The organism is Paralcaligenes ginsengisoli, assembly GCF_054781135.1.
Window position 1 is genome coordinate 1 of record NZ_BAAGUZ010000015.1, and the last position, 99,639, is coordinate 99,639.

89 protein-coding genes and 3 tRNA genes are annotated in these 99,639 nt (G+C 58.0%); 47 read left to right on the forward strand and 45 right to left on the reverse strand.

Annotation, left to right across the window (positions count from 1 at the left end):
• Positions 1–594: 594 nt before the first annotated feature.
• The gene (locus tag ACYVIS_RS09065) at positions 595–1,515 is read right to left on the reverse strand and encodes an aldose 1-epimerase (protein ID WP_460873816.1); all 921 of its coding nucleotides are present in this window, start codon (positions 1,513–1,515) and stop codon (positions 595–597) included.
• Positions 1,516–1,658: 143 nt separating this feature from the next.
• Here ACYVIS_RS09065 and ACYVIS_RS09070 point away from each other — a divergent pair, with 143 nt between their 5' ends.
• The 5 genes from ACYVIS_RS09070 to ACYVIS_RS09090 all read left to right on the forward strand — a co-directional run bounded on the left by ACYVIS_RS09070 (position 1,659) and on the right by ACYVIS_RS09090 (position 7,256).
• On the forward strand, positions 1,659–2,063 hold the full coding sequence (locus ACYVIS_RS09070; protein WP_460873817.1) for an HIT family protein: 405 nt from the start codon (positions 1,659–1,661) through the stop codon (positions 2,061–2,063).
• Between the two features lie 379 nt (positions 2,064–2,442).
• Positions 2,443–3,801 (forward strand): substrate-binding protein, encoded by a 1,359-nt coding sequence (locus tag ACYVIS_RS09075; RefSeq protein ID WP_232742773.1) that lies wholly within the window; start codon positions 2,443–2,445, stop codon positions 3,799–3,801.
• Between the two features lie 59 nt (positions 3,802–3,860).
• Complete coding sequence (locus ACYVIS_RS09080; protein WP_232742774.1) at positions 3,861–4,727, forward strand: branched-chain amino acid ABC transporter permease; 867 nt, start codon at positions 3,861–3,863, stop codon at positions 4,725–4,727.
• Positions 4,724–6,565, forward strand: coding sequence for a branched-chain amino acid ABC transporter ATP-binding protein/permease (locus ACYVIS_RS09085; protein WP_460873818.1), 1,842 nt, complete (start codon positions 4,724–4,726; stop codon positions 6,563–6,565). Before ACYVIS_RS09080 ends, ACYVIS_RS09085 begins: the two co-directional genes overlap by 4 nt.
• Positions 6,552–7,256, forward strand: coding sequence for an ABC transporter ATP-binding protein (locus ACYVIS_RS09090; RefSeq protein ID WP_460873819.1), 705 nt, complete (start codon positions 6,552–6,554; stop codon positions 7,254–7,256). Before ACYVIS_RS09085 ends, ACYVIS_RS09090 begins: the two co-directional genes overlap by 14 nt.
• Here the strand turns inward: ACYVIS_RS09090 and ACYVIS_RS09095 are convergent.
• The gene (locus ACYVIS_RS09095; protein ID WP_460873820.1) at positions 7,253–9,256 is read right to left on the reverse strand and encodes an aconitase family protein; all 2,004 of its coding nucleotides are present in this window, start codon (positions 9,254–9,256) and stop codon (positions 7,253–7,255) included. The two genes, ACYVIS_RS09090 and ACYVIS_RS09095, sit on opposite strands and share 4 nt — an antisense overlap.
• A gap of 75 nt (positions 9,257–9,331) precedes the next feature.
• Positions 9,332–10,219 (reverse strand): LysR family transcriptional regulator, encoded by an 888-nt coding sequence (locus tag ACYVIS_RS09100; RefSeq protein WP_232742778.1) that lies wholly within the window; start codon positions 10,217–10,219, stop codon positions 9,332–9,334.
• A 215-nt stretch (positions 10,220–10,434) separates the two neighbouring features.
• Between ACYVIS_RS09100 and ACYVIS_RS09105 the strand changes: the two genes are divergently transcribed.
• Positions 10,435–11,463 carry a Bug family tripartite tricarboxylate transporter substrate binding protein gene (locus ACYVIS_RS09105; protein ID WP_460873821.1) on the forward strand — a complete coding sequence of 343 codons (1,029 nt, stop codon included), beginning with the start codon at positions 10,435–10,437 and terminating at the stop codon, positions 11,461–11,463.
• A 146-nt stretch (positions 11,464–11,609) separates the two neighbouring features.
• A complete protein-coding gene (locus ACYVIS_RS09110; RefSeq protein ID WP_232742780.1) occupies positions 11,610–13,181 on the forward strand; it encodes an IclR family transcriptional regulator domain-containing protein in 1,572 nt (523 codons plus the stop codon).
• A gap of 76 nt (positions 13,182–13,257) precedes the next feature.
• Here ACYVIS_RS09110 and ACYVIS_RS09115 read toward each other — a convergent pair whose 3' ends face one another.
• The 5 genes from ACYVIS_RS09115 to ACYVIS_RS09135 all read right to left on the reverse strand — a co-directional run bounded on the left by ACYVIS_RS09115 (position 13,258) and on the right by ACYVIS_RS09135 (position 18,440).
• Positions 13,258–14,280 (reverse strand): Bug family tripartite tricarboxylate transporter substrate binding protein, encoded by a 1,023-nt coding sequence (locus ACYVIS_RS09115; RefSeq protein ID WP_232742781.1) that lies wholly within the window; start codon positions 14,278–14,280, stop codon positions 13,258–13,260.
• Between the two features lie 282 nt (positions 14,281–14,562).
• Positions 14,563–15,636 carry an Ldh family oxidoreductase gene (locus tag ACYVIS_RS09120; RefSeq protein ID WP_460873822.1) on the reverse strand — a complete coding sequence of 358 codons (1,074 nt, stop codon included), beginning with the start codon at positions 15,634–15,636 and terminating at the stop codon, positions 14,563–14,565.
• A gap of 248 nt (positions 15,637–15,884) precedes the next feature.
• Complete coding sequence (locus tag ACYVIS_RS09125; protein WP_460873823.1) at positions 15,885–17,288, reverse strand: jacalin-like lectin; 1,404 nt, start codon at positions 17,286–17,288, stop codon at positions 15,885–15,887.
• 733 nt (positions 17,289–18,021) lie between these two features.
• Entirely contained in the window at positions 18,022–18,315 is a 294-nt protein-coding gene (locus ACYVIS_RS09130; protein WP_370635924.1) for a PDDEXK family nuclease, read from the reverse strand.
• A gap of 48 nt (positions 18,316–18,363) precedes the next feature.
• A tRNA-Met gene (locus tag ACYVIS_RS09135) sits at positions 18,364–18,440 on the reverse strand.
• Between the two features lie 299 nt (positions 18,441–18,739).
• On the opposite strand from ACYVIS_RS09135, the gene ACYVIS_RS09140 reads away from it, so the two are divergent.
• Positions 18,740–18,910, forward strand: a complete 171-nt coding sequence (locus ACYVIS_RS09140; protein ID WP_232742792.1) for a hypothetical protein — start codon at positions 18,740–18,742, stop codon at positions 18,908–18,910.
• A 33-nt stretch (positions 18,911–18,943) separates the two neighbouring features.
• Here the strand turns inward: ACYVIS_RS09140 and ACYVIS_RS09145 are convergent, their stop codons facing one another.
• From ACYVIS_RS09145 to ACYVIS_RS09155, 3 genes are all read right to left on the reverse strand, one after another.
• A complete protein-coding gene (locus ACYVIS_RS09145; RefSeq protein ID WP_232742793.1) occupies positions 18,944–20,605 on the reverse strand; it encodes an FMN-binding glutamate synthase family protein in 1,662 nt (553 codons plus the stop codon).
• A 117-nt stretch (positions 20,606–20,722) separates the two neighbouring features.
• On the reverse strand, positions 20,723–21,952 hold the full coding sequence (locus ACYVIS_RS09150; RefSeq protein WP_460873824.1) for a YeeE/YedE family protein: 1,230 nt from the start codon (positions 21,950–21,952) through the stop codon (positions 20,723–20,725).
• 130 nt (positions 21,953–22,082) lie between these two features.
• Positions 22,083–23,387, reverse strand: a complete 1,305-nt coding sequence (locus tag ACYVIS_RS09155) for an arsenic transporter (protein WP_232742795.1) — start codon at positions 23,385–23,387, stop codon at positions 22,083–22,085.
• A 138-nt stretch (positions 23,388–23,525) separates the two neighbouring features.
• Between ACYVIS_RS09155 and sugE the strand changes: the two genes are divergently transcribed.
• Together sugE and ACYVIS_RS09165 are read left to right on the forward strand one after the other, a co-directional pair.
• The gene (gene sugE, locus ACYVIS_RS09160) at positions 23,526–23,840 is read left to right on the forward strand and encodes a quaternary ammonium compound efflux SMR transporter SugE (protein WP_232742796.1); all 315 of its coding nucleotides are present in this window, start codon (positions 23,526–23,528) and stop codon (positions 23,838–23,840) included.
• A gap of 46 nt (positions 23,841–23,886) precedes the next feature.
• Positions 23,887–24,324, forward strand: coding sequence for a GNAT family N-acetyltransferase (locus tag ACYVIS_RS09165; protein WP_370635925.1), 438 nt, complete (start codon positions 23,887–23,889; stop codon positions 24,322–24,324).
• 322 nt (positions 24,325–24,646) lie between these two features.
• Here ACYVIS_RS09165 and ACYVIS_RS09170 read toward each other — a convergent pair.
• Positions 24,647–24,731: transfer RNA gene (locus ACYVIS_RS09170), tRNA-Leu, on the reverse strand.
• A 76-nt stretch (positions 24,732–24,807) separates the two neighbouring features.
• Here ACYVIS_RS09170 and rnr point away from each other — a divergent pair.
• From rnr to ACYVIS_RS09200, 6 genes are all read left to right on the forward strand, one after another.
• Positions 24,808–27,258, forward strand: coding sequence for a ribonuclease R (rnr, locus tag ACYVIS_RS09175; protein ID WP_460873825.1), 2,451 nt, complete (start codon positions 24,808–24,810; stop codon positions 27,256–27,258).
• Between the two features lie 182 nt (positions 27,259–27,440).
• Positions 27,441–28,187, forward strand: coding sequence for a 23S rRNA (guanosine(2251)-2'-O)-methyltransferase RlmB (gene rlmB / locus ACYVIS_RS09180; RefSeq protein WP_232742798.1), 747 nt, complete (start codon positions 27,441–27,443; stop codon positions 28,185–28,187).
• 96 nt (positions 28,188–28,283) lie between these two features.
• Complete coding sequence (locus ACYVIS_RS09185; RefSeq protein ID WP_460873826.1) at positions 28,284–29,516, forward strand: cystathionine gamma-synthase family protein; 1,233 nt, start codon at positions 28,284–28,286, stop codon at positions 29,514–29,516.
• A 403-nt stretch (positions 29,517–29,919) separates the two neighbouring features.
• Positions 29,920–30,195 (forward strand): HU family DNA-binding protein, encoded by a 276-nt coding sequence (locus ACYVIS_RS09190; RefSeq protein ID WP_232742800.1) that lies wholly within the window; start codon positions 29,920–29,922, stop codon positions 30,193–30,195.
• Between the two features lie 89 nt (positions 30,196–30,284).
• Positions 30,285–30,360: transfer RNA gene (locus ACYVIS_RS09195), tRNA-Val, on the forward strand.
• 105 nt (positions 30,361–30,465) lie between these two features.
• Positions 30,466–30,933 carry a hypothetical protein gene (locus ACYVIS_RS09200; protein ID WP_232742801.1) on the forward strand — a complete coding sequence of 156 codons (468 nt, stop codon included), beginning with the start codon at positions 30,466–30,468 and terminating at the stop codon, positions 30,931–30,933.
• Between the two features lie 106 nt (positions 30,934–31,039).
• Here the strand turns inward: ACYVIS_RS09200 and ACYVIS_RS09205 are convergent, their stop codons facing one another.
• From ACYVIS_RS09205 to ACYVIS_RS09220, 4 genes are all read right to left on the reverse strand, one after another.
• Positions 31,040–32,215 (reverse strand): L-talarate/galactarate dehydratase, encoded by a 1,176-nt coding sequence (locus tag ACYVIS_RS09205; RefSeq protein ID WP_460873827.1) that lies wholly within the window; start codon positions 32,213–32,215, stop codon positions 31,040–31,042.
• Positions 32,216–32,411: 196 nt separating this feature from the next.
• Positions 32,412–32,930 carry a GAF domain-containing protein gene (locus ACYVIS_RS09210; protein WP_232742803.1) on the reverse strand — a complete coding sequence of 173 codons (519 nt, stop codon included), beginning with the start codon at positions 32,928–32,930 and terminating at the stop codon, positions 32,412–32,414.
• Positions 32,927–33,892 (reverse strand): Bug family tripartite tricarboxylate transporter substrate binding protein, encoded by a 966-nt coding sequence (locus ACYVIS_RS09215; RefSeq protein WP_370635981.1) that lies wholly within the window; start codon positions 33,890–33,892, stop codon positions 32,927–32,929. Before ACYVIS_RS09215 ends, ACYVIS_RS09210 begins: the two co-directional genes overlap by 4 nt.
• A gap of 37 nt (positions 33,893–33,929) precedes the next feature.
• Positions 33,930–35,768, reverse strand: coding sequence for a gamma-glutamyltransferase family protein (locus ACYVIS_RS09220; RefSeq protein ID WP_232742805.1), 1,839 nt, complete (start codon positions 35,766–35,768; stop codon positions 33,930–33,932).
• Positions 35,769–35,876: 108 nt separating this feature from the next.
• On the opposite strand from ACYVIS_RS09220, the gene ACYVIS_RS09225 reads away from it, so the two are divergent.
• The 13 genes from ACYVIS_RS09225 (at position 35,877) to ACYVIS_RS09285 (ending at position 51,127) form a co-directional block, all read left to right on the forward strand.
• Positions 35,877–36,836: a LysR family transcriptional regulator gene (locus ACYVIS_RS09225; protein ID WP_232742806.1), complete on the forward strand. Its 960-nt coding sequence runs from the start codon at positions 35,877–35,879 to the stop codon at positions 36,834–36,836.
• Between the two features lie 61 nt (positions 36,837–36,897).
• Positions 36,898–37,785, forward strand: a complete 888-nt coding sequence (locus ACYVIS_RS09230; RefSeq protein WP_232742807.1) for a LysR family transcriptional regulator — start codon at positions 36,898–36,900, stop codon at positions 37,783–37,785.
• 187 nt (positions 37,786–37,972) lie between these two features.
• Positions 37,973–40,690: an aconitate hydratase AcnA gene (gene acnA, locus ACYVIS_RS09235; RefSeq protein WP_460873828.1), complete on the forward strand. Its 2,718-nt coding sequence runs from the start codon at positions 37,973–37,975 to the stop codon at positions 40,688–40,690.
• A 15-nt stretch (positions 40,691–40,705) separates the two neighbouring features.
• Positions 40,706–41,761, forward strand: a complete 1,056-nt coding sequence (locus tag ACYVIS_RS09240; RefSeq protein WP_460873829.1) for a lactonase family protein — start codon at positions 40,706–40,708, stop codon at positions 41,759–41,761.
• A gap of 63 nt (positions 41,762–41,824) precedes the next feature.
• Positions 41,825–42,823: a Bug family tripartite tricarboxylate transporter substrate binding protein gene (locus tag ACYVIS_RS09245; protein WP_460873830.1), complete on the forward strand. Its 999-nt coding sequence runs from the start codon at positions 41,825–41,827 to the stop codon at positions 42,821–42,823.
• A gap of 88 nt (positions 42,824–42,911) precedes the next feature.
• Entirely contained in the window at positions 42,912–43,637 is a 726-nt protein-coding gene (locus ACYVIS_RS09250) for an ABC transporter substrate-binding protein (RefSeq protein ID WP_460873831.1), read from the forward strand.
• A gap of 237 nt (positions 43,638–43,874) precedes the next feature.
• Complete coding sequence (locus ACYVIS_RS09255) at positions 43,875–44,633, forward strand: energy transducer TonB (RefSeq protein WP_460873832.1); 759 nt, start codon at positions 43,875–43,877, stop codon at positions 44,631–44,633.
• 8 nt (positions 44,634–44,641) lie between these two features.
• The gene (locus tag ACYVIS_RS09260; protein ID WP_232742813.1) at positions 44,642–45,478 is read left to right on the forward strand and encodes a MotA/TolQ/ExbB proton channel family protein; all 837 of its coding nucleotides are present in this window, start codon (positions 44,642–44,644) and stop codon (positions 45,476–45,478) included.
• 2 nt (positions 45,479–45,480) lie between these two features.
• Entirely contained in the window at positions 45,481–45,909 is a 429-nt protein-coding gene (locus ACYVIS_RS09265; protein WP_232742814.1) for an ExbD/TolR family protein, read from the forward strand.
• Positions 45,910–46,047: 138 nt separating this feature from the next.
• Entirely contained in the window at positions 46,048–46,722 is a 675-nt protein-coding gene (locus ACYVIS_RS09270; protein ID WP_232742815.1) for a response regulator transcription factor, read from the forward strand.
• 129 nt (positions 46,723–46,851) lie between these two features.
• On the forward strand, positions 46,852–47,910 hold the full coding sequence (locus tag ACYVIS_RS09275) for a sensor histidine kinase (RefSeq protein WP_460873839.1): 1,059 nt from the start codon (positions 46,852–46,854) through the stop codon (positions 47,908–47,910).
• 4 nt (positions 47,911–47,914) lie between these two features.
• Complete coding sequence (locus ACYVIS_RS09280; RefSeq protein ID WP_232742816.1) at positions 47,915–49,816, forward strand: potassium transporter Kup; 1,902 nt, start codon at positions 47,915–47,917, stop codon at positions 49,814–49,816.
• A gap of 210 nt (positions 49,817–50,026) precedes the next feature.
• Complete coding sequence (locus tag ACYVIS_RS09285) at positions 50,027–51,127, forward strand: porin (RefSeq protein WP_232742817.1); 1,101 nt, start codon at positions 50,027–50,029, stop codon at positions 51,125–51,127.
• A gap of 36 nt (positions 51,128–51,163) precedes the next feature.
• Here ACYVIS_RS09285 and mnhG read toward each other — a convergent pair whose 3' ends face one another.
• The 7 genes from mnhG to ACYVIS_RS09320 form a co-directional block, all read right to left on the reverse strand.
• The gene (mnhG, locus tag ACYVIS_RS09290) at positions 51,164–51,487 is read right to left on the reverse strand and encodes a monovalent cation/H(+) antiporter subunit G (protein ID WP_232742818.1); all 324 of its coding nucleotides are present in this window, start codon (positions 51,485–51,487) and stop codon (positions 51,164–51,166) included.
• Positions 51,484–51,765, reverse strand: a complete 282-nt coding sequence (locus ACYVIS_RS09295; protein ID WP_232742819.1) for a K+/H+ antiporter subunit F — start codon at positions 51,763–51,765, stop codon at positions 51,484–51,486. Before ACYVIS_RS09295 ends, mnhG begins: the two co-directional genes overlap by 4 nt.
• The gene (locus ACYVIS_RS09300; protein WP_232742820.1) at positions 51,762–52,244 is read right to left on the reverse strand and encodes a Na+/H+ antiporter subunit E; all 483 of its coding nucleotides are present in this window, start codon (positions 52,242–52,244) and stop codon (positions 51,762–51,764) included. Before ACYVIS_RS09300 ends, ACYVIS_RS09295 begins: the two co-directional genes overlap by 4 nt.
• Positions 52,241–53,878, reverse strand: a complete 1,638-nt coding sequence (locus tag ACYVIS_RS09305; RefSeq protein WP_232742821.1) for a monovalent cation/H+ antiporter subunit D — start codon at positions 53,876–53,878, stop codon at positions 52,241–52,243. The genes ACYVIS_RS09300 and ACYVIS_RS09305 overlap by 4 nt, the downstream gene beginning before the upstream one ends.
• A complete protein-coding gene (locus tag ACYVIS_RS09310; protein ID WP_232742822.1) occupies positions 53,875–54,219 on the reverse strand; it encodes a Na+/H+ antiporter subunit C in 345 nt (114 codons plus the stop codon). Before ACYVIS_RS09310 ends, ACYVIS_RS09305 begins: the two co-directional genes overlap by 4 nt.
• Complete coding sequence (locus ACYVIS_RS09315) at positions 54,219–57,128, reverse strand: monovalent cation/H+ antiporter subunit A (protein ID WP_232742823.1); 2,910 nt, start codon at positions 57,126–57,128, stop codon at positions 54,219–54,221. The genes ACYVIS_RS09310 and ACYVIS_RS09315 overlap by 1 nt, the downstream gene beginning before the upstream one ends.
• Before the next feature lie 148 nt (positions 57,129–57,276).
• Entirely contained in the window at positions 57,277–57,687 is a 411-nt protein-coding gene (locus ACYVIS_RS09320) for a hypothetical protein (RefSeq protein ID WP_370635926.1), read from the reverse strand.
• A gap of 393 nt (positions 57,688–58,080) precedes the next feature.
• Between ACYVIS_RS09320 and ACYVIS_RS09325 the strand changes: the two genes are divergently transcribed.
• The gene (locus ACYVIS_RS09325) at positions 58,081–58,947 is read left to right on the forward strand and encodes a pirin family protein (protein ID WP_232742824.1); all 867 of its coding nucleotides are present in this window, start codon (positions 58,081–58,083) and stop codon (positions 58,945–58,947) included.
• Between the two features lie 77 nt (positions 58,948–59,024).
• Here ACYVIS_RS09325 and ACYVIS_RS09330 read toward each other — a convergent pair whose 3' ends face one another.
• From ACYVIS_RS09330 to ACYVIS_RS09350, 5 genes are all read right to left on the reverse strand, one after another.
• The gene (locus ACYVIS_RS09330; protein WP_232742825.1) at positions 59,025–59,288 is read right to left on the reverse strand and encodes a DUF2249 domain-containing protein; all 264 of its coding nucleotides are present in this window, start codon (positions 59,286–59,288) and stop codon (positions 59,025–59,027) included.
• A gap of 128 nt (positions 59,289–59,416) precedes the next feature.
• Positions 59,417–60,265, reverse strand: coding sequence for a carbohydrate ABC transporter permease (locus ACYVIS_RS09335; protein WP_232742826.1), 849 nt, complete (start codon positions 60,263–60,265; stop codon positions 59,417–59,419).
• A 7-nt stretch (positions 60,266–60,272) separates the two neighbouring features.
• Positions 60,273–61,199, reverse strand: a complete 927-nt coding sequence (locus ACYVIS_RS09340; RefSeq protein ID WP_232742827.1) for a carbohydrate ABC transporter permease — start codon at positions 61,197–61,199, stop codon at positions 60,273–60,275.
• Positions 61,196–62,230: an ABC transporter ATP-binding protein gene (locus tag ACYVIS_RS09345; RefSeq protein WP_232742828.1), complete on the reverse strand. Its 1,035-nt coding sequence runs from the start codon at positions 62,228–62,230 to the stop codon at positions 61,196–61,198. Before ACYVIS_RS09345 ends, ACYVIS_RS09340 begins: the two co-directional genes overlap by 4 nt.
• Positions 62,231–62,295: 65 nt before the next feature.
• Positions 62,296–63,684, reverse strand: coding sequence for an ABC transporter substrate-binding protein (locus tag ACYVIS_RS09350; RefSeq protein ID WP_232742829.1), 1,389 nt, complete (start codon positions 63,682–63,684; stop codon positions 62,296–62,298).
• Positions 63,685–63,922: 238 nt separating this feature from the next.
• Here ACYVIS_RS09350 and ACYVIS_RS09355 point away from each other — a divergent pair, with 238 nt between their 5' ends.
• Positions 63,923–64,648: a haloacid dehalogenase type II gene (locus tag ACYVIS_RS09355; protein ID WP_232742830.1), complete on the forward strand. Its 726-nt coding sequence runs from the start codon at positions 63,923–63,925 to the stop codon at positions 64,646–64,648.
• An 81-nt stretch (positions 64,649–64,729) separates the two neighbouring features.
• On the opposite strand, the gene selD is transcribed toward ACYVIS_RS09355, so the two are convergent.
• From selD to argF, 6 genes are all read right to left on the reverse strand, one after another.
• Positions 64,730–65,782: a selenide, water dikinase SelD gene (selD, locus tag ACYVIS_RS09360; RefSeq protein WP_460873833.1), complete on the reverse strand. Its 1,053-nt coding sequence runs from the start codon at positions 65,780–65,782 to the stop codon at positions 64,730–64,732.
• Entirely contained in the window at positions 65,779–66,888 is a 1,110-nt protein-coding gene (gene mnmH / locus ACYVIS_RS09365; RefSeq protein ID WP_460873834.1) for a tRNA 2-selenouridine(34) synthase MnmH, read from the reverse strand. Before mnmH ends, selD begins: the two co-directional genes overlap by 4 nt.
• On the reverse strand, positions 66,885–67,538 hold the full coding sequence (locus ACYVIS_RS09370) for a glutathione S-transferase family protein (RefSeq protein ID WP_232742833.1): 654 nt from the start codon (positions 67,536–67,538) through the stop codon (positions 66,885–66,887). The genes mnmH and ACYVIS_RS09370 overlap by 4 nt, the downstream gene beginning before the upstream one ends.
• A 54-nt stretch (positions 67,539–67,592) precedes the next feature.
• Positions 67,593–68,054 (reverse strand): GNAT family N-acetyltransferase, encoded by a 462-nt coding sequence (locus ACYVIS_RS09375; RefSeq protein ID WP_232742834.1) that lies wholly within the window; start codon positions 68,052–68,054, stop codon positions 67,593–67,595.
• Positions 68,055–68,155: 101 nt separating this feature from the next.
• Positions 68,156–68,785: a LysE family translocator gene (locus tag ACYVIS_RS09380; RefSeq protein WP_232742835.1), complete on the reverse strand. Its 630-nt coding sequence runs from the start codon at positions 68,783–68,785 to the stop codon at positions 68,156–68,158.
• Complete coding sequence (argF, locus tag ACYVIS_RS09385) at positions 68,782–69,729, reverse strand: ornithine carbamoyltransferase (RefSeq protein WP_232742836.1); 948 nt, start codon at positions 69,727–69,729, stop codon at positions 68,782–68,784. The genes ACYVIS_RS09380 and argF overlap by 4 nt, the downstream gene beginning before the upstream one ends.
• A gap of 149 nt (positions 69,730–69,878) precedes the next feature.
• On the opposite strand from argF, the gene ACYVIS_RS09390 reads away from it, so the two are divergent.
• Positions 69,879–70,190, forward strand: coding sequence for a DUF3579 domain-containing protein (locus ACYVIS_RS09390; protein WP_460873835.1), 312 nt, complete (start codon positions 69,879–69,881; stop codon positions 70,188–70,190).
• 163 nt (positions 70,191–70,353) lie between these two features.
• Here ACYVIS_RS09390 and rpsT read toward each other — a convergent pair whose 3' ends face one another.
• The 9 genes from rpsT to ACYVIS_RS09435 all read right to left on the reverse strand — a co-directional run bounded on the left by rpsT (position 70,354) and on the right by ACYVIS_RS09435 (position 77,127).
• Complete coding sequence (rpsT, locus tag ACYVIS_RS09395) at positions 70,354–70,617, reverse strand: 30S ribosomal protein S20 (protein WP_232742838.1); 264 nt, start codon at positions 70,615–70,617, stop codon at positions 70,354–70,356.
• 91 nt (positions 70,618–70,708) lie between these two features.
• Positions 70,709–72,265, reverse strand: a complete 1,557-nt coding sequence (gene murJ, locus ACYVIS_RS09400; RefSeq protein ID WP_232742839.1) for a murein biosynthesis integral membrane protein MurJ — start codon at positions 72,263–72,265, stop codon at positions 70,709–70,711.
• Between the two features lie 15 nt (positions 72,266–72,280).
• Positions 72,281–73,039, reverse strand: a complete 759-nt coding sequence (locus ACYVIS_RS09405; protein WP_232742840.1) for a 3-hydroxyacyl-CoA dehydrogenase — start codon at positions 73,037–73,039, stop codon at positions 72,281–72,283.
• Positions 73,040–73,090: 51 nt separating this feature from the next.
• Positions 73,091–73,765, reverse strand: a complete 675-nt coding sequence (adk, locus tag ACYVIS_RS09410; protein WP_460873836.1) for an adenylate kinase — start codon at positions 73,763–73,765, stop codon at positions 73,091–73,093.
• A 190-nt stretch (positions 73,766–73,955) separates the two neighbouring features.
• A complete protein-coding gene (gene kdsB / locus ACYVIS_RS09415) occupies positions 73,956–74,720 on the reverse strand; it encodes a 3-deoxy-manno-octulosonate cytidylyltransferase (protein WP_232742842.1) in 765 nt (254 codons plus the stop codon).
• Complete coding sequence (locus ACYVIS_RS09420) at positions 74,717–74,908, reverse strand: Trm112 family protein (RefSeq protein ID WP_232742843.1); 192 nt, start codon at positions 74,906–74,908, stop codon at positions 74,717–74,719. Before ACYVIS_RS09420 ends, kdsB begins: the two co-directional genes overlap by 4 nt.
• Before the next feature lie 112 nt (positions 74,909–75,020).
• On the reverse strand, positions 75,021–76,097 hold the full coding sequence (gene lpxK / locus ACYVIS_RS09425) for a tetraacyldisaccharide 4'-kinase (RefSeq protein WP_460873837.1): 1,077 nt from the start codon (positions 76,095–76,097) through the stop codon (positions 75,021–75,023).
• Positions 76,094–76,504 carry an ExbD/TolR family protein gene (locus ACYVIS_RS09430; protein ID WP_232742845.1) on the reverse strand — a complete coding sequence of 137 codons (411 nt, stop codon included), beginning with the start codon at positions 76,502–76,504 and terminating at the stop codon, positions 76,094–76,096. Before ACYVIS_RS09430 ends, lpxK begins: the two co-directional genes overlap by 4 nt.
• Positions 76,501–77,127 carry a MotA/TolQ/ExbB proton channel family protein gene (locus ACYVIS_RS09435; protein WP_232742846.1) on the reverse strand — a complete coding sequence of 209 codons (627 nt, stop codon included), beginning with the start codon at positions 77,125–77,127 and terminating at the stop codon, positions 76,501–76,503. The genes ACYVIS_RS09430 and ACYVIS_RS09435 overlap by 4 nt, the downstream gene beginning before the upstream one ends.
• 571 nt (positions 77,128–77,698) lie before the next feature.
• On the opposite strand from ACYVIS_RS09435, the gene xseA reads away from it, so the two are divergent.
• From xseA to pcaF, 4 genes are all read left to right on the forward strand, one after another.
• Positions 77,699–79,048 (forward strand): exodeoxyribonuclease VII large subunit, encoded by a 1,350-nt coding sequence (gene xseA / locus ACYVIS_RS09440; RefSeq protein WP_232742847.1) that lies wholly within the window; start codon positions 77,699–77,701, stop codon positions 79,046–79,048.
• A 102-nt stretch (positions 79,049–79,150) separates the two neighbouring features.
• A complete protein-coding gene (gene sodB / locus ACYVIS_RS09445) occupies positions 79,151–79,729 on the forward strand; it encodes a superoxide dismutase (RefSeq protein WP_232742848.1) in 579 nt (192 codons plus the stop codon).
• 61 nt (positions 79,730–79,790) lie between these two features.
• Positions 79,791–81,260, forward strand: a complete 1,470-nt coding sequence (locus tag ACYVIS_RS09450; RefSeq protein WP_460873838.1) for a chloride channel protein — start codon at positions 79,791–79,793, stop codon at positions 81,258–81,260.
• Positions 81,261–81,340: 80 nt separating this feature from the next.
• Positions 81,341–82,546 carry a 3-oxoadipyl-CoA thiolase gene (gene pcaF / locus ACYVIS_RS09455; protein WP_232742850.1) on the forward strand — a complete coding sequence of 402 codons (1,206 nt, stop codon included), beginning with the start codon at positions 81,341–81,343 and terminating at the stop codon, positions 82,544–82,546.
• A gap of 28 nt (positions 82,547–82,574) precedes the next feature.
• On the opposite strand, the gene ACYVIS_RS09460 is transcribed toward pcaF, so the two are convergent.
• Complete coding sequence (locus tag ACYVIS_RS09460) at positions 82,575–83,054, reverse strand: DUF192 domain-containing protein (RefSeq protein WP_232742851.1); 480 nt, start codon at positions 83,052–83,054, stop codon at positions 82,575–82,577.
• Between the two features lie 27 nt (positions 83,055–83,081).
• On the reverse strand, positions 83,082–83,327 hold the full coding sequence (locus tag ACYVIS_RS09465) for a cold-shock protein (protein WP_232742852.1): 246 nt from the start codon (positions 83,325–83,327) through the stop codon (positions 83,082–83,084).
• A gap of 320 nt (positions 83,328–83,647) precedes the next feature.
• Between ACYVIS_RS09465 and clpS the strand changes: the two genes are divergently transcribed.
• The 11 genes from clpS to ACYVIS_RS09520 all read left to right on the forward strand — a co-directional run bounded on the left by clpS (position 83,648) and on the right by ACYVIS_RS09520 (position 99,285).
• Entirely contained in the window at positions 83,648–83,971 is a 324-nt protein-coding gene (gene clpS / locus ACYVIS_RS09470; RefSeq protein ID WP_232742853.1) for an ATP-dependent Clp protease adapter ClpS, read from the forward strand.
• A gap of 201 nt (positions 83,972–84,172) precedes the next feature.
• Positions 84,173–86,488, forward strand: coding sequence for an ATP-dependent Clp protease ATP-binding subunit ClpA (gene clpA, locus ACYVIS_RS09475; protein WP_232742854.1), 2,316 nt, complete (start codon positions 84,173–84,175; stop codon positions 86,486–86,488).
• A complete protein-coding gene (locus ACYVIS_RS09480; protein WP_370635928.1) occupies positions 86,488–87,795 on the forward strand; it encodes a paraquat-inducible protein A in 1,308 nt (435 codons plus the stop codon). Before clpA ends, ACYVIS_RS09480 begins: the two co-directional genes overlap by 1 nt.
• 8 nt (positions 87,796–87,803) lie before the next feature.
• The gene (locus tag ACYVIS_RS09485; RefSeq protein WP_232742856.1) at positions 87,804–89,531 is read left to right on the forward strand and encodes a PqiB family protein; all 1,728 of its coding nucleotides are present in this window, start codon (positions 87,804–87,806) and stop codon (positions 89,529–89,531) included.
• Between the two features lie 16 nt (positions 89,532–89,547).
• A complete protein-coding gene (locus ACYVIS_RS09490; RefSeq protein WP_232742857.1) occupies positions 89,548–90,180 on the forward strand; it encodes a PqiC family protein in 633 nt (210 codons plus the stop codon).
• Positions 90,181–90,335: 155 nt separating this feature from the next.
• Positions 90,336–94,151 (forward strand): trifunctional transcriptional regulator/proline dehydrogenase/L-glutamate gamma-semialdehyde dehydrogenase, encoded by a 3,816-nt coding sequence (gene putA, locus ACYVIS_RS09495; RefSeq protein ID WP_232742858.1) that lies wholly within the window; start codon positions 90,336–90,338, stop codon positions 94,149–94,151.
• Between the two features lie 245 nt (positions 94,152–94,396).
• Complete coding sequence (locus ACYVIS_RS09500) at positions 94,397–95,557, forward strand: branched-chain amino acid ABC transporter substrate-binding protein (RefSeq protein ID WP_370635929.1); 1,161 nt, start codon at positions 94,397–94,399, stop codon at positions 95,555–95,557.
• Between the two features lie 116 nt (positions 95,558–95,673).
• Positions 95,674–96,606 carry a branched-chain amino acid ABC transporter permease gene (locus ACYVIS_RS09505; RefSeq protein ID WP_232742859.1) on the forward strand — a complete coding sequence of 311 codons (933 nt, stop codon included), beginning with the start codon at positions 95,674–95,676 and terminating at the stop codon, positions 96,604–96,606.
• The gene (locus ACYVIS_RS09510; RefSeq protein WP_232744509.1) at positions 96,606–97,697 is read left to right on the forward strand and encodes an ABC transporter permease subunit; all 1,092 of its coding nucleotides are present in this window, start codon (positions 96,606–96,608) and stop codon (positions 97,695–97,697) included. The genes ACYVIS_RS09505 and ACYVIS_RS09510 overlap by 1 nt, the downstream gene beginning before the upstream one ends.
• Complete coding sequence (locus tag ACYVIS_RS09515; RefSeq protein WP_370635930.1) at positions 97,694–98,554, forward strand: ABC transporter ATP-binding protein; 861 nt, start codon at positions 97,694–97,696, stop codon at positions 98,552–98,554. Before ACYVIS_RS09510 ends, ACYVIS_RS09515 begins: the two co-directional genes overlap by 4 nt.
• Positions 98,551–99,285: an ABC transporter ATP-binding protein gene (locus ACYVIS_RS09520; protein ID WP_232742860.1), complete on the forward strand. Its 735-nt coding sequence runs from the start codon at positions 98,551–98,553 to the stop codon at positions 99,283–99,285. The genes ACYVIS_RS09515 and ACYVIS_RS09520 overlap by 4 nt, the downstream gene beginning before the upstream one ends.
• The last annotated feature ends 354 nt before the right edge of the window (positions 99,286–99,639 follow it).

Here is a 99,639-nt window from a genome sequence, read left to right on the forward strand (position 1 = left end):
GGGCCCGCCGAAAGCCCCCGCCTTCCCTTCGTCAGCACCCGGCGCTGGACTACCGCCGGCCTGCACAGCACCGCCCACCCTGCGGCTTGCGTTGAGGCAATGCATAGAGAGAGGCATTGGGGTCATGCACCGAGAGAAACATGCACCAAGAGAAACGTTGAGGTCATGCATCGAGGTATATGTTGGGGTGGTAGCGTTGAGTCAATCGAGTCATGCGCCGAGGTATTCGTGGCCCCGTGATAGCGGTACGGGTGCGAGCACGTTAACTGTTCTAGGGGTGCAGGCCCATAACGTAGATGCAAGCACGTTGATTCCAGGCATGCCATTACGTGAGCCGTCTATCGGGGCTTGGGGTCAGGGCCGGCGTAAGGCGTGCGCCGGATGCTACCGTAGGGAAGGCGGGGGATGTCGGCGGGCGCTGTCTGAGCCCAGCCTCGCGAGGCTGGGCGAGTTCGCCCGACGCCCGCCTGGACGAGGTAGATCCGGATCAAGCACGCCGTGCCGGTCCTGACCCCAAGCCCCGATAGACGGCGTCTTTAAATACCAATACTCATCCATCAAAGAATGCCACAAACAACTCGATCCAAAAATGCACTAGCGCCGGTCCTCGTGAAATTCGGTGTGCAGGCTGACGCGGGCGGCAAGTTCCTGGCCGGGCTGGAGCAGGGTTCCACCGACCTCGTGTCGTGGGTATTGACTCATCAGATTGAAGCAGTCCGTTGTGTTGCTGACTGGTTCAACGCAAAACCAGTCGACTCCGGAAGGGCTGTAGAGCACCACATAATCAAAGGGCGTATCGGTATGCATGGTCAGGGAACGCGCCTGATCGGGCCAGTGGATCACGGCGTGATGCGACCAATCGAGAAATACATTGTCCAGTACGTGGTCGTCGACGCGGGTTCCATGGGCCAGTTCGGAGGCGGCCGGATGGGGGGCGATATACAGCGGCATGACTTCCTGATCGTTGAACCAGGCCTGCCCGACGCTTGTCGTCAGGGTCGTATGCGCGTTGCGAGGAAAATAAGGGTGGTGGCCGATTCCCGCCGGCATGGTCTGGTCGCCGGTATTGCGTACGCGCAGAACTATCGATAGCTCATGCTCATTCAAGGCGAACTCTTGCTCGGTCACGAATGAAAATGGCCAGGCATCGGGGACGTGTTCGTAGCGCAGCAAGGCGCTTGACGGTGTTGCATGCACGATTTGCCAGGGCTTGTAGCGGCCTATGCCGTGAATCGCATGAGGCGAGCTCGGGCTGTTTGGCGGCAGCGTTATTTGCCGGCCTTCGAACATGAACGTGCCGTTGCGCAGGCGGCTGCTCCAGGGGACCAGCGGAAAGCTGGCCATGGCCGATACCGCTCCGGCCGTGACGGCGTCCATGGGCACAGGACGCAGCCAGTTGACGGTTTCGCCCCGGCGGAGGTCGTGGTAAGCCACGATGGATCCGCCGATCTGCGGAGCGAGCACGAGTTCGGCCTGGCCGGCATTCAAATGCAATAAGGAGGTGGTAGTGGGCACGATAGAAGTAATGTCCGGGTTGTTTACGATATTATGGGACAGGGCGAAAATGGCATTCGCGTCAGCCTGAAAGCTGCATCGGCCTCTCATTTTCGCCTATCTCGGTTTCTTCGGCAAAATTTCTTCGGCAAAGCGAGCAAATCATGGACACTGTTTTTTCGAAAATCATTCGCGGTGAAATTCCCTGCGCCAAAGTTTACGAAGACGATTATGTGTATGCCTTCATGGATGCGGGCCAAGTCAATCCGGGCCACGTGCTGGTTGCAAGCAAGAAGCCTTATGAAACCCTTATGGATGCCGATGAGGAGTCAGCGGCGGCCATGATGCGTGCCGCCCATAAAATCGCCCGCGCGGTGCAGGCGGCGTTCGAGCCGCAAGGCATGACAATTCTGCAGGCCAATAAACCTGCCGGCTGGCAGACAGTGCCGCATTTGCATTTGCATGTATTGCCGCGTTACGAGGATGACGGAGTCGGCCTGATCTGGCCACGCAAGGAGCCTGGCCTGGAAGCGCTGCGGGAGTACGCGAGCCAAATCAAGCTTGCCTGAGCGGGGAATTGGCCGCCTTCGCTTATTTGCCTGCGTAAGGTCTGCGTAAGATACATCGCTTACATATAGTATCTGGCACGAAAATGCCCGCTGTAAGTGGTTCCGAAATCGCATTGCCCAATAGGGACCGAATGAAGGTTTTCCCTATGATTAAAACACTATGTTTTTTTATCTCGGCACGATATATTGAAAAGAAAATATCGTAACCAGATATAAATGCAGCGTGGCGGTAAATGTGAAACACATAACCGGGTATGCGTGCTGTCCGCAAGCTCAAAAGCTGTTGGCTTGCCGCGCTATCGCACCGCTCCGGCGTCGGTTGCCAAAACCGGCGTCAAGTTTTGCAGAGCAATTTTGTTTACACACAAAGGAGATTAGGATGGATGACAACAAAGAGGGTATGGACAGCCAGCAAGGCGGTGTTGATCGCCGCACAATGCTCAAGATGGGTCTGGGTGCCGCGGGCGGGGCATTGATTGCGGGCGCGCCGGGCTTGGTGTTGGCCGCAGACAAGGCGCCGGTGGGAAATTACCCGGCAGGCGTAAGTGGCGACTCGGTTTTTGTGGGGCTCACACTTGATCTGACCGGCCCGTATTCGGCTGAAGGGGCTGATGAGCAAAAGGGCTACGAGCTTGCCATCGAGCAACTCAATGCCGGGGCTCCGGAAATTCAGAAAATTTCGCCTCTTACCAAAAAAGGCATCCTGGGAAAAACGGTCAAATATGGCGTCATCGACGCCGAAACCAAACCTAATTCGGCGGTGCAGGCGGCCACCCGCTTCATTCACGAAAACAAGGCCATGATGATCTCCGGCAGCGTCAGCAGCGCTGTGGCGATCGCACTGCAAAAAGTCTGCGATCGTGAAAAAACCATTTATCTCGCGGCTATCAGCGGCTCCAACGAAACGACTGGCGTGGATTGCCAGCGCTATGGCTTCCGGCTGTGCTATTTTGCCTATTCGGCAGCCAAGGCGATTTCGCCTGTACTGGCCAAATCCATGGGCAAGAATCGCAAGGCCGTGTACCTGGTTCCCGATTACACCTACGGTCACACCACCTACGATTCGATGAAAGAATTCACCGAAAAAGAGGGCTGGAAAACCGTCGGTCAACAGGTCCATCCCCTGGGCGCCAAAGACTACAGCTCCTATCTGATCAATATCGCCAATAGCGGAGCCGATACGCTGGTGGTCATCGATTACGGTGCGGATGCCGCCAACTCGATCAAACAGGCCAAGCAGTTCGGCATTCTCGACAAAATGAGCCTGGTTGTGCCATACATGGCACCGTTCCTCGGGGAAGAGCTCGGGCCTGAAATCATTCAAGGCGTATACGGCGCTACGGGATTCTGGTGGACACTGCAAGACAAATACCCGATAGCCAAAGACTTTGTTACGGCGTTTGAAAAGAAATTCAAACAGAAGCCGCACGATTCCGCCTATATCGCCTACCTGAACACAGCTCTGTGGGCCGATGCAATCGAGCGTGCCGGTACCTTCTATCCGCCCGACGTCATCAAATCGTACGAAAAAGGCCAAAAGCGTCAAGGCCCGGTCGGAGAAGTCTGGTTCCGTCCTGAAGATCATCAGGGGGTCATCAATTTCCCGATCGTTCGAGGCAAGAAACCGGCCGACATGAAAGACAAGTCCGATCTGTTTGACATCGTCGCGGTTGTCGATGGCGCCGCGGTGGTACCGCCGGTCGGCCATTTCGGCTGCAAGCTGGGTTCGTACGTTTAAGGTCGGCGACGGCCGTTAGTGCAATACACATAACAAAAAGGGAGGATTGAATGCCAAGCATGTCGTTGTTTTTATCGCAGCTGTTTAACGGGCTCGCAACGGGTCTGTTGCTGGCACTGATCAGCACTGGCTTAACTATTATCTACGGCACGCTTGGCGTTGTTAATTTTGCACACGGGGCCCTGTTTGTGGTTGGGGCTTATGCCGGCTTCACGGCTTATGGTCTTACAAATTCGTTTTTGATAGCCATTGTGGTTGGCGCACTGGTCGCGCTCGTGATTGGTCTGTTCATCGAGCGCGGTGTGGTGCGCCTTTATTACGGTCGTCCGCCGGAAGACCAGATCCTGGTTACCTTCGGCATAGGCATTGTGCTGGTGGAGATTGTTCGGGGGATTTACGGCGGGGTCAGCCTGTCGGTGCCGACGCCCACCTGGGGCACTGGCATTGTGCACATAGGCTCCCTGATTTACCCGCTTTATCGTCTCGAAGCCCTGGCCATTTCCGCCGGCACCCTGATAGCGCTTTATTTCGTGTTGTATCGAACCAGCCTGGGCCTGATCGTGCGCGCCGGGATAGAAGACTCCCTTATGGTCAATATCCTGGGCATTAACGTCAAGCGTATCTTTTTGCTGGTGTTCGGTATTGGGGCCATGGCTGCCGGCTATGCCGGCGTCATCGACTCACCCATCGTTACGCTGGCGCCCGATATGGGCTTCCGGGTACTTGTCGATTCGTTCGTTGTGGTTGTCATCGGTGGCGTGGGGTCGTTCCCTGGCGCTATTGTCGGTGGCATTATCGCCGGCGAAATTCTCAGTCTTACTTCCATGTTTGATCCTGCTTATTCCGATGTGATGTTGTTTGTTGTGATGGCGCTGGTTCTGATTTTCCGGCCTCAAGGCATTATGGGGCAGGAGGGTCGCGAATGAACGCTCTTAATCGACCGGGCGCGTTGCTGCGCCGGCAAATTCCCGAAATGGTCGTCGGAGTCTGCCTGATTGCCGCGCCCTTCATACTGCCCAGTTTAGGTATCGGCGCCGACCTGATGACGCGCATACTGATATGGGGCCTGTTCGGCCTGGGCTTCGACTTGTTGTTCGGCTATACGGGTTTGCTATCGTTCGGCCAGGCGGCCTTCTACGGCACAGGCGGTTTCGTGACCGCTTATCTGTTGACATCAGGTATCGTTCCCCACATGTTGCTGGCATTGCTGGTCGGCACCATACTTGCTTCGGTGGCGGGCCTGATCATCGGCTACCTGACCTTGCGTCGCACGGGCATTTATTTCGCCATGAGTACTCTGGCCTTCGGCGAGATGTTCTTCTTTCTTGAAAATTCATCTTTCAAGAATTACACCGGCGGCGAAAACGGAATTGCCGGCGTGCCGCCTCCGCAGATAGGGTTGGGATTCACGACGCTGCATATTTCCAGCGGCTGGCCCATGTACTGTTTCGTGGCGGTGTTTTTCTACGTTGGCTACCTTATTGCGCGCCGCATTGTGCGGTCGCCGTTTGGCATGGTGCTCAAGGCCATTCGCGGGAATCCGAAGCGCGCCGTCGCGCTTGGGCACTCGATAAACAGCTACAAGCTTACTGTCTTTGTGATTGCCGCCGCGTATGGCGGTTTGGCGGGCGGCCTGCTGGGCGTGTTCCAGGCCTATATGCCACCCGACGCTTTTTCGCTGGACACCTCGTCGCAACTTGTTATCCAGACCGTCATGGGCGGGGCCGGCACTTTGCTGGGCCCATTGCTGGGTGCGACGATCTGGTTGTACTTATATGAAGGGCTGCAGAATATTTCCAGTATCGGCGCCTACTGGAAATTAATCCTGGGGGTTATATTCGTCATACTCGTAACGGTCTTTCGCCACGGGGTTGGCGGAGCCCTGATCCAGGCTTTTATGCGGAAGCGCTCGCCGACGGAATCCGACGAGCTGCTTGCCCAGGGCAAGCAGCCGGTTGCTCCCCTGGCGATTGTCCCCGCAAAGGCCCAGGACGCAAATGCGCCCGTACTCGAGGCTCGCGGCATCACCAAGCAGTACGGTGGCCTGACGGCGGTCAGCGATGTGTCGTTTTCCCTTGCGGAAGGCGAACTGCGTGGCGTCATCGGTCCCAATGGGGCGGGCAAGTCCACCTTTTTCGCCATGCTGGCGGGCGAGCTGGCCACTACCAAGGGCCAGGTATTTTTCCGCGGACAGGAAATCACCGGTATCGGGGTTACGGCGGTTTGTCAGTTGGGCATGAGCAAAAGCTATCAGATCAATCAACTGTTCGAGTCGCTGACAGTGCGCCAGAATACGGTCATTCCGGTACTGGCCCGCAACCGCGGGCGGTTCCGCCCGGATATGTTGCGTGGCCTGCATCGCGTCAAAAACCTTGACGACCAGGTCATGGCGGCGATTGAACTGGTCGGGCTGTCGCATCGGGCGGACTCCCTGGTGTCGGAATTGCCTTATGGCGAGAAGCGCCGCCTGGAAATCGGCCTGGCGCTGGCCACCGGGGCCAACGTCCTGTTGTTTGACGAACCTTTGGCGGGTCTTGGACCAGAAGAGCGCGTGCATGTCGTGGCGTTGCTTAAATCGATACGCAAGGGCCGCAGCATGGTAATCGTCGAGCACGATATGGATGCCATGTTCGAGCTGGCCGAGCGCATTACTGTACTTTATGAAGGCCGCAAGCTGGCGGAAGGCACTCCCGATGAAATTCGGGCTGATTCCGCAGTTCAGGCAGCATATCTCGGAGGGATGGACGAGCATGAGTCTGCTTGAGGTTGAAAAAATCAATAGTTATTACGGGGATTCCCACATTCTCTTCGACGTCTCCATGCGCGTCGAAGAGAACGAGGTGATTGCCCTGTTGGGCCGCAACGGGGCCGGCAAGAGCACTACGCTAAAGTCCCTGATGGGAGTCGTGAAACCTAAAAGCGGAGTCATACGCCACAATGGCACCGAGGTGCAGCACATGTCTCCGCATGAATTGGCCAAGCTCGGGATTCAACTCGTGCCTGAAGAACGGCGTGTCTTTGGCTCGATAACGGTGCACGAGAACCTGCAGCTGGCGGCCATGTCGGCCGAGAACCCCATGTCGTTCGATGCCATCTACGAGACTTTCCCGCGTCTGGCTGAACGCCGGCGCAATCGTGGGAAGGAGCTGTCGGGCGGCGAGCAGCAAATGGTGGCCATTGCCAGGGCCATGATACGCAATGCGCGCATTATCTTGCTTGACGAGCCTTTCGAAGGGCTGGCGCCCCTGATCGTGCGCGATCTGATGCAGGTATGCCGCAAGCTGGCCGATAGCGGGCATACCATTGTCATTGTTGAACAGAACGTGCGCGCAGCCTTATCGTTCGCGCATCGCTGCTACATCATCAACAATGGCCACATGGTGTACGAAGGCAGTCCGGAACAACTGCAGTACGAAAACAGCATTATTCAAAAGTATCTGGGCGTGAAGGTCTAGGGCCTGGGGGCTGCGTTGCGGGTGGCGGCCCGCTTTTGCAATTCTTCAAACGATATCAGCTCTCCAGCCAAGGCACTGGCTGCCACGGTAGGAGGGCTGGCCAGCCAGACTTTGCCGGGGCCCGATCGGCCGGTAAAATTTCGGTTTATGGCACTGACCGTAACCTGATCGGCACGGCTCGACGAGCCGGGGCCGCAATTGGCGCAGGCGCCGCAAGACGGTTCCAGCATGCGGGCTCCCATGGCGCTGAACACGCGATCATAGCCGCGCCCTATGCAGTAATCCCGGACAGCGGTGGTGCCGTATTGCAGGTAAAGTGTCACTGTCGGGGGTATGCGCAAGCCGTGTTCCAGCCCCCAGGCCAGGACGGCATGGTAATGGTCGAAATCGGCACGCTTGCCTGCGGTGCATGAGCCTCCGTAGGCAATATCGATCGCAACATGTTCCCGCAGGTCCCTGATCGAAAGGCCGTTGCCCGGGTCGCCCGGGCGGGCAATCATGGGTGAAATCTGTTCGCAATCGATATGCAGGCTAGCGGCGTAATGGGCGTCTGGGTCGCTGTGCATCCAGGGTTCGATCGGAAATTCAACGCCCCGGCGCTCGCGCAGAAAACGAATCGTTTCCTGATCGGGAGCCACGATTCCAGTCAGGCCGCCCAGTTCTGCCGTCATATTGGTGAGTGTGGCGCGTTCGTCGATCGACAATGATTCGATTGCCGGTCCCGTAAATTCAAAGACCTTGCCTATACCCAGGCCGCTGCGGATTTCCGGCCGTGCCAGCAGTTCCAGGACTATGTCTTTCGCGGTAATGCCGGCGGGAAGCGTGCCGTCGAGCCTGATCAGCAGGGATTCGGGCACGGTCAGGCGAACCGCGCCGGTCACAAAGGCATTGGCCATGTCCGTGGTGCCTACTCCGAATGCCGCGCAGCCCAGGGCGCCGCTGTGCGGGGTATGAGAGTCGGTGCCCACCACGACCTGGCCGGGTAGGGCATAGTGTTCGCTCATCATGGCATGCGAAATGCCGGCGGCATTGCTGCCGTCGCTATGAGCGACTTCGGATTCGCTCAGGGTGCGGTGCGATCGTAAATTGTAGTCGGCGACAAAATCGCGATGAGCCTCGCACATGCGCAGAATGTTCGGCACCAGGCCGCGCGACACGTGCGCAACACTGGTATTTATGTATGAGGTGTGGTCTTCGAAGGCAACAATCGATTCTTTGTCTCGCAGAGTGACCGGCTTGCCGAACGTGGAGTGCAGCATGTGGGCGCACATGCCGGTGTAGTACTCGTGTATGAAACGCCAGTCGGCTCGTATAAAAATACCGGCGCCAGGCGTAGTCGTGAACCTGGCATGTTCGGTTTCAAGCATATGGCGTGCGACGATTTTCTCGAACAGGGTTTGCGGTTTTTTGCTGCATGATGGCGTAACGCTGACGACGTGTTCCATGTGCTTGCGGCCGAAACGCAGCAAGCCGCCGCAGGCCAGGATATTGGCGGCCAGCGCTTCGCGATCTTTGACCAGTTCTTCGAGCGAAATGGCTTCGCCGTTCTGGATGCGTTCGATCAGCCCGAAATCGGTCGACGTGATCAATCCGATGTTGTCGGCATTCTGCCGGTAAAGCCTTTCGAAACTTTCGGCGATCACAAGCCTGATGCCCGCCAGCTTTTCCGCGGCAGGACTATGTTCGCGCGAGGAGCCCTTGCCATAGCGCTTGCCGCTCACGGTCACCTCGAAGCCGCCATTCAGAATGGCGTCTGGACCAATGGGCGTCTCGTTGTTTGCCTGTACGCCGGTATAAGGGTAGCGTCCGAGTTTCTCGTCGTAATGCGCCAGAACGGGCATGGGCGTGATTTCGTCGGTGGAAATATCGTCGCGCAGCGGCAGGGCGTCGGACAGGCGCAACTTGCATCCATCGAGCTGCGCCGCAATAGCGCCAGGCCTGGAGGACAGGAACAGGATGCGCCCAAATGGCGTCGGTTTTGGAAAGCTTGCGGTCGTCATGGTTGAATTGTGTCGCGAACCCGTAAAGTGAACAAGTGCTCAGACATGACAGGGGTCATCGCGGATGGCGACGGCTCAATCTTTGAGGGCTTCTATCAGCTCTTGCACGGCGCGGTGCCGGGGTGATTTGCGCAAAGCGTAAATGCACAATTCGCGGGATGCCCAGGTTTCGGCCAGCGGACGCCGTACAAACTTGCGCGAGCCGGCGTAAGCCGTGACGGCGCTTTGCGGCATGATGGCGATTCCCAGGCCGACCTCGATCATGCGGCAGGCTATGTCGAAGCTGCTGACCACCACGGCGGGCTTGAACTGGTTGTCGATCTTGGCGGTATGGGCGGTAAGCAGCGTGTCCAGAGCACCTCCTGGATGAACCCAGATCAGGGGATACTGCATGGTCTTGGCAAAATCGAGCCTGTTTGCTTTGCTTAAGGGATGTTCGCCGGGCAGGACGACAATCAAGGGATCGTTGGCAAACGGCCACGATTCCAGCCCGGCGGACGAATCCGTCTTGACACACACTCCGATGTCCGCCTCGTCGTCCAGGCAGGCGCGTACGACATCGCGCGTGTCGCGTTCCGCGAGCGTTATCTGCACGGACGGATGGGACGCGCTGAAGGCCTTGAGCCGTTCGGGTAAAAAACCAATCATGGACGACATGTTGGCGAATAACCGAACCACCCCGCTGATCTGGCCATCGAGTTCGAGCACTTCGCGTGCCAAAGCTTGCAGATCCTTGTCGATCAGTTGGCCTCGTTCCCGCACCACAGCCCCCGCTCGAGTCAGCTCTATGCCTTTGGGCGAGCGCACCAGCAGTTTGACGCCAAACGCGTGCTCCAGATCGGCTATGCGGCGACTCAGCGCCGATGGCGCGATGTTTTCCCTGGCCGCCGCGCGCGCGATTGATCCTTCGGCAGCAGTCGTGACAAAAAGGCGGAGGCTATACGGATCGATGCGGCGAGCCATGGGTTTTCCAGATCTTGAGATTATGGGCGTCGAGCAGTGCAGTTTAGCGCAGCGGGCATCGGCATCGCGATTGGAGATAGGGGGCATCACCAATTAACTCTACGGGGTTCGATAACGACCTTCTAGAATCGAAGGCGATTATTGGGGAACATTTGCGATTCGATATTCATCGGCAGGCGCCCCTGATTATCGCGCCCATTAAATAAGGAGACAAAATGAAATTGATTTACCGAATCGTGTCCTCGTCCGTGCTGGGCCTGGGCTGTATTGTCGCTGTTGCGCCCAGCCTTGCCGCCGGCACTTATCCTGACCGCCCCATTCGCCTGATTGTGACCAGCGCTCCGGGTTCCGGCCTGGATCTCGTGGCGCGCGCTATCTCTCCCGATTTGGGGCGGGTGCTGAAGCAATCGGTCGTCGTCGAAAACAAGGCAGGCGCAGCCGGTATTCCTGGAACCCGCGATATCGTGACTTCCAAAGCCGACGGCTATACGCTGGGATTGGTGTCGTCGAATCATGCGATCAATCCAAGCGCCCATGCCAGCCTGCCTTATGACACGGTCAGGGATATTACTCCCATCACCATTATTGGATCGGTTCCGGTGGTGTTGACGGTACCTAAAAATTCCCCGTTCCATACCGTGGGCGATTTGCTCAAGGCAGCCAAGGCCAGGCCGGGCGCCATCAATTTCGGCTCCTCCGGGCCAGGCAGCGCATTGGATATCGCGGGTCTGATGCTGGAAAAGAAGGCCAATATCAAACTTATGCATATTCCGTATCGTGGGGGCAATGCCTTGACGACGGACCTGATGTCCGGGCAGGTGCAGACAGCCTTTTTGGCCATTTCCACCGCCGAGGCACAGATCAAGGCAGGCACCATAAGGGCGCTGGCCGTGAGCACCGCGGAACGCGTCCCGTCTTTGCCGAATGTGCCGACCCTGACTGAGTCGGGGGTTGCGGGTTACCAGTATGTGCCATGGATCGGCTTGATCGGTCCGGCCGGACTTCCCGCCGCTGTCGTGAAACGGCTTCAGGCCGAGGTCCACCATGTTATAGGCTTGAAAAAGGTCGAGCAGCAATTTGCCATCCAGGGATTCAATCCCAGTGGCACTTCGTCAGCGGAATTCCTGAACACCTTGCAAAGCGAAATTGCCTCGACTCAGGAACTGATGGGCAATCCGGCCTTGGCGCGCAACGATGGGCAAGCCGCGACCGACGCGCGTGCACACAAGCAGGCGCCGCGATAGCGACCGCGCAATAACGGGCTTGGCCCGTCCCCCGCCTGATCCGCCGGGCATTTGACGTGCCCGAAGTTCTGTACTTTAATCAAGGCGCTTCCACACATAGACTGCGAGCCTCTATTGAAGTGAGCAGCATTGAATGGGAGAAAATCATGAAATCGGCGGAAGGAACGGGCGCTCTCGAAAAGGCTTTGGATGTGCTGGATGCGATTGGTTCGACTCCGGCAGGCTTGAGTCAGTCCGAGCTGTCGGCCAGGCTGGATGTGCCGCGCGCTACGCTTTATCGATTGTTGTCGACCCTGGTGGCCCGTGGCATGGTGCGCCGCGATCCTTTGCGCCGGGTCTATTGCCTGGGTTTGCGCTGTTTTGAAATGGCGCGGCAAACCTATGCCATGCCCGATCTTGTGGCCGCCGCCTTGTCCGAGATGCGGCTTTTGCGCGATCTGACCGGCGAGACCGTTTACCTGGCTACGATGGAAGGTGGGGAAGCCGTTCTGCTGGAACGTGTCGAAGGAGTGCATGCACGCCGCTCGTCGACCGCCTTGGGCGAACGCAAACCCTTGCATTGCACCAGCCAAGGCAAGGCGATCTTGTCGGCGCTGGATGAAGGCACACGCGAATCGATAGTCAAAGATCTATATTTGAAGAGCATCACACCGTTTACGATTACCGATCGCCGGCGTTTGAATGCGGAAATCCGCTTGACCGCGGCACGAGGCTACGCCATCGACGATGAAGAAATCGTGCCGGGAGTACGGTGTGTCGGAGCCCCGATCCGCGACGCGCAGGGCGAGGTCAAGGGAGCCATCAGCCTGGCGGGGCCGGCTTATCGCCTGACTCGCGAGCGGCTCGATTTGCTGGGGCCCGAACTTATTCAAACAGCGCATCGCATCGGCATGCAACTGGGTGTCAGATCGACCGTGGACCGGAATCACGATGTGGTTCCGGTGGAAGGGTCCTGGGCTTTTCACGGCGCCCATCCGGTCTGGTCCGAGTCGCGCCAGTGCCTGTATTGGGCCGATACCCTGGCCGCCTCGGTGCGGGTCATGAAAAACGGTCGCGACAGCCAGCTTCTGAAGCTTGATTCGCCTGTTACCAGCATGGCGCTGTCAGGCTGCAATATATTGGTAACGCATCAAACAGGGCAGTTGATGATCAGCCCCACAGGCAAGGTCAGCACGAATTTTCCTTTTTTTGTGAAGGATATCGTTGCTTCGTGCGAGGCGGAAGAAACCGAGATGTGGGTGGCAATCCGGGTCGCCGAGTCGGAATGGCAGGTCGGTTGCGTCGGCAAATATGGCTATTTCCAACGCTCCTGGTCGTTCAGGGAGCCTATAGCCTGCTTGCGCTGGAACCGTCAGCAAGCCTGCTTTTATGCAACGGCCCCCGAATCCGGGGCTGTGTATATTCTGAGTCCTGGGTCGCCCGTAGTACGCAGGCTTATTTCCGTGCCCAGCGGCTCGGGCAGCCTGAGCGGGCTGGCGATCGAACAAAGCGGGGATATCTGGCTGGCTCTAAAAGATGGTTGGAGTGTTGTGCGGATATCGGCCGACGGCACCATAGACAAGGTCGTGGGGCTGTCGGTGCCGTGTCCGACGGATCTGGCTTTTGGCGGGGCGGATGGGAAAACGCTGTTCGTCACCACTTCACGGCAGTGGGTGCCCATGGACATCGTTTTGAGCGCGCCCTTGTCCGGCAAACTGCTGTCGATCAATACGCACTGATTTCCGACCGGCCATTAAAAAAGAGGTATCGAATCATCGACACCTCCCTGGCGCTTACCTAGTGCTTACCTAGTGCTTACTGAGGTGTGATCTTGGCGTATTTGATCACTTCGCCCCAGCGATTGATTTCGTCACGCATAAAATCAGCATACTGTTTCGGGCTGGAAGCAACCACCACGAAGCCCTGCGCTTCAAGTTTTTGCTTGACGTCGGGCGAGTTCAAGCCTTCCACCAGAGCCTTGTTCAGCTTGTCGATAATGGGTTGAGGAGTGCCTTTGGGGGCTGAGATACCTGCCCAAGAGGTAGCCACGAAGCCGGGATAGCCGGACTCGGCAACGGTGGGGACTCCCGGATACTTTGGATTGCGCTCGGCGCTGGAGACAGCCAGGGCGCGCAGTTGGCCGCTTTGTACATAGGGCAGTGCCGCATCCTGGTTGATGAACATGGTTTGTACTTGGCCGCCGATAACCGCCGTGAGTCCAGGGGCTCCGCCTTTGTATGGAATACCGACAATCTTGAGCGGCTTGCAAGCGGAATCTTTAGGCTGGTTGGGGCATTTGTTGGCGGCCTGCATCAGCATTTCCATGGCAAGGTGCCCGGAAGCCGCATAGGTCATCGCAAAATTGACTTCGCCGGGATGCGCCTTGCCGTATTCGACAAATTCCTTGAGTGTTTTTGCCGGGAACTTGGGGTTGACAACCAGTACGTTCGGGCCCGCGTTGATCTGTGTAATCTGTATGAAATCTTTGTTCGAATCGTACTGCAGCTTTTTATACAGGGTTTGCGCGATGGCGTTGGAGCCCACTCCCGAAAGCAGCAGGGTATAGCCATCGGGCTTTGCCCGTGAGGCGGCTTCGGTGCCGATCACACCGCCCGCGCCGCCGCGGTTTTCCACGACCACAGTCTGGCCGAGTTTTTTGCCGATGATATCGGCGGCAATGCGCCCCATGATGTCGCTGGTGCCGCCGGCCGGAAAGGGAACAATCATCTTGATCGGGCGGTCGGGGTAATTGCCGGCATCGGTAGCGGCGAAGGCGGGGCTCAAGGCTCCAAGCCCCAGGGCCAGTGCGGCGGCAATGCCGAATTTTTTACGAAACATTCTAGTCTCCAGATTGTTGTTGAACCAGTCGATAATGCCAATACGGCCTTCGGCGTGCCGGCATAATGAGCCAGGCATGGTTTCAGCCCGAGCATTTGCCCCGTATTGAAATCGTTGAATCAATTCTGGGAGAAAGCGGATTTCTTGACAACCGGTACCCCACCCAAGAAGCCGGTTTGTCTCATTGGTTGGGATAAATCGGCAGTTCTGAGGGTTTTTGCGGAGCCGGGGAAGATTGCCATGCTATTCCCGTTCCTATGAGGCTGGGTATGAAAGGTATGGCTAGCGCGCAGCGAGCATTTCATCGTCGACCTTGAGCCTGGCCGCGTAATCTCGTAATGCCTGTAGTGTCGAAGGACTAACGGGTACGCCATGCTTGCGGGCATGGGCAATGTTCCTGTCCGCCTTTTCGCCTGGCAGTCGTACCGGCTGATTTGGGTCGATCGGCGGATTGGCGCGGCACTCTTGCGCCAGGAATTCCATTTGCTCGACGAAGGATTCACGGCCCGCGAAGGCGTCCGGATCGATCAATTGCAGATAGACGCTGGCGCCCCAGCGTTCAGGCGCGTCTTTGCGGCCGAATCCGCTCAGTCCTTGGGTCAGCGCCTCTACCATGAGTGCCAGGCCGAAGCCCTTGTGGCCGGCTTCGACACCACCCAGCAGCATCAGGCTGCCACGGGGCGTGGTTTGCTCAAGGTAGCGGGGATCGTGAGTGGGCTTGCCCTGCGGGTCGAGAAGCCAAGCCTGCTCGAATAGTCCGCCCGCCTGCGCTTTTTCCCGCGTCATTGAGACGGTAGTGATCGACGCGCAGGTATCCACCAGTACCGGGGACTGCGCGGTGGGGTAGCCAATGGCAATGGGGTTGGGACTGAATAGCGGCACCGTCCCGCCATAAGGCGCAACGTATTTGCCATGCGGTCCGGAGGAAAGCAGCATGGCATAGTACCCGCGATCGGTTGCCTGTTTCACCAGCGCAGCCAGACAGCCTATATGGTGGCTGCGGCGGATGGAAAAGGTGACCACGCCATGCTGCGGCAGGCGTTCGAAGCCGGTCTGCAAGGCGGTTTCCACCAGCCAGAGGCCGGGCAGATAGTTGCCGTCCCAGACGACGGTCGGGCCGGTATCTTTGACCACCGTGTAGTCGCCGCTGGCAGACATGCCGCCTTGTTCCAGTTGGTCCAGATAGGGCTTGCATTGCGCCAGGCCATGGGTGGTGCGGCCCATCATGTCGGTCAGTACAAGCAGCCGGGCCACACATGCGGCCCGTGGCGATGCCAGCCCCGCCGCTGTGAACAGGCCGGTTGCCAATGCCGTCAAAGCGTCGGCTTGAAAGTAGCGAGGCTGTTGTTCTGCCATGAGTATGTTTCCAATATTGTCTTTGTCGCGTCGAAATGACAGCGTTATCATTTGTGGCACGCTAGCACTGCCAATTTGAAAGAGCAAGTTTCGTTTATTGGCGTGGCCGCGACCGCGTGTCGGGGTTACGCGCTTGGCCGTTCCACGGAACCTTGAATGCTTTTGCGGAGCCGGCCTATTTTTGCGGAGCAAGAAAAAGCCCCCCGATTTCTCGAAGGGCCTGCAATTCCTGGGTGACAATCGTTTTGTTACTCGCTGCCTTCCTCCCGTGTAATTGATAAATCACATTCCCAGTGGAAGGTTATTGCCTTGATGTTGTTGCGCTTGTCGCTTGCTGAGCCTGTGCCAGCGTATCCAGATAGCCCAGTCAATCGGGTATTACTGGTATTTTCCAATGGCTGCACGTCAAACTGCCAGCCGCCACCGCTCTCACCACCGTAGATTGACTGGCCCGTGCTGGTGGTAAAGCCCAGAGCATTGATAAGGCCGGTTTCGTAGCCTTTCGCTGACACGATACGTTCTCCCTGTGCTAGCTCCAAAGGCTTCTCGCCGCCACCGCCTGTGGACCCAACACGCCCTTGCGGAGCTCCGTCTATAGTCAGTTCAAGGGCATCCACCAAGGTGCCTGTCCACAAGGTGGCACGGCTGATTGAGCCTGATTCCGCCGTTTGGCTAAATGTTGGAACATTCTGGTACGCGCCATAAGGTCCCACAGCATAGTTCAATGTGGGAGGTGTGATGGGCTCTGTGGAAGCATTCGGATCGAAGTATTTCCAAAGCTGTCCAATGGCATTGTGAGTGTCCAAGGTTAGCGCCAGCTTATTGAGCACTTGGTCCGAATATTGCTCTTTCAGGTACAACAGATTATTGCAGTTTGGATCGTATGATCGGTACCCGCTGTCTCGGTACCCGTTGTACAGATCAATCAGATATGACGTCTTTGACGCGCCTTCTTCTCGAATCATTATCTGATCCTTGCGTGCCAAAAGGATATTGTCACGTGCGGTATTTATATGTTCTTGGTATTTAGCAATGGAGCTTTGTATTCCTTCTATTAGTTTGTTGCGAGTTTCTGGCGATGGTTCCTTACCGTAGTAATAGACATAATGCTCTAGGTTCTCCCGCAGCGTCGCCAATCGCAAAGTGGCATACGGAACCACAAACAAGTACGTGTTTTGTGGATTTTTGTCTGGAGGCATGAAGAATGATTCTAGATTGTTGATAGTATCGTACAGATTGCGGAAATTCCATGTTTTGTACGATTGATCCTCCTCGGGAACCTCCACATAAGCAATTGCGGCTTTCCGAAGGGTGTCGAGTGAATTCTGGAGCCCGTCATATTTTATCTGCCAGTAGACACCGGCAATAGCCTGGTTCAGATAATTTTGAGCGCACCCCCACAATTGATCATTGTTATTGGGGCTCGGCCAGAAAGCGCCTATGGTGGCAGTAATTAGGCCGCCGATCACCGGGATTTGCTCAATGCCATAGGCTATAACGTTGCGTAAGTAGGAATTGACCGTTTCGGCACTGACAATGTCGTCATCTTCGGCTAACTCTATGGCAATCGGCGTCACGCCACCTTTGCGCGCGTCAACGAACCCCGGTGGATAGTGATCATACATTTTGAAACTTTCAATATCTCCCCCCACGCCGTATTCATCTAAATTTCCTATTTCAGAACTAGGGCCAAAACCTACAGCAACCCCCTGGAAGTCACGTTTCGTGTAAACCCACAGCCAAGTGCGTGAACCCGCTTCAATGAATCCGGTTCGTCTCCTAGTTTGTCCCCGTCCGACTGTTTATAGTCGTCCATGTTATTGACTGACTTCGTAGGCCCTTCGGCGTCGATACGACGAGTTGGCTCTGCAAAGTCATTGTGATCCCAGAATTGCACCCAGCAGCCGTCTGACATAAGAGATTCTCCTTTATGTTCAAAGATAGGTTAGCCTGATTGACTCCCATCGTTCGGCTGGCGATTATTCGCCGATGACCGCACAACACACGTTGTTAGCGACCGTGCAGCTTATATCGACGAAGGAGATCAATTCGTGTCGAAATGTTGTGGCGCTGCACATCGCTCCACATCGTCCCAGATAACAGCTGATACATAGCGTTGATCTAATCAGGTAAATTAGGGTAGCAAAAAGTGTGAATTGCAACAATACAAAGCCCTATTTAATAACTAATCATTACAAGTCAAAATATGCTGTAGTTTCTCCGGTCTGTCTGCTGACGTTCCTTCTCGTTTTTAGCTATGCAGGTGGATGACATTGTCAGCGATGATAGTAGCGGAGTGGACGGCAGCCCACTTCGCGAATTCGTCTATATTGAGATGCCGCCTTTCCCTCCGAACCTTGTTTTTTCCGGCCAGGGGAGCGCCGATCAGGTGTAGTGCAGATTCATCGTTGGCCGAGTGCGGATGGCCCGCTCGCGACACCGGATCTCTTTGGCAAAGCGCTCTGTAAGGTATTGGGCAAGCAGTCTGGCAAGGAACAATGAGAAAATCCCTGCAATACACTTTCCTTGGCGAAGGCACATAGCCGTCTTGTTGACGGATTGGTGGGAACTGCTGATGTTGCCGGTTTTCCACTCTGCAACCATGAGGCCGGCGCTTGTTTTGGCGGCATCAGCGTTCCCAGGCTTGAAGTCTTTCCGCGGTTGGCACTTTGTTGACAAATGGCGGATATGAAAAGGGGTTAGCTGTTGCTAACCCCTTGATATCTTTGGTGGCGCATCCCTGATTCGAACAGGGGACCTGCGGATTATGATTCCGTCGCTCTAACCGGCTGAGCTAATGCGCCAAAGCCCAGAACTATAGCATAATTTAAGATGGATGTGCGGGCCGAGGGGCCGCTTTTCAATTGGATTTTCGCCAAGCCGGCGAGCCCGGGCGGAATGGCTAAAATGGCCTGGTGACATACGAGGGTGGAAATATAAAGGCCCCACCTTTTGGCAGGGCCTTACTGCCTGGATGGCAGTGAACACCGCTAAAAAGCAGTGTTTTATGAACTACCCTTGAGAGTAGTTGAACTGCCTTTGAGGCAGTGACTTCACGATAATACCAATTTTTTTATTTGGCAACTCAGGGCAAATACTAGGTATGAAAATATTATCAATTTGCGTTCTGGCGGCACTGCTTGCCGCCTGCGCCAGCCCGTCTTCGCCGCCGGACACGACAGCAAGGGGAACGTCGAATGCGTCGCCTCGGTCGGGGGTCGAGTTTTATGGAACCATCGATGCAGGAATCGGTTCGCAGCGAATTTCGCGCTAGGGCGCTGGGCCGTGGCCAGGCCGTTGGACCGTCTCATGATGCATCGACAGGCATTGGCGTGATGTTGCCGGATAACGCGGCGCTTAGGCTGTGGGTTGGTGCAAACGATTCGGCCTGCGCCATGGGCCAGGCGACCCTGAATATGGTTTGCCGGAACTTCCCGTCCAGCAACTCGCCTTTTTCCAGGTCGGGGAACAGGGCCGACAGCACCCGGACTTCACCGCTGGGTATGCGCCTGGCAATATGATGCGGGCGAAGCTCGCAGGGGTGTTCGAGCCCGGCCGCGCCAAGCAATTCGCCCAGGGCTTTCAATGTGTTCTTGTGGAAGCTGGCTACCCGTACGGATTTGTCGCCGACCACCAGGCCTGCCTGCCGCTTCGGGTCTTGAGTCGTAACGCCAGTGGGGCAATTGCCCGTATGACAGGTCTGGGCTTGTATGCAGCCTATGGCGAACATGAACGCGCGGGCGCTGTTGCACCAGTCGGCCCCCATGGCCAGTGTGCGCGCCATGTCGAAAGCACTGATGATTTTTCCGGAAGCCCCCAGTTTGATTTGCTCGCGCAGGCCTATGCCGACCAGCGTGTTGTGAACCAGGCGCAGCCCTTCGCGCAAGGGCGTTCCCACATGGTCCACGAATTCGATGGGTGCCGCGCCGGTGCCTCCCTCGGCGCCATCCACCACAATGAAGTCGGGGGTGATGCCGGTTTTCAGCATGGCTTTGGCGATGGCGAACCATTCCCACGGGTGGCCTACGCACAGTTTGAAGCCCACGGGTTTTCCACCGGAAAGCGTGCGCAGGCGTGCGACGAACTGCATCAGTTCGACGGGGGTGTTGAAGGCGCTGTGCTTGGATGGCGAATTGCAGTCTTGCCAGGCGGGCACGCCCCGGGCGGCGGCGATTTCGAGAGTCACCTTGGGGCCGGGCAGGATGCCGCCATGGCCAGGCTTGGCGCCTTGCGACAGCTTGATTTCAATCATCTTGATGCTGTCCTGCTTCGCCCGTTCGACAAACGCCTGCTCTGAAAAATTGCCCTGTTCGTCGCGGCATCCGAAGTAGCCCGAACCGATATTCCAGATCAGCGAACCGCCATGGGCCAGGTGGTAGCGGCTGACGCCGCCTTCGCCGGTGTCGTGGGCAAAATTGCCCAACGCGGCCCCTTTGTTCAGGGCCATGACGGCATTGGCCGAAAGCGCGCCGAAACTCATTGCCGAAATGTTCAGCACCGACAGGGAAACGGGCTGGGTGCAGTCGGGGCCGCCCAGATCGATGCGAAAGTCGCTGTCTTTCGGATGTGCCGGATCCATGGAATGATTGATCCACTCGTAGTCGGTGCCGTAGACGTCGCGCTGGGTGCCGAATGGACGTTTATCGATCTGCTGTTTGGCGCGCTGATAGACCAGCGATCGATCGGAGCGGGAGAACGGCAATTGCTGGGTGTCGTCTTCGAGAAAGTATTGGCGTATTTCCGGCCGGATGAATTCGAATATGAAGCGCAGATTGCCGATGATGGGGTAGTTGCGCCGGATGGCGTGGCGGGTTTGGGTCAGGTCGGCGATTCCCACTGCCACGAGCGCGGCGAAAACCAGGGTTGCGATCAACCACCATGCGGTGAAGGCCAATGCCAGGCCCAGGGTGACCAATGTGCCGAGTATGGCCAGGTAAAATGCGGTGTAGCGTGTGAGCAAGCGATCCATGGATTGATCCTAGAGGTTCCTTGTGTCGAACCATACCAGAATTGGACGGCCGCGAGGGCCGTCCCCACCAACACCCATTGGCTCTGCCGCTCATCTTCCCTTGGAGACGACGCCGGCTCAGCAAGCGCTCAGGCGCTGGGTTTTTTCGACCGACAGGCCGAACAGGGGACGCAGCCGTACGCCGAGGATGCTGCCCATGAAGGCGCTGGGCAACCAGATCCATGCATGCAGGCTGCCTGAAATCATGCCGCTGAAGTAGGCGCCGATATTGCAGCCCCATCCCAGGCGAGCGCCGAAACCCAGCATCAGGCCTCCCAATATGGCCGCCAGCAGCGACCGAAAGGGGACTTTCCATACGGGTGCGAAACGACCCGCCAGCGAGGCCGCCGCCAGGGCACCCAGCATAATGCCGATATCCATCACCGAAGTGACGTCCTGGCGTATCGGTGCAAACAGCGTGTCTTGATCATTGGCCCAGTACTGCCAGAAAGCGACATCGGATCCGCCCGCATCGAGTGCCTTGGCGCCCCACAGCGTGAAGGCCGAGGTGATGCCCCATGGGCGCCCGGAGATGGCCAGCGTGGCAAAATTGAGCAGTACCAGTGCGATCGCGCCCCAGACCAGCGGCCAGGGGCCGCGGATAAGCTGCCACAATGGCTTGCGTTCGATGCCGGCCGGCTTGACAAGCGCGCCGTGGCGGCGTTTTTCGATGCGGGTCGTAAGCCAGTAGATGAGCGCGAACACCACCAGGTTGGCGGCCAGGGCGACCGGCCACCCCCATTCTTTGACCAGAGAGGTTGGCGGCAATGAGGGGAGCGTGGCCCACCAGGTGAAATTGATCGTGGCCAGTACCGAGCCCGCCACAAAGCTGAACAGGGTAATGATCATGCGGGTGCTGCCGCCGCCCACGGCAAACAGCGTACCCGAGGCGCAGCCGCCGCCCAGCTGCATGCCTATGCCGAAAACGAAGGCTCCAATCACCACCGACAAGCTGGCGGGGGCGACAATTCCCGAAACGTGCTGGCCGAACAGGCTGCCTTGCGCCAGGCATGGAAAGAACAGCACGACGCCCAGTGCCAGCATGACCATTTGCGCACGCAAGCCAGCGCCGCGGCCATCGGAAACGAAGACTCGCCAGGCTTGGGTAAACCCGAATGAAGCATGGTAGAGCGTGACGCCCAGCAAGGCCCCCACGATCCACAGCGAGCTTTGGCGCCAGCCGACTTCCTGATTCAGGTAATTGGCGCCGATGGCAAGCAAAACTAACGATACGATTAGCGGCTTGTAGTTGATGCGCGACGACAGGGAGGGTGCAGCGGGATTCAACGCGGAGACTAACGTATTCATATAGGGGATCTGAAAGTGGGGCGAGGCGGATTCGCCATGAAAGCAGAGTCTAGCGGCAGGAGGCTTATTCTAAAACGAATATATGGATATTCTCTTATAGCTAATTTTTATATAAAAATTTATAGCATGGTTAGTAGGTAATTTGCAGCCATGCCGCCAAGGCGATAAGAGTGACCAGCAAAACGGGTAACGTTAATACGATGCCTGTGCGAAAATAAGCGCCCCAGCCAATATTAATGCCGCGCCGAGCCAGTATATGCAGCCAAAGCAGCGTTGCCAGGCTGCCGATAGGGGTAATTTTTGGCCCCAGGTCGCTGCCTATGATGTTGGCGTAAATCATGGCGTGCTGCACCAGCTCGGGCGCGTGGGTGTCTTGTATCGACAGCATGCCCAGCAGTACACCGGGCAGATTATTGGTTACCGATGATAAAAAAGCGGCCATGAACCCGGTGCCCAGCGTGGCAATCCATAAGCCCGAGTCGGCGAAAAACTGGAACAAGGCTGAAAGCCACGCGGTGAGTCCGGCGTTGCGCAGGGCCAACACGATCAAGTACATGCCCAGGGAGAAAAAAACGATATTCCATGGCGCCAGACGCAGCAGGCGGCGTGTGCCGACGATGTGGTTGCGGCCCGCCACGGCAAGCAGAACGCATGCCCCTGTTCCCGCGATGGCACTGGTGGGAATGTGGAAACGGCCCAGTGTGAAAAACCCTGCAAGAGTCAGAAGCAGGACTATCCAGCCGGCGTGAAAGGTTTGCCGGTCGCGGATTCCCGATGCGGGCGCAGGCAGGTTCCCGATAGCGTAGCGGTGCGGCACCAGTTTTTTGAAATACAGGCACAGCACGATCAGGCTGATGGCGATTGCCACCATGTTCACGGGCAGCATGACGGCCGCATAATCGCCAAAGCCTATCCTGAAGAAGTCGGCCGACAGGATATTCACCAGGTTCGAAATGCTGAGCGGCAGACTGGCCGTATCCGAGATGAAACCGGCGGCGATGACAAAGGCGAACAGAGGGGCGCCGGAAAGCCCGAGAGCCAGCAGAATCTCGATGACGATGGGAGTCAGTATCAGCGCGGCCCCATCGTTGGTCAGCAGACCTGAAATGCCCGCTCCAAATAGAGTTATCAAGATAAAAAGTGCGATTCCCCTGCCGCGGCCCCATCGAACGACGTGCAGGGCGAACCATTTGAAGAAACCGGCTTCGTCAAGAATGGAGTTGGTAATAATGATGGCGATCAGGGTGGCGGTGGCATTCCAGACAATCCGCCAGATTTCGGCTATATCGCTCAGGTGTATCAAACCCAGTACCAGGCAGGCTGCCGCTCCAAGCAGGGCGCTCCAGCCTATGCCTATTTGCCAGGGTTGCCTGATCACCAAGAACAGTGTGCCGACAAATATGGCCAGGGCTGCGGCGGCGGAGAGAATTGTCATGGAGGACTTGGGAATGCGGTTGGCGCGGCGGCGGATAAATGGTTGATAGTAGTAAAATCCCAGCTCTTCAGGAAGTGAGGACGACCTCACCGCTCCAATATTTAAACAGGGACGACCCTCTTGCTTAGAGAGCACAGTATGTCTTGGCTTATTCTCGTTGTCGCTGGCCTGTTTGAAATCGGTTGGGCCATTGGCCTTAAATATACCGAAGGTTTTACCCGCTTGTGGCCCTCTGTGGGTACCGTCGCCAGCATGGTGGTTAGCGTTGCCCTGTTGGGAGTTGCAATGAAAACTCTGCCGGTGGGCTCCGCCTACGCGGTTTGGGTGGGCGTGGGGGCTGTCGGAACTGTCATCCTGGGAATCATTCTGTTTGGCGATTCGGCCAGCCTGCCCAGATTGATCAGTGTGGGTTTGATTATTTTGGGCATAGTGGGGCTTAAAATCGCGGCGTAGCGGCCACGCCGCCTAGTACTGTCGAATGTCGCGCGGGGAGTCTTTCTTGATCGAGCAAATCACACTGGTTTTAGGCAATTGGGAAACGTACCAAGAGCCGGCCATGGAAGTCCGGTACGAGGTCTTCGTACAGGAGCAGCATGTGCCTGTCGAAGAAGAACGCGATCAGGAGGATGCCCATTGCGTGCATGCCGTGGCGTTCGGCCGGGACGGCAGGCCTGTCGGCACTGGGCGTTTGCTGCGCAACGCCCATATAGGCCGCATGGCGGTGCGTGCCACGCATCGCGGTCTGGGTGTGGGTTCCAGGCTATTGACAGCCTTGGTCGACGAGGCTCGCCGGCGGCAGTACCCCGAAGTGGTGCTGTCGGCCCAGGTTCATGCGCGTGCCTTTTACGAAGCGCACGGCTTCGTGGCCCAGGGCGAAACCTATATAGAGGCTGGCATTGAACACATCACCATGCGGCGGATATTGATTGCGGCCTGATGCGAAAGCGAAAGCCGCCGGGAAATGTGTTGCAGCGTGTTGCCGTATCCATCGGTTTTCGTTGAGGCGCATATGAATATGCTCTAAAATCTGGCGATGCTTGGCAGGGGGCGCAATGCTCTTTATCCATGCGGTTTCCAGACATTTTGGGACGATGCCGTCCCCAAAGATGGTGATTTTGGAGTTTCAGGAATTGGGCAGAAAAACACGGGGCGAAACGCCAAAAAGCTATACTGTCCCCAAGTCGTCCCCAAGGCTGTCCCCACGAGGCAACAAAAAACCCCGTAAATCAACGACTTACGGGGTGCTCTGTAATCATTTTTGGTGCCCAGGAGAGGACTCGAACCTCCACACCTTGCGGCACATGGACCTGAACCATGCGCGTCTACCAATTCCGCCACCTGGGCAAAACGTTTTGGCCTGAGCCAATTCGTTAAGAGGCGCAAGTATAACTTATTTTTTAATTAAACGGAAATTTATCTTTTGACCAAACGATCTAAAAACGAAGCTAATAAGAACGAGATCTCTAACGGTTTGTCTGAATTGCCTCCCGATTTTGACCCTGATGTCCCTAGCCGCGAAGTGATTCTGAAGCAATTGCGCGCGTCGGCACAGCCTGTAGCGCTGGATGCATTTGCCAAGTCTGTGGGCGCGTCGGTGCCTGTTTCCACTGGATTCGAGCGCCGCCTCAAAGCCATGGAGCGGGACGGGCAATTGTTCTTTACTGCTCAAGGCCAGGTGTCGATAAGCAGCAAGCCCGATTTTATTGCCGGGCGTGTGCAGGGCCACCGCGATGGCTTTGGCTTTTTGATGCGCGACGATGGCGGTCCCGACCTGTTTTTATCGCCGCGGGAAATGCTGAAAGTGCTGCATGGCGACCGGGTGCTGGCCAAGCCCGATGGCGAATACCGGGGCAAGCCCGAGGCGACCATTGTCGAAGTGGTCGAACGGCGCACCAACAAGCTGGTTGGCCGCTTCCTGAAAGAGCGGGGCGCACTTATCGTGGCTCCCGAGGATCAGCGCATCAAGCACGATATCCTGATCCCGGCTGCCGATACAGCGGGCGCCGAACATGGGCAGGTTGTGACGGTTCAAATCGTTCAGCAGCCTACGCGCCATACCCAGCCCTTGGGGCGTGTCGTCGAAGTGCTGGGTGAAATCGATGATCCAGGTATGGAAATTGAAATTGCGGTGCGCAAATTCGATGTTCCGCTGGATTTTTCCGAAGAATCCGTGAAGCAGGCGGCCAAGCTGCCGGGCACGGTAAAAGCGGGCGAACTAAAAGGCCGCATCGATTTGCGCGATGTGCCGTTCGTGACGATAGATGGCGAAGATGCGCGCGATTTTGACGATGCGGTATTTTGCATGCCCATCGATGTTGGCACGGAGAAGCGCAAAAAAACTGCGTGGCGTTTGCTGGTCGCAATTGCCGATGTGAGCCATTATGTGCGCGTGGGCGATGCGCTTGACGATGACGCGCTCGAACGCGGCACCAGTGTGTATTTTCCGCGCCGCGTGATTCCGATGCTGCCCGAGTCGCTGTCCAACGGAATTTGTTCGCTTAATCCCAAGGTCGATCGCCTGGTGATGGTGTGCGACATGGTGATCCACGCCAGTGGCGCCAAGGCCGGGACGGTCAGCGCTTATCAATTTTACGAAGCGGTTATCCATTCGCACGCCCGTACAACCTATACCGATGTCTGGGCCGCCTTGCAGCAGCCAACCGGGCCGGCTGCTCAAACCATGCTGAATGTCCTGCCGCATCTGCAGAATCTTTATGAGCTTTACCTGCTGTTCTCTCCCGCCAGAGTCAAGCGCGGCGCCATTGATTTCGACACGGTCGAGACCAAGATCCTGTGCAATCCCTTGGGCCGGATTGAAAAAATTGTCCCCTATACGCGCAACGATGCGCATCGCCTGATCGAAGAATGCATGCTGGCCGCGAACACGTGCGCGGCCGATTTCATGGTGCGCAACAAGCGCCAGGGTCTGTACCGGGTGCATGAAGGGCCCACTCCCGAAAAACTGAAAGCCTTGCGTGAATATTTACGCAACCTGGGCCTGACTCTTAACGGCGGCGATGATCCGAGCACGCACGATTACGCTCAGCTGGTCCAGGCAGCCAGTAGCCGGCCCGATTTTGAAGTGTTGCAGACGATGTGCCTGCGATCCTTGCAGCAAGCCATATACAGCCCCGAGCAAATGGGGCATTTTGGCCTGGCGTATGAGCACTACACGCACTTTACATCGCCCATCCGTCGTTATCCCGATCTCTTGACGCATCGGGTCATCAAGTCGATTCTTGCGGGTAAACAGTATGTTCCGCAGATCGACGATGTGGCTGCCTCGGCGGCGCTGCCGCGGGGTGAGCGCGAACACGCCATTTGGGAGAAGCTCGGCGTGTTGCTGTCCGCCCGGGAGCGTCGAGCTGACGATGCCTCGCGCGACGTGGAAGCATGGTTGAAATGCTGGTTCATGAAGGAGCATGTGGGCGAGGTCTTCAGCGGCCGGGTTACGGGTGTGGCCAGCTTTGGTGTTTTTATCACTCTCGAGACCCTGCACGTCGAGGGCATGGTGCATGTGTCCGAACTGGGTTCCGACTATTTTCAGTTCAACGAAGCCATGCATGAACTGCGTGGCGAGCGTACAGGTATTCGCTATCGGCTCACCGATGCGGTGCAGGTTCAGGTATCGCGTGTCGATCTCGAGGCGCGCCGCATCGAGTTCCGGTTGGTAAAGGGCACCGGCTTCAAGGAATTGAGCAAAGCCGTCGCTGCCCAGCCTGATCAGGCTGGGCAGCGACGTACCAAACGAGCCGCTCCCGCCAAGCCTGAAGCCTTGAAGGGGACCACCTCGCGTGAACGGCGGGCGGCGGCCAAGCGTAGCGAGAAAGCCGGCACCAGTTCCCGGAAACCAGGGCGGAACCGGCACTAAGGCATCAGGCCGCCTGCGGTCCGGCTTCGGCGGTCTGTTGTTTACAGCACTGCGATGCCGGGCCGGTTTTCTGCGTGGATATAAAATACGCAACGATAAGGTGGGTAGCGTTTGAGCCGCGATCGTCGGTGGCGTGCGTCCGGCGGCTTTACTCATCGGTAAAATAATCCAAGGATGGTTTTATGGCTTCTCATCAGGTGTTGGCGGGTTTTCATGCCGTGGTGGCGCGTATGCGGCGTGCTCCGGCTTCAATCAAAGAGCTGTATGTCGAGGCTTCGCGCCGCGACAAGCGCATGCAGACTTTCATCGAGCAGGTGCAGGCCGCCAGCATCCGTGTCCATCCCGTGTCGGCCGAACGGCTCGACGGGCTGGCCCGCGGCATCAGGCACCAGGGGGTCGTGGCATTGGCCGAAGCCGACAAGCTGGCGGTCGATGTGGACGAGGTTCTGGACTACCTTGAGGATAAAAATCAGCCCGCGCTGCTGCTCATTCTCGATGGCGTGACCGATCCTCACAATCTTGGCGCCTGTTTGCGGACGGCCGATGCCGCCGGCGTACACGCTGTGATCGCGCCGCGGGATCGCGCGGTGGGCCTGAACAGCACGGTCCAGCGCGTTGCGTGCGGCGCCGCGGAAACCGTACCCTATATTACCGTTACCAATCTGGCGCGGACCATGCGTCAGCTCAAGGAGCGCAATGTCTGGCTGGTGGGGACCGACGATCAGGCGCCCCAGGGCATGTACCAGGTCGATGCGCGCCAGCCCATGGCGTGGGTACTGGGAGCCGAAGGTGAAGGCATGCGCCGCCTGACCGGGGAAACCTGCGATCAGCTTGTGACCATTCCCATGCTGGGCGCGGTCGAAAGCCTGAATGTCAGCGTGGCCAGTGCGGTGTGCCTGTACGAGTCGGTGCGCCAGCGCCAGTCTTAGCTTTGGCTATGTTTGATAAGGACGCCATACAAGGCGCGCCTGAGCGCCTCGGTGTTTTTTTAGTACGATCAACTCTTACTATGTGTAACTTTCATCATGCCTGATAAAAACGGTTTTACCACTACGATTCTTCATTCCGACCGGCGCTCTTCTGTGGAGCACGGGGCGATACACAAGCCCATGCACCCGTCAACGGAATATGCGTTTTCCGACTCGCACGAGTTGGCCGCCGTGTTTCAGGGCAAAGCGGGGTTTACCTATGCCCGGCAAGGCACGCCGACCACCGCGGCACTCGAGGTCAAAGTGACCCAGATGGAAGGCGGGGTCAGTACCGTAAGCTTTGCCACGGGCATGGCTGCCCTGGCTGCAACGTTCCTGACTTTGTTGCGGGCCGGCGATCATCTGATTTCCAGCCAGTATATTTTTGGCAACACCAATAGCCTGCTGGGCACACTCAAGGGCATGGGTGTCGACGTTACTCTGGTCGACGCGACCGATATCGACAGCGTGAAACAGGCTTACCGGCCCGGCACCAAGATGGTCTTTACAGAGGCTATCGCCAATCCCGGCACGCAGGTGGCGGACCTGCGTGCAATAGGGGACTGGTGCAGGGAAAAGAACCTGATTTATGTGTTGGACAATACCCTGGCCACACCCTGGCTTTGTCAGGGTGTGGCCCTGGGGGCCAGCCTCGTCATTAATTCATTGTCCAAGCACATAGGCGGGCATGGCAACGCGCTGGGAGGGGCGGTGACCGACACGGGCCTGTACGATTGGTCCGGCTACGCAAACATCGCCGAACCTTATCGCAAGGGCAAGCCGACCTCCTGGGGGCTGACTCAAATCAAGAAAAAGGGTTTGCGCGACATGGGCGGGACACTTTCCGCGGAGGCTGCGCACCGCATTGCAGCCGGAGCCGAAACGCTGGCCCTGCGCATGGAAAAATCCTGCGGCAATGCCCTGGCCCTGGCACGCTTTTTAAGCCAGCACCCCAAGGTGGCCAAGGTTCATTACCCCGGCTTGGCCAGCCATCCGCAGCATGAGCGGGCGGTCGACTTGTTTGGCCGGGGATTTGGAGCCTTGATGGGTATCGAACTGGTCGACGATCTCGATGTCTTCGATTTCCTCAACAAGCTTAAAGTGTTGATTCTGGCGACTCACCTGGGCGACAACCGTACTCTGGTGCTGCCGGTGGCCCATACTATTTATTATGAAATGGGGCCGCAGCAGCGAGCTGTGATGGGGATTTCCGATAACCTCTTGCGCGTGTCCGTTGGCATAGAAGACACCGAGGATCTGATCGGCGACTTTGTCCAGGCGCTTGCCTAGCAGCTCGGCCCGAGTCCCGCCCGCATAAAAGGCTCGTGGGCGCGGCTCGCGCTTTTTCCCGCAGCAGGCCTCTGCAAAAGGGCGTTACCATATTTTCGCGCATCGCGGATTGACGCATCGAAAAAATTTATAAAATTTAAAGATGTTGCTGCGCAAAAACAAAAAGCTAGTGGCTATGCGGGTTTTGAGGGGTGTTTCGCTTGACAGCCTTATTTTTAAAAGGCTTAATACGCATTAGTCAGCCAAGCGTGTCAACCATTGCAAATGATGCCGCTTGGCTGCAATGTATTTGATTGAACTGGGCAGTACGTGGCGCACTCGAGTGCAACGTGCTTTTCAATTGAGCGCCAGACGATACCCGTGAGTGGCGTCTGGTTTTAATAATTTTGAGGGGTAATCCTTAATGAATAAAACAGAGCTTATCGAACACATCTCCACCAAAGCCGATTTGTCCAAAGCTGACGCCGGCCGTGCCCTCGATGCATTTATTGGCGCCGTTAAATCTACGCTCAAAAAGAAAGGCGGTACGGTTACTCTGGTTGGGTTTGGAACGTTTGCCGTGTCCGAGCGCGCTGCTCGCACAGGCCGTAATCCTCGCACCGGCGAAGCCATTAAAATCAAGAAAGCCAAAGTGCCTAAATTCCGTCCAGGCAAAGCTCTTAAAGACGCAGTCAACTAATAGGTTCCACTTGTATTTGCCTGCTCAAATACAAGTGGGCTATAATGCCCAACGCGTTTTGCATGAAGTGAAGTGGCCCCAAGTTAAAGGGGTGCTTAGCTCAGTTGGTAGAGCGGCGCCCTTACAAGGCGTAGGTCACAGGTTCGAACCCTGTAGCACCCACCACATTTCCATGCAGAAAATCAACCGCTTACGGATTATTCCTTAAGCGGTTTTTTTATAAGTACCGATAACAACTACAGACAACACAACATTATTGAGGAGGCAGTCATGGGTTGGCGTAAGAGCAACGAAATTACCAGGGAAGCATTCGTCACTGAAATACTGTTGGCCCGGCATCCGGGCTGGAAGCTGGTTACGCATGAGATCAGGGCAAACCATCTCTGGACGGTGCGGCGGCGTGATGCAGACGGGCAGCGGATGATTTGCCTTGATGTGTTGAACACGATCGATGGGCAACTGGCGCACAATTCCATGAATGAAATGGCGCACCTGCATTATTACGATTGCCCATCTGCGCTGATCGATGCCGCCGGAGCGCCCATCAACTCTGTCGCGAAACTCTGGCGCGAAGCGGTTCGCCAAAAAGGCAGATCTGAAGAATGGTTGGGACGTACCGCAAACGACATTCTCGTACGTAAGGGTCGGTACTACGCGCTTTGGGTGGCGCATTTGTGGCACAGAAGCTGGAATGCGGTCATGGCCCCCTCAGCAAAAGCACTCAATACCGACTATTGACGCCATCAGCCTGTTTTTTGCGCAAGAGCATCGATGACGAGTGCCCGAAAAAATGGGCACGCCATCGATGCTCTTCGAGCTGCCTTGCCGGCCGGCAAGCGGGCGCTTAGGGGCGCTTGCCGAATTCTGCCTTGTCCGCTGTCCAGGCCAGGGCTTGTTTGCTCAGGCTGAAGCCAAGCCCAGGTCGATTGGGCACCATCATGCGGCCGTTGCGCAGCTCAAGACGTTCGTTGAACATGGGCTCGAGCCACTCGAAATGTTCCAGCCAGGGCTCTTGCGGGTACGCCGCCGCCAGATGCAAGTGGATTTCCATGGCAAAGTGGGGCGCCAGCTTCAAGCCCTTGAAATCGGCCAGGCTCATGATTTGCAGGAAGGGCGTGATACCGCCAACACGCGGTGCATCGGGCTGAACGAAATCCGAGGCGTGAGCCGTAATCAGTTGCGCGTGCTCGCTAAAGCTGGTCAGCATCTCGCCCGTTGCGATCGGCGTGTCGAGCGAGGCTGTCAGGGCGGCGTGGCCTTCCACGTCGTAAGCATCCAGAGGCTCTTCGATCCAGGTCAGGTTGAATTGTTCCAGCACGCGGCCAAAACGCTGGGCGGTGGCACGATCCCACTGCTGGTTGGCGTCGACCATGAGCGGAAAAGCATCGCCAAGGCGCTTGCGTACTGCGGTCACGCGCTTGAGGTCGGTGGCGGTATCGGGTTGGCCCACCTTGATCTTGATGCCGCCAATGCCATTGTCCAGCGATTTGTCGATGTTCTTCAGCACCTGGTTCAAGGGCATCGAGAGGTAGCCGCCCGAGGTGTTGTAACAGCGTACGGAATCGCGGTGTGCTCCCAGCAGCTTGGCAAGCGGCAGTTTGGCGCGCTTGGCTTTGAGATCCCAGAGGGCGATGTCGAAGGGTGCAATCGCTTGCGTGGTCAGCCCGCTGCGGCCCATCGATGCGCCTGCCCAGACCAGTTTGGTCCAGATCCGTGCGATATCGTTGGCGTCTTCGCCAAGCAGTTCCGGAGCGATTTCCTTGGCGTGAGCGTACATGCCGGGTCCGCCGGCGCGTTTCGAGTAGCCGAAGCCTATGCCTTCGTGGCCATTTTCGGTCCGTATCTCGGCGAAGATAAAGGCAATTTCCGTTAGCGGTTTCTGGCGGCCCGTAAGTACCTTGGCATCACTGATGGGGGCCGCCAGCGGTAAAAATACCAGCGATACCTTGACCCAGACAATGCGGTCGGAGAGGGAGCCGGCGGGCGAAAGTACGGCCGGTTTGGTTTTTTTGGAACTCATGATGTGTCCTCAGGCGGGAAAACCTGTGTTAGTGAATAAGCAGAAGGGAAGTCGTGGCCCTATTGTTCTGCCAACCCTTGGGACAATACAAGAGTATGGATATGTGGTTTACCGGTTTTTCTCAAACAGTGGGACGAAATGGCAGGTCCATGCGCACAAACACGCCAGTGGCGGTCTGGGCAGCAAAAGTACGCCGTCAAATTTCTGATGCAAGCATGCCCGGAATAATCAATAACCCCAGCCTTTGTGCAAAGTCGATTTGCCTTTGCGTGACACGGTCTTCGCGCGACAGAAAGTTCAAGGTGCCCAGGCAGTTGCCTTCGCAGACCAAGGGAACATTGATTACCGAGCGCAGGCCCAGGGATGCAATCAGCTCATGATCTTCAAACGAGTTTTTGATGGCCGCCAATCCCTGGCCAACGAACAAAAGCTTGTTCAGCAGCACGTGGCGGCCCCAATTCGTGCCGGACTTGGACTTGGTGCCGCCTATCGGATATTTTTCCATATTTGAACTGTAGAGCCGGGTGAGCTCCATTTTTTCGGCATTGAACCGATTGACAGTGCAATGCGAGTGTTCAAGCACATGGAAAGCACACGCGTCGGCCGCCGCAAACAGATCGCCCGGAGTGGCCCCAAAGGACAATGCCGCTATGTTGGTGTAGCCATCCTTGGGCAAGTCGAGGCGGTTCCCTGAGTCGGGTTTCGGTGAAATCATTCTACAGTGATCCCCAGTTCGCGAATCAGTTTTCCATATTTATCTGCATCGTGCGCAAGAGTCTGGGCGAACTGTTGCGGGCTTGAATGAACCAGTACGACGCCGATGTTATTCATGGCCTTGACGACTGAGGGTTGTTCCAGAATCTGATTGGTTGTTTTGTTTAGGCGGGCGACCAATGCCGGGTCCATGCCTTTGGGGCCGAAGAATCCGTACCAGACTGCGAGCTCATAGCCAGGCACGGTTTCGCCCACTGTCGGGACGTCGGGAAACAGCGTAGAGCGTTTCCCCTCTGTAACCGCCAGCAGTTTCAATTTTCCGGCTTTGACGTAAGGCAGTGTTTGGGTGGCCGCACTGAACAGCACTTGCGTTCGGTTGGCGACCGTGTCGAGCACGGCCGGGGCGCCGCCCCGGTAAGGAATGTGGGTCATTTTTATGCCGGTACCCTTGTCGAACAGGGCTGCGCTCAAGTAATTGGTCGACCCGATTCCGGCCGATGCGAACGCCAGTTGGCCTGGCCTGGCTTTGGCATATTTTATGAAATCGGCGACCGTATTGACCGGCAAGGAGGCGTTTACCACCATGGTGTTTGTGACCAGCGCCAGTTCCGCTATGGGGGTGAAATCCTTGACTCCGTCGAACGGCATGTTCTTGTATAACGCTTGGTTCATGGTGTGGGTACTCATGGAACCGACAAGCAGCGTGTAGCCGTCCGGCTTTGCCTTGGCGACGATTTGCGAGCCTATATTGCCGGATGCGCCCGATCGGTTTTCGACAATGACCGACTGTCCCAATGCTTTGGTGAGTTTTTCCGAGAGCAGACGGGCAAGAATATCCGTAGAGCCTCCCGGAGCCCATGGCACGACGATGGTGATCGGCTTTTCGTCCGGCCATTTTGCGCAGGCTAGCGAAGGGGCGAGCAGAAAGCCGAAAAGAATGGCTATGGGCAGTTTCCACTTCATAATGTTCATTGCTCCGTCCTTTTAATTAGAAAGAATATTAGCGGCCGACCGCGTAGCCTTGCATGCCGCGAGGATTGGCGGCGGCACGCAAAAGCAGGCTTCCATTTTTCGTGAATTCCCGTGTGCAGGCGCTTATTCGTCCTTCGGACCATGCAGGCCCGATTTTGACTTCGTGGCCGGCTGCCTTCAGGTCGGCGATGCACGCTTCGCTGAAGCGGGATTCGAGAGTTATACGGTTCAGGATTGTCGAGCGTGGCCAGAATGAACCGGGGAAGTGGTTGATGTGCCAGGAGGGCGCCTCGATCGACTCTTGCAGATTCATGCCCATTTCGATGTGCCGCAGCAGAAACGCAAGTGACCATTGGTCCTGCTGATCCCCGCCGGGTGTACCAAAGGCCATGTAAGGTATGCCATCCCGAAGCGCCAGGCTTGGCGAAAGCGTGGTGGTAGGCCTGAAGCCAGGCCGCAAGGCTCCGGGCACTTTGTCGTCCAGCCAGCTCATCTGCAAACGAGTCGTGATGGCAAATCCAAGTTCGGGAATGACGGGGCTCGAAGACAGCCAGCCGCCCGAGGGCGTCGCCGCTACCATATTGCCGTGTTTGTCGATTACGTCCAGATGACATGTGTCGCCCACAAAGATCTCTTTGTCGGCCCATGTTTCTACCGGAGGCAATGCCGCGAAGGTAGGCTCGCCCACGCCGAAGCGGGTGTCGGCCTTTGTTAGGGTCCGGTCCGCGGCTTTCAGGTCGGGCAGGACCGGAGCACGCCCTTCGGGGCTTCCCGGTTGCAGAAATTGGGAAGACTGGGCACCGATCAGTTTTGCCCGGGCCTGCGAATATTCAAGAGACAAAAGGGCTTGCAATGGGACATGAACCGCATTGGGATCGCCGTACCAGGCCAGCTTGTCGGCATACGCGAGCTTGGCCGACTCGCTCAGATGATGGACGAAGCTGGCCGATCCAGGATCCATTCCGGATACGTTGAAATGGCGCAAGATGGACAGTTGTTGCAGAAATACCGGCCCTTGGGACCACGCGCCGCATTTTGCGACGGTATATCGACCATATTGCAAGGTTGCAGGGGTTTCATAGGCAGGTCGCCAGTGGGCCATGTCTTCCAGGCGCAGCAGGCCGGGGTTGCGCTGTCCGGTTGTGTCTCGAACGGCCTTGGTCCTGTAATAATGGTCTATGGTTTTGGCGACAAAACCTTCATACCAGATGGATAGCGCCGTATCGATTCGCTCCCGTCTGTCGGCCGATCTGCCGTTGGCTTCGCTGACGATGCGCGTGTAGGTCGATGCGATTGCAGGAAGGCGAAAGAGCTGATTCAAGTCAGGCACTTTTCCATCCGGCAGCCACGTTTTGGCGGAATCGGGCCATTCTTGCCTGAATAGATCCTGCACGGCAACAATGGCCTGCACGATGCGCGGGACGAGCGGGAATCCTTGGTTTGCCAAATCTATGGCCGGCCGTAAAACTTCTTCCAGCTCCCAGGTGCCGTAGTCTCGCAGCAAGGTCAACCACGCTCCGAATGCTCCGGGTACGCAGGCGGGCAGCAGGCCTATGCCGGGCACCAGGTCCAGTCCCATATTTCGAAAATACTGAATATTCGCAAGTTCCGGCGCAGGGCCTTGCCCGCATAAAGAAAGCAGCTTTTTCTCTTTTTCACTCCAGAAAAGAATAGGCACTTCGCCGCCGGGGCCATTCAGGTGCGGCTCTACGATCTGCAAGGCGAAGCCGCCCGCGACAGCGGCATCGAAGGCATTCCCGCCTTTTTCCAGGACGCCCATGGCGACCTGGGATGCAATCCAGTGGGTCGATGACACAACGCCGAAAGTTCCCCTGATTTCCGGTCGGGTGGTGAACGCATCTGGCATGAGAGGTGAGCCTCGGACAAAGAGATGAAATCGAGTATATCGCTTTAAAATAACCTAAAAATTGCTATTCTTTATATAGTAATAACTTATTGGTTATGGTGGCGGAGAATGCAAAATATAGTCGATCGGCTTCTGTCCAGGCTCAAGCTGCGGTACCTGGTATTGGTACTGCAGATTTCCAGGCAAGGCTCACTGACGCGTGCTGCCGAGGCGCTGGGATTTAGCCAGCCGGCGGCAAGCAAGGCCTTGAAAGAGCTGGAAGACATATTCGGAGCCCCGCTTTTTGTCAGGTCCGCCACCGGCCTGGTTCCGACTCCTTTGGGTGAGCTCGCGTTGCGCCGGGCGCGGAGCGTGCTTCAGGATATGGACAATTGGGGGCACGAAACCGAGGCAATACTGACCGGGCACACGGCGCATTTGAATGTAGGCGCCATACCTTCCGTTTCGGGCCGCTTATTGTCCAGGGCGATAGGGCAGATATATGCTTTGCACAAGGTCACGGTTTCCTTGCATAGAGCGACGAGCGATCAGTTGGTGAGGCTTATGCGGCAAGGCGAATTGGACTGCATGATAGGGCGGGCCACCGTTATCGAAGCTGGCGATAATCTGTCCGAGGATGTGTTGTATGCCCAGCGCCCTGTGCTGATAGCCAATGCGGCGCTGGTCGCAAGGTTGCGGAAGGGAAGAATTTCCCTGAGCACTCTTGCCTCGATGGATTGGATCTTGCCGTCTTTTGCCACTCCCACGGGGAAGATGATTATCGAAATTTTTGCCAAGGCGGAGGTGGCCCTGCCTTTCCCGAAAATCGAAACCTATTCGGCCGATGTCATTGAAGACCTGCTGTTGACGTCCACCTCCTTCGTGTCCCTGGTGGCCGAGGAAATCGCGATTGATATCTGCCGGAACGAAAAGATAGCGCGCGTTCCTTTCGTGTTTGAGGAAAGATTGCCCCCCATCAGCTTTATCAGGCACAAGCGCAAGACGCCTGTTTCTGCGGAACAGAATTTTGCGGCAATTTTCAAGGAAGTTTGCAATCACTTCGAGGCAGCCTCGATTGCCGGCGGATAAATACACACAGTGCATGGTACCGTGCAGGCTCGTTTCGAGCCGGTACAAAAGAAGGACATCGATGAATTACGACCTGACGACCCTCGATATTTTCGTTGCGGTGGCCGAAGAGAAAAACCTGACCAGGGCGGCGCGCCGCAAGCATCTGGCGGTATCGGCCATCAGCAAAAGAATCAAAGAGCTCGAGGACCAGGTGGGTTCGGCCTTGCTGGTTCGAAATTCCCGCGGCGTGGAGCTTACGCCGGCAGGGCAGTCCATTGCGTTTTATGCCCGTCGGTTGCAGGGGGTGCTGGGACACATGGAAAACGAGCTGGCCGAGTTTGGCAGCGGTATCAAGGGCCATGTGCGCATTCATGCCATTACGTCGGCCATTGCGCAGTTTTTGCCCAGGGATATCGCCCGTTTCGTTAGTGTGTATCCGCTGATCAAGTTCGATATTGAAGAGCGTGTGGGTTCGGCCGTGGTGCAGGCGGTGTGCGAGGGCCATGCCGACCTGGGCATTTTTGCGCAACAGACGCCAGCCCAGGGCCTGGAAGTATTTCCCTACCGCCAGGACGAACTGGTTGTGCTGGTTGCCCAGGGCCACGCCCTGGCCGGAAAAGATGGCGTGACGTTCATGGAAGTGCTTGCTCATGAATTCGTGGGGCCGCATGCCGACAGTTCCGTTCATGCGCTTTTGCTGAGCGAGGCCGGCAAGCTCGGTGAAAGGCTGGATTTCAAGATTCGCATCAGCAGTTTCGAATGCATGTGCCAGATGGTCGAGGCGGGTCTGGGGCTTGCCATTTTGCCCAGGGCCTTGGCCCGGCCCCATTTGAAGGCCAGCCGGCTCAAGATCCTGTCCCTGGATGAGCCGTGGTCCAGGCGCGATCTTCTTATAGGCATACGGAGTTTTCAGAATGCTTCGCCTACCGTTCGGGCATTGATCGATAGTCTGGGCCGCCAGGGCTGATTCGGTTGCGCGCGGGCTCCTATCGGGATTGTCGACGATGTATTTTTCCATACGTTCTCGATTCGAGAACGCAGAAATGGCAAATGATCAATTGTTCCCGTATTCAGGGCCTTGTAGCATTCGGGTAACGGACGTGCATCCACGTTTCCAGTGCAACGTTTCCTGAAGAGAAAGTCCAGGCCCATTCATGTTTATCAACCCCCTTCCAGAAAGCCTCGGCCAGATCGACATTCGCGGCCAGGTATACCACTACGTCGATCTTCCAAAAATCGTAGGCGGCGAGTGCCTGCAAAAACTGCCTTATTCGATCCGCCTGCTGCTTGAAAATGTGGCGCGCTGCGCGCCCGAGGCGTTCGACGGCGTGCTGGCCCGCGCCTGTTTCAACGGGGGCGATTGCGAGGTGCCTTTTTACCCGAATCGCCTGATGTTCCACGACACGACCTGTTTGCCGGCGCTGGTCGATTTTGCCGGGATGCGAGATGCCGTACAGGCCCTGGGCGGCACGCCGCAGGATGTCAACCCGGTAATTCCCGCGGTCCTGACGATTGATCATTCGGTGATCGTCGAGAAATATGCCAGCCCCGAGGCGGCCGAACAAAACCTGGATATCGATTTCCGGCGCAATGCCGAACGCTATCGGTTTATCAAATGGGCGGAAAAAAGCCTGGATAACTTTAAAGTCATTCCGCCTGGTACCGGGATCATTCACCAGATGAACATGGAAGTGGTGGCGCAGGTGGTATGCGAGGCTGAATTGGCCGACGGCCGCAAGCTGCTGCATCCGGACGACATGGTGGCTACCGACAGCCACACTCCCATGATCAATGCGATTGGCGTTCTGGCCTGGGGAGTGGGCGGCCTGGAAGGGCAGGCCGCTCTCGTGGGCGAACCGGTGCCGATTCCGTACCCGGAGGTGATAGGCATACGCCTGACAAACTCATTGGCCGGCGGCGTGGCGGCAAGCGATCTGGCCTTGCGCGTTGCGGAAATCCTGAGGGCCCGAAAGGTGGTCGGCAAGTTCGTCGAGTTTTTCGGGCCTGGGCTTTCCGGGCTGGGCTGGGGGGTGCGCGGCACGGTGTCGAACATGGCGCCCGAGTATGGCGCCACGGTTGTGTTTTTCCCCTTTGATGATGAAACGCACCGGTATTTGCACTTGTCGGGACGTTCGGAAGAGCACATAGAAAAAGTGGATCGTTGCTTGCAGGCGCAAGCGTTGTGGCGCCGGGACGACGCACCGGAGCCGGAGTTTGACGAAATCATCGAACTTGACCTGGCTTCCATCAAGCGCAGCATGGCAGGGCCTTTTCAGCCGCACCAGCGCCAGGATCTGTCTACGGTAGGGCCGTCGTTCAATAAACAGGTGGCGGCTTTTGCCCGGCGCGAGGGCCGCGGCCCGCTTGAACTGCAATGGCCCCGTTCATCGGACAGCCTCGATAACGGCGCAGTGGTCATTGCGGCGATTACCAGTTGCACCAATACCTCCAACCCGCAGTCCATGATTCAGGCAGGCTTGTTGGCGCGGAACGCCCGTCGCCATGGCTTGCTTCCCAAACCCTGGGTCAAGACTTCACTGTCGCCCGGATCGCAGGTCGTGGCCGATTATTTGCGTGCATCGGGTTTGATGGCGGATTTTTCCGCCGTGGGCTTTGACTTGACCGGGTTTGGCTGCATGACTTGCATCGGCAATTCAGGACGCCTGGAAAGCCATGTCGAGAAACTGGCCGATAAGGGCTTCAAAGGGGTTGCCGTGCTGTCGGGCAACCGCAATTTCGCAGGCCGGGTGAATCCGAAGGTGCCGGCGGGCTATCTGGCGTCGCCGGCCCTGGTTGTGGCTTATGCCCTGGCTGGCACGGTCGATATCAATATCGAAGCCGATCCGATCGCGCAAGATGCATTGGGAAAGGATATTTACTTGCACGACCTGATGCCCTCGGACGAGCAGGTAGGGAGCACCGTGAATACCTATTTGCGCAAAGAGGATTTCCGGGCCCGGGCCCGGACTGTTTGGGACGGCACACCTCATTGGGCCGCGCTCGATGCGGCGGCCAGCACGCAGTTTGAGTGGGACTCCCACTCTACGTACCTGCGCCGGCCCCAGTATCTGGAAGCGGTCGCCAGACAGCCCGGTGCCTCCGGGTCTTTGCGCGGCGCGCGGGTACTCATGCATCTGGGAGACAACGTCACGACCGATCATATATCGCCGGCGGGAGCCATCCCCGCGGCGAGCCTGGCGGGCCAGTGGCTGCTGGAGCGCGGCGAGGACCCGGCCGACTTGAATCAATATTCCACGCGCCGCAGCAATCATGAGGTCATGCTGCGCGGTGCCTACACCAATCAGGCGGTCAACAACAAGGTTGCCGGTACCGGGAATGCCGGTTCTGGCGGCTGGGCCTGGAACGCGTCGAGATCGCAGGTCCTGCCGGTTTACGAAGCATCCAGAAGCTACCTGGAACAGAATATTCCTCTGGTCATCATCGGCGGCATCAATTACGGCGCGGGTTCAAGCCGCGACTGGGCAGCCAAGGCTCAGTCGCTATTGGGAGTCAGGGCCGTGATCGCACAAAGCTTCGAGCGCATACACCGCAGCAACTTGATTGGAATGGGCGTCTATCCCATCGAATTCATGGCGGATTTCGATTCCGCATCGCTGGTGCTGCAAGGCGATGAAATACTGGATTTCGATGGCTTGGGAGTTCTGCATCCCGGCGTCAATGAACTTGTCCTGACCATCAGCAGGGCCGGCCAAACGCTGCGTTCCTTGCCTCTGGTGCTACGGATCGATTCCGACCAGGAGATTCGTTATCTGGATCATGGCGGGGTCTTGCCCTTTGTAATACGCAAAATGCTGGCGCGCAGCGACGGGCGGCAACTTGCGCAGACCGCCGCTACACCGGCCACGCATTGAACGGGATTGCGCAACGTGTATATATATGTAGGCAGCCGTACCACCAGGGAGCGAAATGCGCGGGGCAAGGGCATCAGCGTGTTTCATTTCGACCGGGATAGCGCCCGGCTGGCTTTGGTTCAAGAACAGGGAGGGCTGGTGAATCCCTCGTTTCTTGCGATAGACCGGGCCGGCAGGCATCTTTACACGGTGCACGGCGACCGTGACCAGGTCAGTTCGTTCAGCATCGATGCGCAGTCCGGCATGATCGAATACCTGGGTTCGCAGACAACCCAGGGCAAGAATCCGGTCCATCTGGCCTTAAGCGCCTCCGAGCGCTTTCTGCTGGTTTCGAATCACCTGTCCTCGTCGCTGGCGGTATTGCCGGTGACGCCGGACGGCCTGATCGAGCCGCCGGTGCAACGGCTCGTGCTGCACGGCCCAGTGGGGCCGCATCGCAGCGAACAGCCGCATTCCAAGCCGCATTTCAATTTGTTCGATCCTTCGGGCCGGTTCGTGATGGTTCCCGACAAGGGGCTGGACCGGATTTTCAGTTTCGAATTTATCGACGGCCGCCTGCGGGAGTCGAATCCCCCATTTGTTGAGTGCCGGGAACATGCGGGGCCGCGCAACCTGGTGTTTCATCCGAAATTGAGTCGGGCCTATGTGGTGAATGAGCTCGATTCGAGCGTTGCCACCTACCGCTTCGATCCCGATAAGGGTGGCCTGGAGCCAATGCAGATCATTCCGACCTTGCCGCAGGACTTTACCGGCAACAGCCGCGCGTCGAGCATTGAGATTGATCCATCGGGAAAGTTCTTATACGCGTCCAACCGTGGCTTGGACTGCCTTGCTGTTTTTTCGATCGATCAGGCTTCGGGCTGGCTGACTTTTCTGGGAGTCCAGGAAACCCTGGGCAGGACGCCGCGGTTTTTTACCGTGGAGCCGTCGGGCCGATTCCTGTTCGTTGCCAATGAAGACAGCGACAGCATAGTCACGTTTTTGCGGGATCCCATTTCCGGAGGTTTGACTCAGGTCGGTGATGTTACCCCTGTGACGAGCCCCGTCAGCATCGTGTTCAGGACGATATAGGTCCGGACATATGAGTAAGTGACCATAAGTAAATTTCGAATGAATATATACAGGAGTAGAGACATGATTATCCTTAGACCACAATTGCTTAAAGCCTTGGCCGCCGTCACGTGCGCGGCTATGCTCGGCCCCTTGAGTGCGCAGGCGGCCGAAGGTGCCTATCCGGATGCGCCCATCAGACTGATTGTGCCGTTTTCGGCCGGCGGCGGCGTCGATATCGTAGGGCGCTTTCTTGCCAAGAAACTGAACGAGGAACTCAAGCAGTCGGTGATCGTTGAAAACAAGCCAGGAGCCAGCGCCATGATCGGTGCTGCGTATGTGGCCCGATCCAAGCCAGATGGCCTGACCATCCTGCTCGCCAGCTCGGGTGAGACGGCCATTAATCCGCATCTGTACAAGGATATGGCTTATGACCCCGCCAAAGACCTGGCGCCTGTTTCCCTGGTCGCCAAAATCCCCAATCTGCTGGTGGTCAATCCCGATATTCCCGTCAAGACGGTGACCGAGCTGGTGCAATACGCCAAGGCCCACCCCGATGACATGACGTATTCGTCAAGCGGGGTGGGAAACATACAAAATATATCCGGCGAGCTGTTCAATAAAATTGCCGGCACCAAAATTCGCCATATCCCTTATAAAGGGTCGGCGCAGCAAATAGCCGATGTCGCGGCCAGGCATGTCAGCATGACCTTTGCCAGCGGTGCCGCGCTTTTGCCATTTGTGCAAAGCGGGCAAGTCAGGCCGATCGCTGTAACCTCGACCACCCCGATGGCCGCGTTTCCAAAAGTGCCACCCTTGGCGCAAACGCCGGAATTCAAGAGCTATGATCTGGTCAACTGGTTTGGGCTTTTTGCCCCGGCCGGAACGCCTAAAGCCATCATCGATAAATTGAATGCGGCAACGGTCAATATTCTGAAAGACCCGGCATTCGTGAAAACGCTGGAGCTGCAAGGTGCCATACCCGCACCCATGAGCCCCGAAGAGTTCGCGGCGTTTCGTGCCAGCGAATCGGAAAAATTTGGAAAGATCATTAAAGACACTGGCATTGTGCTGGACCGGTAATACAATCGAGCCTATCTTGATTCCATAGGCCGGACTGAATTCCTTGCCGCCTGTTGCTAACCTCGATCAATCGTTTTTCAGGGTGAAAATGGATACGTTAAATACCGTCGCCAAAGACTTGGCTCCCTACGGCAAGCTTCGCGTTGCCATCAACCTCGGCAATTCGGTCCTGGCGCAGTCGCATCCGCAAACGCGGGAGCCCGTGGGCATATCGGTCGATCTGGCCAATGAGCTTGCCCGGCAATTGGGGCTGCGTGCCGAGTTCACGACCTTCGATGCGGCCGGCAAAGTCTTTGCCGCGGCCGGGAGCGACGCCTGGGATATTGCCTTCATGGCAATCGACCCGGTGCGTGCTGAAAAAGTCCAGTTCACCAAGCCTTACGTCATTATCGAAGGCACCTACATGGTGAAGGCTGATTCTTCCTTGAAGGATATTGACGACGTCGATCATGATGGCGTGCGGGTTGCGGTAGGCAAGGGCGCCGCCTACGACCTGTTTTTGACCCGCAGCCTGCAACATGCGGAAATTGCCCGGGCACCCACTTCGGCTGCGGCCATCGACCTGTTCGTGGAACAATCGCTCGATGCGGTGGCCGGTGTCCGGCAGCCTCTGGTGGCCTATGCCGCCGGACATGGCGGCTTGCGTGTCATGGATGGACGTTTTACGGCTATTGAGCAGGCCATGGTTACACCCAAAGGCCGTACGCACGGCTGGGAATTCTTGAAAACATTTATCGATAGCATGAAGGCCAGCGGTTTTGTTGCCGCGGCACTGGAACGTAGCGGCCAGGCCGATGCCAGCGTGGCGCCCTGAGTTCAAATTTTTCTCATCGTTGCTCGTGCGGAATATTGCCGTGATCTCGAGCGCGGCGAATGAGCATATTGGGCAAGAGGGGATGTTTTCGTATTGCGAATAGTTCCTATTTCTGTTATCGTGTCGCCTCGATGTAGAGCGGCACGATGCCATGGCGTATTGTGATGCTCCGATTGTTCAATTTTTCTTTCAGTTGGATTCATGCCGCGCTTGCGAGTTGCTACGAAAAATCGCCCCGTGCTCATCAAGATAACGGCGGTTGGGTTGGTTTTGGGCCTGCATCTTGCTGTGGTCGGGGCCATATTGGCCTCGCCGGCGGTCAAGCCTGAAATTGAACAGGCCGATGCGGCAGATATGCGATTTGTCGAGATCGCGCCCGAGCCGGTCGAGGCCGCGGCGAGCCCTGTTCCTGTGGAGCAGCCTGCGCCGGAGCCGGACAAGGAACCCGAACCGGTAGCGCAGACGCCGCCCGAGCCTGTCGTCGAGCCCGCGCCTCCCGAAGTGGAGAAGCCGCCGGTGGTCGAACAACCGGCGGAAGAACAAGCGAAGCCCGAGCCCAAACCCAAGCCGAAACCGAAGCCAAAACCCAAACCACGGCCCAAGTCGGAGCCGCCCAAAACGCTGCCTGTGTCGCGGCCCGCTCCCGCTGATTCACCAAACAAGGCCGTTGCCGACGCGGTTCCCCAAGGCCCTGCCAAACCGGTGGACCCGGATCGGCCGCGCCTGATTGGCCGGGTCGATTACCTGGGCCAGCGCCCTCGTCCAATCTATCCACGCGTATCCGAGCGTCGTGGGGAACAGGGGCGGGTGGTCGTCCGCGTGGTGATTTCCCCTCAAGGCCTGGTTTCCAAGGTATCGGTGCGTACTTCGTCGGGATACTCCCGGCTCGACGAGGCGGCCTTGGATGCCGCACGTTCGGCGCGCTTCAAGCCTTACACCGAGAATGGCATCGCCTATTCCGCCATGGCCGATATCCCCTTTGATTTTGTTTTATAGGAAGACGCATGTTTGATTTATTTCATAGTGCCATGCAAGTACTGGCGCAAGTAGGCGAGGCGGCATCGGCCACCCAGGCGGCCGCCACCGCGGCACCCGCGGGCGCGGCGGCGGCCGTTACGCAGGGCAGCGGCATTTTGCATTTTGTCGAACAAAGCGACCTGGTGGGCAAATCCTTGTTCGGTATTCTGCTGCTCATGTCGCTTACCAGCTGGTATCTGATCTTTTCCAAATCGCTTTTGAATTTGCGGATCCGGCATCGATCCGGCAAGTTCCTGGTCGAATTCTGGAACGCCAGCTCGCTCGAGCAGGTCGAAAACGAAATCAGCACGCATGGCGCCACCGAACCTTTTGCCCATTTGGCCAGCCACGCCATTCATGCCCAGAATCATCATGCGAAGTACGGTGCGCTCAAGCTTGAGGAAAAAGGGTCCACGGGGGCATTCGTGACGCGTACGATACGCAAGGTTATCGACGAGGAAACCGCCAGGCTGGAAAACGGTCTGACCGTGCTGGCTTCGATTGGCTCGACCGCGCCCTTCGTGGGGCTCTTCGGTACGGTCTGGGGGGTATATCATGCGCTGGTGGGTATAGGCCTGTCAGATGGCGTGACTGTCAATCGGATCGCCGGTCCGGTGGGCGAGGCGCTGATCATGACGGGGCTGGGCCTCGCCGTGGCGATTCCCGCGGTGCTGGCGTACAACGGCTTTGTTCGCGGCAACCGTGTCTATCTCGCCCGCCTGGACGCTTTCGCGCATGATCTGTTCACCTTCCTGTCCACAGGCCAGCAGGTAGGCACGTCCGACAACAAAGTGCGCAAGCTGGCCGCATCCAAAGGAGTCTAGCGATGGCTTTCGGGAGTTTCGACAGCAAAGGAACCAGTCATACGGTATCCGAGATAAACATGGTTCCCCTGATCGATGTCATGCTGGTGCTATTGGTTATTTTTATCATTACCGCACCCTTGCTGAGCCATTCGATCAAGATCGATATTCCCCAGGCCAGCGCCGAACAGGTCAAGGAACAGCCCAAGGCGATCGATCTGGCGATCGATGCCCAGGGAAAACTGTTCTGGAACGAACAGCCTGTTGCCATGGAACAGTTGGCGCCGCGGTTCGCCGGCGAGGCCCGGCTCGATCCGCAACCCCGGCTGCAAATCCGCGCGGATTTGAATACACGCTATGAAGTACTGGCCCAGATCATGGGCTACGCGCGCGGGGCCGGTATTAAACACCTTGGGTTCATGACCCGGCCCGACCCGGTGCCGGCGAAATAAAGCCGGCGCCGGCACAGATGGGCGTCGGCTGCCTTGGCCGTCGTCGCTTTGGGCTGTTTTGGCCTTCTAATTTGTAACTTGGTTACGATTGACCGTATCGTTTTACAAAAAAAATTCGGTTCGATATAGAATCACGGCATGCGAGTTCTAGTAATCGAAGACGACACCACCCTGGGCCATGCTCTACAGGAGTTCCTGATAGAGCAGGGATACGCGGTCGATTGGCTGCAAGATGGCGATCAAGTGCTGGGCGCGGCGGCGGGCCAGGCCTACGACCTCCTGCTTCTTGACCTGAATCTTCCTGGCCTGAGCGGCCTGGAAGTGTTGCGTCAATTGCGCACGAACGGCCAGCAAATTCCGGTGCTGATATTGACGGCCCGCGACGGGATCGAAGATCGCGTGGCCGGCCTCGATGCCGGGGCCGACGATTACGTCACAAAACCTTTCGAGCTGCCCGAACTGGCCGCCAGGGTGCGGGCCTTTGCCCGCCGCCGTGCGGGCCAGGCGCAGCCATTTATCGAAGCGGGCCCGCTGGTATTCGATACGGTGGGGCGAGAAGTGCGCGTCAATGGCGAGCGCTTATCGCTTTCGGTGCGGGAGCTGTCGGTTCTTGAAATGCTGATGGGGCGCGCCGGGCGCGTGGTCACCAAGCGCCAGATTGTCAATTCCCTGTCGGCCTGGGACGCCGACTTCAGCGAAAATGCTGTCGAGGTTTATGTGTACCGCCTGCGCAAGCGCCTTGAAGGCACCGGTGCCGGGATACAAACTGTGCGCGGCTTCGGCTATCTGCTCGATGTGGAAAGTGCCGCCTGAGCCGGCGGCTCATGGTCCTGATGTACAAGGCCGGCGGTAGCTGGTTTGGTGCCGCATTCAATGTCAAATGATTTCCCCTCTCCACGATCATCCAGGCCTCGAACCATACAGGGCCGGCTAGGCGCATTGATGCCGCAGGGCTCGCTGGCGCGCCATCTGGTGTCGCGTTTGCTGCCGGCGGTGATTTTCCTGGTTTTGCTGGACTTGATCGCCACCTGGGTCATGACGCGTCAGATCAGCCTGGATGCGTGGCTGCTTGAAGATATATTCTGGTCCATGATACTGAGCCAGGTTTTGCTGGTGTCGCTGTTTGCCTGGGTGCTGATTTCGGGTGTGCGTTCGGGACTGGAGTCAATAAACCGCCTTTCCGAGGAAATCAGCCAGCGTTCCATCGACGATATGCAACCGCTCGATCCCTCCTGGCTGCCAACGGAAATCGCGCCGGTGGTTACTCACTTCAATGATCTGCTGGTGCGCCTGGACGATTCCATGCAGGCCCAGAAGCGTTTCATAGGCCAGGCCGCGCATCAGCTCAGAACGCCGCTGAGCGGCCTGAAGCTCGAATCCGAGCTGATGCTGGCGCGGCAATTGCCCGATGACGTGCGCGAGCGCGCCGAGCGCATCAAGAGTGTGACAGACCGGATGATACGGCTTGGCCAGCAGTTGCTGGTTCTGGCGCGTGTCGATTCGTCCACCCAGCCGCAAGACAGCTTCATCCCCGTCGATTTGTGCGAATGGGCGCGCACCAGCGGCGCCGAATGGATTCCGACTGCGCGTGCCAGTCAGGTGCAGATTCATCTGGTGGCTCCGGAAGAGCCGGTATGGGTCGACGCCGATCCGCTGCTGCTGGAAGAAATGTTGAGCAATCTGATCGATAACGCATTACGCTACGGTATCGGTGCCAAGAATATACGCCTGCAAGTGGGGGCCAATCCTCCTTCGCTGGCAGTGGAAGACGACGGGCCGGGCATCGACTCCGCTGACAGCGATCGGGTTTTCGAGGCATTTTACCGTTCTCCCAGAGCCAACACCGCCGGGTCGGGCTTGGGTTTGGCTATTGTGCGCGAGATTGCCCGAGCTCATGGTGCCTGGTGGAGCCTGCTCAGCCGGCCCGCGTTTCCGGGAACGCGGATCGGTATTGTATTTCCTGGCCCCCGCATTGGCGCCAAACTAACGAGACAAGAGTAATTGCATGAGTAAAACAGCGGCAGCGCATGAAGACTCGAAGCCCGGCCGATCGCGTGGTGCGGCGGCCATGCTGGGAGCCTTGGGTGTGGTGTACGGCGATATCGGCACCAGTCCCCTGTACACCATACGGGCTTCGCTTTCCGAATTCAAGGTTCTCGATGACGAGCATATTCTGGGCGTGCTGTCGATTCTGTTCTGGATGCTCATGGTGGTGGTGTCATTGAAGTATGTAATGCTGGTGCTGCGCGCCGATAACCGCGGGGAAGGCGGAACGCTGGCCCTGATGGAATTGGCCGTGCGCGGCGTGTCGGGGCGGAAAAAATGGATTCTGACGGTACTGGCGCTGATCGGCGCCGCCCTGTTCTACGGCGACAGCATGATTACACCCGCCATATCGGTGCTGTCGGCCATCGAGGGGGTGGGAGTCGTTTCGCATACCCTGGATCACTGGGTCGTGCCTTTGTCGGTGCTGGTGCTTGCGGCGCTTTTCCTGATTCAGTATCGCGGCACCGGAGCGGTGGGCAAATTGTTCGGCCCCATCATGCTTTTGTGGTTTGTCACGCTGGGAGTGCTGGGGGCATGGCGCATCATCCAGACGCCGCAAATACTCCTGGCCCTGAACCCGATGTGGGCGTTGACCTTTATTTCCGATGCGCCTTGGGGCACGTTTCTTTTGCTTGGGGCGGTTGTCCTGGCGCTTACCGGTGCCGAAGCCTTGTACGCCGACATGGGGCATTACGGTCGGCCGGCCATACAGCGCGCCTGGTTCGGCTTGGTGCTGCCGGCACTGGTGCTGTGTTATTTTGGCCAGGGTGCCTTGTTGCTGGCCGATCGTTCAGCTCTCAAGAACCCATTCTTTTTAATGGCTCCGTCCTGGGGGCTGGTGCCGTTGGTAGCCTTGGCTACCGTAGCAACGGTGATTGCCTCGCAGTCGGTGATCTCAGGCGCGTTTTCCGTTACCCGCCAGGCCGTGCAATTGGGGTTCTGGCCTCGCATGGCCATCTTGCATACCTCGGCGCGTGAAGAGGGGCAAATCTATCTGCCGCGAGTCAACATGCTGTTGTTCGTTGCGGTATTGGTATTGGTGCTGGCTTTTGGCTCGTCCGATAGCCTGGCCCAGGCATATGGCTTTGCGGTCACGGGCACCATGCTGATGACTTCCACGCTGCTTTTCGCGGTATTGCCCAGAAAATCGACAGGCACAAAGCGCGTGTTGTGGTTTTCGCTGCTCAGTGTGTTTTTGATTCTCGACACTCTGCTGTTTTCGTCGAATGCGCTGAAGCTATTCGAAGGCGGATGGCTGCCTATGGTTGTGGGCCTAAGTATCCTGACGCTGATGATTACCTGGAAACAGGGGCGCGAAACAATGCACGATACCCTGGCGGGCGATCAGCAGCCGCTCAAGTCGTTCATGGAAGCGCTTGAACAATACCCTCCGACGCGTGTGAATGGTACGGCCGTGTTCATGAGCATGATCGTCAATACCGTGCCGCCTGCGCTCTTGCATAACCTCAAGCACAATAAAATATTGCATGAGCAGGTCCTTTTCCTGAATGTTCAAAGCGCCGATGTGCCGTATGTGCCGTTCAACGAGCGCTTTGTACTGGAGCGGCTCAGCCGATCCAGCTGGCAGGCCGTCGCGACATGGGGTTTCAAGCAGGAGCCCAATGTGCCGCAGCTGCTCGAGCAGATTGCACAGGTGCACCCGGAACTGAATCTCGAGCCCATGCAGACTTCCTACTTCCTGTCGCGGCAAACGGTAATCGTGGTGCGCAGGCTGCCGCTTCGGTTGCGGTGGCGCCGCAGCCTGTTCGCCTTTATGGCGCGCAATGCCACACGCAGTACCCGTTTCTATAAAATCCCACCCAATCGCGTGGTCGAAATGGGCATGCAGTTCGAGTTGTAGTGGGCTGCTGCGGCGATAGTGGCTGCGACTCTGCCAAAATTTTTTGATGATTTATATATAAATTGAATAAAAACGATTCTTGTTTGTGTTTAAATAGCAAAAATCGATAAACCATGGTGTAAATCCCCTCTGGGCCGGCATCGACGCGGGCTACGGCTTTGGGCTTTCGTTACACCGCGGTTAGTTTTGAATTTATGGAATGAGTGATCAATGAAGACTGGCTTATTGTGGGCAGTGGTTCTTGCGGCGTGCGCGAACGGCGCTTATGCGGCTGAATCGGGGGTAACTTTATACGGCATCGTGGATGCGGGCATTGGGTCGACGCATGTATCCGGCCCCAATGGCGCCAAAAGCTCGGTTACCGGAGTGATTTCGGGCGGATTCACCGATTCTTTGTTTGGCATAAAGGGCCAGGAAAAGCTGACCGACGATTTATCGGCCATCTTTCAGCTCGAATCGCTCTTCGATGTCAATACAGGAAGCCTCTCGGACAAGGATAATCTGTTCAGCAACTCGGCATGGGTAGGCCTGAACAGCGAACATCTGGGCGAATTGCGTTTGGGACGCCAGCACACGATTGCCCAGCAGTTCGGCAGCCAGGTTGAAATCGCATCCTGGAAGGAAATGGCCATGGGCTCCACGCTCAAGGCTTCGGACAACTATCGGGTGAACAATGCCGTCAATTATGTATCGCCGTCCTTGTCGGGCTTCAGCTTTGGCGCGGGTTATGCGTTCGACATAAGCGGCAGCCAGATCAATGGCCGGAAGTCGCCCATGGTGAGCGCAGCCCTGCAATATAGCCAAGGCCCCTTATTGCTGGTGGCCACCTGGGACAAAACTTATTTATCCGATACCGTATTGCCTAACGGTAAAAATCCCGAAGCGTGGCAACTGGGCGCTTCCTACGATTTTCAGGTCGCCAAGGTATCTGCGGCATGGAGCCGCATGAAAAATGGCTATGCCGGCCTGGACGGCGGTGATCCCGATGGGCTGGGCCTGGGTCTGGGAGCCGCCGAGTTTGCCAATGGAGGCCATCTGGATGCCTATCTGCTTGGTGTCGCTGTGCCCGTCGGAGCACATGGCACTGTCCTGGCGCAATGGTCTTTTGTGCAACCCCACTGGCATTGGCAAGATGGTGAAAAGGCCAAATCGGGGCAGGTGGCAACCCTGGGTTACCTATACAGCCTGTCGCCTCGTACCAGTTTGTATGCCATGGCGGGCCTGGCCAGCCGCTATTCGCTCGATGAGCAAGTGGTCCAGGGGCAAGGCACAACCACGCGCTACATGGCCGGCGTCACTCACAGGTTCTAAGGTTCTTGCATTGCTTGCTCGCCGCCGTGGCCCGGATTACGTGTCGCCCGGGTTGCGGCGGGCATCGCGGCGAATGGCTGCCTGCATCAAAAGTATGGCCGTTACCGGCGAACTGATGACCAGAAGCAGGACGATCAGAATTTCATCCAGTATCAGATGTCGAGCTGTGCTTGAAGAAACCAGCATCGATGCCAGCAATACTCCAATGGTTCCCAGCGTATTGCCCATGGTGGGGGCATGAATGCGCGAATAAAAATTCTTGAATCGCAGCAGCCCCAGCGAGCCGGTCAAGGCCAGTATGCCACTTGACACCAGCAGAATGGAAGCAGGAATCGATACCCATAATGGCAGTGTATTCATGGCTCGATGACCTCGCCGCGAAGCAGGAATTTGGCCATGGCGGCCGACCCGACAAAGCCGAACAGCGCAATCAGCAAAGCTATGTCGAAATACAGGCTGGTTCCAAACCGGATGCCCAGCACCAGAATGGTCAGCATGCCGTTGATATACATGGTGTCGAGCGCCAGCACACGATCTTCGGCCGTTGGTCCGCGCAGCAGACGTATCGCCGCGCATATCATTCCCAGCGCAAAACAGTACAGCGCAAAGGTGCTTGCCCAGATAAGTACGGTATTCATTCAAATATCTCCATCAGGGGATGTTCATAGCGCTGCTTGATCGTTCTGATCCAGTGCGACTCGTCTTTGAGGTCGAGCACGTGCAGCGTCAGAAGGTTTTCGCCTTCGGAAAGCCTGGCCCATACGGTGCCGGGCGTATAGGTGATGATGCAGGCCAGGGCTGCCAGGCCGTGCGGGTCGCGCATATCCAGTGGAATGTCGATAAAGCCCGGTGTGGCGGGTGCTCCAGTCCAGACCAGCCGTCCTACCGCCAGATTGGATCGGGTGATATCCGCGATGACCGCGCAAAGCAGCCGGATCATGACAAATGGTTTCTTGGGCCTTGCCCGCAATGGGCGTAATCGGGATCCGGCCCATACCAGCATGATCGAGAGCGTCGCGCCCAGCAAAACCTGCTCCCACGACAAGGTATCGTTCAGCACCAGCCACAGGACAGTTAAAAATATAGGCATGAGCAGGCGATACAGCAGGCGTTTCATGGCTGGCCTCCATGTGCCGGTGCGCGCTGAGTGTGCTGTGCAAGTACAGCGCCGATGTAGGATTCAGGCCGGTCGAGCGAGCGTGCGGCATCGTTCAGGTAACTGCTGGCCGGGCCTGCCCAGATGGCCAAGGCAAGGCAAGCCATGAGTAATGCGGCTACCGGAGCGGCTTCGCTGATATGCAGGCGTGGGGTAATTGCGTCGTCGGTGCTCCAGAAAGTGCGGATGCCTGTGCGGCCCAGGGAGACAACCCCCGCCATGCTGGAAGCCAATACCGCTATGACAAGCAGCCAGGCATTGAACGAGGGCATGCCGGTGCTCGACATATCGAGCGCGGCTGCCAGGAGCGAAAACTTGGCGACGAATCCGGATAAGGGCGGCAAGCCGATGATCAGCACGGCGCAGCAAATAAAGGCCAGGCCCAGAAAGGCCAGCGCGGCGGGGATGGCGACACCGATAACCTCGTCTGAATGATCAGGAGGTTCGGGATCGTCCAGATCGAAGGCTTCCTGGCTGACTGCCAGCAGGTTGGCGCCGAATGTCTGGGTGCGCTCGACCATTTCGATCAACATGAAAAAGGCCCCCAGGGCGAGTACCGAGTTGATCAAATAAAACAAGGCGGGGCCGGTCAGCGTGACACCCGGCATGCCCAGCGCCGCCAGCAAGGTGCCCGATGAAATGATGATGCAATATCCAGCCAGGCGTCCTATTTGTTGTGCCGCCAATAGCCCCACGGTGCCAAAGAGCAGGGTGAGCAAGCCCACAGGAAACATCCAGTCGCCGCCGAACGCGGCGGGCGCTCCGGTGGGCAGCAGCAAAGAGCCGAGTCGCAGCAAGGCATAAATGCCTACTTTGGTCATGATCGCAAAAAGGGCGGCCACGGGTGCGCATGCGTTGGCATACGCGGCAGGAAGCCAGAAATTCAGGGGCCATGCCGCCGCCTTGATGAGAAATGCCATGCCGAGGATCGCCGCTCCGACTTCAAAGAGGCGTCGGTTCGGCCCTGCCAGCCGGCCGGCCTGTACCGCCAGGTCCGCCATATTCAGCGTGCCCGTGACGCCGTATATCAGGGCAATTGCGATCAGCAGCATGAGCGAAGCCACGAGATTGACCGCGATATAGTGCAGGCCGGCCGTTACGCGGGCCGTCCCGGATCCGTGCAGAATCAATCCGTAAGAGGCTGCCAGCAATACTTCGAAAAAAACGAACAGATTGAATAGGTCGCCCGTCAGGAAGGCGCCATTCAACCCCATCAGCAGAAACTGGAACAGGGGATGAAAATGCACGCCCGCACGGTCCCAGCGGACACTGGAATAAACCAGCGTAGCGGTTCCCAGCACGGCGCTCAGGGTAAGCATGATGGCTGCAAGCCTGTCGACGACCACAACGATGCCGAATTGCGCGGGCCAGTCGCCAAGCAGATACACGCCTATGCCGTCGGGCCACAGATTCGGTACGGCTCCGGCCGTCAGGCATAAAAGTCCCACGGCTGCCGCGAGCTGGATCAGGACCGATACCAGGCCTATGCCGAGTCGCGTCAGGCGCCGGGTTTCCTTGAACAGCAGCATGAGAGCGCCGGCCATGAGCGGGACGGCGACAGGGAAAATAGGCAAGTGCTGCAGCCAGCCATTCATGGTGGCGGCTCCCTGCCATCGACATGATCGGTCCCGGTCAGGCCGCGCGAAGCCAGCAGGACAACCAGGAACAGGGCGGTGGTGGCGAATCCGATAACAATGGCCGTTAGAATCAGAGCCTGCGGCACAGGGTCGGCATAAAGGCTTGGGTCGACCCCCTTGCCGGCATCGATGACCGGCAGTTTGCCCTGGCTTAGTCGACCCATGCTGAATATGAAAAGATTGACCGCGTAAGAAAGCAGGGACAGGCCCATGATGACCTGGAAGGTACGGGGACGCAGCAGCAGCCAGATCCCCGAGCCCGCCAGCGCGCCTATGGCCAATGCGATAACGATTTCCATCACACAGCCCCCGCGCCGGGCGGCGCAATTTGCCTGCCGGGCGCTGCCGGCTTGCGGTGGAACCGCAGCGATTGATGGGCCAGCACCAGCAGGATCAGAACAGTGGCTCCGATCACGAGCATGTATACCCCGATATCGAAAAACAGAACGGTGGATAAATGTATGTGCCCGATGAGCGGCAGCAGCAGCTCCCATGAACGCGCCGAAAGAAAGGGCCGCATGGACCACCAGGCGGACATGGCCGCCGCCCCGGCGGTCAGCAGGCCCACGGCAATCCAGTATTGCGGGTGTATGCGTGTGCGCGACTCCACCCACAGGACCCCGCCGACCATGTATTGCAAAATGATGGCTGTGGCCATGATGAGCCCACCCACGAACCCGCCTCCGGGCAGATTGTGCCCGCGAAGCAGGAAAAAGAAAGAAATCAGGCCGGCTATGGGCAAGAGCAATCGCACGAGCACGGCGGGTATCTTCAAAGCTCCCTGGGGAATCGGCGCTTCGGGATCCGGCTCGGTCGGCGCGGTTCCTTCCTGATTTTGCTGCTGCGGCATGTCTATGCTCTCAGGTGGCGGACGGAAACGCCGAAGCAGTGCATAGACGGTCAAGGCCACGATGCCCAGCACGGTAATTTCGCCCAAGGTGTCGAATCCGCGGAAATCCACCAGAATCACGTTGACGACATTCGTGCCGCCGCCTTCGGGCAAGGCTTTGTTCAGGAAATAGGCTGCCGTGGTGCTGGTTGCGGTGCGGGTCATGACTGCATAGGCCAGGGCCGCCAGGCCGGCCCCGCCCAGTAGTGCAATCATCAAATCCCGAAAACGGCGCCAGCGGGCATGCGGCGCTATTTTTGCCGGCGTACCGCTTTCTTCGATGCGGCGCGGCAGCCAGCGCAAGCCCAGCAGGATCAGTACCGTCGTGACGACTTCGACGGCCAGTTGAGTCAGCGCAAGATCGGGGGCCGAATACCAGACAAAAGTCAGGCTGGTGATGAGGCCCGCGCCCCCCGCCAGCGCCAGGGACGCGGGGCGGTGGTATTTTGCCTGGCGGGCTGCACCGATTGCGCAGGCGGCGCCGACCACCCACATCAGGGCAAAGGCAGGATCGATGGGCGTTGCTATTTCCGGCCTTAACCATGTTTGCCCAAGCAGCGGCAAAAGGGCGACGCAGAAGGTGGCGACGATGACCAGCAGGAGTTGGGGCTGGAGGTAGGGCGAGTAGATCCAGTTCATCACGGCATTGGCCGATTCGCCCAGGCGTTCCATCAGGGTTTCGTAGATGTGCCGGCCGTCGATGCGATGGATGAGCGGCGTTTTTCCTGGCCGGGCTTGCAATCTGGCGCCGAGCAGCCACAGCAAGGCCACCCCTCCGGCCAGAGCCAGGAAGCTCATGGCCAGCGGCAGATTGAATCCGTGCCAGATGGCCAGGTCGTAACGAGGAGTCTCTTGTCCAAGAATCGACCACACTGCCGCGTGCAGCAAAGGCCCCAGCGTCTTGCCGGGTAGCATTCCCACAAGAAGGCAGGCCAATACCAGCAAGGCGCTGGGCAGCAGCATCCAGCGCGGCGGTTCGTGAGGCGCATGCGGCAAATCGACTGCCGGCGGCCCAAAGAAAACCTGGGCGATGAAACGGATGGAATAGGCGACGCTGAATGCGCCGGCAATGACCGCGGCAATGGGCAGGCCGAATTGCCTGATCCAGTCGCCGCTGATGAAGACCGTTTCGGCGAAGAACATTTCCTTGGAGATGAATCCGTTAAGCAGCGGCACGCCCGCCATGGAGGCGGCCGCCACAATGGCCAGTGTGGCGGTGATCGGCATGCTGCGATACAGGCCCGACAGGCGGCCCAGATCGCGCGTGCCGGTTTCGTGGTCGACAATGCCGGCGGCCATGAACAGGGACGCCTTGAATGTGGCGTGATTGACCATGTGAAAAATGGCCGCCACCAGCGCCAGCTTGCTGTTCATGCCCAATAGCAGGGTGATCAGGCCCAGGTGGCTGATAGTGGAGTAGGCCAGTACGCCCTTCATGTCCTGCTGGAAGGTAGCGGCATAGGCACCCAGGACCAAAGAGAACAGGCCGGCTCCGCCTATGATCCAGAACCATTCTTCGGTGCCGGAAAGGACGGGCCAGAAACGCGCCAGTATAAATACGCCTGCCTTCACCATAGTGGCCGAATGCAGATAGGCCGATACGGGAGTGGGGGCCGCCATGGCATTGGGCAGCCAGATATGGAAGGGAAATTGGGCGCTTTTGCTTAAGGCTCCCAGCGCAATCAGAATCAGTATCGTCGAATACCATGGATGGTGCCTCACCAGATCGCCCGACGCCAGCACTTGATCGAGATCGTAGCTGCCGGCGATATGACCCAGCATAAGGACGCCGGCCAGCAGGCACAGGCCCCCGCCTGCCGTAATGGTGAAGGCCATGCGCGCGCCGCGCCGCGCGTCGAGCCGGTGATGCCAATAGGCAATCAACATGAATGAAGACAGGCTGGTCAGTTCCCAGAATATGACCAGTTGCACGAGATTGCCCGATAGCACCAGGCCCAGCATCGAGCCCATGAATATCAGGAAAAAAGAGAAAAAACGCGGTACCGGGTCTTGGGGAGACAGGTAATAGCGGGCATACAGCACGACCAAGGCGCCCATGGTGGTGATGAGCAGGGCGAATAGCCAGGCATAACCGTCGAGGCGCAGCACGATGTCGATGCCCTGGGCGGGAATCCAGGGGATAACGAATTTCACAACGCCGCCTTGGGCGATCTGCGGAAATTCAAAGGCGACCAATGCGGCGCAAACGAGAGCGACTGAGCCAGCCAGCCAGGCCTCCAGATTGCGCGCATTGGATGGCAGCAGGGCTGCCACCAGGCTGCCCGCGAAGGGCAAGGCGAGAATAAAAATCAGCGACATCTATGCTTACAAAAGTCTGAATTAATCAGGCTCAATAGTACGATATCTTGGCTCCGTTTCTGGGGCCTGCCGGTAATTCTTCTCGTATTGTCGCGTCGAGGCGCTCCTGAAAGACAGTTCACGGCAGTTCCGCGAACCGTTGGATATGCTATTGGCCGGCCGGCACTGTTATGGTGGTTTCTCTAAGAATGCCGCCGCTGTCGACACTGCCTTTGGTGACGGTGTCCTGGCCGGACATTTGCATCATGCAATCCTGCTGCTGTTGGCCGCTAGGCAGGGACTTGCAGCGATTGCTTGCGTCCTGCTGGTAATTTTCGTTGCCCATAACCAGGCGATTGCGCAAGGCCTCTTCGCGCGCGGCACCGGCTTCCCTGAGGCAGGTGGCCCGGCCTTGGGTGGACTGGCCGCTATTGCAATGTGCGACATCGGCCCGGTATTGCGCCTGAATGTCGGCACTGGATTTATTGCCCGCCGCCAGAGCAACTGATGAAAACAACCCTGCTGTCATCGCACACGCAGCCAGGGTTTGACAGGTAAATTTCGTTAAACGAAAAGTCATGGTTTCACCTTTTAAGTGTTGTAGAAGCTGAATGGTACTAGCTGGTCTAGTATAAAGCCATTTGTTGCGCATGGCTTAATGGATTGTCTAGCCAGGGTAGAAACATTTGTCGGGACGGGGGGCTGCGCATTCCCGCCGAAAGCCGGAAATCTGGCCGGCGCGCCGCAGGCAGGCCGGATTCGTCGGGCCAATGCCGGTATTCGAGATTGGGTCTTGTGATGGAGCTTATGCGATTATTCCGATGCCATGGTTATCGACATCCTGGTTTCTATAGTTCTATTTATAGAACAATGTGTGGGGATTTTGCCATCTATTCAAGAAGTCGTTCTATTCTTATGATGGATGTATCGAGACAGGCCTTTTATGGTTAAGGCGTCGAACTGGAGAGCAGATATGAAAAAAGTGTCAGGTATTTACGGTAATCCCCGTTCGCACTGGGTGGGTGATGGTTTTCCCGTGCGCACGCTTTTTGCCTATGACTCGCTGGGAAAGCAGGCCAGCCCGTTTCTCATGCTGGATTATGCCGGGCCGGCCGAGTTTGCTCCGGCCGCTGCACCTCGTGGCGTGGGGCAACATCCCCATCGCGGTTTCGAGACAGTCACCATTGTCTACAAGGGCGAGGTTGAGCACCGCGATTCAACAGGCAATGGCGGCGTGATCGGCCCGGGCGACGTGCAATGGATGACGGCGGCGTCCGGCATTCTTCATGAGGAGTTTCACTCCACAGAGTTCACTCGCAAGGGCGGAACGCTGGAAATGGTGCAGTTGTGGGTCAATCTGCCTGCGAAAGACAAAATGGCGGCTCCGGGCTACCAGGGAATACTTGATCGCGATATTCCGCTAGTGAATTTGCCCGAAGGCGCGGGAACCGTGCGCGTAATCGCCGGCGACTATCAGGGTAGCAAAGGGCCGGCGCACACTTTCACGCCAATGAATGTCTGGGATATGCGTTTGCTTGAAGGGCGCAGCGTTACGCTGAATGTGCCGGACGGCCATGTTGCGGCTGTGGTCGTGCTGCACGGTACCGTGCAGGTCAATGGCAAGCATGTGGCCCGCGAGGCGCAGATGGTGTTGTTCGATCGTGCCGGCGCCGAGTTGTCGATTGAGGCCAACAGCGACGCCTGCATGCTGTTGCTCAGCGGCGAACCGATAGACGAGCCCATTTTTGGCCATGGCCCATTTGTCATGAATACGCGCGATGAAATCGTTCAGGCGATCGAGGATTTCAATAGCGGGCGTTTTGGCCAGATGGCGGCCTGAACAGGTATTTGCTTTGTGTGAATCGAACGCCCTCGACCTTCCGGGGGGGGCGTTCGACAGCGCGCGGCGCGGACTGATCAGCGTGTTACCAGGAAGTCGATCACGATTTCGCCCGGCTCGCGCGACACATAGCTGATCTGTACCTTGTCGCCGAAATGGCTTTCAATCTGCGACAGCAGCGGCAGTGGGTTGTGGTCGTTGCAAAAACGCATGGTTTCACCCGGGCCCAAGGCCGATAGGGCGCCGAAAATTGCGGCATGACGAAATCGCTTGGCAACGCCGCGCGCGTCAAAGGGGTATAGGTTTTCTGCGAACACGGGAATAGCGGAATCATTTGCCACGATGGATGTCCTTGAACAGGTTGAAAGGCATGAGAGTTTTTATTATAGGTAGCCGAACCCTTGGACGCGGCCTGAACCACATTGTCAATAAGGGTTAGAGGGCTGCTGTGCGGGGCAGTGCGGGAGGCCTATTTCACGGCGCCGACGGTAAATCCTGCGACGAAACGGTCCACGAAGAAGTTATACAGTACGGCAATAGGTATGCTGACGATCAGGCACGCTCCCATAAGCGATCCCCAGAAATAGACATCACCGCGCACCAGAAAAGTGGGCACACCCACGCTGACCGTGTAATTGGACGAGCTGGTTATGAAGGTCAGCGCGTAGATGAATTCCTGCATGACCAGGGTGAGGGTGAAAATCACCACCGTCAATATCCCTGCCGACGATAGCGGCACCACAACTTTCAGGAACGCGCCAAAACGGCTCAGGCCATCCATCATGGCGGCCTCTTCGATGTCGTGCGGAACCGCCTTGAAAAATCCCATCATCAGCCAGGTGCAGAAAGGCACTGTGAAGCTGGGGTAGACCAGAACCAGCGACCAGAGCGAATCCTGCAGGCCAAGCGCTCCGACGATGCGCGAAAATGGAATGAACAGTATGGTGGGCGGTATCAGGTAGGTCAGGAAAATGCCGATGGCCATTTGCCTGCCCCAGCGTCCGGACAGGCGTGCCAGGCTGTAGCCCGCGGGCACCGCCAGCACCAGGGTAATGATCACTACCAGAACGCCGACCAGCAGGGTGTTGAGTATCCAGCGCACGTATTGCGTGTCGAACAGCAGCACTCGCAGATTGTCCAGGGTCGGAGCGCTATTGAAGATGAACGGGTTGTTGGCCGTATTGACCAGGTCCAGCGTGCTTTTGAATGTGGTGATCAACATCCAGTAGAAGGGAAATGCGGTAAACGCCACAAAGGCGGCAATGATGCCGAAATGGCCTGCTCGGGCACCCCAGCGTTTTGCGTGGATCACAGTCATGGCCATATCAACTTACCTCGGTGCGGCGCGCTATGGTCAGCAACAGCACGACGACGGCCACCAGCAAAGGAAAGAGGAACAGCGATATGGCCGCGCCTTCGGCCAGGTCGCCGCCCTGTATTCCGCTGAAAAAGGCCAGGCTGGCCAGGACCTGGGTGGTGTCGTAGGGGCCGCCGCGGGTCAGGACATAAATGATGATCATGTCGGTAAATGTGAATACGATCCCGAACAGCAGGGCCACCAGCATGACGGGCATGACCAGCGGGATGTTGATGCGAAACAGATGCCGCCAGAAGCCTGCCCCGTCCATGGCTGCGGCATCGTGTATATCTTGAGGAATGCCGCTCAGGCCGGCCAGAATAATCACAGTCGCAAGAGGCAGCAGGCGCCAGACATCCACCATGACGATCGAGATCATGGCCAGGTCTGGCTGGCCCAGCCAGATGGGCCACGCGTTCGGACTCAGCAGGCCGGTCATTTGCAGAGTCCGGTTGATGACGCTGTAGACCGGGTCGAAGATCCAGAGCCATCCGATGGTTCCCAGCGAAATCGGAGCCACCCAGGGAAGCAGGATCAACAGCCTCACCAGCCATTTGCCGCGAAAGTCGCGGTACAAGGCCATGGCCAGAATCTTGGCCAGGATCACGACCAGCAATTGCGAGGCCAGGGTGAATACCAGCGTGTTGCGCATCGAGCGCCAGAAGGTGTCGCTGTCCATGACGCGCCGGAAGTTTTCCAGGCCGACAAAATGCAGCGCGTGGGTGCCGACTGTGGCGTCCGACAGGCTGTAGTAAATCGACAGCAGGAATGGGAAACCGACCAGCAGCGTAATGTAGACGATTGCAGGAGCAAGCATGCAGCGGCCCAGCCATTTGTCGTCTTCGAGCAGATGGCGTTTTATGCGCGGCGCGGGCATGGCGTGGGCCTGGTTCATGCCGGATTTTCTCCCAGGTTCAGTCCCGATTTCGGGTCGAACCATCGCAGGTCCCGGCGGCGCACGGCGAATGTGTAGCGCGCGCCAGCCTCGACCGAGGTCTCGACTGTGCAGGGGATGCGTGAAATGACTTTGACCTGGGGCAGAGGCGAATCCAGTACGCCGTAGACCAAACGGTCCGAGCCCAGGTTTTCTATGCGGGTGACATGCAATGGAAACGTGTTTGTGGCTGCGTCGACCGGGTAGGCCTCGCGTGGCAGGAAGTGTTCAGGACGAAAGCCGGTCGTCGGCTTGTCGGCTTCGGTTATCAGGTTCATGGGCGGCGAGCCGATAAAGGTCGCGACAAAGGTGTTGGCGGGATGTTCGTAGACATCATGCGGAGAGCCGAGCTGGAGAATGCGGCCATGATCCAGAATGGCAATGCGGTCGCCCAGGCCCAGCGCTTCCGTCTGGTCGTGAGTGACATAGATGGTGGTCGTTTTCAGCCTGCGTTGAAACTGCTGCAGTTCGTCGCGCGCCGAGATCCGTAATTTCGCGTCCAGATTGGACAGGGGTTCATCCAGCAGAAAGACCACGGGTTCGCGTACCACCGCGCGCGCCAGCGCGACCCGCTGGCGTTCTCCGCCGGATAATTGACGCGGTTTGCGCAAGAGCAAGTGGCTGATGCCGAACATGCTTGCCGCCTGTTCGACTTTGCCGTTGATGGTGTCGCGTGGCGCACCTTGTGCCTGCAGGGGAAAGGCGATATTGCGGTACACGGTAAGGTGCGGGTACAGTGCATAGCTTTGAAATACCATGGCCATGTTGCGGGCTCTGGGCGGCAAGTCGGTGACATTGCATTCATTGACCAGAATATCGCCGGACGTGGGGGTCTCCAGCCCGGCGATCATGCGCAGCAGCGTCGTTTTTCCCGATCCCGACGGCCCCAGCAGCACCAGGAATTCGGCTTCGCGTACCGCAAGGTCAATGCTGTCGACGGCATTGCCGCCATCGAAGCGTTTGGAGAGCGAGCGGGTTTCTACAGTGGCCATTATTCTTGGTTCTCGCGTAGGCGTTCAGGCTTGAGCTAAAGCCTTGGCCCCATCGGCGCGCTTGCTCACACCATGCCGCGCTCGTGCCATTTGGCGAATATGCGCTTGCAGCTTGCTTCGGCCTGCTTCAAGGCATTCTCGGGTGTTTCGTTCCCGGTGGCCGCCTTTGCGAACATGGTATTGAGCACCCAGGTATTGAAAATCTCGTCCGTAGCCGCATTGGCATATCCCGGATAACCTACATTGGTGGCCTGATGCATCAGTGTGCCCAGTATTTTGTATTTGTCGTGGGGTTGGGCTTTGGGGTCGTCGGCAATCAGTTTTTCGAGATCCGGCACGGTACTGGGAAAACTGGGAAAATTGTAAAACTGGCTTCCTAGAAAGCCTTGCCGGAAATTGTCGATGTAGTCCACCAGAAATTTCTTGGCCCCGTCGATATTCTCGGCGAATTTCCAGATCACATAGCAATCCATGACGTGTTCCATGCCGATACGCCGTCCCGGGCCTTGCAGGGCTTGCGTCAGCTGGATTTTCGGCGTGATCGGGATGTTCTTGTTTTCACCTTCCCGGGTTACCGAAATAGCGTTGAGGCAGAGCGAGATTTTGCCAGCCAGCATGGCGCGGTTGTTGGAAGAGGCATCCCAGGCCAGGACCTGGGCGGTCATCGTGTCGTGATACAAGGCCTTGACGAACTTGATCGCTTCCAGGGTCTGCTTGGAGTTCAGTATCACCGTGCCATGTTCATCCTGTACGGATCCGCCGAAGGCGAACAGCACAGTGCGCATTGCCATCGCGGTATCGAGCTCGGCCGATAGGCCGATTCCAACGGGGATATTGTGCTTCTGCTTGATCTTGCGTCCGGCGGTCAATACATCATCCCAGCTGTTCGGGGCTGCCATGCCGACATCGTCCCACAGGTCCTTGCGGTAATTGACCGGGTCGGGTACGAAACTGTCGGAAAAAGCAAAATATTTTTTGGTCTTCGGGTTGTAGGTGCTCTTGACGGCCAGGTCCACCGGTTTGCCGTGTTTGCGTTCGCATTCCTCGTAGATTTCCCGATGATCGATGACCTGGTCTTCATAGACAGGCGGTGGCGACAGGAACATGAACAGGTCATGCCCTTTTTGCGCCGACACTTCCGCCGCTGCGCGGGTGCTCAATGCCGGGATGCCAACGTGATCCACAATGACACTGGTATCGTTTTTTTGACCCCACTCCTTCACGTAGGTGTTGTCGAACCACTGATCGTAAGCGGGCACGAAGTGATTCCACTGAAGTATTTTCAGGCTGCGGTTTGCCGCATAAGTCTTGTTGATGAAAAAGAAGGGACCGATGCTGGTAGCCAATCCGGCCGCGCCCACGGCCTGGAGAATGTGTCGCCTATGCAAATTGGTCCGGACAGGCTGGGCAGAGGTATTCTGTCGTGTACAGCCTTTTTGTGTATCGTTAGCCATGGCTGTCTCCTAAGTAAAGAGATGCAGGCTTCGTCATGAGGGGAGCGGCGATGGCCCGCTTTCTTTATGTTAAAACTTTTACTTACACAAAGTAAATAAAAAGTAAATAGAAAATTCTATTTATTTCGTTATGAATCGTATCTGTTTTATATGAGATTGCTGGCAAGCGGCGGATTTGTCGAACCATCGCGGCAGCAGTCTCCGAAATTTTTCTTGATCGGCATAGCGCCAGGAGGGCATGGTGGGTATTGAATCAGTCAAGGCATTGGTTTTCGATACATTTGGCACGGTAGTGGATTGGCGCGCATCCATTGCCCGCGAAATGGCCGAATTCGGTGCGGCGAAGGGTATCCAGGCCGATTGGCTGGCCTTTGCCGACGCCTGGCGCGCGGGGTATGTGCCGGCCATGGATGGTGTGCGCAGCGGCAGGCGGGTTTGGGCAAATATCGATGTCCTGCACCGTGAGCGCTTGAATGAATTGCTTGGAGATTTTGGGCTTTCGGGCCTGTCCGAAACCGAAATACAGCATGTAAATAAAGTATGGCATCGGTTGAACCCCTGGCCGGACAGCGTGCCGGGGCTTACGCGCCTGAAGCGGCGTTATATTATCTCCACTTTTTCCAACGGCAGCGTTGCATGCCTGGTCGGTATGGCCAAACATGGCGAAATCCCCTGGGATGCCGTTTTTTCCGCCGATGTGGTGCGGCATTTCAAGCCTGATCCTGAAATCTATCTGGGCGTGCAAGCCTTTTTCGACCTGCGGCCGCACGAAGTCATGCTTGTGGCGGCCCATAACAACGACCTGCGGCATGGCCGCCTGCACGGCATGCGTACCGCCTACATCAACCGGCCAACGGAATATGGCCCGGATCAGAAAAAAGATCTGAATGCCGAAGAGGACTGGGACCTAGCCGTGGGCGGCATAGACCAGCTTGCGGATATATTGCTGGCAGGCGGCCATTGAGCAAGTAAAAAAACGGCACAGCGGCTTTAACTTGCCTGCATTATCAAAAAGCCGGGAGTGGTGCGGATCGTTGCCGCTTTGTCATGCGGCAACGATCCGAGGCTCGCCTGCGGCCATTGAGCCGATCACGGTCGCACGTTCAAAACCGTCGTTGTGGAATATATCCAGCACGTGGTTCACGGCCGAAGGTGTGCACGAAACCAGCAAGCCTCCCGAAGTTTGGGGGTCGGCCAGCAAGGTGCGGGCAGTGGCCGGCAGGCTCTTGTCCAGTTCGACGTCGCTGCCGTAGGATGCCCAATTGCGGCCTGACGCGCCGGTATATATATCGGCATCGACAAACTCACGCACGCCATCGAGCCAGGGCAGGTCGGCATAGCGAATGTGTGCCGTCAAGCCTGCGCCGCGGCACAGCTCCAGCAAGTGGCCCAGCAGCCCGAAGCCGGTGACGTCCGTCATGGCATGCACATCGGGCAGGGCGGCAAGCGGCGTGCCGGGCCGGTTCAATTGTGTGGTGGCGGCAATCATGGCTTCGTAGCCGGCCTTGCCGAGAAGATTTTTCTTCAGTGCCGCCGACAGTACGCCTACACCCAGGGGTTTGCCAAGTACCAGCACGTCGCCCGGACGAGCGCCGGTATTGCGGACGATCCGTTGCGGGTGCACCAGGCCGAGCGCGGCCAGCCCGTATATCGGTTCGACCGAATCTATCGAATGCCCGCCGGCTATCGGAATGCCCGCACTGGCGCAGATTGCCGAACCGCCTTCCAGTATGCGGGCTATCGTGTCGTGAGGCAGTACATTGATGGGCATGCCCACCAGGGCCAATGCAAGTATGGGTTTGCCGCCCATGGCATAGATGTCCGAGAGTGCGTTGGCGGCGGCAATCCGGCCGAAATCATAAGGATCGTCGACGATGGGCATGAAAAAATCGGTCGTTGCCACGATAGCCTGCTCGTCATTGAGACGATACACCGCCGCGTCGTCCGAGCTTTCCGTGCCTACCAGCAAATCGGGAAATCCCCGCAGGGCCGGCATGTTCTTGAGCAAGTCGGCCAGTACGCCCGGCGCAATCTTGCAGCCGCAGCCGCCTCCGTGAGACAGTTCGGTCAGGCGGGGGGGAATAGAGGTCGTGGTCATGGTGTGAGCTTTCCGCATGCAGCATCCGCGGGCGCGCAAGGCGCATCGCCCGCGTGGGCTGCCGTAATTTGTTGAAGTAGCAGCCGGGCCTGTGGCAGGCCGTCGACTCCATTGGGCCTGAAGATGAAAGGCAGCGCGCGGCTGATTTCCTGAAAATGCGCATGGCTGCTGCGCGCATAAGCGGGGTCGTAGTGCTGTTCCACCAGTTCGCCGAACAATTGCGCACGGGCGCCGCTGTCGATCAACTGATGCCAGTGCTGGATAGTCTGCTTGCTGTGCAGGCCGGCAAGCCGGTCCAGCAGTTGTTTGAAGTGTTCCGGCTCGTCGAACAGATGCGAGTAGTCCTGCAGCAGGAAGGTGATGCGGTCTTCAATGGATGCTTCGACTTCGATGCAGGCGCCGCGATGGATGGCGTCGAGCAGCGGCCGGGGCACGCTGATTACGCCGATACGGGAGCTTTCCGCTTCCACGAATACCGGCCGTGCGGGGTCGAAATGACTGAGGGCGGATGTCAAATCCGACTCGAAACGTTTTTGCGATGGCTGCTTGTGGCCTGGCAGCGCGCCCAGCAGCGAGCCGCGATGGCGAGACAGATGCTCCAGATCCAGCACTTGTTCGCCTGCCTGACCCAGCGCTTGCAGCAAGCGGGTCTTGCCCGTGCCGGTGTGTCCTGTAAGGACGCGGTACTGAAAGCGGGCCGGCAGGCTTTCCAGCGAATCGAGGACCCAGCGGCGATAGGTTTTATAGCCACCTTCGAGTTGCCGTGCCTGCCAGCCTATCATGTTGAACCAGGTCGTCATGGAACCGGAACGCTTGCCGCCGCGCCAGCAGTAGATCAGCGGACGCCACTGGCGCGGTTTGTCGGCAAACAGCGTTTCCAGATGGTGGCCTATATTTTTGGCGACCAGGGCGGCGCCCAGCCGCGTGGCTTCGAAGGGCGACACCTGCCGGTACATGGTGCCGATGACGACCCGCTCCTCGTTGCTCAATACCGGCGCGTTGATTGCGCCGGGTATGTGGTCGTCGGCATATTCCAGCGGTGTCCGGACATCGACGATTTCGTCGAAATCGGCGAGCCGGGACAGCGGGGCGAGCAGGGTTTTCAATTTGAAACTGCAAAGAAGGGGGCTTTGATGCCTTCGTCGGCGAACGTACGCCGGACTGACGGCCTGGCCGCAATCCGTTCCAGGTATTCGCCCAGGCGAGGGCGCTTGACTGCCGGATGGGACATTCCCCTGGTCCAGCGGCAGAGCATCATGAGGTAAATATCCGCTAGGCTGTAATTGTTTCCGGCGAGATAGTCGCGATTTTGCGAGGCCAGTTCGGCCTCGATGATGTCCAGCATTTGGCCGACCCTGGTTTCGGCATGCTGCTTGACCTGGGCTGCGCCCGCCGCATCATCGATCAGCCGCTCCGGATAGAAATAGCTGATCAATTCGGCCTGCAGGGTGGTGGCGAGATACATCAGCCACTTATAACATTCCGAGCGCTGCGCGCTGCCGGGCGGCGGCATCAGTTTTGCCTGCGGGTGATGGTCGGCCAGGTGCAAACAAATGGCGGCCGTCTCGTAAAGCACCAAATCGCCATCGATCAGCACAGGGATGCGCCCGCTTGGGTTGAGCTTCAGGTATTCCGGGCTTTTGTGCTGATTGTTGGCACGGTCGACAAACAGCAGCTCGTAGGGAGCACCGATTTCTTCAAGCACTACATGGGGCGCCAGGCTGGCGTTTCCCGGATGGTAATAAAGCTGATACATGTGTCGGGTCTTTGTTCTCGTGTCGATGGGGCGTGTCGTGCCTGGCGGATCTGCTTATAGCGCTTTCCGGTATATAACGAATCCGGGTTTTTCGGCAAGCGCATCATACAGCTTCATTGCCCTTGCATTGGTTTCGTGCGTCTGCCAGTACACGCGCGTCGATCCCGCCGCTTTTGCGCGATCGTAGACCGCGTTGATCAATGCTCGCCCGATTCCTTTGCCTCGCGCGCCTTCGGCCGTGAATAAATCCTGCAGATAGCACGTTGGTTCTATTGTGATCGTATTTCGATGGAACAGATAATGAACCAGGCCAAGCAGCGAGCCGTTGCATTCCGCGACCAGTGCGTGCATGGGCTCGTAGGCGTCGAAAAAGCGCGACCAGGTCATTCGGCTGACATGCGCGGCCAGAGCGGTGGGGCCGGCGCGTCCGTAGAATGCGTTATAGCCGTCCCAGAGTTCCGACCAGGCGGGGAAATCGGATGCGAGGACGGGCCGGACATGAATCGTGTCTGACATGGTGCTTACTCCCAATGTTGAATCCGGGCCCGGCGCGGGCAAGCGGGATACTGCAAGTGTCTGGCTTCACGCAAGGGATAGGTGCCGGACATGTGCGGTCCTCAGGTCCGGGCGGTAGTTTGCAATGTGGCGCTTGCAACGGCGGCGGCGATAAGCAGGGTTCCGCTGGTTTTGTTGATGGCGCTGATCGTTTTGGCGTTGTGCATGAAGCGGCGCGCGCGCGTGGCGATGAATGTGTAGGTGATCAACGAGCAGAAGGCCAGTGTCAGGAATGTCGCTTCGGTGATCAGCAGTTGTGGCAGAAAGGCGCTGCGGTGGTCGAAAAACTGGGGCAGGAAGGCGATGAAGAAAGTGACGGACTTCGGGTTCAGTGCCGTTACTATCCATCCGTGGCCGAACATTCTGGCGCTAGAGCTTGCTTCGGTGCAGGGCCGGGCCTCGAGTGTGCCGCTGGCCTTCCAGAGTTTGAGTCCCAGCCAGGCCAGGTATGCGGCACCGGTCCATTTCAGAACGGTGAACAGAGTCGCGGAGGCCGCGAGCAAGGCTCCCACGCCAAGCAGCGACAAGGTCATGGCGGTTACGTCGCCCAGCAGGATGCCCGCAACCAGAGGCAGCACTGGCCGCCATCCCTGGCCGAGCGCGTACGAAACCATCAGCAGTACGGTGGGCCCCGGGATAAAGAGCAGGACGGCGGAGGTGGCCGCCAGTGCCAGCCAGGTTTCCAGAATCATGCTTGCGCCACCTGGCCGCGAAGTAAAAATTCCATCAGGGCTTTTTGCACATGCAAGCGGTTTTCGGCTTCGTCCCAAACCACGCTTTGAGGCCCGTCGATGACGTCGCCCGTTACTTCTTCGCCGCGGTGGGCCGGCAGGCAGTGCATGAAGACGGCTTGCGGGTCGGCCTGGGACATCATGTCGGCATCGACACACCAGTCGGCGAAGGCGAGGCGGCGTTCTTCGTTCTCGTTTTCGTAGCCCATGCTGGTCCACACGTCGGTGGTGACCAAGTGCGCGCCACGGCAGGCTTCCATAGGGTCGTTGAATTCACGCAGTATGGCATCGGATGGCTGCCCTATGCGTTCGGGATCCAGCCGATAGCCGCTGGGGGCCGAGACATGCAGGCGAAAGCCGAGTATTTCGGCGGCCTGCAGCCACGTGTAGGCCATATTGTTGGCGTCGCCGATCCAGGCCACGACCTTGTTTTCGATCGAGCCCTGGTGTTCGATAAAGGTAAAAATATCGGCCAGGATCTGGCAGGGATGGTATTCGTTGGTCAGGCCGTTGATGACGGGCACGCGGGAATGAGATGCAAAGCGTTCGATGCGGGTTTGTTCGAAGGTGCGGATCATGATCAGATCGACCATGCGTGAAATAACCCTTGCGGTGTCCTCGATAGGCTCGGCGCGCCCTAGTTGCGAGTCGCCGGTGGTCAGGTGTATGACTGAGCCTCCCAGTTGGTACATGCCGGCTTCGAAGGAGACGCGCGTGCGGGTGCTGGCCTTTTCAAACACCATGGCCAGATTCCGGTCGTGCAGAGTATGGTGCGGCTCGTATCGTTTGAATTTGTCTTTGATGAGGCGGGCGCGATTCAGCACGTAGTGAATTTCATCTTTGGAAAGATCGCGAAATTGCAGAAAATGTCTGAGAGGACCTGTTTGTGGTGTAACGAAAGACATGTTGAACCCTGGGAGAAAAAACCTATGCCGGCGTTCCATGCGGGAATGCCCATAAAAGTTTATCGTCGGAAAGTATCAATCATATACAATCCGCAGCGCAGGGGAAATTCGGTACGCTTAAATTGGGTACAATCCGTCCGCGGAAGTCTATGACAGCTATTGTGCAACAATTCATTATTCACGGCATTACTCTGACTGGTCAATCTTTTCGTCCCAGCGACTGGGCCGAACGCTTGGCCGGCGTGTTGTCGCAGTTTCGCCCGGCCGGCTGCGTGGGGGGGCACCTGACTTATTCGCCCTACGCCTTGCCGACATTGATCGACGGCGTGCGCTGTGTGGTGGTCGATCTGCGCCTGCGCGAACTCGAGCCCCTGGCGTGGAAATTCGCCTGCGAATTTGCGCAGGATAACCAGTTGCAGACCAGCGAAAAACAGATCCAGGAGCCTCCTTCGGCGCAATAGGGGCGCGGCTCGCGGCAAGACATGCCGCCTGGCCGGACTATCCGTTGCGCGGCCGTCGCCTCCAGGGCAGAACATTCAAGGCAAAAAAAAGACGCCGGAGCGTCTTTTTTTCTGTCGAGCGGAAACTCGGCCAGTATGCTTTGCTTTTTAAACCGGAAACCGATCAGGCCAGCGCTTTAACAGCGGCTGCAAGCCGGCTCTTGTGGCGAGCAGCCTTGTTTTTGTGAATGATGTTCTTGTCGGCAATGCGATCGATAACGCTGCTGGCTTTCTGGAAAACCTCGCCGGCAACGGCTTTGTCGCCCGCGGCAATGGCTTGACGCACACGCTTGATCGAGGTGCGCAGCATGGAACGCAGGCTGGCGTTGTGTTTGTTGCGCTCAACCGATTGGCGGGCACGCTTACGAGCTTGGGCAGTATTGGCCATATTGTTACTTACTTAAATATTGGTTTAATTCAGCAAAGACAGCTATTATATATGAGCAGGCTTTTTATGTAAAGCAGCACATAAGCACAGGCTACCGATGCCGCCGTGTAAAATCGCGCGGTCGAAAGCCGCATGCCAGCAAGGTTCCAAAATATAGCAGGCCGCTGCCGAGCAAGACCCCGGCCAGCCAGAGTACCCTGCGCCCCGGGTGGGGGGCCAGGGCGACCCAGTCGATGCTGTGATTGACGACGAGCAGACCCGCAGTCAGGGCGGCCAGGGCTGGAATTATTCTCAGCGCAAAACGGCCCCAGCCCCTGCCGGGCTGATACACCTTGCGACGATGCAAAATGACGAGCAGGCACAGGGCGTTGACGGTGGCTCCCAGGCCTATCGACAGGGCCAGCCCGGCATGCGCCAGCCGCGGTACAAAAATCAGGTTGAAAATCTGGGTCAGGACCAGTACGAATACGGCAATCTTGACGGGGGTGCGTATGTCTTGCTTGGCGTAAAAACCCGGGGCCAGGATCTTGATTGACAGCAGTCCGATCAGGCCCACGGAGTAGGCCATGACGGCCATGCGTGTTTGCAGGACGTCGTGGCCGTTGAAGGCCCCGTAATTGAACAGGGTGGCAACCAGTCCATCGGAAAGCAGCGCCATGCCCAGGGCCGCAGGCAGGCCCAGCAGCAATACCAGGCGCAAGCCCCAGTCGAGCAGGGCGCTATAGCCCAGATGATCCTGCCGGGCATGGGCTGCCGACAAACTGGGCAGCAGGACCGTGCCCAGGGCCACGCCCAGCAGCGCCGTTGGAAATTCCATCAGGCGATCGGCAAACGATAACCAGGTAACGCTTCCCGGCGTGAGCCAGGTGGCGATATTGGTATTGATCAACAGGGAAACCTGCGCCACCGAGACGCCGAGGACAGCGGGCAGCATTTGCCGCATGATGCGCTTGACCACAGGGTCCCGCCAGGCTTGCCGTACCCTGGGTGTATAGCGCGGCAACAGGCCTAGCCTGGCCAGGGCCACCCATTGCACGAGCAATTGGGCCAGGCCGCCGATCATGACTCCGGCGGCCAGGGCATAGATGGGGATGTCGAAGTATGGGGTCAAAAACAGGCTGGCCCCTATCATCGCGAAGTTCAGCAGGACCGGCGTAAACGCGGGTACGGCAAAACGGCTCCAGGTGTTGAGCACGCCCGAGGCGAACGCCACCAGCGACATGCACACAATGTAGGGGAACATCAGCCGGGTCATCCAGACCGCGGCCTGAAATTCGGTTTGCCGCGCCGCGCCGCGCATGCCGCTGGCCATGGCACTGACAACCCAGGGGGCGCCAACTATACCGAGCAGGGTAACCGCCATCAGCGCAACGGTGAGCAGCAAGGCGACACGATCAAGCAGAACGCGTACCTGTTCGTGCGAGTTTTTGTTGCGTGCCTGGCCGAGGATGGGGACAAAGGCCTGCGAGAACGCTCCTTCGGCGAAGAGGCGTCGCAGCAGATTGGGAATGCGAAACGCGACCCAGAAGGCGTCGGTGAGCGGGCCGGCCCCGAAAGCACTGGCGATCAATACATCACGGATCAGGCCGGTGATCCGTGAAAACAGGGTAAAGCTGCTAACTGTGGCGGCTGACCGGAGCAGGCTCATGAAAAGATGGCCCGATTATTTGGGGGCCATGCGAATCGCGCCATCGAGACGGATTGTCTCTCCGTTGAGCATATCGTTGGTGATGATGCTGTTGACCAGCTTGGCGTAATCTTCGGGCCGGCCCAAACGGGCGGGGAAAGGGATGCTGGCGGCCAGCGAGTCCTGGACTTCCTGAGGCATGCCGAAAATCATGGGGGTACCGAAAATACCCGGTGCGATGGTGCAGCATCGTATGCCCGCCTTGGACAGGTCGCGAGCGACCGGCAAGGTCATCCCCACGACTCCGGCCTTGGACGCGGCATAGGCAGCCTGGCCTATTTGCCCGTCGTAGGCCGCGACCGAGGCGGTATTGATCAGCACGCCACGCTCGCCGGTGGGTTCGGGCGTGTTCTCGCTCATGGCGGCGGCGGCCAGGCGCGACATATTGAACGTGCCGACAAGATTGATCATGACCACTTTTTGAAACAGATCGAGAGGGTGCGGGCCATTTTTACCGACTATGCGCGAGGCCGGGGCGACGCCCGCGCAATTGATCAGGCCAAAAATGGAGCCGAGCTTTTGGGCCGCGGCAATGGCGGCCTGCCCATCGGCTTCCTGGGTAACATCGCAGTGTACGTAGACCTGACCCAGTTCAGCGGCAAGTTTTTGGCCCGCCTCGTCTTGCAAGTCGGCCAGCACGACGCGGGCGCCTTCGGCCACCAGCATCCGGGCGGTGCCGGCGCCCAGCCCGGATGCTCCGCCCGTTACGATGAATACTTTATTTTTGATTTCCATGAGTCCGTCTCTGTTTTTGTGTCTGTGGTCTGTCTGCGGTTGCCAGGCTCGCTAGGCGATGGGTTGTGGTTGCGACTGCAGGGCCTCGAAGACCCGCGCCCTGATTTCGTCGACGCTGCCCAAGCCAGAAATTTGCCGGAATGCGGGCGCCGCGGCCGCACCGCTGCGGGCCCAGGAAGAGTAGTACTCGACCAGAGGCCGTGTCTGTTCGCGATAAACAGCGAGACGATGACGCACGGTTTCTTCGCGATCATCGTCGCGCTGCACCAGCGGTTCGCCGCTTATGTCGTCGATTCCCGGCGTCTTGGGCGGGTTGAAAAGGATGTGATAGCTGCGTCCGCTGGCCGGGTGTACGCGTCGCCCGCTCATGCGTTCGATGATATTTTCTTCGGGAACCACCATTTCGACAACGTAGTCGAGCGCAACATGCGCTTCTTTGAGCGCGTCGGCCTGTGGAATGGTACGGGGAAATCCATCGAACAGATAACCGGGTTCGCAATCCGCTTGCTGCAGGCGATCCCGCACCAGGCCTATGATGATCTTGTCCGATACCAGGCCGCCGGTGTCCATGATTTTCTTGGCTTCAAGGCCCAAGGGGGTCTGCGCCTTGACGGCGGCACGCAGCATATCGCCGGTCGAAATTTGGGGGATTCCGAATTTTTGGGTGATAAACGCTGCCTGGGTGCCTTTTCCGGCGCCGGGGGGACCGAGTAGAATCAGTCGCATGAATTCCTCTCCTGGAGTTTTTTAACTTTTTCCGATTATGCCGCAACGCAGCAATTTCTGCATGGGGCGGGAACGATTACATTTTCAAATTGATCGTGCACGTGTACGCGAAACACGGACGGTACACAAGCGGCGGGACGTGAAGCCCACCAAGTGCGCGGTTAATTTAGAAATGGAATTGGAAGACGATTTATAACCGATTTACAAAAGCCTGGCGTACCCGGATCAAGTCGCTTTCAGTGTCGACCCCGGCTGCGGGATGTTCGTGAGTGATGTATACCGCGATCGAATAGCCGTTTTCCATGGCGCGAAGCTGCTCGAGCGATTCGAAGCGCTCAAGTTGCCCAATCGGCAAGGAGGGAAATTTTTCAAGAAAGCCTACCCGGTAGGCATACAGGCCGATATGGTGCAGCGCTGGAATATCCGCAGCCAGCCTCTGCTGGCCATCGGCCAATGCGTCGCGTGCCCAGGGTATCGGGGCGCGCGAAAAATACAAGGCGTGCTGGCGCTGGTCGCATACCACCTTGACGACGTTGGGGTTGAACAGCGTATCGGCCTGGGTAATCGGACTGGCGCAGGTGGCGATGGCGGCGTCATGGTCCTGTGCGAGCAGAGCCGCGACCGCATTGATTTGCATCGGATCGACAAGGGGTTCGTCGCCCTGGACATTGACCACTATGGTGTCGCCCGCCAAGCTTAAACGGCTGGCGACTTCGGCCAGCCTGTCGGTGCCGGTGGGGTGATCGGACCGGGTAAGCAGCGCTTCGAAACCGTGGGCCTGGACTACGGCCTGAATATGGCCATCATCGGTGGCGACGATGACCCGGTCGGCCAGCGAACGCGCTGCCTGTTCGGCGGTACGCACCACCATGGGTTTGCCCGCGATATCCAGCAAGGGTTTGCCGGGCAGCCGGGTTGACGCCGAGCGAGCGGGAATAATGGCAATGAAGCTCACGCTGCGCTCGCGCCGGATGGGCTGGCATGCAGGTCGCGGGCCTCGTTTTCGAGCATGACAGGAATGCCGTCGCGTATCGGGAAGGCCAGCTTATCGGCGGAACAAATCAGTTCCTGGTGTTCACGTTCATAGTGCAGGGGCCCTTTGCAAAGAGGGCAAACCAGAATTTCAAGCAGGCGGGATTCCATGGCAGACTCCTGGCAATAATAGGTTCAAGCCCTGAAGTGTAATTCGCCCCGCGGGTTTTTAGAAATCACTGGAGCCGTCCTGCGATGTCAAGCCCGTTTCGCCAGGCGCGGATTATTCCACGCCGCAGGGCTGGCGGGACTTTGCCTCGGCAATCAGGCTGAGTTTCCTGTGCAATTCGTCGAGCCAGTCCGATTCGGAAAATTGCGGAAGGACATCGACAGCCCACAGGCGTTCGTCTTGAAAATGCATGCACTTTACCGCGTCCTTGGCCGTGATCAGGATCAGATCCGTATCGAGTTGCTCGAAGGGAGAGCGCGTGTAGGGATCGTGATCCGGCATGGCTACCGTTTTATCGAGATCGAGGCCGCATTCTTGCAGCATGGCAAAAAAGCGCGCAGGGTGGCCGATGCCCGCCATCGCCCCAAGAGAAGCATGGCGATAGCGCTCACGCCAATCGTTCCACGCGAGCTTTTCGCCCGAGATCAGATGGCGCACGCTATCCGGGTGCAGTCGCATTGTCAGTTGGCGGGTGGCTATGGCAAGCGGCGCTGGGACATCTTGGCCCGCGGTCAGGTTGGTAATCAGGTAATCGACGCTGGCCAGGCGGCTGGCAGGCTCGCGCAGGGGGCCGGCGGGCAGCATCCGGCCGTTGCCCAGGCCGCGTGCGTCCTGTACGACGATTTCAATGTCTCGCGCCAGAGCCAGGTGTTGCAGGCCATCGTCGGCGATAATGAGATTTACATCGGGATAGTGCTGTTCCAGCGCATGCAGCGCCAAGGCTCGCACGGAGTGCACGGCAACGGGCACATTGCCGTTTGCCGCAATCAGCGACGGTTCGTCGCCGAATTCACGCGGGTCGAGTTGCCCGTGGCCTGTTCTGGCCTCATTCCCGGCATGGCCGCCGTAGCCTCGGCTGATGATTCCCGGCCGCCATCCACGAGCCTGCAGCGCGTGAATCAGGGCCAGCACGACTGGAGTCTTGCCGGTTCCCCCGACGTAGAGATTGCCGACGACAATCACGGGGTGGGGCGATGAGGCGCCGCGTCGGGTGCCTTGCCTATAGCGTTGCTGTTTGCGCTTGACGTAATGACCGGCCAGCCAGGACAGGGGCAGCAGCAGCGTGCTGGCGATCCCTTTGCTGCGCCAGAGCCCCTGCAAGGCCTGTGTAAGGAAAAGCGGCGGTCTCAAGGGGAACTGCGGGTTGCAAAGTTAACCCGGCTGATATGCGCCAGCTGCGCGGCTTCCATGACGCGCACCACCGACTCGTGCGTGCTTTGCGCATCGGCGTTGATTACCAGTACCGGGTCGTTTTTGTTGCGCGCTGCCGAAACCAGTGCCTGGACGATATCTTCGGTGTTTTGGCCGGACAGCAATTGCCCGTCGAGGGCATAGATGCCTTCCTGGCTGATGGCGATATTGATGGCCGTTGTGTCCACCGCTTCGGCTTGTGCCTGTGGAAGCGAGATCTTGAGCTGGCTTAGTCGCGTAAACGAGGTCGTGGCGGTCAAAAATATCAGAATGACCAGCAGTACGTCGATCAGGGGAATCAGATTGATTTCCGGCTCGTCGCTGGACGGATATGGGCGGAAATTCATCGCGAGGCCTCCGGGCCGGCTTGTGTTTTCTTTGCCAGCATGCGATTTAACGCACTGGCTTCGCGTTCCATCTGATGCAGGCAGTGCTCGACCTTCGAGCGGAAGTAGCGGTGAAAGATCAAGGCGGGAATGGCAATGATGATACCAAACCCGGTGTTATACAAGGCCATCGAAATACCTCGGGCCAGTTGGGCCGGATCGCCGCCGGTCGGGCTGTATGACGCGAAAATCTCGATCATGCCGACCACGGTGCCAAACAAGCCCATCAATGGGGCTATCACGGCGATCGTCGCCAGGGCGGGCAAGTAGCGATTCAGGCGGTGCGCCACATCTTTGCCGACCTCTTCGATGGCGGCAGTGCGATACGCCTCGTCGTCGTTGCGGTTCAGGAGTGCTTCGGCCAGTACCCGGCCCAGAGGCGAACTGGCGGCCAGCTTCGTGATGGCCTCCGGTGTGTCGTTGCGTTGCCGGATCAACTCAAGGACCTGGGCCGCAAGCCGCGGCGGTAGAATCAGCTTCGTGCGCAGGGACAGGAAACGTTCGATAATCAATGCCAGGCCTAGCACCGATGTAGCAATGAGCAGCCATATCGGCCAGCCCGCTTCATGAATGATTTCGAGCAAAATGCGTCTCCGCCAGAGTGAAACAGTGATGAACAAGCTGGTATTTTAAGGGCAAGTGTTCTACTTGCCAGATAAACCGGAAGCCACCGGGTACGGTGTTCCTGTTGTGTATCCCGGTTAATGGGAGTTCCGTTCCGGTATTTGGCCGGCTTCGGGACATACGGAATTTAAACAGCGCTTGTAGCTTGCCTTGGCGCTTACGACGGGCTGAAGACGCGCATGTAGATTAAAAAGCGTGAGGCAAATTGGCTTGAGGCCTTGGTTTCCCGAGAGTATCCACAGAATCTGTGGATAATTATGTGTAAAACTTTCGGCTAAGGCGCTATTCATTGGGTCTAGAGGTCGATTGGTCAATTTGAGGTCAATGTTAGAAATTCTCGTATATTTATATATATCAATTACTTACAAGATTAATTTAAAGAATGATTGTATCTTTGGATCAAATTGGATTGATATTTCAGTAGTTTGACAAAACATGTTTCCCTGTGGACAGCAATTCAAAGAAAGTTGCCTGTTTGCCGGAATTTCGCAGTAAATCGAACATCATTTTTTTAAAAATCAGCCTCCAGCCATGTATACAGATAATCCGGTTTTAGCTCGCGATCCCATCCTGTCGGTGTCCCAACTCAACCAGCAGGTCGGGCAGTTGCTCGCCGGGCATTTTTCGCAAATATGGGTAAGGGGGGAGATATCGAACTTTACCCAGGCGGCGTCGGGGCATTGGTACTTTACGATCAAGGATGAGCGATCCGCCGTACGGGCTGTCATGTTTCGTGGCCGGGCCCAGAGTGTGGGTTTTGTGCCAAAGGCCGGGGAACGATTCGAATTTCGCGCCAGCGTGACTTTGTACGAGGCCCGCGGCGACTATCAGTTGCAGGTCGAAGCGCTGAGGCGCGCCGGCCGGGGCGACCTGCATGAAGCTTTTTTAATGCTCAAGGACAAGCTGGCGGCCGAAGGCCTGTTCGATGCGGATCGCAAGCGTCCGATCAAAACCATGCCTCGCGCAATCGGCGTGGTCACCTCGCTGGCCGCGGCAGCCTTGCACGACGTCCTGTCGGCCATGGCGCGCCGCGCGCCGCACGTTCAGGTTATTGTCTATCCGGCGCCGGTGCAGGGCCAGGATGCCGCCGGGAAACTCAGGCAGTCGCTGAGCGTCGCCTGTGAGCGTAATGAAGTCGACACGCTGCTTTTGGTGCGGGGAGGGGGCAGCCTCGAGGACCTCTGGAGCTTCAACGATGAGGCGCTGGCCCGCCTGATTGCGTCCAGCCCCATTCCCGTGATCAGCGGCGTTGGCCACGAAACCGATTTTACGATTGCCGATTTTGTGGCCGATTTGCGTGCGCCCACCCCCACGGCCGCGGCCGAGCTTTGCTGCCAGGCTCGCCAGGAGTGCCTGGCCCAGGTCCGGTCGGCGCTGGCGACGCTGACGGCACAGCAGCATCGCTTGCTGGAGCGTGCCGCCTTGCGGCTGGATCGGGCGGTGGCCATGCTGGCCTCGCCGCAGCAGCGCCTGGCGCAGCAGGGTGAGCGTTTGCAGGTTTTGATGAATCGTTTGGTGCGCGTGGCCACCGGTTTGTCCGAACGCCCCGCGGCGCGTCTGGGTCAGTTGCAAGGCCGCCTGGCTCACGCCGAACCCGACGTCGTTCGCCGACGGCATGATCTGGGCCAGTACGCCTCGCGCCTGTCGCGTTCCGGGCAAGGCATGCTGGTGCGGCAACAGGCGCGATTGGCGGCGGCCGCTCAAACCCTCGAAGCCTTGAATCCCAGAAAAATACTTGGCCGCGGCTACGCCATCGTGCGCAACCAGCAGGGTGCGTTGGTAAAAGATGCAAGTGCCTTGAGCCCCGGCGAGCATCTGCAGCTGGAATTGAGTCAAGGCGGAGCGGAGGTTGCGGTTCTGCAGGCACATGGACTAATCTAACTTTTTGCGGCCCTATATACTTATTCGGGATTCGTCACGATTTATTCTCTCGTTCCCGATACAATGAACGAGCTAACTTTGTTTTTTTGAAGGAAATTGAATATGGCACACACGCTTCCCCCTCTTCCTTATGCGCTGGACGCCCTGGCTCCGCATATTTCGAAAGAAACCCTCGAATTTCATTACGGCAAGCACCACCAGTCGTATGTCACCAATCTGAATAACCTGATCGCCGGAACCGAATTCGAATCGGCATCGCTCGAAGATACCGTGAAAAAGGCGTCGGGCGGTGTATTCAATAATGCGGCGCAAATCTGGAACCATACGTTCTACTGGAACAGCTTGTCGCCCAATGGCGGCGGCGAACCGGCCGGCAAGCTGTTGGACGCGATCAATGCCAAATGGGGCAGCGCAGCCGCCTTCAAAGAGGCTTTCAGCAAATCGGCCGCGGGCAACTTTGGTTCAGGCTGGACCTGGCTGGTCAAAAAGGCAGATGGCTCGCTCGATATCGTTAACACCAGCAACGCCGCAACGCCCCTCACCACAGCCGATGTTCCGCTGCTGACCTGTGACGTCTGGGAGCACGCGTACTACATCGATTACCGCAATGCCCGCCCCAAGTACCTGGAAAATTTCTGGAACCTGGTCAATTGGAAGTTTGCCGCAACCAATCTCGGCTAATCGCTTCCAGACAATTTATCGGATCAGACCCTCGCTTGCCGAGGGTTTTTATATGTTTGCCATGAGCATTCTCTTTCCTTTGCGGCAAGCCTATTCGAGCCTGCGCCAGGCCGCCCGGCGCAAGACCCGCCAGTTGCGGCGCCTGTCGCGCAAAACCTTGCAGCTCACCCTGCTGCTGGGCGGCTCCGCTCTGGTTGCCCTGGTCTCTCTGGGTTTTGCCAGGCTGGCAGACCTGGCTTTGCATCTGAACGGAAGTTGGACGGCCAGATGGCCCTGGCTGGGGTGGATACTATTGCCCTTTGGCATGGCATTGATCCGTTGGCTGACCATGCGTTTCGCTCCTAACTCGGCCGGCAGCGGAATTCCCCAGGTAATTGCTTCGCTTTCCCTGCCGCCGAGTCCCGGACGACGGCAATTGACGTCGCTGGCGCAGGCCGTATGGAAGATTCCACTGACGTTTGCCGGCCTGATGTTCGGAGCCTCGATCGGCCGGGAAGGGCCTTCGGTGCAGGTAGGGGCGGCCGTCATGCTGGCCTGGGGCAGTTTCTGGCAAAGAATGGGAGTTCCGCTCAAGGGGTTTCAAGTCAATGAGTTGATTGCCGCGGGAGCGGCAGGGGGCTTGGCGGCGGCGTTCAATGCGCCATTGGCGGGCGTGATCTTCGCCATTGAAGAATTGGGCAGGGGCACGGCCCTGCGCTGGCACCGGCTGGTCCTGATCGGGGTGCTGGCGTCGGGTTTCCTGGTCGTGGCGCTGGTGGGCAACAACCCTTATTTCGGCACGTTCTCCGGCCACGCCCTGAACAAGAACATGCTGCTCTGGACCCTGACTTGCGGCTTGGCCTGCGGAATTCTGGGAGGCCTGTTTTCCCAACTGCTGGGCAAAGGGCCTGCGTCGTTCGCGCCAGCCCGCTGGCGCAACTGGATTCGGCGCCATCCGGTTTGCCTGGCGTTCATCATGGGACTGGCGGTGGCGGTGCTCGGTTTACTGACTCATAATTCGGTCTACGGAACAGGATACGCACATGCCTCGGAGGCATTGGCCGGGCATCCGCCCGAGGTCCCAGGCTTTGGGGTAGGCAAACTGCTGGCCACTGTTGCTTCTTATTGGGCTGGAATCCCCGGCGGGATTTTTACCCCGGCCCTGACGGCGGGAGCGGGCATAGGCGCTCAATTGGGCGAGCTTGCGGGCGCGGCGGTCGATCCGCGCGTACTGGTGCTTATATCGATGGCTGCCTTTTTGGCCGCCGCCACGCAGGCTCCCCTGACAGCCAGCGTGGTGGTCATGGAAATGACGGGCAGCCAGCCTATGCTGTTCTGGCTGCTCGTAGGCTCCTTGTTTGCGTCCATTGTGTCGCGGCAGTTCGGCCCGCATGCGTTTTACCACAATGCCGCCGGCCGTTATCGGCATCGCGCTCACGAGTACAACCAATCCATGAAGGCGCCGGCATCGAATACCCCCGCAGTGCGAACCGGGGCGGCGACTGACCGTAGCGTGGACGAGCTCCGGGCTGATTCCGGAAAACCGGGCTGAATGCGATAAGATAAGCGTTGAAGTCTGCCATGCAGTCTGGCTTGCCAGACTCCCACCTATCTTGAAGCCCAGGTTTTTTTATGACAACTCAAGCATTTATTTGCGACGCTACTCGCACTCCCTTTGGCCGCTATGGCGGCGCTCTGGCTCCGGTTCGCACCGATGACTTGGCCGCGGCGCCGCTCAAGGCCCTGGTCCAGCGCAATCCCGGCGTCGATTGGGCTCGTCTCGACGACGCTCTGTTCGGCTGTGCCAACCAGGCGGGCGAAGATAACCGTAATGTGGCTCGCATGGCCACCCTGCTGGCTGGCTTGCCGGTCGATGTTCCCGGCGGCACGATCAATCGCCTGTGCGGCTCAGGCCTCGATGCGCTGGGCACAGCCGCTCGCGCCATACGTGCCGGCGACGCGCAGTTCATATTGGCCGGCGGCGTCGAAAGCATGAGCCGGGCACCGTTTGTCATGGGCAAGGCCGAGTCGGCTTTTTCGCGCAGCGCCGCCATTTACGACACCACTATAGGCTGGCGTTTTGTAAACAAGCTGCTCAAAGCCCAATATGGCATCGATTCCATGCCGGAAACAGCCGAGAACGTTGCCGTCCAATTCAAGGTGTCCCGCGAAGACCAGGATCTTTTCGCTTTGGCCAGCCAGACCAAAACAGCGGCGGCTCAAAAGGCGGGCGTGTTTGCCTCCGAGATCACGCCGGTCGTGATTCCCCAGAAAAAGGGCGATCCTGTGGTGGTCGATACCGACGAGCATCCCCGCCAAACCACGCTCGAAGCCTTGGCTCGCCTCAAGCCCATCGTACGTCCCGATGGCACCATCACGGCTGGCAATGCTTCGGGCGTCAACGACGGCGCGTGCGCCTTGCTGGTGGCTTCCGAGGCGATGGCCAAGGCGCAGGGGCTGGTGCCGCGCGCGCGGGTGGTTGCCATGGCAACGGCCGGCGTCGAGCCGCGCATCATGGGTATAGGGCCGGCCCCCGCTACGCAGAAAGTGCTGGCGCTTGCGGGCCTGACAATAGATCAAATGGATGTGATCGAGCTGAATGAAGCTTTTGCCGCTCAGGGGCTTGCCGTCATGCGCCTGCTTGGCATTGCCGACAACGACCCGCGCGTCAATCCCGGCGGCGGCGCCATTGCCTTGGGCCACCCATTGGGGGCCAGCGGCGCACGGCTGGCTATTACCGCGGTCAATCAATTGCATCGGACCGGCGGCCGCTATGCGCTGTGCACCATGTGCATAGGGGTGGGTCAGGGCATCGCCGTGGTGCTGGAGCGGGTTTAATTTCCCTGCCGAAGTTTATTCGAACGCGCTAGGGTTTTTTGGGCAGGCCCAAGACAGCCTGCCCAGCCTGTATGCGGTGCTCGGCGAACCAGCCTTGCTGCATTTCCAGCGCATATAAAATCGGCCCCGATGGACAATGCGCATCTTCGGTTTGCGGCTGCATATCGGCGATGTTCAGAATTTTGCCGTTTGCCGCGATGAAAGCGATCGACAGCGGCAGAAGAGTGTTTTTCATCCAGAAGCATTGCTGCTCGGCCCGCTCGAATACGAACAGCATGCCGTGATCGGGAAGCAGCGATTGCCGATACATCAGACCTTGCTCGCGGCTGGCTTCCGTGGCGGCGATTTCGGCCTGTACCGGCTGCGCGCCGACGGTGAGTTCGGTGGTGGGCAGAAGCAGCAGGGATTGCGAACGGGCCGGGCCGCACAGCAGGCAGCTGCTTAGCAATGCGGCGCAAATGAAAGAAACGGGGCCCGAGGGCCCCGTGAACGTATACGAATCAGACATTTGTTATTGTGGTTAATAGTTACGCGACTAGGCAGCCGTAATGTTGAGAGCTTGTTTCCCCTTTGGGCCTTGAGCAATTTCGAACGCGACTTTCTGGCCTTCTTTGAGCGTTTTGAAACCGTTCATTTGTATGGATGAAAAGTGAGCGAAGAGATCTTCGCCACCGTTATCGGGGGTAATAAAGCCGAAACCTTTGGCGTCGTTAAACCATTTAACGGTCCCCGTTAGCTTTTGGGTATCCCCAGGAGCGGAGGTTGTGGTTGAATCTGACATGCGGACTGCCTCTCGACTATAGTGTTGACTTGAATGCTCGACTATTGGGCTGGCTTCAGCCCTGTTTCTGTTGATGCTGACAAATACATGAAAACATTCAGAATATTATGATAATGCTTAATGTACCCCAACCTAGTCAACTATGGAAAGCACTTATATAGACTTTGACGCCACATTTTCACGATTATTCGGTGCCTGGCTGCCCAGTTTGTTATAAATCGGCCCGGCCCAGGCATGACCATGCCGGGGCCGGCATGAATCGCAAGGCCGGTGAACGGGTCGCCGGCGGCAAGAGCACACTTATTTAAACTGTTTTATTTATGGCTATTCAAACCGAAAACCAGCGTGATACAGTGCTTGACAGGCAGGCCAGCAAGCTGGCCCCGCCCCCGCTGTACCAGGTTGTCCTGCTGAACGACGACTACACGCCCATGGAGTTCGTTGTCAATGTCCTGCAACGAATTTTTGGTAAAAATGAAGATGAGGCCGCGCGCATCATGCTGCTTGTGCACCATGAGGGGCGCGGCGTATGCGGAGTGTTCCCGCGAGACATCGCCGCCACTCGCGTGGAAATGGTCCGGCAAATGGCGCGTGCCCGCCAGCACCCTTTGCAATGCGTCATGGAGCCCGCTCCGGATGCTTGAATTCGAGGGTTTCGGCCCCATGTTGAAAGGGTCGAGGCAGTCAATATGCTGTCCGGCTTGAACCGGTAAGCAGATAAATATCGAGTTTTGATGCAATCCGGTAACAATCTATGGCCACAGGGCGATACGCGGGCCTGAATTAGTCATAGAATAGGATCTATCAAAATTGTTTTGTCCGCTTCGATATGTCATGGAGGAAGCGTGATTTCCGAAGAGCTTGAAGTCAGCTTGCATATGGCCTTTGTAGAGGCCCGTACCGCAAGACACGAATTTATCACCGTAGAGCACTTGCTGCTCTCTTTGCTCGATAATGTCGCGGCAGCCGAGGTGCTGCGCGCCTGCTCCGCCAACCTCGATACTCTGCGCCAGGATCTGCGCAAGTTCATCGCTGAAAATACTCCGGTGTTTCCTGGCGACGACGAGGTCGACACCCAGCCCACGCTAGGTTTTCAGCGTGTGATTCAACGAGCGATCATGCATGTCTCGTCGGGTAATTCCGCCAAAAATACGGTCACCGGCGCCAATGTGCTGGTTGCCATGTACGGTGAAAAAGACTCACACGCTGTGTATTACCTGTTGCAGCAAGGGGTTACGCGCCTCGATGTCGTCAATTTTCTCTCGCATGGCATTACCAAGGCTTCCGAAGAATCTCCTGTCGAGCCCGTCAAGCAACAAATTGGCAACGAAACCGAACACAAGTCCGATCAGCAGAAATCGCCGTTGGAGCTTTACGCGCTCGACATCAATGCCGAGGCCAGACAGGGCCGGATCGATCCGCTGATCGGCCGCGAACACGAGGTCGAACGGGTCATACAGGTCCTGTGCCGCCGGCGCAAGAACAACCCCTTGCTGGTTGGCGAGGCCGGCGTCGGCAAGACTGCCATCGCCGAGGGTCTGGCGTGGCGTATTACCAAGGGCGAAGTGCCGGACATCCTGGCCAATGCCGAGGTGTATGCGCTCGACATGGGGGCTTTGCTGGCGGGTACCAAATACCGCGGGGATTTCGAGCAGCGTCTCAAGGCCGTGCTCAAATCCCTCAAGGACAACGCCAACGCAGTTCTGTTCATCGATGAAATTCACACCCTCATCGGTGCCGGTTCAGCCTCGGGCGGCACTCTGGATGCGTCCAATCTGCTTAAGCCGGCCTTGTCTTCGGGGCAGCTGAAATGCATAGGAGCCACTACCTATAACGAATATCGCGGTATTTTCGAAAAAGACCACGCGCTGGCGCGTCGTTTTCAAAAAATCGACGTGGCCGAACCTACCGTCGAACAGACGATACAAATCCTGCGCGGCCTGAAAGGGCACTTCGAGGCCCACCATGGGGTGCGGTATTCGGCTGCCGCAATCACAGCGGCCGCCGAACTGGCGGCAAGGCATATCAACGACCGGTTCCTGCCCGACAAGGCCATCGACGTCATCGACGAGGCGGGGGCGGCGCAGCGCCTTTTGCCGCGATCGCGGCAAAAGAAGTTGATAGGCAAGGCAGAGGTCGAGGCCACGGTGGCCAAGATTGCCCGCATACCGCCTCAAAGTGTGTCCAGCGACGACCGCAACAAGTTGGCTACGCTCGACCGCGATCTTAAAACGGTGGTGTTCGGCCAGGATGCGGCCATCGATGCGCTGGCCGGCGCCATCAAAATGGCGCGGTCCGGTTTGGGGCGGCCCGACAAGCCCATAGGTTCATTCCTGTTTTCGGGCCCCACGGGGGTTGGTAAAACCGAGGTGGCCCGTCAGTTGGCGTTTACGCTGGGCATCGAACTGCTGCGTTTCGATATGTCGGAATACATGGAGCGCCACACTGTATCGCGCCTGATAGGCGCTCCTCCGGGTTACGTGGGTTTCGATCAGGGCGGGTTGCTGACCGAGGCCGTCAGCAAACAGCCGCATTGCGTGCTGTTGCTCGACGAAATCGAAAAAGCGCATCCCGACGTCTTCAATATCCTGCTCCAGGTCATGGACCACGGTACGCTTACCGACAATAATGGTCGCAAAGCCGATTTCCGCAACGTCATTATTGTCATGACCACCAATGCGGGTGCCGACACGCTGAACCGCGCTTCCATTGGTTTTGCGTCGCAGACCAAGGTCGGCGACGAAATGGTCGATATCAAGCGCATGTTCACGCCTGAGTTCCGTAACCGTCTCGATGCCATTATTGGCTTTACGCCCTTGTCGCGCGAAGTCATTCTGCGTGTCGTCGACAAGTTCCTCATGGAGCTCGAAGACCAGTTGCACGAAAAACACGTCGAAGTCGTGTTTGCGCAGGCCCTGCGCGATCACCTGGCCAAAGAGGGTTTCGATCCCCTGATGGGCGCTCGCCCCATGCAAAGGCTTATCCAGGACACCATACGCCGGGCGCTGGCCGACGAACTGCTGTTCGGGCGGCTGGTTGGCGGCGGTAATGTTACGGTCGATCTCGATGAGCAAGGCAAGGTCGCACTGTCTTTCACCGACAAGGCGGTTAAACCCAAAGCGCACCCTGCTGTCGAGTCGGAAGCCGAGCTCGTCGATTGATGGCGCGGCGGCCGCTGATAGCTTGTCCGCATTGCGCGTGCCTGCATGAGCGCACGTTCATCCCCGAAGGGGCATTGGCCAATTGCGTACGTTGTGGATATACATTATATCGTCATAGCGGCGTTCCCCCGACTGGTTGGCTGGCACTGACCCTGACGGGTCTGCTGGTTTTTGCAATGGCGAATTACTTCCCCATCGCAACGCTCAGCATGGGCGGCTTGCATATCAAGGCGTCTTTGCCCGATGCACTGATTTTGACCTGGCGGCAGGGCCATGAAGTCGTAGCCCTGATGACGGGGCTGTTTGGGTTTGCCTTGCCGCTGATGCAATTGCTTTTTTTGCTTTGGGCATTGCTGGCGATAATCTCACAACGCCTGCCCGCCGACTTTCATTACGGCATGCGCGTGCTGCGCGCCATGTGTTCATGGAGCATGGTGCCGGTTCTAATGCTGGGCATCCTGGTTGCCATTGTCAAGCTGTCCGGCCTGGCCAGGCTGGAACCCGGGTTTGGCTTATGGGCGTTTGGCGCGCTGACCCTTTTGCTTACGGGCCTTAGCCGTGTAACAGCCCTGCGTTTGTGGCGCTATGCCGAAGATGAGGGTCTTGTTCCGGTGTCGGGGGCGCAGTTGGCCGCCGGGCACCCCGTCGAGGCTTGCCTGTCTTGCGGAAATGTGCAAAACGCCACTGAGCATGACTCTCCCCACAACTGCTCGCGTTGCGGGGCGCGCATCCATTTTCGCAAACCGGATTCATCGGCCAGAACTTGGGCATTTGTCATTGCAGCCAGCATCCTGTATTTTCCCGCCAATATTCTGCCGGTCATGCAAATCCGCACGCCCACCGGCCAGACTGGCCATACCATTTTGGGCGGTGTCATCGAGCTCTGGAAATTAGGTTCCTGGGATCTTGCCGTCATAGTATTCGTCGCCAGTGTCGTGGTTCCCATGACCAAGCTGTTTGCCTTGATCGTGTTGCTGATCAGGGATGGCTGGCGCGGTGCAGTCATACAGCGGCAACGCACCCGTTTATATGAATTGATCGAGTTCATAGGCCAATGGTCGATGCTGGATGTCTTTGTGGTGATCCTGTTGTCGGCCATGGCTAATTTTCCGGGGCTTTCACAGGTGACGGCAGGGCCGGGTGCCGCCAGTTTCGGGCTGGTTGTCGTGCTGACGATGTTCGGCGCCATGAGTTACGATCCTCGTTCGGGCTGGGACGCGGGCATCGCCCGGGGATTCGACGAAACGGAGGCAATGCCGGGTCATCCAGAGCCTGCTGCACCCAACACCCTACAACAAGGCGCATAGAGAAAGGCATGACCGAACCGCAGATTCCGCCTGACCCCAATCCTCCCTCCGACGCCGCCGGTTCACCGGAGTCAAGCTCCGCCGGCCCTGATGATCAGGCGGCACTCGCCGCGCAAGGCCAGAAACCGGCGCAACCGCGCGTTACGCCCAAACGCCAGGCAAAAATCTCCTGGATATGGCTGATTCCTCTCCTGGCGGCAGCAATAGGCTTGTCCCTGGTCGTCAAAGCCTGGTTGCATACCGGGCCGTCCGTCACGATCAGTTTTGAATCGGCCGAGGGGCTGGAAGTCGGGCAGACCAAGGTACGTTACAGAGATGTGGTCGTCGGTATGGTCACCGGCATCGATGTGTCGGCGGATCGGCATAAAGTGCTGGTGCATATCGATCTGAACCGCGATGGGTCCGAGTACATCACGCAGAAGGGCACGCGTTTCTGGGTGGTGCGGCCCAGGCTCGGCATCAGCGGCGTATCGGGGTTGGGTACTTTGCTGTCCGGTGCGTATATTGCGGTGGATACGACCCAATCCAAGGACGGCCAGAGCGCGGCCCAGTATGAATTTGTCGGGCTGGAAAAGCCGCCTGAAATTACCAGCGACCGGCCGGGCACCCGATTTACGCTCACAGCGCCGGATCTGGGCTCCCTGGAAATAGGCTCGCCTATTTATTACCGGCGCATACAGGTAGGGCGGGTCATAGGTTACGACCTGGATCCGAGTGGCCGCTCGGTCGATATCCAGGTGTTCATCGATGCGCCCAACGACAAATTCGTTACTTCCGATACCCGTTTCTGGAATGCCAGTGGTATTAATGTGTCGCTCAACGCAGACGGTTTCGTCGTACAGACGGGTTCCCTGGCGTCCGTGGTGGCGGGAGGCATTTCGTTCAGATCTGTCGATGAAAAAAATACCAAACCGGCCCCCGCAGGCGCGATTTTCGCGCTAACGGCCACCGAGGGCGAAGCCATGGCTGAACCCGATGGGCCGCCATTTCGCATAGATCTGGTATTCAATCAATCTGTGCGCGGCTTGAAAGTGGGCGCGCCAGTCGATTTTCATGGCATGGAGCTGGGCAAGGTCATCGACATTGACCTTGAATACGATCCGAAGATCGAACAATTTGTGGTGCTGGTAAAAACCAGTGTGTATCCTTCGCGCTTTGGCGAGGCTTATCAGCAGCTTTTCGCCCACAGCAAAGAGAAAGGCTATGAAGGCCAGTCTTTACTGGGGCCTCTGGTCGCCAAAGGCCTGCGGGCGCAAATAAGGTCGGCTAATTTGTTGACCGGACAGCAGTACATTGCGCTGGATTTTTTCCCGGATGCGGCGCCGGTTGATTTCGACAGCAAGGCCACGCCCGTAAGACTACCCACTATCGCAGGGAATTTCGATCGCTTGCAGCAGCAGATAAGCAGTATCGTCACCAAGCTGGATGCCGTGCCGTTTGACGGGATAGGCCGGGATTTACGAGATAGCCTCAAGTCCCTGACCAGGCTGATCAACCGCCTTCAGTCGGAGGTCGCGCCTCAGGCCACGGCCACGCTCAAGGCGGCGCAGCATTCGCTGGGAAGGGTCAATAATCTGCTGGCCGAAGATTCTCCATTGAATGGCAATATGGAGCAAACCTTGCGCGAGCTGAGCAAGGCCGCGAAGTCCTTGCGCGATCTGGCCGATTATCTGCAGACGCATCCGAGCGCTTTGTTGCGGGGACGTCCCGCCGATGTGCTCCCGTCGGGCCACTAGAACAAGGAAAATTGTGATGAATCTGTTTAGACCGGGTTTTGCGCTGAGTTTGCTGTTGCTGATGGGCGGCTGCGCCACACCTGCGAGCCGTTACTACACCTTGCTGCCCGAGGCCAGGCAGGCGCCAGCCGCACGCTCCAATTCAGCCCCGGCTTCGTATGCAATCAGTGTGCAGCCCGTGTCGGTGCCCGCGCAGGTGGATCGGCCTCAGATTGTCCTGGGCAGCAAAGGTAGCGCCGAGGTCACCCCCCTGAACAATTCTTTATGGGCGGCTCCGCTGAGCGATGAAATCCGCAATGCCCTGGCCAACGATCTATCGCAACGGCTTGGGGTGATCGATATACCCGCGCGCACGGTACCCAAGACGCTCGCTCTCTGGAAAATCGATTTTTCCGTGCAGCGGTTCGATTCGATCTACCAGCAAGGTGTGGTGCTGGACGCGACCTGGCGTTTGACGCCTGTGAATCAGCGCAAGCGGACGCCCATGATCTGCAAGGCGGAGGTCCGTCTGCCGGCCAGCAATGGGATCCCCGGGCTGATTCAGGCTCACCAGGCCGCCTTGCATCAATTGGCCGCGGTGATCGCAGCGCAAATCGCCGGTCAAACCGTGCCTGCTGATACGGCCTTGCGCATGAAGGGTTGTACTTGATTACGGTTTTTCGAGTATAGGGTTAACCTTAATATTCCAATAGTTGCAACCCGTTTAGTATTCCGGCCTATCGCTTGAAGTTTCCGTCCACGGCGGCGCTTTCCGAATCTTCGAGCAGACGATATATCCGGCAACAGCACAACGGGACTACGTTGATGGCAACCACCACATTAGGCGTCAAGGTTGACGAGGCGCTGCGCGAGCGGCTTAAAAATGCGGCCCAGAAACTGGGGCGTACGCCGCACTGGCTGCACAAGCAGGCCATTCTTTCCTATGTCGATGCCATTGAACGAGGCCATATGCCGGCCGAGCTCGCTTATCTGAACGGGGTAGATACGGATGGGGGAGGCGAGCCTGTGCCCGGGCCGGAGGCATTGCCGCCTTTTTACGAATTTGCGCAAGATGTGCAGCCACAGTCGGTGCTGCGCGCGGCCATTACCTCGGCGTACCGGCGGCCCGAGACCGAATGTGTGCCCATGCTGGTGGATCAGGCTCGCTCGGCCCACACAAAAGATGTCCACTCGCTGGCCGGTCGCCTGGTGCAGTCCTTGCGCAGTAAACGCAGGGGGGGAGGGGTTGAAGGGCTGATCCAGGAGTTTTCGCTGTCCAGCCAGGAAGGCGTGGCGCTCATGTGCCTGGCCGAAGCCTTGTTGCGCATCCCGGATCGGGCGACGCGCGATGCGCTTATCCGCGACAAAATCAGCCACGGCGACTGGAAATCGCATATGGGCGAGTCGCCGTCACTGTTCGTCAATGCGGCAACCTGGGGCCTGATGCTGACCGGCAAGCTGGTCAGTGTCAACAGCGAGCAGTCTCTGTCCAGGGCTCTGACGCGTCTGATAGGCAAGGGAGGCGAACCGCTGATACGCAAGGGCGTCAATACGGCCATGCGCATGATGGGCGAGCAGTTCGTGGCCGGGCAAACCATTTCCGCGGCGCTGGCCAACAGCCGCAAGCTCGAGGTCAAGGGGTTTCGTTATTCCTACGATATGCTGGGCGAGGCGGCCACCACGGCCAACGACGCGAGCCGCTACTACACTTCCTATGAACAGGCCATCCATGCCATAGGCAAGGCGTCGCAAAGTCGCGGCATCTATGAGGGTCCGGGTATTTCCATCAAGTTGTCGGCCTTGCATCCACGCTATTCGCGATCGCAGCGCGAGCGCATCATGACCGAGCTCCTGCCCCGCGTGACGGCGCTGGCCCGGCTGGCCCGCAGCTACGACATCGGCCTGAATATCGATGCCGAAGAGGCGGATCGCCTGGAGATCTCGCTGGACCTGCTCGAGGCTCTGTGTTTCGACCCTGAATTGGCCGGCTGGAATGGTATAGGTTTTGTGGTCCAGGCCTATCAAAAGCGCGCGCCCTTTGTGATCGATTACATCATCGACCTGGCCAAGCGCAGCTCGCATCGCGTGATGGTCCGCCTGGTCAAAGGGGCCTACTGGGATTCCGAAATCAAGCGGGCGCAAGTCGATGGCCTGGAAGGCTATCCGGTATACACGCGGAAAATCTACACCGATGTTTCTTATCTGGCGTGCGCCCGCAAGCTCCTGGCAGATCCCCAGGCGGTATATCCGCAATTTGCCACCCATAACGCGCATACCATGGCGGCCATCTATTATCTCGCCGGCCAAAACTATTATCCGGGGCAGTACGAATTTCAGTGCCTGCATGGTATGGGCGAGGCCTTGTATGACGAAGTCACGGGGCCGATTGCCGAGGGGAAGCTGAATCGCCCCTGCCGCATTTATGCGCCTGTCGGTACGCACGAAACCTTGCTGGCGTATCTGGTGCGCCGCTTGCTTGAAAATGGGGCCAATACCTCTTTTGTCAACCAGATCGGCGACGACGAAATTCCTGTCGATACCCTGATAGGCGATCCGGCCGAGGCGGCCATGCGGATCCGGCCCCTGGGCGCGCCCCACGACAAGATTCCCCTGCCGCGCGATCTGTATCGCCTGTCCGATGGCCGCCTGAATTCGGCCGGGCTGGATTTGAGCAACGAACAGCGCCTGGGGTCCTTGTCGGCGGCCTTGCTGGGTAGCGCGGCAAACGATTGGCGTGCCGTGCCCTTGGTTGGCGAGCGGGGCTTCGAATGGGATGAGGCGCGCGCCCAGGCCGTGCACAATCCAGGAAATTATCGCGACATCGTTGGCCATGTCATCGAATCGAGCCAGTCGGAGGTGCAGGCCGCTCTTTCCGAAGCCATGCATGTGGCGCCGATCTGGCAAGCGACTCCGGTGGAGGCAAGGGCGCAATGCCTGGTCCGTGCGGCTCAGTTGCTGGAAGACGAAATGCAGCCCCTGCTGGGCCTCATCGTGCGAGAAGCGGGAAAGTCCCTGCCCAATGCCATCGCCGAAGTGCGCGAGGCGGTAGACTTTCTGCGCTACTACGCCGCCCAGATCACGCAATTGTTTTCCAACGACACGCACCGCCCCTTGGGGCCGGTGCTGTGCATCAGCCCCTGGAATTTTCCGTTGGCGATCTTTACCGGGCAAGTCGCGGCCGCCCTGGCCGCGGGTAATCCGGTATTGGCCAAGCCCGCCGAACAAACCAGCCTTATCGCGGCCCAGGCGGTTGCCATCCTGCGCCGCGCCGGAGTCCCTGCCGCGGCGATACAACTCCTTCCGGGCCGCGGCGAAACCGTGGGAGCGGCCCTGGTGGAAAGTCCCTTGGTTCGCGGAGTTATGTTTACCGGGTCCACGGAAGTGGCCCAGCTGATTTCAAGAATGCTTGCACGCCGGCTCGACGACGCGGGGCATCCGATCCCCCTTATCGCCGAAACCGGTGGCCAGAATGCGATGGTGGTCGATTCGTCGGCCTTGGCCGAACAGGTGGTTTTCGACGTGCTTGCCTCCGCTTTCGATTCGGCCGGGCAGCGTTGTTCTGCCTTGAGAGTCTTGTGCGTGCAGGAAGACTGTGCCGATCATGTACTGACCATGCTGCGCGGCGCAATGCAAGAACTGCGGGTAGGAAATACCGATACGCTTGCAAGCGATGTCGGGCCGGTCATCGATGCACAGGCCCAGGCCGCGATTGAAACGCACATCCAGGCCATGCGCGAAGCGGGGCACCGCATTGATCAGCTCGGCCTCGGCCCGGAATGCCGGCAGGGCTCCTTTGTGCCTCCGACTCTGATCGAAATCAATGATGTGGCGGCGCTGAAGAAGGAAGTCTTTGGCCCCGTATTGCATATAGTCCGTTACGCGCGCGTCGATCTCGATGCCCTGATCGATAGCATCAATGCCACGGGGTATGGACTTACTTTCGGGGTGCATACCCGCATCGACGAAACCGTTGCGCGAGTCTCCGAACGGATACGGGCGGGTAATCTCTACGTCAACCGCAATATTGTGGGAGCCGTGGTGGGGGTCCAGCCTTTCGGCGGCGAGTGCCTGTCGGGCACCGGGCCCAAGGCGGGAGGGCCGCTTTATCTGTGGCGTCTGCTTGCGCAGCGGCCGTCGGGGCTGCCGGCCGGCTGCGAGATGCGCGCCGCGCACGACCCGTCTTTGGTATTGCAGGGGCCAACCGGAGAAAGCAATCTATATCGTCTGAAGCCGTGTGGGCGGGTGTTATGTATTGCCGCTACGGAGCTGGGTGCGCAAACCCAGTCGGCAGCCTGTTTCGCCACCGGGAATATGGCAAGCCTGCTCGATAACCAGGCAAGCAGGGCTTTTTTCTCGGGCCTGGATGCCGAAGGGAAAAAGCGGATCCGCCTGGTTTCCGAAAATGAAATCGAACAAGGCGATTACCAAAGTGTTTTATTCGAAGGCGATAGCGATACGCTGCGCGAGATCAATCAGCGTGTTGCCGCGCGCGGCGGGCCTATCATCTCGGTCCAGGGCTTGAGTTCCGATGAAATTATGGCGGGGCGCGAGTATGTACCGGATCGCCTGGTGCGCGAGGTTTCCATGTGCATCAATACGGCGGCCGCGGGCGGCAATGCCAGCTTGATGATGGTGGGTTAGGTGCAAATCGGCTTTTAAGGGTTACAACCAATTAAAAAAAGGTTGTACTTTTGTTTAAATGCGGGGTGCAACTGATTGCCGGAAATCTTAAGCGCGTATTGATTTGATTTCCGGGTCGTATCGCTTGTTGCGGTTGTAGTGGTGCAATTTGTACATGGTTTTCAGGGCTTATTCGGTTTGGGCCATGCTTTTGGTGGCCGGCATCCACGAGATGATCCGGCTTCACACATATATTGGAGAGTGACATGCAGTCCAGCAGGAAATTTAAACTTTTGGCCGCCACTGCTGCGGTGATGACCGGTTTTGCATTCGGGCCGGCGCATGCCGCCGATACCGAAGTGGTCAAATTGGGTTTTGCCGCGCCGTTGACCGGCCCTCAGTCGCATTATGGCGAGGATATGGAAAATGGCCTGACGCTGGCCCTGGAAGAGGCCAACAAGCAGGGCATCAAGCTTGATGGAAAAACAGCCCAATTCGAATTGGTGAAGCGTGACGATCAGGCCGATCCACGCACCGCGGTGCAGGTCGCTCAGCAAATCGTCGACGAGGGTGTACAAGGCATATTGGGCCATTTCAACTCGGGTACCACCATTCCCGCATCCAGCGTCTATCACGACGCGGGCCTGCCTCAGATCGCCATGGCCACATCGCCCGAATATACGGCGCAGGGCTACAACACGACCTTCCGCATGATGACCAGCGATACCCAGCAGGGCGCAGCCGATGGCGAGTACATTGTCAAGGATCTCGGAGCCAAAACGGTTGCATTGATCGACGATCGCACCGCTTATGGCCAGGGATTGGCCGATCAGGTTGCCAAGGCGGTCGAGGCTGCGGGCGGCAAGGTAATTGCTCGCGAATACACGACCGACAAGGCGAATGATTTCACTTCCATCCTGACCAATCTCAAGGCGAAAAAGCCGGCTGCCATTTTCTTTGGCGGCCTTGATGCCCAGTCCGGCCCCATGCGCCGTCAAATGATGACTCTGGGACTTACCGCGCCTTTGGTATCGGGCGAAATGACGCGTAGCGATACCTTCTTGAAGTTGGCCGGCGATGCGGCCAATGGCACTTTTGCATCCCTGGCCGGCGTGCCTTTGAAGAATATGGCCAAGGGTGAAAAATTCGAAGCCGATTACAAGGCCCGATTCAAGAAAGACCCTGGCGTTTACGCTCCTTACGCCTATGACGGCGCCTGGAACATGATTACCGCCATGAAAGAAGCCGGTTCGGCAAAACCCGCCGCTTATTTGCCCAAGCTGGCCGGCCTGAAACGCAGCGGCGCCACCAGCGATCATATTTCCTATGACAAGAAGGGTGATCTGAAAGAAATTTCAGTCACCATCTATGAAGTCAAGAATGGCAAGTGGGAAATGGTCAAGACCATGGTTAGCCAGGCCAAGTAATTCTTGCTCCGTCTGTGCTGCGCAGCTCGCCGACGGCGACTGCGCAGCCGCATGAATTCTTTCAATTTCAATCGAGCAAGGCTGGCCTGGCCGGTCTTGCGTGCAGGTCATAGAGCATGGATATTCTTCTCCAGCAGCTAATCAACGGGGTGACCGTGGGCAGTGTGTATGCCCTGGTGGCGCTTGGCTACACCATGGTTTACGGGATTATCGGGCTGATCAATTTTGCTCATGGCGATGTGGTCATGGTGGGGGCGATGGTAGCCACCACGGTGGTAACCGCCCTGGTCGGCGCCGATCCGGGCGGCATGTCGCCATGGCTTGTCATTGCCGTCTCGCTGGCTGCGGCCATTCCGGTGTGCGCCGCGCTGGGCTGGCTCGCTGAACGCTTCGCCTATCGGCCCTTGCGCCGCGCGCCGCGTCTGGCTCCGCTTATTTCGGCGATTGGGGTATCCATCATTATCCAGACGCTGGCCATGATGGTCTGGGGCCGCAACTACCTAAGCTTCCCGCATATCATCAAGCCCACGATCTATCAGATTGGCGGGGCTCGCATCAGTTTTCTGCAAGTGGCCATTATTTTGTCGGCGATCGCCATCATGGCGGGCCTGTTGCTGGTGGTGCACCGTACGCGGCTGGGTACGGCCATGCGAGCCACTGCGCAAAACCGCGAGGTGGCCGGCCTGATGGGCGTGAATATCAATACGGTCATCGCGGCGGCCTTTATCATAGGCTCGGTGCTGGCCGCTGTTGCCGGCGTGATGGTGACTACCTATTACGGCGTGGCGCAGTACACCATGGGATTTCTGCTGGGGCTGAAAGCCTTTACGGCCGCGGTGCTGGGCGGAATCGGCAATCTGGGGGGCGCCATGCTGGGCGGCCTGCTTCTGGGAATAATCGAATCGCTCGGGGCTGGCTATATCGGCGACCTGACGCACGGTGTTTTCGGCAGCAATTATCAGGATGTATTCGCCTTTATCGTTTTGATCCTGGCCCTGGTCTTTCGCCCATCGGGCCTGCTCGGTGAGCGGGTTGGAGACCGCGCATGATGAATTCTTTTTCCTCCAGCTCCCAGCAGGGCACGAGGCCCAAAGTCTGGTTTGGTATCGCGCTCTTTGCCGCTGCTCTGGCCGTGCTGCCTTTTGTGCTGGGCATGGCCGGGCAAAGCTGGGTGCGCACGATCGATTTCGCGCTGCTGTATGTCATGCTGGCGCTGGGCCTGAATATTGTGGTGGGTTTTGCCGGCCTGCTCGATCTGGGCTACATCGCGTTTTATGCCGTTGGCGCTTACGTCTGGGCGCTGCTGGCGTCGCCGCATTTCAATCTGCACTACCCCTTCTGGATGATCCTGCCCGCCGCCGTTTGCCTGGCGGGGTTCTTTGGGGTGATTCTGGGCGCGCCCACATTGAAGCTGCGTGGCGATTATCTGGCCATCGTGACACTGGGCTTTGGCGAGATTATCCGCATCTTCATCAACAACCTGGATGCGCCCATCAATATCACCAACGGGCCCCAGGGGATCAACCGCGTCGATTCCTTTTCCGTGGGGGGAATGGCGTTTGGGCGCACCCAGACGCTGCTGGGGTTTCGCATCACGGGCCCCGAAAAATATTATTACCTCCTGCTCTTGCTGGTGATCATCATTGTGATCATATGCGTGCGCTTGCAGAATTCGCGCATTGGCCGCGCCTGGCAGGCCATACGCGAAGACGAAATAGCCGCCAAGGCCATGGGCATCAACACGCGCAATATTAAATTGCTGGCTTTCTCCATGGGCGCCACATTCGGCGGTGTGGCTGGTGCCATGTTCTCCTCCATGCAGGGCTTTGTCAGCCCGGAGAGCTTCAGCCTGACTGAATCGATATCCGTACTGTGCATGGTCGTGTTGGGCGGCATGGGCCACATTCCGGGAGTTATTCTCGGCGCTGTCCTGCTGTCGGTCTTTCCGGAATTTTTGCGTGAGGTCGTGGTGCCATTGCAGCAGCATATCTTTGGCTCGGTGGTGTTCGATCCGGACGGCATACGCATGCTGCTTTTTGGCTTGGCCCTGGTGTGCGTGATGATCTACAGGCCGGCCGGCTTGTGGCCCTCGGCCGTGCGGCGCCGCGAACTCAGCCACGACAAGGAGGGCCAGGCATGACGCAAGCGAGCATTAATCAGGATGCCCGATCCATGCCCGATCTGCTGCTGGTCGCCAGCAAGCTGAGCAAGCGCTTTGGCGGGCTGCAGGCCTTGTCGGACGTCAGTTTCTCCATTTGCAAGGGCGATATCTATGGCTTGATTGGCCCCAACGGGGCGGGCAAGACAACCTTGTTCAATGTGCTGACCAGCCTGTATGTGCCCGAATCGGGAACGTGCAATTTCATGGGTCATCGGCTTACGCGGCTAAAACCGCACGAGATCGCCATTGTCGGCATTGCCCGCACCTTCCAGAACATTCGCCTGTTCGGCAGTTTGAGCGCTATTGAAAATGTCATGATCGGGCGCCACATTCGTACTCGCGCCGGCGTCTGGGGTGCGATCACCCGCAACAAATCCACGCGCAGCGAAGAAGCGGCGGTTGAGCGGCGCGCGCAGGAACTGCTGGATTACGTGGGAATAGGCCATCGCGCGAACGATGTGGCCAGTTCACTGCCTTATGGCGACCAGCGCCGGCTTGAAATTGCACGGGCATTGGCTACGGACCCAATGCTGTTGGCGCTCGACGAGCCGGCGGCGGGTATGAATGCATCGGAAACCATCGTGCTGCGCCGATTGATCGAAAAAATTCGCGCCGACGGAGTCACAGTGCTGCTGATCGAACACGACATGAAACTGGTCATGGGCCTCTGCGACCGGGTGCTGGTGCTGGAGTACGGGAAGGTCCTGGCCGAAGGCAGGCCAGCCGAGGTCCAGCGCAATCCGAAGGTTATTGAAGCCTATTTGGGGGCCGGCTCGGCAGAAGCCGTGCCGCCAACTGTTCAAGGCGCGAGCGACGACAGGGAGGTTCGCCAATGAGTCAGGTGGAAAGGCTGCTGGAGCTGAACAAGCTTGAGGTGGCGTACGGAGGCATACGTGCCGTGCGATCCATCAGTTTGCATGTGGGCAAGGGCGAGCTCGTCAGTCTGATCGGTGCCAACGGGGCCGGTAAAAGTACAACGCTCAGGGCGATTTGCGGCCTGGTGCCGGTGGTGGGTGGCAGTATCAGTTACGACGGTCGGTCGATTGTCGGCGCGCCGTCGTTTACGCTGGTGCGCCAGGGACTGGTCATGGTGCCCGAAGGCCGGGGGATTTTCGGTCAACTGACCATCGAAGAAAATCTGGCCATGGGGGGATACAGCCGCAAGGATGTGAATGCCGTGCGGCAGGATACCGAGCGTGTGTTTGCCTTGTTCCCGCGCCTGGCGGAGCGCCGCAAGCAATCCGCGGGCACGCTTTCGGGCGGCGAGCAACAAATGCTGGCCATGGGGCGCGCGGTCATATCCCGGCCGCGCCTGTTGTTGCTGGATGAGCCTTCGATGGGGCTGGCGCCGCTGATGGTTGAAAAGATTTTCGAGGTCGTGCGTGCCATTGCTTCGGAGGGGGTCACCATTTTGCTGATCGAGCAAAACGCCAAGCTGGCTCTTGAAACCAGTCATCGCGGGTATGTGATGGAGTCGGGGCAGATCATCCTGGAGGGGCCTTCCGCTCAATTGCTCAACGATCCCAAAGTGCGCGCTGCTTATCTGGGGGAAGAAGAGCTTGTCTGATCGGGGCGAAGGTGCCTCACAAGGACGCCTCTTGTGCATATTTATGGCATTTTCGGTTTAAGTGTTTGAAGCATTCGATGTTTTGGTCGGTTTGGTATTTTAAGACGCCGTCTATCGGGGCTTGGGGTCAGGGCCGGCACGGCGTGCTTGATCCGGATCTACCTCGTCCAGGCGGGCGTCGGGCCAAACTCGCTACGCCGCTGGCGCGGCTACGCTCAAACATGGTCCGCCGAAAGCCCCCGCCTTCCCTACGGTAGCATCCGGCGCACGCCTTACGCCGGTCCTGACCCCAAGCCCCGATAGACGGCTCACGTTAGGGCATGCCTGGAATGAACGTGCCGGCCCCAGCGTATA

What these genes read in the sequence shown, in the direction of transcription:
- ACYVIS_RS09070 (WP_460873817.1), top strand. Translation starts at nt 1,659, where the DNA reads ATGGACACTGTTTTTTCGAAAATCATTCGCGGTGAAATTCCCTGCGCC.
- ACYVIS_RS09075 (WP_232742773.1), top strand. Translation starts at nt 2,443, where the DNA reads ATGGATGACAACAAAGAGGGTATGGACAGCCAGCAAGGCGGTGTTGAT.
- ACYVIS_RS09080 (WP_232742774.1), top strand. Translation starts at nt 3,861, where the DNA reads ATGTCGTTGTTTTTATCGCAGCTGTTTAACGGGCTCGCAACGGGTCTG.
- ACYVIS_RS09085 (WP_460873818.1), top strand. Translation starts at nt 4,724, where the DNA reads ATGAACGCTCTTAATCGACCGGGCGCGTTGCTGCGCCGGCAAATTCCC.
- ACYVIS_RS09090 (WP_460873819.1), top strand. Translation starts at nt 6,552, where the DNA reads ATGAGTCTGCTTGAGGTTGAAAAAATCAATAGTTATTACGGGGATTCC.
- ACYVIS_RS09095 (WP_460873820.1), bottom strand. Translation starts at nt 9,256, where the DNA reads ATGACGACCGCAAGCTTTCCAAAACCGACGCCATTTGGGCGCATCCTG.
- ACYVIS_RS09100 (WP_232742778.1), bottom strand. Translation starts at nt 10,219, where the DNA reads ATGGCTCGCCGCATCGATCCGTATAGCCTCCGCCTTTTTGTCACGACT.
- ACYVIS_RS09105 (WP_460873821.1), top strand. Translation starts at nt 10,435, where the DNA reads ATGAAATTGATTTACCGAATCGTGTCCTCGTCCGTGCTGGGCCTGGGC.
- ACYVIS_RS09110 (WP_232742780.1), top strand. Translation starts at nt 11,610, where the DNA reads ATGAAATCGGCGGAAGGAACGGGCGCTCTCGAAAAGGCTTTGGATGTG.
- ACYVIS_RS09115 (WP_232742781.1), bottom strand. Translation starts at nt 14,280, where the DNA reads ATGTTTCGTAAAAAATTCGGCATTGCCGCCGCACTGGCCCTGGGGCTT.
- ACYVIS_RS09120 (WP_460873822.1), bottom strand. Translation starts at nt 15,636, where the DNA reads ATGGCAGAACAACAGCCTCGCTACTTTCAAGCCGACGCTTTGACGGCA.
- ACYVIS_RS09140 (WP_232742792.1), top strand. Translation starts at nt 18,740, where the DNA reads ATGAAAATATTATCAATTTGCGTTCTGGCGGCACTGCTTGCCGCCTGC.
- ACYVIS_RS09145 (WP_232742793.1), bottom strand. Translation starts at nt 20,605, where the DNA reads ATGGATCGCTTGCTCACACGCTACACCGCATTTTACCTGGCCATACTC.
- ACYVIS_RS09150 (WP_460873824.1), bottom strand. Translation starts at nt 21,952, where the DNA reads ATGAATACGTTAGTCTCCGCGTTGAATCCCGCTGCACCCTCCCTGTCG.
- ACYVIS_RS09155 (WP_232742795.1), bottom strand. Translation starts at nt 23,387, where the DNA reads ATGACAATTCTCTCCGCCGCCGCAGCCCTGGCCATATTTGTCGGCACA.
- sugE (WP_232742796.1), top strand. Translation starts at nt 23,526, where the DNA reads ATGTCTTGGCTTATTCTCGTTGTCGCTGGCCTGTTTGAAATCGGTTGG.
- rlmB (WP_232742798.1), top strand. Translation starts at nt 27,441, where the DNA reads ATGGCTTCTCATCAGGTGTTGGCGGGTTTTCATGCCGTGGTGGCGCGT.
- ACYVIS_RS09185 (WP_460873826.1), top strand. Translation starts at nt 28,284, where the DNA reads ATGCCTGATAAAAACGGTTTTACCACTACGATTCTTCATTCCGACCGG.
- ACYVIS_RS09190 (WP_232742800.1), top strand. Translation starts at nt 29,920, where the DNA reads ATGAATAAAACAGAGCTTATCGAACACATCTCCACCAAAGCCGATTTG.
- ACYVIS_RS09200 (WP_232742801.1), top strand. Translation starts at nt 30,466, where the DNA reads ATGGGTTGGCGTAAGAGCAACGAAATTACCAGGGAAGCATTCGTCACT.
- ACYVIS_RS09205 (WP_460873827.1), bottom strand. Translation starts at nt 32,215, where the DNA reads ATGAGTTCCAAAAAAACCAAACCGGCCGTACTTTCGCCCGCCGGCTCC.
- ACYVIS_RS09210 (WP_232742803.1), bottom strand. Translation starts at nt 32,930, where the DNA reads ATGATTTCACCGAAACCCGACTCAGGGAACCGCCTCGACTTGCCCAAG.
- ACYVIS_RS09215 (WP_370635981.1), bottom strand. Translation starts at nt 33,892, where the DNA reads ATGAAGTGGAAACTGCCCATAGCCATTCTTTTCGGCTTTCTGCTCGCC.
- ACYVIS_RS09220 (WP_232742805.1), bottom strand. Translation starts at nt 35,768, where the DNA reads ATGCCAGATGCGTTCACCACCCGACCGGAAATCAGGGGAACTTTCGGC.
- ACYVIS_RS09225 (WP_232742806.1), top strand. Translation starts at nt 35,877, where the DNA reads ATGCAAAATATAGTCGATCGGCTTCTGTCCAGGCTCAAGCTGCGGTAC.
- ACYVIS_RS09230 (WP_232742807.1), top strand. Translation starts at nt 36,898, where the DNA reads ATGAATTACGACCTGACGACCCTCGATATTTTCGTTGCGGTGGCCGAA.
- acnA (WP_460873828.1), top strand. Translation starts at nt 37,973, where the DNA reads ATGTTTATCAACCCCCTTCCAGAAAGCCTCGGCCAGATCGACATTCGC.
- ACYVIS_RS09245 (WP_460873830.1), top strand. Translation starts at nt 41,825, where the DNA reads ATGATTATCCTTAGACCACAATTGCTTAAAGCCTTGGCCGCCGTCACG.
- ACYVIS_RS09250 (WP_460873831.1), top strand. Translation starts at nt 42,912, where the DNA reads ATGGATACGTTAAATACCGTCGCCAAAGACTTGGCTCCCTACGGCAAG.
- ACYVIS_RS09260 (WP_232742813.1), top strand. Translation starts at nt 44,642, where the DNA reads ATGTTTGATTTATTTCATAGTGCCATGCAAGTACTGGCGCAAGTAGGC.
- ACYVIS_RS09265 (WP_232742814.1), top strand. Translation starts at nt 45,481, where the DNA reads ATGGCTTTCGGGAGTTTCGACAGCAAAGGAACCAGTCATACGGTATCC.
- ACYVIS_RS09270 (WP_232742815.1), top strand. Translation starts at nt 46,048, where the DNA reads ATGCGAGTTCTAGTAATCGAAGACGACACCACCCTGGGCCATGCTCTA.
- ACYVIS_RS09275 (WP_460873839.1), top strand. Translation starts at nt 46,852, where the DNA reads ATGCCGCAGGGCTCGCTGGCGCGCCATCTGGTGTCGCGTTTGCTGCCG.
- ACYVIS_RS09280 (WP_232742816.1), top strand. Translation starts at nt 47,915, where the DNA reads ATGAGTAAAACAGCGGCAGCGCATGAAGACTCGAAGCCCGGCCGATCG.
- ACYVIS_RS09285 (WP_232742817.1), top strand. Translation starts at nt 50,027, where the DNA reads ATGAAGACTGGCTTATTGTGGGCAGTGGTTCTTGCGGCGTGCGCGAAC.
- mnhG (WP_232742818.1), bottom strand. Translation starts at nt 51,487, where the DNA reads ATGAATACACTGCCATTATGGGTATCGATTCCTGCTTCCATTCTGCTG.
- ACYVIS_RS09295 (WP_232742819.1), bottom strand. Translation starts at nt 51,765, where the DNA reads ATGAATACCGTACTTATCTGGGCAAGCACCTTTGCGCTGTACTGTTTT.
- ACYVIS_RS09300 (WP_232742820.1), bottom strand. Translation starts at nt 52,244, where the DNA reads ATGAAACGCCTGCTGTATCGCCTGCTCATGCCTATATTTTTAACTGTC.
- ACYVIS_RS09305 (WP_232742821.1), bottom strand. Translation starts at nt 53,878, where the DNA reads ATGAATGGCTGGCTGCAGCACTTGCCTATTTTCCCTGTCGCCGTCCCG.
- ACYVIS_RS09310 (WP_232742822.1), bottom strand. Translation starts at nt 54,219, where the DNA reads ATGGAAATCGTTATCGCATTGGCCATAGGCGCGCTGGCGGGCTCGGGG.
- ACYVIS_RS09315 (WP_232742823.1), bottom strand. Translation starts at nt 57,128, where the DNA reads ATGTCGCTGATTTTTATTCTCGCCTTGCCCTTCGCGGGCAGCCTGGTG.
- ACYVIS_RS09320 (WP_370635926.1), bottom strand. Translation starts at nt 57,687, where the DNA reads ATGACTTTTCGTTTAACGAAATTTACCTGTCAAACCCTGGCTGCGTGT.
- ACYVIS_RS09325 (WP_232742824.1), top strand. Translation starts at nt 58,081, where the DNA reads ATGAAAAAAGTGTCAGGTATTTACGGTAATCCCCGTTCGCACTGGGTG.
- ACYVIS_RS09335 (WP_232742826.1), bottom strand. Translation starts at nt 60,265, where the DNA reads ATGACTGTGATCCACGCAAAACGCTGGGGTGCCCGAGCAGGCCATTTC.
- ACYVIS_RS09340 (WP_232742827.1), bottom strand. Translation starts at nt 61,199, where the DNA reads ATGAACCAGGCCCACGCCATGCCCGCGCCGCGCATAAAACGCCATCTG.
- ACYVIS_RS09345 (WP_232742828.1), bottom strand. Translation starts at nt 62,230, where the DNA reads ATGGCCACTGTAGAAACCCGCTCGCTCTCCAAACGCTTCGATGGCGGC.
- ACYVIS_RS09350 (WP_232742829.1), bottom strand. Translation starts at nt 63,684, where the DNA reads ATGGCTAACGATACACAAAAAGGCTGTACACGACAGAATACCTCTGCC.
- ACYVIS_RS09355 (WP_232742830.1), top strand. Translation starts at nt 63,923, where the DNA reads ATGGTGGGTATTGAATCAGTCAAGGCATTGGTTTTCGATACATTTGGC.
- selD (WP_460873833.1), bottom strand. Translation starts at nt 65,782, where the DNA reads ATGACCACGACCTCTATTCCCCCCCGCCTGACCGAACTGTCTCACGGA.
- ACYVIS_RS09370 (WP_232742833.1), bottom strand. Translation starts at nt 67,538, where the DNA reads ATGTATCAGCTTTATTACCATCCGGGAAACGCCAGCCTGGCGCCCCAT.
- ACYVIS_RS09375 (WP_232742834.1), bottom strand. Translation starts at nt 68,054, where the DNA reads ATGTCAGACACGATTCATGTCCGGCCCGTCCTCGCATCCGATTTCCCC.
- ACYVIS_RS09380 (WP_232742835.1), bottom strand. Translation starts at nt 68,785, where the DNA reads ATGATTCTGGAAACCTGGCTGGCACTGGCGGCCACCTCCGCCGTCCTG.
- argF (WP_232742836.1), bottom strand. Translation starts at nt 69,729, where the DNA reads ATGTCTTTCGTTACACCACAAACAGGTCCTCTCAGACATTTTCTGCAA.
- ACYVIS_RS09390 (WP_460873835.1), top strand. Translation starts at nt 69,879, where the DNA reads ATGACAGCTATTGTGCAACAATTCATTATTCACGGCATTACTCTGACT.
- rpsT (WP_232742838.1), bottom strand. Translation starts at nt 70,617, where the DNA reads ATGGCCAATACTGCCCAAGCTCGTAAGCGTGCCCGCCAATCGGTTGAG.
- murJ (WP_232742839.1), bottom strand. Translation starts at nt 72,265, where the DNA reads ATGAGCCTGCTCCGGTCAGCCGCCACAGTTAGCAGCTTTACCCTGTTT.
- ACYVIS_RS09405 (WP_232742840.1), bottom strand. Translation starts at nt 73,039, where the DNA reads ATGGAAATCAAAAATAAAGTATTCATCGTAACGGGCGGAGCATCCGGG.
- adk (WP_460873836.1), bottom strand. Translation starts at nt 73,765, where the DNA reads ATGCGACTGATTCTACTCGGTCCCCCCGGCGCCGGAAAAGGCACCCAG.
- ACYVIS_RS09420 (WP_232742843.1), bottom strand. Translation starts at nt 74,908, where the DNA reads ATGGAATCCCGCCTGCTTGAAATTCTGGTTTGCCCTCTTTGCAAAGGG.
- ACYVIS_RS09430 (WP_232742845.1), bottom strand. Translation starts at nt 76,504, where the DNA reads ATGAATTTCCGCCCATATCCGTCCAGCGACGAGCCGGAAATCAATCTG.
- xseA (WP_232742847.1), top strand. Translation starts at nt 77,699, where the DNA reads ATGTATACAGATAATCCGGTTTTAGCTCGCGATCCCATCCTGTCGGTG.
- sodB (WP_232742848.1), top strand. Translation starts at nt 79,151, where the DNA reads ATGGCACACACGCTTCCCCCTCTTCCTTATGCGCTGGACGCCCTGGCT.
- ACYVIS_RS09450 (WP_460873838.1), top strand. Translation starts at nt 79,791, where the DNA reads ATGAGCATTCTCTTTCCTTTGCGGCAAGCCTATTCGAGCCTGCGCCAG.
- pcaF (WP_232742850.1), top strand. Translation starts at nt 81,341, where the DNA reads ATGACAACTCAAGCATTTATTTGCGACGCTACTCGCACTCCCTTTGGC.
- ACYVIS_RS09460 (WP_232742851.1), bottom strand. Translation starts at nt 83,054, where the DNA reads ATGTCTGATTCGTATACGTTCACGGGGCCCTCGGGCCCCGTTTCTTTC.
- ACYVIS_RS09465 (WP_232742852.1), bottom strand. Translation starts at nt 83,327, where the DNA reads ATGTCAGATTCAACCACAACCTCCGCTCCTGGGGATACCCAAAAGCTA.
- clpS (WP_232742853.1), top strand. Translation starts at nt 83,648, where the DNA reads ATGGCTATTCAAACCGAAAACCAGCGTGATACAGTGCTTGACAGGCAG.
- ACYVIS_RS09480 (WP_370635928.1), top strand. Translation starts at nt 86,488, where the DNA reads ATGGCGCGGCGGCCGCTGATAGCTTGTCCGCATTGCGCGTGCCTGCAT.
- ACYVIS_RS09485 (WP_232742856.1), top strand. Translation starts at nt 87,804, where the DNA reads ATGACCGAACCGCAGATTCCGCCTGACCCCAATCCTCCCTCCGACGCC.
- ACYVIS_RS09490 (WP_232742857.1), top strand. Translation starts at nt 89,548, where the DNA reads ATGAATCTGTTTAGACCGGGTTTTGCGCTGAGTTTGCTGTTGCTGATG.
- putA (WP_232742858.1), top strand. Translation starts at nt 90,336, where the DNA reads ATGGCAACCACCACATTAGGCGTCAAGGTTGACGAGGCGCTGCGCGAG.
- ACYVIS_RS09500 (WP_370635929.1), top strand. Translation starts at nt 94,397, where the DNA reads ATGCAGTCCAGCAGGAAATTTAAACTTTTGGCCGCCACTGCTGCGGTG.
- ACYVIS_RS09505 (WP_232742859.1), top strand. Translation starts at nt 95,674, where the DNA reads ATGGATATTCTTCTCCAGCAGCTAATCAACGGGGTGACCGTGGGCAGT.
- ACYVIS_RS09510 (WP_232744509.1), top strand. Translation starts at nt 96,606, where the DNA reads ATGAATTCTTTTTCCTCCAGCTCCCAGCAGGGCACGAGGCCCAAAGTC.
- ACYVIS_RS09515 (WP_370635930.1), top strand. Translation starts at nt 97,694, where the DNA reads ATGACGCAAGCGAGCATTAATCAGGATGCCCGATCCATGCCCGATCTG.
- ACYVIS_RS09520 (WP_232742860.1), top strand. Translation starts at nt 98,551, where the DNA reads ATGAGTCAGGTGGAAAGGCTGCTGGAGCTGAACAAGCTTGAGGTGGCG.